We start from the raw sequence: 115,343 nt of genomic DNA on the forward strand, positions 1-115,343 counted from the left end.
AAGGTTTGTCCATTACCGATACTTACAGTACCAATAAACATGATTACGTTAATAATCAATAGGTGTTTTACAGCATCTGTTATACTTAATCTCATAATGGGTTACATAAATTTCTTTTCGATATCATCTACACCAAGTGTAATAAACGTGGTTTTGTTAGTGGGAGATACCGATGGTTCTTTACAAGCAAATAAACTGTTAAGAATATGCTCTTGTTCTTCAGCATTAAGTGTTTGTCCTGTTTTAATGGCTAAACTTTTGGCCATTGATTTTGCCAATAAATCTGAGGCGCTAAAATTTTGGTCTGGCACATCGTTTTCTACATCACTAATTAGTTGTTCAAATACAATAGACACTTCACTCTCTGGCACACCGACTGGCACACCTGTGATAATGACTTGGTCTTCTTTAACTTCGGAAAACTCAAAACCTGCAAATTCTAAATCAGGTTGTAATTGCTTTACTATCGTGGTATCTGATGTAGAAAAACTAATATTTAAAGGAAATAACAACTGTTGAGTTGTAGCTTCTTTAGACGTTAGTTGCTTCAACAAGTTCTCGTATAAAATACGTTGATGCGCACGATTTTGGTCTATAATAAGCATCCCAGACTTGATGGTACTCACAATATATTTTTGACGTAATTGATACGTCGTCTTTTCTTGAGTAACCTCATTAGATTTAAAAATCGACTCTGTTTTGGTATCACTTTCATAAGTGACCTCAGAAAAATCAATTGGTGATGCATTAGACTTTGACTCCAATCCCACATACAAACTTTCCCAGTGGGCTTGGGTTTTTAACTGATTTCCTGTTCTAGAGTGTGTCTTAACTTGCTGAAAATCGTTCTTAAATGGGTTAAAAGACCTATCAACTGTAATCGTTGGTGTTTTCCCTGACTTGTCTTTGTAATCGTAAGGCGTATCTAGATTGGCATCACTTTCAAAATCTAAAACTGGTGCAATATTAAACTGTCCTAGACTGTGCTTAACAGACGATCTTAAAATAGCATAAAGCGTATGCTCATCATCAAACTTAATTTCTGTTTTCGTGGGATGAATATTAATATCTATAGTTTTTGGGTCAACCGTTAGATTTAAAAAATAACTTGGATGATAACCGTCTTTGAGTAAACCTTCAAACGCTGCATTAATAGCATGATTTAGATAAGGACTCTTTACAAAGCGGTCATTGACAAAGAAGAATTGCTCTGTTTTTGTTTTCTTAGAAAATTCGGGTTTCCCCACAAATCCTGAAACCTTGAGCACTTCGGTGGTCTCTTCAACAGGGACTAACTTCTCATTAGTTTTAGTTCCAAAAATATTGACCACACGTTGACGGTAATTGCTAGAATTAAGACTGAATAGTTCACTTCCGTTATGAAACATCGAAAACCCAATGCTCGGGTGCGCTAATGCTACGCGATGAAACTCATCTGTAACATGACGAAGCTCAACGGTATTCGATTTTAAAAAATTTCGCCTAGCAGGAATATTGAAAAACAAATTCTTTACAGCTACTGATGTACCCTTAGGAGTTACAACAACATCTTGTGATTTTACAGTACTGCCTTCAATTACAATCTGAGTTCCTAATTCATCAGCTTCTTGCTTTGTTTTTAACTCTACGTGTGCAATGGCGGCAATACTCGCCAGTGCTTCGCCTCTAAAACCTTTAGTATTTAATTGAAATAAATCTTCCGCAGACCTAATCTTGGATGTAGCATGACGCTCAAAAGACAAACGTGCGTCGGTCACACTCATGCCTTTTCCATTATCTATAACTTGTACCAGAGTTTTGCCCGCTTCTTTGAGTATTAATTTTATTTCTGTGGCACCAGCATCAATGGCATTTTCTAATAATTCTTTAACAACAGAAGCTGGACGCTGAACGACCTCTCCTGCAGCTATTTGGTTAGCAACATGATCTGGTAATAGTTGAATGATGTCTGACATTAGCTCTTGAAGAAAATTGAGAGATCAAAATCAATAATAAAGAGAAAAACAAGTATAAGAACTCCAACAATAATAAAAACACGCCTATTTACAGCCTCGTCTCTATTTTTATAGTCTTCTATAGCATCGTTAAATTTTCCTTTTATTCCTCTTGAAGGATTTACAGTTTTTCGATACTCATCAAACTTGTGTTTTACCTCATAAGGATTACCATCACCTTTGTAATAACGAGGCGTATAACTGTATCTTTTGTTCTTCTTAGTTTTGAATATTCCCATAATCCTTTCCTTATTTCATATATCCATTGAGGATATACATGAGTATAATCACAGCTATTAACATAACAATCATAACAGGAAGCGTAGAAAAAACTCGACCTCTACGTTTCGAGCCTTGTCTTACCTCGTCCCACTTTGACTCAAACTCATCTTTAGACTTGGTCTCTTCAGAATTTTGAAATCGAGGTGTGTAGTTAAATTTTTTGTTTTTTCGCTGCTTAAACAATGTTAACTTAAGTTACTGTGATACCTTTCAAAAATACTTAATTTACAAGGAAACCACGTAGCACAACTCCTAAAAAATGTTAACAAAAAGCCTGCCAAAAGAAGAATTACTGCTAAAAGGACGGATTGTGAAAAGATATAATTCTAATACCCAATACTTATACCACGTCCTCGAGAGGTTTTACGCAGTTCTGCCATTTTTATTGCGGCAATAGCAGCTTCGGTACCTTTATTACCATGCTTACCACCTGACCGGTCTATAGATTGTTGCATATTATTATCTGTAAGTACACAGAAAATAACAGGTATATCGCTAAGCACATTTAGGTCTTTAATGCCTTGTGTAACGCCATCACATACAAAATCGAAGTGTTTAGTTTCTCCTTGAATCACTGAACCTATAGCTATGACAACATCCACATTTTGCTCTTGCATTTTTTTGCAACCGTAAATAAGCTCATAACTTCCAGGGACATTCCAACGTGTTATATTTTTATCTAATACACCACAATCTTTAAGAGCCGCAATAGCACCATCGTAAAGACCTTCTGTAATGTTGTCATTCCATTCTGAAACAACAATCCCAAACCGAAAGTCTTTCGCGTTTGGGATTGTAGCTTTATCGTAGTTCGATAAATTTTTATTTTCGGTGGCCATACTTTATAAGCTTGCTGATGCTTTTCCTATTAATACATCAATATCTTTTGCGTCGTCAGACTTAGGAAATTCTGTCTTAATACGGTTTAAATAATCTAATGCCTTTTGGTTGTTACCCAAATTCATCGCAACTATCGCTGCCTTTTTTAGATATAGTGGCGTAGTAAAGTCGTTCGCGTTAGTTTTGATGGCTTTTTCGTAATAGCTTAAACCGTCTTCTAACTGATTTAACTGAACAAAAGCATCTCCAATACCACCTTGAGAAATAGCAGATAACATTAAGTCATCACTAGAAAAATCTCCTAAATGCTTAATTGCCTCTTGGTATTTATTCATATTAAGGTAAGCCATACCTGCATAGTAATTAGCAAGGTTACCCGCAGGCGTACTTCCGTATTCCTTTATAATATCTAGCATACCATATTTTCCTTCACCACCTTCTAAAGATAATGTGAATAATGAATCTTTTTCAGTAGCATTAAGCGCTTCATCAAAATAACCTTGTGCAACAGTCATTTCATTCATAGCCTCTTGTGCATTAGGCTCTGCTATAAACTTGTTATAACCCATGATAGCTAAAACTACTAAAGCTACTACGCCAACCACTCCAAAAATATAGTTTTGGTTTTTTATAACCCACTCTTCCGTTTTCGATGCAGACTCGTCTAAGGTGTTAAATACCTCAGCTGTTGTCGATTCTTCTTCGATATGCTCTACCTTTTCTTTTTGAGTTTTTGGTTTATAACCTCTTTTCTTATATGTTGCCATAATTTCTTTTTTGTGCGTTGGCAAAAATATAATTTTTATTGGTATATAAAAGCGTATTTATTTGTTATTTTTCAATAATTTCGCTCTATAAAATTCCGACACAAAACCTATTAAACGCTACGATTACACTGCATTTTATGTTTCTTAACAAACTCTCTTTAGTGAATTACAAGAATTTTGAAAGTTCAACTTTTGAGTTTGATACTAAAATTAACTGTTTTGTAGGTGCTAATGGTATAGGAAAAACAAATGCTCTAGATGCCATTTACCATCTGGCTTTTGGAAAAAGCTATTTTAATCCTATTGCCACGCAAAACATAAAACATGGCGAAGAATTCTTTGTCGTTGATGGTCATTTTGAAAAGAAAGAACGTGACGAAAAAATTATTGTCTCTCTAAAAAAAGGGCAGAAAAAAGTTATAAAGCGTAACGGGAAAGCTTATGAAAAATTTAGTGAGCATATTGGTTTTGTCCCTTTAGTTATTATATCTCCTGCGGATAGAGATTTAATTAGCGAGGGCAGTGATGTACGCCGCAAGTTTATTGATAGCGTTATTTCGCAAAGTGACAAAACATATCTCACTGACCTCATTAATTACAATAAGGTACTATCGCAACGCAATGCTTTACTAAAGTATTTTGCAGCTAACAATACCTTTAATTCGGATACTTTAGAAGTTTATAATGAACAATTAAAAACTTTTGGCCAGCCTATTTTTGAAAAACGTGAAGCCTTTTTGGAAACGTTTATCCCCATTTTTAAAGACAGATATGCAACCATAAGTAATAGTAGTGAAGATGTTAACTTAACATACAAAAGCGATTTATTTGACAATGACTTAGCTACGCTTCTTGATGAGAGTCTTAATAAAGACCGTGCCATACAATACACAAGCGTTGGCATACATAAAGATGATTTGCTATTTAAGATTGATGACTTTCAGATAAAGAAATTTGGCAGTCAGGGCCAACAAAAATCGTTTTTAATAGCATTAAAGCTAGCGCAATTCGATTTTATAAAACAACAAAGTGGTGTACCTCCCATTCTACTTTTAGATGATATTTTTGATAAGCTAGACGAAAATCGTGTAGCACAAATCATTAGCATGGTAGACAATGATAATTTTGGACAAATATTTATTAGCGACACCCATGCTGAACGTACAGAAAATGTAGTCAAGCAAATTCATCAATCGTATAAAATTTTTAAATTATGAAATGCCACAACAAAAAAATTGGATGCTCAATGAGATTATAATTTGGCATTCCATCTGACAAATAAAAACAATTAAATACCAACAGATGAAACGGTTTCTTACCATCATAGGACTCATATTATTGGTTTCATGTACTACAAATACTGAAAGCTACTTAGAACATGTTAATGGCTATTGGGAAATAGACCAAGTTATTTTTACTGACGGCACAAAAAAGGAATACAAATACAACGAAACTATAGACTACATCTCTATTAATGATAGCTTGAAAGGTTTCCGTAAAAAACTAAAGCCTGGTTTTAATTCTAAATATATAACTTCAAAAGATGCTGAAGGTATTACTGTAAAAATTGAAAACGACAGTTTAAATTTTTATTACAAAACACCTTATGCTAATTGGAAAGAAACGGTTTTAAGTGCTAACGAAAACCAAATGAAAGTTGTTAACGATAGAGAAACCGTCTATATTTATAAACGCTATAAACCTTTAGAATTAGATTTGGAATAATCAGAACATGGCAAAACGTAATAACGAAAATCAAAGCATAGAAGACGTATTAAAAGAGTTTGTCTCCGCTAACAATCTACAAAGTGGATTAGATAAGGTTAATGTACGTGATGCTTGGGCAAACCTTATGGGTAACGGCGTAAACAATTACACAACTGCCATTGAGCTTAAACATCAAACGCTATACGTACAACTAAGCTCAAGCGTTTTGAGAGAAGAATTAAGTTATGGAAAAGAAAAAATCATAGCCATGCTTAATGAAGCTATTGGTAATGAAGTCATCACCAAATTAGTTTTAAGGTAACATTAAAGTTTCCTTAAACATAAAACTTATTATTCCTTCTGGTTTTATCTTTACATTGTAATATAATGACTATGAGGTACGCCTTTCTATTTCTACTCGTAATTTCTTATCAAACTATGACCATATTCGATTTTAATTCTGAAAGTAATATCCAAAATTGGCGCATCGTTGATGATGTAGTTATGGGTGGACGCTCAAACGGAAATTTTAAAATTAACACCGATGGTCATGGGGAATTTTCTGGTTACGTATCATTAGAAAACAATGGTGGCTTTTCTTCGGTTCGGTATAATTTTGAAACCATTAATTCCTCAGGATACACATCATTTAAAATTCGTTTAAAAGGCGATGGAAAACCATTTCAATTCAGAGTTAAAAGTACAAGTAGTCAACGTTATTCATACATTTATGAATTTCAAACTTCTGGCGAATGGGAAACTATTTCGATTCCTTTCAACCAAATGTCACCCTCGTTCCGCGGCTATCAACTTAACCAACCAAATTTTAATGGCAAGCAGATGGGAGAAATCGCATTCCTTATCGGAAACAAAAAAGAGCAGGCTTTTAAACTATTGATTGATAAGATAGAATTAAAGTAAAATCCTCCCAAAAACTATTGTGTATTACAATCGGTCTTAGTACTTTAGTTATATGACTGAAGAAGCTATTGAACAAGAAAATGCTGCGATTGCAAAGGCTTACAAAGAACTACTAAAAGTAAGCTACCAAACCTTAAGTCGTGAGGATAAAAAACTAATTCGTCACGCTTTTGAGGTTGCTGTTGATGCGCATAAAGACCAAAGACGCAAGTCTGGTGAGGCCTATATTTTTCATCCAATAGCTGTTGCAAAAATTGTTGCTCAAGAAATTGGTCTTGATGCTACAAGTATTGCTGCTGCCTTACTTCATGATGTTGTAGAAGACAATCCTAATTACACCATTGCAGACATGGAACGGCTTTTTGGTGAGACCGTAGCACGTATTGTTGATGGTTTAACAAAAATATCCTCTTTAAAGAAAGATATGGATGTGTCTTTACAAGCGGAAAATTTCAGAAAGATGTTATTGACACTTAATGAAGATGTCCGTGTAATCATCATAAAGATTGCAGACCGTTTACACAACATGCAAACTATGGAGTCCATGCGTGATGATAAGCAAGTAAAAATAGCTTCAGAAACCTTATACATTTACGCCCCATTAGCACATAGAATTGGGCTTTACAATATAAAAACAGAATTAGAAGATTTAGGCTTAAAATACACCGAACCTGAAGTCTATAACGACATTCTCAGCAAAATTGAAGATAGTAAAGAGGAACAAGATGCATATATCAAAGACTTTTCTAAGGTGATAAAAGACTCCCTTGACAAAGAAGGTCTTCAATATGAAATTAAAGGGCGCCCAAAATCTATCTTTAGTATTCGTCGTAAAATGCTAAAACAGGGTGTTTCTTTTGATGAAGTTTACGATAAGTTTGCGGTGCGTATCATTTACAAATCAGAGATACCTGATGAAAAATTCTTAGCGTGGAAAATTTATTCCATCGTTACAGACCACTTTACCCCAAACCCTATTCGTTTACGTGACTGGATATCGTCACCAAAATCTACAGGTTATGAAGCTTTACACATTACGGTTGTTGGTCCTAAAAGCCGATGGGTAGAAGTACAGATTCGTAGTGAGCGTATGAATGAAATAGCTGAAAAAGGCTACGCCGCCCATTACAAATACAAAAATGAAAATGAAAAAGAAGACAGTCTCGATTTATGGATTAACCGTCTTCAAGAAACGTTAGAAAACAATGAAGCTGATGCTGTAGATTTTGTTGAGCAATTCAAACTCAATCTTTACTCTAAGGAAATCTTCGTGTTCTCTCCAAAAGGCGACTTAAAATCACTACCTAAAGGCGCAACACCTCTAGATTTTGCCTTTAGCATTCATACCGAAGTAGGTATGAAAACAAGAGGTGCAAAAGTCAATGGAAAGTTAGTTCCACTGAGTCATGAACTCAGAAGTGGAGACCGTGTAGAGATTTTAACTTCGGAAAATTCTAAACCAAACAGTAACTGGCTAGATTATGCTACTACAGCAAGAGCGCGAAGCAAAATTAAATCGCATCTTAACGCTGATAAAAAAGAAATGGCCGAAGAAGGCAAAGAAATTCTTCGCAGAAAGCTTAAACAGCTTAAGATTACTTTGAATGAGAAATCTGTAAATGAGCTTGTCAATTATTTTAAACTCAACACCTCACTAGATTTATTTTATCGTGTAGGGTTGGGCACAATAGATAATACAATGCTCAAAAACTATGCATCATCGCGTAGTAACGCCTTTGTAAGCTACATTAAAAACAGAATACGAAAGCCTGACCCACCAAAAGATATCGATAAGGATGAGATTACATCTAAATACGATATGCTGGTATTTGGTAAAGAGGAAGAAAAGCTAGATTATTCTTTAGCAAAATGTTGCAATCCTATTCCTGGAGATAATGTGTTTGGTTTTCTTACCATAAATGATGGTATAAAAGTCCATAAGAAGAATTGTCCTAATGCTGTAAGTCTTCAATCTAACTATGCTTACAGAATAATGCAAGCCAAGTGGATAGACTCTACGCAACAAGAATACACCTCACAAATTGTGCTTTCTGGCCTCGATAATTTAGGTTTAGTAAACGATATCACAAAAGTTATTTCTGCCAATATGCACGTAAATATGAAGAGCTTAAATTTCTCAAGTGACGATGGGATATTTTCGGGCAAAATTACTGTGGTTGTAAAAAACAAAACCATGCTTAAAAAGCTGATTGATAATCTGAAAAAAATTAATGGTATCGATAAGGTTTCACGTGTATAGATACCTTTGAAAAGTTGTTGATTTCTTTTTGGTTTTAGACAAAATTTATAATTCAGTTGCTACAATTTTGTTTAAATTTACACCTTATTATGAATGCAAAAACCGAAGAAAGTAATCAAGAAATAGTAAAACGCGTTTTTACTACTTTTTTAGAAGAAAATGGCCATAGAAAAACGCCTGAGCGTTATGCCATTCTTCAGGAGATATACGACAGTGAAGAACATTTTGACATAGAATCTCTCTACATCAAGATGAAAAACAAAAACTACCGTGTTAGTCGTGCTACGCTATACAATACAATCGAGTTACTTTTGGATTGTGCTTTGGTTCGTAAACATCAATTTGGGCAAAATCAAGCGCACTACGAAAAATCATATTTTGATAAACAGCATGATCACGTCATTCTTACAGATACTGGTGAGGTTATAGAATTCTGTGACCCACGCATTCAATCTATAAAAAAAACCATAGAAGAAGTTTTTGATATCGAAATCAACAACCATTCACTTTACTTCTATGGCAATCGCAAAAACAAAACAAACTAACATATAATGGCAGTAGATTTACTACTAGGTTTACAATGGGGTGATGAAGGCAAAGGAAAAATTGTCGATGTACTTACCTCTAAATACGATATCATTGCGCGTTTCCAAGGCGGGCCAAACGCAGGGCATACGCTAGTCTTTAATGGACGAAAGCATGTATTACATACGATTCCTTCAGGGATTTTTCATGATAATACTGTGAATTTAGTTGGTAATGGTGTTGTTATTGACCCTGTTATCTTTAAAAAAGAATTAGATAAGCTTGATGAGCAAGATGTAGATTATAAAAAATCACTTTTAATTTCTCGAAAAGCTCACATTATTTTGCCAACTCACCGCTTATTAGACGCTGCTAGTGAAGCTTCAAAAGGAAAAGCAAAAATTGGTTCTACTCTAAAAGGTATTGGTCCAACGTATATGGATAAAACAGGGAGAAACGGTATCCGTGTTGGAGATATTGAATTAGCCGATTGGAAAGAAAAGTACAGAGCTTTGGCAGATAAGCACCAAGCGATGATAGACTTTTACAACGTTGATATTCAATATAATTTAGATGAACTTGAAGCAGAGTTTTTCGCAGCAGTAGAAACGTTAAAATCGCTCACATTTATTGATTCTGAAGAGTATATCCATCAAGAACAAGCCTCTGGAAAATCAATTCTAGCAGAAGGTGCACAAGGTTCCTTGTTAGATATTGATTTTGGTACGTATCCATTCGTCACCTCATCTAACACAACGGCAGCAGGTGCATGTACAGGACTTGGTGTAGCACCAAACCAAATTGGTAAGGTGTATGGTATTTTTAAAGCATATACTACACGTGTTGGTTCTGGGCCTTTCCCAACAGAGTTGTTTGATAAAGATGGTGAAACTATGGGACGTGTTGGTCATGAATTTGGTGCAACTACAGGTCGTCCTAGACGTTGCGGATGGTTAGATTTAGTAGCATTACGTTACGCATGTCAAGTCAATGGCGTTACTGAATTAATTATGATGAAAGGTGATGTACTTTCTGGTTTTAAAACTTTAAAAGTGTGTACAGCCTATAAATACAAAGGTGAGACTATTACACACCTTCCTTATAATATTGAAGAAGAAAATGTAACACCTATCTATACTGAAATTAAAGGTTGGGACGCTGATTTAACAGGCATGACAGAAGCTTCACAATTACCAGAAGCTCTAAATGGCTATGTAGAGTTTTTAGAAAAAGAATTAAACATTCCAATTACTGTAGTTTCTGTAGGTCCAGATAGAAAGCAAACTATACATAGAAAGTAAGTTATAAACTTTGCTTTATTGCTGTTAAAAAAACTGTTAACTGATACTAAAGCAAAAGTAAAACGGTTACTAGTCAATAAAAACAAAGTTTTGAAAGTACTAAAATTCGTCATCCTACTCTTCTGTTGTACCCTTACAACTGTTGGTTTTTCGCAAAAGAAAGACAAGCTTAAGATTATATATGCCGGAAAAGGTTTTACGAACAATAATAGTGAAGACGGTGCCTTAACATTTCTAAGAGACAATCAGCAACAAGTTCATTTTGTACATAATGGTGTAAATCTGTATTGCGATAAAGCCGTTTGGTACAAAAAACAAGATTTTATAGAAGCCTTTAGTAATGTAAAAATGGTTCAAGGTGATACTATTACCATGACGGCTAAGTACGTGGAGTATAGTGGTAAAACTGAGCTTGCTTTTGCTCGAGGCGATGTGATTTTAAAAGAACCTGCTTCTACCCTAACCACTGAAAAGCTTCATTTTGACCGTACGAAACAACAAGCTTATTACGATACTTCTGGTAAAGTAGTAAGAGATTCTTCTGGCACCATTACTAGCCGAATTGGTCGCTATTACATGCAGCCAAAAAAATATCAATTTATTGATAGTGTGGTCTTAGTCAATCCAGAATACACTCTCAAAACTAAACGCCTCGATTTCTTTAACGAATCTGGGCACGCCTATATTTTCGGACCTTCAACCATAACAGGAGAAAACGATAAAATATACTGCGAACGTGGTTTTTACGACACACAAGAAGATTTTGGTTATTTTGAACGTAATGCAAAAATAGACTACGATGACCGTGAAGTCAAAGGAGACAGTATGTACTTTGACCGTAAACTCAATTTCGCTTCAGCGACTAATAATATTGTAGTTACAGACACCATAAACAATAGTATTGCCAAAGGTGATTATGCAGAAGTTTGGAAAGCCAAAGATTCGCTATTTATTACAGGCCGGGCATTAGCTATCTCTGTTCAAGAAAAAGATTCAATTTATATGCATAGTGATACACTGATGCTTACTGGACCAGAAGAACATCGTATCACAAGAGCTTATTACAATGCTAAAATATACAAGAGTGATTTAGCAGGCAAAGCAGACTCTATTCACGCCGACCATAAAACTGGGCTTACCGAAATGATAAACTTATCACGTTTTAGTACGAATGACCCTTTTGCTACAAAACGAAAACCCGTAATTTGGAATTTAGACAACCAAATGTCTGGAGATACCATCCACTTAATTTCTAATGTTGAAACTAAAAAACTAGATTCCCTAAAAGTCTTCTATAATGCTTTTTTGGTGAGTAAAGACACTATAAGTGATGATGGTTACAACCAAACCAAAGGAAAAGAACTCATAGGATTATTCAAGGAGAATAAGCTATACAATGTTGATATTATAAAAAATGCTGAAGTTATTTACTACTCAAGAAACGGAATTGGCGAATTAATAGGCATTAATAAGTCTAAATCTGGGAGCATTAATATTAGTATTGATAATAATGAAATACAAGAAATACGATTAATCAATAAGGTCGATGGTGATTTAAGTCCTGAATCTTTATTTCCTAAAAATGCGAATAGATTAAGAGGTTTTGACTGGCGCGGAGAAGAACGCCCTAACAGTGTTGAAGATTTATTTAAAGACGACCCACCATTAAAACTACCAGTCATAAAAGGTTTGGACGATTACGTGCCGCCAGAAGACTTTTTTGATAAAGATGTGAGAGCCAGAGTAAAAGCAGCTGAACCTAACGATAAGACTAAAGAAAATAAAGCTGCAAGAAATATTCCTGACCCTTCGAATAGCTCTGGGCAACAAAAAACAAAGGCTCCAAATAAAAAGTTAATTCAAGAAGTAAAATCTGATAACAAAAAGAAAGCTTCAGGCAATTAATATGCAAGACGATTTCTTTAAATATCAAGCACAGACCACACCGCATCCATTAGCCATGAAGGTTAGTCATGCTAAAGGAAGTTATATTTACGACACCTCTGGTAAAGCACATCTAGACTTTGTTGCAGGAGTTTCGGCAACGCCACTAGGACACAGACATCCAAAAGTAGTTTCGGCCATAAAATCACAGCTGGACAAATACCTTCATGTGATGGTTTATGGCGAATATATCCAAGAGCCCGCTGTTGAACTATCAAAACTTTTAGCAAAGCACCTACCAGAATCTTTAAGCACCACTTATCTTGTAAATTCTGGCACCGAAGCCATTGAGGGTAGCATTAAACTTGCACGTCGTTATACAGGTCGTTCCGAAATCATTTCAGCAAAAAACGCCTATCATGGCAATACTTTAGGTTCGCTTAGTTTAATGGATTATCAAGAACGTAAGCGTCCGTTTCTACCGTTAATGCCAGATGTTAAGCATATTGCCTTTAATTGCGAATTCTGTTTAAATAACATCACAAAAAAAACGGCAGCTGTTGTTTTAGAGACTATACAAGGTGGCGCAGGATTTATAGAGCCGCTAAATGATTACCTCAAAAAAGTAAAATCACGATGTGAAGATGTGGGAGCATTACTCATTCTAGATGAAATACAACCTGGTTTTGGACGGACAGGACAATTATTTGGATTTCAAAATTACAATTGTGTCCCAGACATATTAGTCACAGGCAAAGGACTTGGAGGTGGAATGCCTATTGGGGCTTTTACTGCTTCAGAAGAGATGATGTCTTCGCTCAAAGACAACCCTAAACTTGGTCATATCACGACGTTTGGTGGTCATCCCGTAATTGCTGCCGCTGCGTTGGCTACTTTAAAAGAAATCACGGAGTCTGACTTAATGTCACAAGCGCTTGAAAAAGAAAAACTCATAAGACAGCATCTTCAACATCCAAAAATTAAAGAAATAAGAGGTCGAGGTTTAATGCTTGCTGCGCTTACCGAATCTGCCAATATTACAAATGAAGTGATATTAAAAGCTAAAGACCAAGGACTTATATTATTCTGGTTGCTTTTTGAACCCAGAGCTATTAGGATAACACCTCCGCTTACCATCTCAGAAGCAGAAATAATCGAAGGTTGTAAAACCATAACCACCATTCTTGACCAAATATAATCCAACTTCTTTTTGAAAGAAGACGTCATCTGGTACGACTATTGTACTTCACATTGAAATTACACTGTTAATTAATTTGTTAAAAACATTGACAGGCTAAAATTCAAACTTCAATCTATAACACTAAATTTATTTTGTTGAACATTATATCTGCCTATGGAGTATAGTCATAACGAAGATTTTAATAACATATCGCTAACGAAGTTTGAATCCATGTTAAAAACAAACGACGTTTTGTTTTTCGACTCAAACGAATTTGAAAACATTATCCACCATTATCTCGAAAATGGTAAAATTTCACTAGCAAAAAAAGCTATAAAAATGGGACTGCAACAGCATCCCAGTTCAATAAATCTTCGACTCTTCAAAATTGAAATTCTAGTTATAGAAAACAAGTTTGAAACAGCTAATGAGATACTCGAAGAACTCCACTATTTAGAGCCAAATAACGAAGAAATTTATATACAGAAAGCTAATGTGCTATCTAAACAAGATATGCATGAACAAGCTATAAATGCGTTATTAATTGCCCTAGATTTATCAGATTCTGAAGAAGGTGAAAGCGATTTGTATGGACTTATTGGTATGGAGTATTTGTTCTTAGAACAATTTGAAAATGCCCTATTGTATTTTCAAAAATGTCTTGAAGAAGATTACACAGATTACTCTGCCTTGCATAACGTCATTTACTGCTTCGACTTTCTAGACAAAAATCAAGAGGCTATTGATTTTCTAAATGCTTATCTGGATACCAATCCTTATTGTGAAGTGGCATGGCATCAGTTAGGCCGACAATATTTCGCCTTAAAAGATTACAAACGTGCAAGTACTGCGTTTGATTTTGCTATTATCTCAGACGATACATTTATAGGCGCTTATTTAGAAAAAGGGAAAGTCTTAGAAAAGCAAAAAAAATATACTGAAGCTATTGAGAATTATAAAATCACTCTGGCTTTAGAAGACCCAACATCTTTTGCTTTACTTCGTATTGGTTATTGTTACGAAAAGCTAGGCGAAGATGATTTAGCCGTACAATTTTTTAACCAAACAGTTGAGGAAGACCCACTTTTGGATAAAGGTTGGATAGCCATTACTAAGTTCTATGCTAAGCATCAAAATTACCAAAAGGCACTTCATTTTATCAAAAAAGCAGTAAATATTGACAGTGATAATGTACTTTACTGGAAACTTTATGCTAAAATAAATCTACGTCTTAATTTTCTAGAAGAAGCTGAGCAAGGTTTTAAACGTACATTAGAATTGGGCAACTATGAAATTGACACTTGGTTACACCGCTCAGACATTTTAATTAAGCTTGGTGAATATGACGCTGCTATATATAATTTATTACAAGCTGTAGAGTTTTATCCGGAATCTGCAGAAATAGAATACCGTTTAGGCGGCTTGTATTTCAAGATTTTGGAACAAGACAAAGGACGTTACCATTTAAAAAATGCATTACGCTTAAATAAAGATTACGATTTTATTATTGAAGAGTTGTTTCCTAATCTTCAAAATAAACCTGTGGTAAAGGCTATTATTTCGTCTTCAAAAAAATCTTAAGGCTAAAAATCCATACCTTAGCGTTTCATTTTTATAATTACTTATGCAACGCAGCTTTTTTAGCTATCTAACTGTGACTTTAAAGGGCATCGCCATGGGTGCTGCTGATGTTGTTCCTGGAGTTTCTGGAGGAACAATCGCTTTTATTTCTGGTATTTACGAAGAACTTATAGAAAGTATAGATAATCTTAATCTTGGCGTTTTTAAAGTTTGGAAAAAATCAGGATTTAAAACCGCTTGGAAATCAATTAATGGTACATTTTTATTAGCACTATTTTTTGGTATTGCTATAAGTATTTTATCTCTAGCTAAGGTGATTAAATGGCTTTTGCATAATGAGCCAGTCTTACTTTGGGCTTTCTTTTTTGGATTGGTATTAGCTAGTATTTTATATATCGCTAAGCAAATTAAAACTTGGTCGCCCGTAATTTTTGCAGCTATAGCCATTACTTCTATAATGTCTTATTTTATTACGTTGGCTGAGCCTTTTGCGTCACCAGAAAGTCCATTTTACTTATTATTTTGTGGATTTATTGCCATTATCGCCATGATTTTACCAGGTGTTTCTGGTGCCTTTATATTATTAATTCTTGGTGCTTACCAGACAGCTATTGACACCATTAATAATCTTAGAGATGGACTATTTACTGGTAATATGGAACTCTTTAAAGATGCACTTATCAATTTTATTTTACTAGCCATTGGCGCTATAATTGGCCTAAAAGTGTTTAGTAAAATCCTGAATTGGATGTTTAAGCATAAAAAGAATATAACACTTGCTATTCTCACAGGATTTATGATTGGCTCACTTAACAAGATTTGGCCTTGGAAAAAAATATTAAGTACCAGACTAAATTCTGAAGGCTTAGAGGTACCACTTTTAGAAAAAAGTATTTTACCAAATAATTTTGAAGGCGATAGCAAAATTATATGGGCAATCGTATTTATGATTATTGGTTTTTTAACTATCCTCATTCTAGAACGATTAGGAAAGGGAAAAGAAAATAAGTCAGCTTAAATGGAAAGTACCCGCTCATTAAAAGACCGCGTATTTTTAGTCATAAAAGGCTTAGCCATGGGCGCAGCCAACAAAGTACCTGGAGTATCAGGCGGTGTTGTTGCTTTTGTTGCGGGATTTTATGAAGAGTTTATCTATTCACTCCAACGCGTTAATAAAACAGCTTTTAAATTACTGTTTAGCGGACGGCTCCAGAGTTTCTACAGATATATCAACGGTAAATTTTTATTTCTTTTGTTTCTAGGAATGATAATTAGTTATTTCAGTGTATCTAAACTTCTTGATTACCTAATTGAACATTACGAACTCTACGTCTGGAGTACCTTTTTTGGGATGATTTTGGGCTCTATCTATTACATCAACAAAGATTTTAAAAATTGGAACTCTAAAACCATTATCGCTCTCATTATTGGTGCAGCAATCGGCATAAGTATTAGTTTTTTAGACCCTGCTACAGAAAATGATAATTTAATATTTGTATTTCTGTGTGGTATCATAAGCGTTTCCGGGATGACACTTCCAGGATTTTCGGGGTCATTTATACTTATTTTATTAGGAAACTATGTGCTATTGCTAGTAGATTCTGTTAATGCATTATACGACACAATTGCTGATATATTCTCAGGTAATTTTGAATTTGTAAAAAACCAAGCACGCATACAGATGCTCAAAGTACTATCTGTGTTTACACTTGGTTCTGTAACAGGCTTAGTAACCTTTTCCCACTTACTAAACTACATATTAAAGCATTACAAGAGTATAACGCTTGCCACTATCATTGGCTTTATTATTGGTTCTTTAGGTGTTGTATGGCCTTGGAAGAAGACCGTTTTTAAAACGGCTGAGGACGGAAGCGCTATCTTAGACTCAACAGGCACACCTATAATAGAAAATTACAAACGTTTTATTCCCGAATTAAACTCAGAAACTTATTTAGCCATAGCTTATATTGTCTTTGGTATTTTAATAGTTTTAGCACTCGAATGGTATGGACAACGCACAAAGCGAATTAAAATATAAATTTGGTCTAGTAGGAAAGGCTATCGATTACTCCTTTTCTCGTGGATATTTCGCTGAGAAGTTTCAAGCTGAAAACCTTCCACACAGCTACGTGAATTTCGATTTACAAGATATTACTGAATTTCCATCAATTTTTTCAGGTTCTGAAATTGTGAAAGGGCTTAATGTAACCATTCCGTATAAAGAAGCGGTTATTCCGTTTTTAGATAAACTAAATAAACAAGCAAAAAAAATAGGTGCTGTAAATACTATAAAGATTTCAAAAAAAGGAAAATTAATTGGTTATAATACTGATTTTTACGGCTTTAAAAACTCACTAAAACCACACTTAAAAAAGCATCATAAAAAGGCGCTTATTTTAGGAACTGGCGGTGCATCAAAAGCTATTGCTTATGCACTAAAGCAACTCAAAATAGAGTACTATTTTGTATCGCGTAGTAAAAAAGAACAGGTAACCTACACCTACTCAGATTTAACAGAAAAAATAATCGAAGACCACCAAATAATAATCAACTGCTCTCCTGTTGGTACATTTCCAAATATCAATGCTTGTCCAGATATTCCTTATGAGGGCATTACACAACAACACATTCTTTACGATTTAATATATAACCCAGAGCAAACTAAATTTTTACAATGCGGAGTATCTCAAAATGCTATCACCATAAACGGCCGAAAAATGTTAGAGTTACAAGCCGAAAAATCTTGGGAAATTTGGAACAAATAACACCACTCTTCTTTCGCTTTGTTTTATACTAAAAGCTTTGTATTTGCAAGTCATTTGTTATCTTTAACGTCCACATTTAAAAATAACGACAAATGTCTGAGAAAGATACCCTGCAGAATGCAGACGGAAAAAACGAGGTTGAGGAAACTAAAGTAGAATCGACACCAAACGAAAACCAAACCGAATTTAAAGCTGAGGAAACTCCTACTGAAGAAGTAGAAACTACAGAAGAAGCTCATGTAGAAGAGATTGAAAATTCTAATGCTGAGGATGCTGAGGACGAATCTAACGCTGAGCGTCATAAACTAGAAGACAAGGATTACCATGCTATGGGTATGGATGCTTTGGTTTCAGAATTTGAGAAGCTTTTAAAAAACAACAAAATACAAACCATATCGTCTCATGTTAATGAGATAAAATCTGAATTCAATTCTAAATACAATGCGCTTTTAGAGGAGAAAAAAGAGCAATTTATATCCGATGGCGGAAACCCGATTGACTTCTACTACTCTAACGATACCAAAAAGCGTTTCAATTCTGCCATAAAAGAATACAAACACGCAATTAACAGCTATTACAAAGACAGAGAAAAATCCTTGAAGCAAAATCTAGAGAATAGACTTGCTATTATCGAGGAAATAAAAGGTCTTGTAGGCGTTGAAGAAAATATGGGAGAAACCTACAAGCAGTTTAAAGAGCTACAAGAAAAGTGGCGAAATGCTGGGCCAATTCCTAGAGACAAATACAACAATGCTTGGAATACCTATCACCATCATGTAGAACGTTTTTATGACTTTTTACATATCAATCGCGATTTACGTGATATGGACTTTAAACACAACTACGAGCAAAAACTTAAAATTATTCAACGTGCCGAAGAGCTTGCTGCTGAAGAAAACATCAATCATTCTTTTAGAGAATTACAAGTCTTACACAAGCTATGGAAAGAAGAGCTTGGTCCTGTGGCTAAAGAGCATCGCGAGGAGATTTGGGAGCGCTTTAGTAATGCCACTAAAATCATACATGATAAGCGTCAAGACTATTATGCCGACTTAGATAAGGCCTACGAGAAAAATTTAGTCCGCAAGGAAGAAATCATTGAAAAAATAAAAGCCCTTACTACTGAGGAAACGCAATCTCATAACATATTACAAAAGCGAATAAAAGAATTAGAAGCCTTGCGCCAAGACTTTTTTAATGCGGGTAAAGTACCTCTAAAAGTTAATGAAGCGACTTGGAAAAAGTTTAAAGATGCGGTAAGAGAGTTTAATCGTAATAAAAATAAATTCTATAAAAACTTGAAGAAAGACCAATATGCTAATCTTCAGAAAAAGTTAGAATTGATAAAGGTTGCTGAGGATAACAAAGACAGTGATGATTTTAGTACAGTAACGCCACTGATGAAGAAAATCCAAAACGAGTGGAAAACCGTTGGTCATGTACCACGTAAGGATTCTGATAAAATTTGGAAGCAATTTAAGAATGCGTGCAATCACTATTTCGACCGTATGCATGCAGAGCGAAAAGCCGAAAATAAAGAACTCTACGATGCTTTTGACAAAAAACAAGCACTCTTAGATACAGTAAAAGTTTTTGAGTGCTCTGAGGATACTAAAGCCGATATCGCAAAATTACAAGAGACTATAAAAACCTATAAGTCAATTGGGTTTGTACCACAAAACAAGCGCTTTATAGACGGTAAGTTTCATAAAGCGGTTGATGCCGCTTTTGATAAGCTAAAAATGGATAAGTCTAAATTAGATATGATACGTTTTGAGAGCCGATTAGAAGGTATTTCTGGTGGTGAAGACACGAGACAGTTAGATAACGAGCAAAACTTTATCCGCAAAAAGATAGACGAGGTAAAATCTGAAATCAACCAGTTAGAAAACAATCTACAATTCTTCTCTAATGTAAACGATGATAATCCACTTGTACAAGAGGTTCATAAAAACATCGCTAAGCATAAAACAGAGTTAAGCACATGGAAAAGTAAGCTAAAACGTGTGCGTGCGATGTACTCTACAGACGAAGAAGAATAGTATTATAAAATCCAAAACCCATCTCGCCAGTGGCGGATGGGTTTTGCCCTAACTAAACTAAATTAACCTTAATTAAAACCGCTAAACAATAATTAAGATTCTACAAATATGAAACCTACTTTGGTAAGGTTTCAATATAATTACGAGTTAGATTTTAGTTTGGATTTTTAAACCTAAAACTTTAACAGTTTAAAGCTTTTTAGCCTCTTCCCAAAAGACATCCATTTCAGATAATGTCATGTCTTTTAAGGACTTATTCAGTGATTTAGACTTAGCTTCTAAGTATTGAAAGCGCTTAATAAATTTTTTATTAGTACGCTCCAAAGCGTTTTCTGGATTTACTTTTAAGAAACGTGCATAATTAACCATAGAGAAAAGCACATCTCCAAATTCACTTTCTATACAGTCTTTATTTCCTGAGGTGATTTCTGCCTTAAGTTCGGCTAACTCCTCCTCTACTTTTTCAAAAACTTGTTCTGGTTTTTCCCAATCAAAACCAACACCAGCTACCTTATCTTGTATACGATTGGCTTTTACCATAGCTGGTAAACTTTTAGGCACGCCTTCTAGCACGCTCTTCTTCCCTTCTTTAAGTTTCAACTGCTCCCAGTTGCGCTTTACATCTTCCTCGTCATTAACCTTAACATCACCGTAAATATGTGGGTGTCTGTCTACTAATTTGTCACAAATACTATGGCAAACATCAGCAATATCAAAATCCTTGGTTTCGCTACCAATCTTAGAGTAGAATACAATATGCAAAAGCACATCGCCCAGTTCTTTTTTAACCTCATCTAAATCGTTATCCAGAATCGCATCACCAAGCTCGTAAACCTCTTCTATGGTGAGATGACGTAACGACTCCATCGTTTGCTTCTTATCCCAAGGACATTGCTCACGCAACTCGTCCATAATGGTTAACAAACGGTCAAAGGCTTTTAATTGGCTAGCTCTATCGGACATTTTAATTTAGCTTAATAAATACAAATCACTTATCTATTATTAGTTCGCGTGATTTTATTCCGAACTTTTAAGAAATAAAATAGTATTAAGAACTAATTATGTTTAGTCCATTAAAATAGGTTTCGACTGTGCTCAACCAGACAATAATCTATCTAAAAATACTATTCTTCCTCTTCAGATACATCGGTCATTTCTTCTTCGAGACTTTCTAACAAGTCATTTTTTTGAAGAATATTATACCACTGAATCACTTTTTTTACATCTGAAGCGTAAACGCGGTCTTCATCATAATCTGGTAAAATTTCGAAGAAAAACTCTTCTAATTCGTCTTTACTCGCTTTATGACTTATAGCGGTCTGCTCTCCGTTATATTTCTCTTTAATCGTTTTTAAAACCTTACGAAGTGGCACTTCTTCAGTTAATGTGTAAATAGCAATCTCACTAAGAATACTAATATTACTGTGTGCACCAACAGTGATACGTTTTTTATCTAATAACGATTCTACAACAGCTCCTGTACGTGTCTGTGTTACGATTTGATATAATCCTGGCTTACCAGAAATTGATAATATTTTATCTAAACTCATGTGTATATTTTTAACGTTTTCTGCTCATTGCAGGGAAACGCATTTTGTAATCTGCTCTAATTTTTCCTTTAGAAATGTTTTGCAACTTTCCTTTTAACAAACGCTTTTTAAACGATGATAGTTTGTCTGTAAATAAAATTCCTTCAATATGGTCGTATTCATGCTGAATAACACGGGCTATTAGACCGTCATATTCTTCTGTATACGTATTAAAGTCTTCATCTTGGTATTGAATCTTAATCTTTGGTTGTCTAAATACGTCTTCTCGTATATCTGGGATACTTAAACAGCCTTCGTTAAACGCCCACTCATCACCTTCTTCTTCAAGCATAATAGGGTTGATAAACGTCTTCTTAAAATTCTTTAATTCTTCTTGCTCTTTTTCAGAAAAGCTTTCATCGTCAGCAAAAGGAGAAGTATCTACCAAAAACATGCGAATAGCTAATCCTATTTGAGGAGCGGCCAAACCAACACCATATGCACCATACATGGTTTCGTACATATTAGCAATAAGCTCGTTAAGCTTAGGGTAATCTGCATCAATCTCCACTGCTTTTTTCTTTAAAACCGAATCGCCGTATGCTACAATTGGTAAAATCATGATTTTATTTTTTACGGATGCAAAAATACAATTCTTAACGTATTATCGATATGTTTTATGGTAATAGTTAGTGCTATTTATAGCGAAGCCATATAACTCTGCAAAATAAGTGTTGCACTAATTTCGTCAACTAAGGCTTTATTTCTGCGTTGTTTCTTTCCTAAGCCACTATCTATCATAGTTTGAAATGCCATTTTTGAGGTAAAACGTTCATCGACTCGCTCAACTGGAATCTCTGGGATTTCTTTCTCTAATTTCACCAAGAATTTTTGGATATAAATCTCACTCTCCGAAGCTGAATTATCCATTTGCTTTGGCAAGCCAACAACGATTTTGTCTACAGTTTCTTTAGACGTGTAATCTTTCAAAAACGAAATCAAACGAGATGTATCCACTGTCGTTAATCCAGATGCTATAATCTGCAGCTCGTCTGTGACAGCGATACCTGTTCGTTTAGTCCCGTAATCTATTGCCAAAAGTCTTCCCATATCTGGCGCAAAGATAGTTAGAATATAACTATTCATACTGTTGATTATTTCACAGTTTTAAGAATTCCTCACAAATTTTTCAAAATAGTTTTACATTCTTTTCAATGCCATGTATCTTTGAATTTCAAAATTTTTAAAATGAATCAAATACAAACCGTTATAGAAAATGCTTGGAACGACCGTTCTTTGCTAACAAATGAAGTCACTATTGATGCTATACGAAGTGTTATTAACCTTATCGATGAAGGTACTCTACGTGTTGCAGAACCGACAGCTGATGGCTGGCAAGTCAACGAATGGGTAAAAAAAGCAGTTGTACTCTATTTCCCAATCCAAAAAATGGAAACGCTTGAAGCAGGTATTTTTGAGTACCATGATAAAATGCCGCTTAAAACAGGTTATGCCGAAAAAGGAATCCGTGTAGTACCAAATGCAGTAGCAAGACATGGCGCATACATTTCTAAAGGTGTTATTATGATGCCAAGTTACGTTAATATTGGTGCGTATGTTGATGAAGGTACAATGGTAGATACTTGGGCAACAGTTGGTAGTTGTGCACAGATTGGTAAAAATGTTCACTTATCTGGCGGTGTTGGTATTGGTGGGGTTTTAGAACCTCTACAAGCTGCTCCTGTAATTATTGAAGATGGTGCTTTTATCGGAAGCCGTTGTATTGTAGTAGAAGGTGTTCGAGTTGAAAAAGAAGCTGTATTAGGAGCTAATGTAGTGTTAACCATGAGTACAAAAATTATTGATGTTACTGGTGATGAACCAGTTGAAATGAAAGGTCGGGTACCTGCACGTTCTGTGGTTATTCCTGGAAGTTATACAAAGACATTTGCTGCTGGCGAATTCCAAGTGCCTTGTGCTTTAATCATTGGAAAACGTAAAGAAAGTACCGATAAGAAAACATCGCTTAATGACGCGCTTCGGGAATACGATGTTGCGATTTAATTAATATTAAATGAATTCAATGAAACCATTCTGAATCCTCAGGATGGTTTTTTTATGTCTTAAATTTCATCTTACGACCAGAACGACGCAACTTCTTTTTATCAATCTTAAGTTGAAAATTTCTACTATGCTTCAACATTAAAGCATGTGTTTCTTCGTAGGTTTTTCCGTAGAGTTCGGCATATTTTCGAGACATTATTTTCACCATCGTTTTAGATAACCACAAGCGTCTGAAATTATGCATCCGCTTATCAAAACTTAGAGTTTCAAACTTCATACGGTTTAAATCTATGAGGTAAAACTCGTAATCGTTTTCAGTTTTAACGATTAATGTGTTACCTGGAGAATGGTCTAAAAAATTGACGCTGTTCTCGTGCAATTTGAAAGTAAACTCGGTAAACTTTTCGAGAATTTCAGTTCGGTTTCCAAACCAAGGTTTATGGATGAGTTCTCTAAATTCAAAATCAAAATCTATATGTTTGCTAATATAAAAGCTTCGTTTTAACCCTAAAGCTGAAGATTCTTCAAAGTATGCAATTGGGAAAGGTGTCGAAATTCCGCAGTCAATCAATCGGCTTGCATATTCAAAAGAACGCTTTGCTTTACTCGGTCTGATGTATTTGTAGACAAAGCTATTGAAAGCATTAGGTGTTTTAAATGACTTTACATTAAGCTTAAGTCCATCGATTTCAAATGATTTGATAACATTTCTTTCACCAACGGTAACACTTTCTCCCTTACTTTCAAAAGAATTTAAAATGGCCTCTAATTGAGGTTTTAAATGTTTGTATTTTGGATGGCAATGTATAATAATGCTGTTATTTGAATGCTCAAAGATATACCAAAGTAAATTTTAATAAAAGCCGATAAAATTATATTTTGCGCTTACTCAACTGAAGCTGACTTTTCTTAATGAAAAAAATTCTTGTCATTCAAAACAAACGTATTGGAGATGTGCTCTTAGCCTCGCTAATTGCTACAAATCTTAAAAAAGTGTTTCCAGATTCTGTAATTGACTTTATGGTTTACGATTACACCGTTGGTGTTATTGAACAACATCCAGCGATTGACAATATTATACCTATTAAAGAAAAAGAGTTAAAAAAGATACCAAACCTTATTAAAACAGCTTTTCAGATACGAAAAAAGAAATACGATATTATCATGGACCCTTATGCTAAAACGCAAAGCAGAATAATCTCTTTGCTTTCTGGTGCAAAAACCAGAATTGGGTATAAGAAACGTGATAAAAACCCTCCGCTTCCGTTCTATACACACAATGTCAGTTTCTTAAAAGAGAAGTCGCATCCATGCGGAAAATCTTTGGAAGATAGAGTGCATTTAGTAAAATCTGTTTTCGATGTTCAGAATCCAGATTATGTTCCAAAAATTTATTTAACGGAAAATGAACAGCAATACAACAAGCTTGATAAGTACGATAAACCCGTAATCATGTTTGGCATTTTAGGAAGTACTCCGCAAAAATCTATGCCATACGAGTATATCGTAAGTCTGATTGATTTCGTGACGGAGAACTATGATGTTTATGCCTTGTTTAATTATTCGCCACATCAAAAAGCAAATGCGCAATCTATTTATGATGCTTGTAAACATAAAGACAAAATTATCTTTGATATTTATGAGGAAAGCATCCGCGGATTTGTGTTGCTAATGAATAAGTGTAAGCTACTTATTGCCAATGAAGGCGGTACGGTGCATATCTCCAAAGCATTAAATAGACCAACCTTCACCATCTTCTCGCCTTATGTTTTAAAAGACCATTGGGCAAGTTTTGAAGATGGTAAAATGCATACCTCTATTCATCTTTTGGATGAAAAACCAGATTTATTCTCAACAGACAGAGAGCAACGTAAAAAAATAGAAGAAGACCCAAGTTATTTATACAAACAACTCACTCCAGAGTTGATTTTACCTCAACTAGATGCTTTTTTAAAACAGCATTTCTAAAATAGATTTATGGCAAAACTAAGTATCATTGACAAGTTTCATCATTGGCGTAGAAAAAGACGTTGGAATAAGCAATATAAAAAAGGAAAGTGGGACTATTTGAATAACGAGCGTGAAGCTGTGCGTTACAATAAAATAGTAGAATACATAAAAACTTACGGCACGTCTAAACCCGTGATATTAGATTTGGGTGCTGGCGAAGCTGTTTTAAATGAGCGTTTAAACGCCGATGATTATACCTTTTTTTATAATGTAGACTATTCTTCTGCTTCTATTGAAAAAGCCGAAGAAAAAGGTATTGCAAACACTAAAAATCTTGTTGCAGATATCCATACTTACGACCCTGAGGAAACTTTTGACATCATAGTATTTAATGAAGCATTTTATTATGTGCACGATCACTTAAAACATGAAGTTTTAGACCGTTTTACCGATAAGTTATCTCCAAAAGGTGTACTGATTACATCAATATATAAAGAAGGCCAAAACTGCTGGGATATTATTGATGCGTCACCAAAGCTACAACAACTCAATTTTGAAACAGTAAATACTGACAGAGAATCGACCTACTGGAAGGTTGGGGTTTATAAAAGAGCTTAGTCATAAAAATAAAATGAATGGATTGGGTTGATGTTCTTATTGGAATTTGTTTAATAATACTAGGACTAATTTGGTACAAATATCAAATCCAGAAAACAAAAAAGTACTATGAGGATAAATCACACGGACAATTATCCACTCAGCCAAGTCAATATATTGGAATTCTAATACTAGTTTTAGGTGGAATTGTAATGATTTATAGAGCGCTTTAAGCTTTATCCTTTTTAATCCCAAAATCCGTCCAAGTCTTTTTCTTAGATTTTGTTTCTTTTCTAATTTTTAGATTAGCTTGCTCAGCTGCTTCATTTTTGTAACCACGTGTGTGATACAAATGCACACAAATAGCACTGTAACGTATTTGGATTGGCTTTGCACCTAGATTCATAAGCCTTTCGCCTAACTCTCTATCTTCGCCTCCATATGCCATACGCTCATCAAATCCATTAACCTTTAGGATATCTTGTTTCCAGCCAGAAGCATTCATACCGTCCCAAGTGGCTTTTGTAGGTGTTAATGTGTTTAGGAGTCTCTCTTTTAGACCTTTAGAAGTTAGTTTGTTCAACTTGAAAGATTTCTTTAAACCTTGGTCTAATAGCCAACGCTTATCAAAACAATTCTGGTTTTCAATATCTTCCTTTGTAATTTTTTTAGATATAGATTGCGGTAATTTAAAATAGCCTCCAGATAAAAAACATCCTGATTTGCGTAATTCGAAATGGCATTGTACAAAATCTTTTCTCGGAATACAATCACCATCAGTAAGAATAAGATACTCGCCTTGAGAAGCTACAATTGCCTTATTAAGAATTTTTGTTTTTCTAAAACCCTTATCTTCTTGCCAAACATGAGAGATGTTGTACTTTGATGTTTCAGAAAATCGTTCAATCAAAGTTTTTGTTTCTTGGGTAGAACCATCATCTGCTATAATGATTTCAAAATCTGTGTAACTTTGAATTTCGTAACCATACAACACTTTCTCCAACCATTCTGGTTGGTTGTATGTGCTAATAATTACAGAAATATTGGGCATCAACTACTTTTTCACGATTCCGTAATCCGTCCAGGCACGCTTTTCAACCTTTACATCCTTTCGGATTTTAAGATTACGCTCTAAAGACTCTTTTGTTTTATAACCTCTTGGATGGTCAAGATGTAGACAAATCGCTTTATGACGTATTTGCTTAGATTTAACACCGTAATTCCATAAGCGCTCACCTAATTCTCGGTCTGGTCCACCGTACTGCATGCGCTCATCATAACCATTAATAGCAATTAAATCGTCTTTCCATGCGCTAGAATTACAATTATTGAAGGATGCATTTGTTGGGGTAATAAAGTCTAAAAATGTAGATAAGGTTTCTCCAGAATTTAATTTTAAAGCTTGCTTGCTACTCACGCTACCATTAGCCTTTAACCATTTGGTATCGAAGCAATTTTCGCTTTCTATATCCGCCAATGTAATAGCTTCACTTGTAGGCATATTCAATTTTAAATAGCCACCTGATAAGAAGTACCCTTTTTCAGCAAACTTTGCGTGAGTGGAAACAAAATCTTTACGCGCTATACAATCACCATCCGTCATTAAAATATAATCATATTCGGTTTGCATAATACACTTGTTAAGCAACTCTTGTCTACGATAGCCTTTGTCCTCATGCCAAATATGACGTAGGTTTACCGGATAATCTGCTTTAAACCTATCTATAAGCTGCTTTGTAGTTTCTTTCGAGCCATCATCGGCAACAATAACTTCAAAATTATCATAATCTTGGTGCTTGTAACTCTCTAAAACTTTTTCGAGCCATGCCTCTGCATTGTAGGTACTTATAATTACGGTAATAGGTAAACCACTCATTATTTTTACTTTAAATCTTGGCAAAGATAAGTCTTTTTTAAGCTATTTGTTATCTACATAGAAACGACTAGCTTTGCAGTAATCTAATGAAAATGAAATTATCTGTAATCATCCCTACTTACAACGAAGAAAACTACGTTGAGAAAGCCATTCGCTCCGTACGTTTTGCGGATGAAATTATTGTAGTAGATTCCTTTAGCACAGATAAAACACTTGAAATTGCTGAAAAATACAATTGTAAAATCACACAGCGAAAGTTTGATAATTTCTCTAACCAAAAGAATCATGCTTTAGAGTTTGCAACAGGTGAATGGGTATTGTTTGTAGATGCCGATGAGCGTATTCCTTACGCGTTGAAACAAGAAATAAAAGCGGCAATGACTTCTGGTAAACATGCAGGATACAAGCTTAACTTTCCACATTTTTACATGAATCGTTTTTTATATAACCATTCGGATAATGTGCTGCGTTTGGTAAAACGTGCCAATTGCCGTTTTGAAGGACTTGTACACGAAAAGCTAATTATCGATGGTTCTATTGGTCAGTTGAAAAATCCTGTGCTTCACTTTACTTATAAAGGCTTGTTACACTACATTAGTAAAAAAGATAGTTATGCTTGGTTTCAGGCAGAACAAATGTTGAAAAAAGGTAAAAAAGCCACTTACTTTCATTTAGGATTTAAACCTTTTTATCGCTTTTTTAGAAGTTACATTCTCCGAAAAGGTTTTATGGATGGTATTCCTGGCTTAGCAGTAGCCTCAATTAATGCCTATGGTGTTTTTTCGAGATACGTGAAGTTAATGCTTCTACAACGCGGCTTAAAATAGTTTGAGCTTACCGTATTTTAATTTCAATTTGAATTTTCTCAAACTGTCTTCACCTTTAATATCTATGCGTTGAATTTCGTAGTTGTTTTTAAACGGAAAGCGATTAATACGATTTCCAATTCTCAACCCAAAATCAATATTATGGTCTTTCATCAGGTTGAAAAACAACTCTTTCTCTTCTCCTTTTCTTGGATACTTTCCGTAAGGATACGCTAACGTTCTATGAATATTTAAACCTGAAGTTTGAATAAACTCTTCAGACTTTTTAAAGTCTTCTATAGATTGCTCAAGTGACATGGACTTATAATTTCCATGTGCAAAACTGTGCATACCGAGTTCTATGACTTCCGAATCTAAAGATTGTAGTTGCTCTAAAGACATGATTTGTTTTTCGCCTTCATCCCAATTATTTGTTCCGCCTACATATTGAAAAGGAATATAAAAGCTGGCTTTAAAACCGTACTTTTTTAAAAGTGGCACAGCTAACTCTAACTGATTGACATATACATCGTCAAAAGTGATAATTACTGATTTTTTGGGCAGCTTCTTTAAATTCTGTAAATCTTTAAAATGAAACGATTGATAGCCTTTTGATTTTAAAAATTTAAGCTGTGCTTCAAAATTAAATGCACTAATTGTTAAACCTCTACTTTCATTATCTGAGGCAGAAACTGAATGGTACATTAATATTGGAAGCTTAGACATTGAAATTAAATTATTCTGAATTACTCAACTATCAATTTTTCCTATAAACTGGTTGGTCTTCAAAACCGCATTCTAATTCCTCAGAAAAAACGGGTTTTATGTTTAGTTTACTTTGCATAATATGCAATTCCGTGAAATCAACATACTCAGTTTTACCATATTTCAATGGTATTTCGATTTTTAAATCATCTTTGATTTCATACTTTTTTTCAAATATTACACATTTTGGCCCGTGCACTTTCAGTCTAATATTTTCATCAAAAATATCCTTTACTTTAATTTTAAAAACACCAATTCCATCAAAATCAGACACAGATGTTTTTATTCTATTACTCCCTGAAAAAACTTCTATTATGGAAAATCTTACAGTATCATTAGTAGTTTTTTCATAAGTGATTAAAGTCACCGTAATATCTTTTTTAAGATCTGGCCTTTGGGCATTCACTCCTATTAAAAAAAGAAAACAAAAAGTAAAAAGTAAATTTTTCGCAAACCTCATAATACAAATATATAAACCCCATTGGTTATATGTCTTTAGTAAAAACTAATTTTTAATTTCAAAAAAATAAAAAATGAGTTTTACTTCAGGAAACGCTACGCTAATGCATGATTTTTTTCATTAGTACTTTTTAAATTTTCTGATGAAAAAAATCATGTATTTTTGTCAAAAAACTGACTTTACCCAAATATGATAAGCGCTTTAGCTATTACTTACAATGAAGAATCTCGTATAGAGCGCTACATTAAAAGCCTTTCGTTTGCGGATGAAATTATTATTGTAGATGGTTTTAGCACAGACAAAACAGCTGATATTGCCAAACAATATGATGTAAAATTTGTTCAACGCGAATTTGATAATTTCTCTAACCAGAGAAACTACGCCATTTCGCTAGCAAAGCATAATTGGGTTGTGTTTTTTGATTTAGATGAAACCATTTCGGAAGAGTTAGCTAAAGAGATACAGCAATCTGTAAAAAATAATACAGATGTCAACGCCTATAAGGTGAAACGCAACTTTCACTTCATGGGGAAACGTATTAAATACAGTGGTTTTCAAAATGATGCAGTAGTCAGAGTTTTTAAGAAAGATACTTGCAAATACAATGGCAAACTAGTTCATGAAACTCTAGAAGTTGATGGTAAAATCGGACTTCTAAAAGCCAAAAGCAACCATTTTAGTTACAAAGGCATTGATGCTTATAACGAAAAACTGACCCAATACAGTAGGTACCAAGCGGAAATGCTTTTCAAAAAAAATCTGCGACCTAATTTATATCATTTTTTAGTAAGGCCTTGGTATCGTTTTTTTCATCAATACATTATAAAACTTGGAATTTTAGATGGTAAAGAAGGTTTTATTTTAGCATATTGTAGTGCATTTGCAGTTTTTAAGCGCTACATACAGCTTTGGACCATGTATCGAAATATAGATTAAATAGAAGTAATGGCTAAAACACCACAAGTTTTCTTAGAATCCCATAACATTAAAAATCTTCATTTTGGTTTTGGTCAATTCAATTATCACCTTATTAAAGGATTATATAATGCAGAAGTTGAAGATTTTAAAATGACACTTCATGCTAAGGATACTCCAGTTTTAAAGAAGGAATTCGGTACGTATTTCAATTATAAAACCTATCAATCATTTAGGCGTTACCCGTTTTTTAGAATACGAAAAAAATATGATGTTTGGCATTCTATGAATCAGAATATAAAAATAGAGCCTTATCATGATATTCCTTACGTGTTAACCATCCATGATGTAAATTTTATTGATGAAGTTTCTTCAGACATGAATCATGAGCGTAATATCAGATTCAAAGAAAAACTTCATCGAGCCTCTGCTATAACCTATATTTCAGAATTTGCTAAGCAATCTACTCATCAGTATTTTGATGTTCCAAACGTTCCTGAATATGTAATTTATAACGGAAACCCAATCAGAGACATTTTAATACCTGAAGATTACAAACCAGAACAAGTTTCAAAACGTCGGTATTTGTTTTCAATAGGCGAATTTACTGAGCGCAAAAATTTTCACACTTTAGTAGAAATGCTAGCGCATTTGAAGGATTACGATTTAATTCTTTCCGGAAATAACAATACCTCTTATACTCAAGACGTATTGCTCCCTACGATTGAAAAACTAAACTTACAAGACCGAGTTATCATAACCGGTAAGATTAGTGATATAGACAAGCAATATTATTTAAAAAGCTGTGATGCTTTTGTTTTCCCTTCATTAAGAGAGGGCTTTGGTATTCCACCAATTGAAGCCATGCGTTTTGGAAAACCTGTATTTTTATCTAACAATACATCGCTTCCTGAAATTGGAGGCGAACATGCTTTTTATTGGGATAATTATGATGCCGAATACATGGCAAATATAGTATCAGAAGGCATTAAGATTTTCAACAACAATACAACAGAACTATCTAAACTGTTGACCGAAAGAGCGCTTTCCTTTAACTGGGATGATGCTGCAAAATCTTACATTGAAGTTTATAAATCCTTACTTTGATTTTTTTAAGGGCAATTAAAAATTAACTTTGCGCAACTAACAATCAATAAAAAATGAATACAGCTTTATTTATATCACTTGCTGTCGTCTTAGCTATGACACCATTTATTCTAAAATTCGTAAAGCACAGGTCTTTATATCCATTTATGCCTTATGAGTATAACTTTAGAAGACGTCGCGTCACTTTTGCGAAAGTTTTAAAGCTTCTAAAAGAGCGTAACGTAAAGATTATTGTAGAAACAGGAACCTCTAGAAAAGGATTAGAAGGTGCTAAAAGTGATGGTGCGGCTACTATTGTATTTGGTAAGTGGGCAAAAGAAAATGGTGCAGTAATGCACTCGGTAGATATAAGTGAAGATTCTGTAAATGGTTCTAAAAATGAAGTTCAAAAACAAGGCTTACAAGATGTTGTTACAGTACATTTAGATGACTCCTTAAACTATCTCAAAAATTTTGAAGGTCAGATTGACTTCCTTTATCTTGATAGTTATGATTACTCCAAAACTGATTTAGATATTCAGCGAAAAAGCCAGGAACACCATTTGCAAGAATTCAAAATTATAGAAGACCGATTACATACAAACACCATTGTTCTTATTGACGATTGCGGCTTACCTGGTGGCGGAAAAGGAAAAACGGTTATTGCTTATATGCGAAAGAAAGGCTGGGAAATTATCATTAACAAATACCAAGTGCTCTTACTACACAAAGACAGTTTATAAAATGAAAAAAGCATTTAAGTACTTCAAAAAAAATCTAAAGTCTAAAAAGCGTAAAAAGCTTTTAGGACCTCACGCTAAAGGTATAATCTATGACTCTGCAAACGGAATAATTGCAGTACCAATTGAAGACATTGGTGTTGGAAGATCTTTAGGCTTTGAAGGTAGCTGGGATTTGGAAGAAATAAATATGCTTTCTGAATATTTAACCAAAGATGATGTTGTCTATGTAGTTGGCACACATGTAGGAACACTTTTAATTCCTATCTCAAAACAAGTAAAAGAAGTTGTAGGCTACGAGGCTAATGAAGATACATTTTGGTACATAGAAATGAACCTTGCACTTAACCGCATAAAAAATGCTCAACTGTTTAATAACGCGGTTGGTAACGAAAAAAAGATAGTGACTTTCTATCAAAATACGGTGAACTCTGGAGGTAGCAAAATAGCGCCAAAGACAGATAACATTATGTATAATCATGATAATCCAAATAAGGTTGATGTACAAATGATTGCGCTAGATGAGCATATTCCTGAAAATAACCTAGCTAAGCCAACAGCAATGCTAATGGATATTGAAGGTGCAGAATATTATGCACTTCAGGGGATGAAAAACACCATTAAAGATTTACGATTCTTGTATGTTGAGTATGTTCCGCATCACCTAAAAAATATTTCTAACGTATCTAATCAAGAGTTTTTAGAATTGATTACACCTCACTTTACTAAAGCAACTTTCGCGCGCTCTAAAAAAGTCATCAACTACAATGATAATCCAAAAGAACTTTCAGATTATCTAGATGAACTCATGAAAAACAATAAAGCGGACGACATCGTTTTTTCAAAATAATACACCTTAAGTTTAGCTAGTAAAATTATTAAACAATCTAGCTATGTTGTAAATTTGCATTTTGAAAATTAGCGCTTATCCGCCTTCTTACAAATGACTTACAAAAACGCATTACAACATCCCATTTTTAAAATCATTTCGCAATCTGCTGATGCCTTAGGTGTTAAAGCTTATGTGATTGGAGGTTTTGTAAGGGATTTTTTTCTAGAACGTGGCGATGCAAAAGATATTGATGTTGTTGCTATTGGTAGTGGTATAGAACTTGCGCAACATGTGGCTAATAACTTACCAAACGCAACTAAGGTTCAAATCTTTAAAACTTACGGTACTGCTATGCTTAAGCATAACGATATTGAAATTGAATTTGTAGGTGCGCGCAAGGAAAGCTATACCGAAGATAGTAGAAATCCCATTGTAGAAAACGGTACATTAGAAGATGACCAAAATCGTAGAGATTTTACGATTAATGCCTTGGCGCTTGGTTTAAATGACTCTAATTTTGGAGAACTTTTAGACCCGTTTAATGGTGTCGAAGATTTAGAAAAAGGAATCATCAAAACACCTCTAAATCCAGATATCACCTACTCTGACGACCCACTGCGAATGATGCGCGCTATAAGGTTTGCTACACAGCTGAATTTTAAGATTGAGGAAGCGTCTTTAAAAGCCATATCAAAAAATAAAGACCGCATAAAAATTATTACTAAAGAGCGTATTGTCACAGAACTTAATAAGATTCTGGAAAGTGATAAACCTTCGGTTGGCTTTATTCACCTTGAAAAAACAGGCTTGCTCGATTATATTTTACCAGAGCTTACCGCTCTAAAAGGTATTGACGAAAAAGAAGGGCAACGCCATAAAGACAACTTTTATCACACATTAGAAGTCGTAGATAATATCTGTGAAACTACTGACAATCTCTGGTTACGCTGGGCTGCTCTACTTCATGATATTGGTAAAGCACCAACAAAACGCTTTAGTAAAAAGGTGGGTTGGACGTTTCATGGACATGAATTTGTAGGCTCAAAAATGGTCTACAAGCTTTTTAAAAGATTAAAAATGCCATTGAATGACAAGATGAAGTTTGTTCAAAAAATGGTATTAATGAGCTCTCGTCCTATTGTTTTAGCATCTGATGTAACAGATTCAGCAGTACGTCGATTGGTTTTTGATGCTGGAGACTATGTTGACGATTTAATGACGCTCTGCGAAGCTGACATTACCACAAAAAACCCAAAGAAATTCAAGAAATACCACAACAATTTTAAGATTGTAAGAGATAAAATAGTTGAAGTTGAAGAGCGCGACCATGTACGTAATTTTCAACCACCAGTGAGTGGTGAAGAAATAATGAAAGCTTTTAATTTAAAGCCTTCTAAAGAAATTGGCATTATTAAAGAAGCTATAAAAGAAGCCATTTTAGAAGGCGACATACCTAATGAGCACGAAGCTGCTTTCAACTTAATGTTAGAAAAAGGAAAAGCTTTAGGACTAAAAACTGAATAGAATGATTAACCTCATCCGTACCACATCAGAGAATCCAGATTTTATTGAACTGGTAAAACAGCTTGATGCCTATCTAAAAATTACAGATGGTGATGAGCATGAGTTTTACAATCAGTTTAATTCTATTGAAGCACTGAATAATGTGGTGGTTGCTTACGACAATATTACACCTGTAGGCTGTGGTGCATTTAAACCTTTTGATAATAATTCTGTTGAAATAAAACGAATGTATGTAATACCAGAAACTAGAACGGCTGGTATAGGAAAACAAATTCTTAAAGATTTAGAAGATTGGGCCGCAATTATCGGTTATACGTCTTGTATTTTAGAAACAGGCAAGCGCCAAACTGAGGCTGTAGAATTTTACAGAAAATGTAATTATACCGAAACTGAAAAGTATGGACAATACAAAGACATGGAAAACAGTCTCTGCTTTAAAAAAGATTTAGGTTAAAATGAAAAAAAGATTCAGAAAAACGGTAAAAGTAGCTTTGGTACTTATTTATTTGGTAATTATTGCCGGAGCAGTTGTGCGTATGACGGGTTCTGGAATGGGTTGCCCAGATTGGCCAAAATGCTTTGGGTACTATATCCCGCCAACAGATATTTCGGAATTACAATTTAAACCTAATCACGAGTACAAAAAAGGCATTGTTATTATTGTTAATGAAGAGTTACAAGTCGCAAAAAAAGCATTTACCTCTGGAAACGAAAGAAATTTAGAAAATTGGGAGCCTTATACAGCACATGATTATGCGATATTTAATCCGCTTCATACATGGGTAGAATACATTAATCGACTTCTTGGTGCGCTTTCAGGACTACCAATTCTAATCTTTACGATTATGTCTATTTGGTTATGGAAAGATAAAAAGCGGTTTCTGCTACTCTCTATTTTTACTGTGTTTGCTATGGCATTTCAGGCTTGGCTCGGTAAAACCGTTGTAGATTCAAATCTTGCACCATATAAGATTACGATTCATATGGTGATGGCTTTAGTCATTGTGGCCGTTATTTTGTACTTAATTTACGCCTCAAAAACCAGTTTTAAAGACCAGAAATACGATTCTAAATTTAGAAACGCACTTATTGTAGCCACTATACTAACGTTGGTTCAGATTGTTTTGGGTACACAGGTGCGTCAATTTGTTGATGTGCAAAATAAGCTGGCAGGATACTTCAATTGGGATATTACAGAACTAGCACCTTTAGAATTTTACATTCACCGCTCACTATCTATTTTAGTTTTAGTCTTAAACGTTTGGTTATTCTTGCGAAATCGAAAGTTGAGATTAGGCTACAATAAATTCAAACTTGTTATAGTTTGTATTGGGCTAGAGATTGTTACAGGTATTGCGATGTATTATTTTAATTTCCCATTCTCTTCGCAACCCTTACACCTAGTTATAGCCGCTATACTGATTGGTATTCAGTTTTATATCATTTTAGAAAGTCATAATAGTAAGCATTTAAAAAGCACTATTTCTTCTACATAAATTGTATCTTTGCGCCACTAAAAATTTTAGTATGATTTACAGGTTTAGAGTTATCCTAGATAACGATACAGAAGAAGATATTTTCAGGGATTTAGAGATCCGTGAGTCGGATACCATGGAAGATTTACATAACATCATTACACAATTTTTTGGTTTTGATGGTATGGAAATGGCATCATTTTATGTAAGTGATGAAGAATGGAATCAAGGTGAAGAAATTGCGATGTTCGATGTTAGTGAAGGCGCGAATAAAGTAAAGGTTATGAGCACAACAAAAATCAACGATTTAGTGCATGAAGCCTCTACCCGGTTGATTTATGTATACGATTTCCTAAATATGTGGACATTTTTTGTAGAACTTGCCGAAATTGTTGAAGAAGCAGAAAGTACAGATTATCCAAATTTAATGTTTGTGCAAGGTCAAGTACCTGACGAAGCTCCAATAAAGAATTTTGAATCTGAAGATTTAGAAGATTATAATGAATTTGAAGATGGACTTGATGTAGATGACTACAGTGATTTAGATTTTGACGAAAACTGGAATTAAACCAGTAACTACAATAGAAACTATTAAAAAAGCAGCTCTGAAAAGAGCTGCTTTTTTGTACCTAGCTGTAACAAAAGAATAAGTTGCTCGTCTTACTCACATAAACCAATCAAAAACTAATCACTTTGGAGAATATCCTTACCATTAATAACCTCACTAAAAAGTTTGGTTATCTCACCGCAGTTAAAGATTTAAGTTTTACCATTCAAAAAGGTAATGTTTACGGCATTTTAGGACCAAACGGAAGTGGCAAATCCACAACCCTTGGTATAGTGCTTAATGTAGTTAACAAAACCAATGGCGATTTTCATTGGTTTGATGGCAACATCAACACCCATGAGGCTCTAAAAAAAGTAGGTGCTATTATTGAGCGACCAAACTTTTACCCATATATGACGGCAGAACAAAACTTAAAATTGGTCTGCAAAATCAAAGGTGTAAGTACAGATAAAATTAACGAGAAACTCGAAGTTGTTGGGCTTTTGGATAGAAAGAACAGTAAGTTTAGAACTTACTCTTTGGGTATGAAACAACGCTTAGCTATTGCCTCTGCATTACTTAACGACCCAGAGATTTTAATTCTAGACGAGCCAACAAATGGTTTGGACCCACAAGGAATTCATCAGATACGTCAGATTATAAAAGATATTGCTGCCAATGGCACAACCATTTTGTTAGCCTCTCACCTATTAGACGAGGTAGAGAAAGTATGTTCTCATGTGGTTGTACTCAGAAAAGGCGAAAAATTATACTCTGGTCGTGTGGACGAAATGATTAATAGCCACGGCTTTTTTGAGTTAAAAACCGAGAAGCAATCCGAATTAATTTCTATTCTAGAAGACCATAAGCTTTTTGATAAAATTAAAACCGAAGACGATTTGGTAACAGCATTTTTAAACGAGCCGATGTCGGCTTCAGAGTTTAACCAACTCATGTTCGATAAGGGTATAGTGCTTTCACATCTCGTAAAACGTAAAGAAAGTTTAGAAGAACAATTCCTTCAACTTACAGATAATCTTAATTAAACACATATTTGTAATACTGAACTTGTTTCAGTATCTCATCATAAATATAACTACACAACCAATCAAAAAATGATACGACTCATACAACTCGAATTACAAAAACTTTGGCTCAACAGAACAAGCAAAATATTAATATTTGTTAGCTTCATCTTGCCATTTACGGTTTTAGTTTTATCCTCGATAAAGATTAACTTTTTTGGATTTTTCACCCTAGAATTGGGCGAATTAGGAATATTCAACTTTCCTATTATATGGCATATCACTACATTTTGTGCATCATACTTTAAATTTTTCTTTGCCATAGTCGTAGTAAGCATGATAGGTAATGAATACAGCAACAAAACACTAAAGCAAAACCTCATAGATGGACTAAGTAAAAAAGAGTTTATACTCTCTAAATTTTACACCATTGTATTCTTTTCTCTTGCTGCTACACTTCTTATTGGTTTGGCAACTTTCTGTATTGGCATGTATTACTCAAGTTATACCGAAGCAACTATTGTATTTAGAGAAGTAGAATTTTTATTAGCCTATTTTGTAAAGCTTGTTGGGTTCTTTAGTTTGTGCTTATTCTTTGGAATGTTATTAAAACGTTCTGCTTTTGCCTTAGCATTCTTATTTATACTTTATATCGTTGAGTGGCTTGTGTTTTGGGGTGCTTACGAAATTTTTGATAGTGCGGACAAAGCTTTTCAAGTTAAAAACTTCATGCCTTTAGAGTCTATGTACAAACTCATTGATCAACCTTTCCAACGTGTAGTTATGACCAAATTCCCTGATAAAGCAGAATTAGGTTATGATTATGCCGTACACTTTAGCGAAGTAGCTATTGTCATAGGTTGGACAGCACTTTTTATCTTTTTGTCTTACAGATTATTAAAAAAGAGGGATTTGTAATATATTTGATAGCTAGCGTTATCAAATATGAAAAAAATTCTTTTTTTAATTGCTTTTACAATTGTAAGTGTTTCAATATCAGCTCAAAACGAAGCGTCAAACTGGTATTTTGGTGATAATGCCGGAATTAGTTTTAACCCAGATGGAAGTATAACTCCAGTTACAGGACAATTAAGTACTGACGAAGGTTGTACAAGTATTTCTGATGGGAGTGGCAACTTACTTTTTTACACTGATGGAATTCTGGTTTATGATAGAAATGGAGACTTAATGCTTAATGGCACTGGGCTTCATGGCAGCCCATCGAGTACACAATCTGCGATAATAATACCTAAACCATTAGATAACGACATATACTACATCTTTACTGTGGACACTAATTCCTTTGATAATACCGACCTTGGTTTTAAGTATTCTGAAGTTGATATGACAAGAAATGGAGGTTTAGGAGAAGTTACTCAAAAAAACATAACATTACTTCAAGATAGCTCAGAAAAGATTAGTGCCGTGTTAAAAGATTGTCAAACAGAAGCCATTTGGGTAGTAACTCTAGCCAATCAATTTGGTACATTGACAAATCCATTTGCTTTTGATACATTTCATGCTTTTGAGGTTACCGATACTGGTGTAAATACAACGGCAGTGACATCTCCAGCTGGTGTTACAGTCTCTAACCAAAGAGGCTATCTTAAATTTTCACCAGATGGAGAAAAGTTAGCCTGCGCAAACACACAAGGTGGCTTATTTATATATGACTTTGATTTAACAACTGGTATGGTTGATAGCTCCCCAACTTCTCCACAACAACTAACAATAAATGCTAGTAATGGTGCTGTGATTCCTTACGGACTTGAGTTTTCTCCTAACAACCAATATTTATATGTTTCATCTTCTAATGATTTTTTTAACCAGGCTAATCCCGCACAAAATGAAGTGCCAGCAAATCATTTTTCGTCTTTAGTTCAATTTGATTTAGCAGCTGCCGACATTCAATCGAGTCAAATTCTAATTAATCAAAGAAATGGCTATCGCTCTGCTTTACAGTCTGGTCCTGATGGTAAAATATATAGAAGTACTAGTGCCACTTATAATCAAGGACTACCTTTTCTATCTGTAATAAATAATCCTAATGAGTTAGGTGCTGCTTGTGATTATGTTGATAATCAAATCCCGCTTTCAAACAATTCAAGGCAAGGACTTCCTCCTTTTATAGCTTCGTTCTTTTCTGAGACTATCGATATAATTAATGATCCAGAAATAACAACAACATTTTTACCACTTTGCGAAGGTGAGTCTTATACACTGACTGCAGATAATATTGCTGATGCGACTTACACTTGGAGTTTTGATGGTGTTGCACAACCTACTCCACCAATTCCTTATGAATTTGAAGTATTTCAAAATGGATTGTACGAAGTCCTTATAGAACTAAACACTGGAGATTGCGAAAGATTTGAAGGGCAAGCATTAGTAGAATATTCTCCATTTCCAGAAGCTTATACGCCTCCAAAAATTGATGAATGTGATGATGCATTAAACGATGGTGTTTTTCGTTTCGATTTATCTCAACAAAACGCTGTTATTCTCGGAGGTCAAGACCCTAGTGAATATACAGTCCACTATTACGCTAGCGAACAAGATGCAATTGACGACGAAAACGAACTTCCAACATTTTACGAAAACACAACCAACCCTGAAGAGATTTTCGTTCGTGTAGAAAATGTAAATAATGAAAATTGTTTTAGAACTATTGATGAAAATACAGGTTTAACAGTTAGTTTCTTTATAGAAGTCTTTGATGACCCAACAGTTATTAGACCTGAAGACATTGACGAATGCGATTTAGATGGTGACACTACTGATGGCGTTATTACAATTGATTTAGCAGCTTTAATTCCTAGTGTTTTAGGTCCAGACCAAAACCCTATGCAATTTACAGTGACATACCATGACACGGATGCAGCAGCGCAAACTGGTGCTAATCCTTTACCAAATAGCTATCAGAACGTACCGTTTAACGATGAAGTTTTTATAAGAATAGAAAATAATAACAATACAGACTGTTTTGACGTAGATAGCTTTTTAATAACAGTAAATCTTACTCCAGAAGTTAATGATATTGGTCTTTTTCAATGTGACGAAGATGGTACACCAGATGGAAGAACCTTATTTAATATCCTTGAAAAAGAAGAAGATATTACTGGTGGAAACCCAGATTTTAGCGTCGAATATTTCTTAAATCAAACCGATGCTGATGCTGGAGGACCAACCATTGATGCTAGTAATTTTAACAATACTAGTAATCCTCAAATAGTTATTGCTAAAGTTACTGATACAACATCTGGTTGCTTTAGCTACAGTGAAATAACACTAGAAGCTAGCGCAACCTCTGCCAATGATGCTTACCTCGGAGTTTGCGATACTGACGACATAGAAGATGGTTTTGTGGAATTTGATTTGTCTGAAGCTGATGCTCAAGTCTTAAATGGTTTACCTGCAGGATTAGATTTGGTGTATTATGGAACTTTAGATGATGCGCTTCTGGAGATTAATCCACTACCAAATAACTTTACAAATACTGAAGAAAGTGGACAAACGATTTTTGTACGTGTAGAAAATGACAATAACTGTTATGGCATCAATGAAGTTGAACTAGAGGTATTAACGCTTCCTAATGTTGAAATAATGGATGAAGTCTTATACTGCTTAAATAATTTTCCAGAGCCAATTGTAATTAATGGTGGTGTTATAAACGATATACCTAACAATTATTATTACGATTGGTCAACAGACGAGACTACAATAGAAATTGAAGTTAATGAGCCAGGTACGTATACCGTAACTGTATCTAATGTTGCGGGTTGCTCCAAAGAACGTACTGTTATTGTTAGAGGTTCTGACGTTGCGACTATTAATAATATAGAAGTCACCGATGCTTCGGAGAATAATACAGTTACCGTTTTAGTTAATAATCCAGACGAGTTTGAGTTTTCTTTAGATAATCCTAATGGCCTATACCAAGACAGCAATGTTTTTGAAAATGTAAGACCAGGTATTTACACTGTTTATGTAAGAGATAAAGATGGCTGTGGTATTACAGAAGATATGGTTTCTGTAGTTGGTTTTCCAAAATTCTTTACACCAAATGGTGATAATCAGAACGACTTCTGGCAAGTAAAAGGGATTTCATCTCAATTTCAACCAGATACAATTATTTACATTTTTGACAGACACGGCAAGCTGCTTAGTGAAATTAATCCTCTAGGTTCTGGATGGGATGGCAACTACAATGGTAACCCTATGCCTAGTAGCGATTATTGGTTCTCTGTAACTTTACAAGATGGTAGACGCTTTTCGAGTCACTTTGCCTTAAAACGCTAAATAAAACGTACTTTTAGTTAGTAAAAAGTTTGTCTTTTGAAACTAAAACTCTTTGGCTTATTCTTCTTTATTTTTAGCTGTTACAATGGCTATGCTCAGGATATTGCACTATACCAACAGTTTAATGGTCGCTATGACTATACTGCAATAGGTAATACATTAAACACTTCTGAAAATGGAAGTTTGGCTGTGTGCGACATACTCACAAGTTCTTCTGCCAATTTAGACTTAGACACAAATCAAACTATAATTGCCGCCTACTTGTACTGGGCTGGCTCAGGTGATGGAGATTTTGAGGTTTCTCTCAATAACAATATAGTAACAGCAGAACGGACATTTAGTGATAGCTTAGATGATACGCGTGTATTTTTTGCTGCTTTTGCAGATGTTACAACTATTGTTTTGGAAGAAGGAAATACATTATACACACTTTCAGAATTTGATATTACAGACGTCATTGCACCTTACTGTCCTACAGGCACAAATTTTGGTGGCTGGGCACTAACAGTTATTTATGAAGACGATGCATTACCATTAAATCAACTTAATGTTTATGACGGTTTACAGAGTGTTCCAGAGTCGCTTACAATCACTTTAGACAATCTTAATGTTTTAGATAACGATAATGCTAAAATTGGCTTTATTGCATGGGAAGGCGACCGCGCTTTAGCAGTGAATGAACAATTGACTATAAATGGAAACCTTATTGGTAATCCGCCTCTAAACCCGAGCAATAATGCTTTTAATGGTACAAATAGCTTTACTGGCGCTACAGATTTATTCAATATGGATATTGATGTATATAACATACAAGACAATATTGCCGTCGGAGATACGTCTGCTACCATAAGTCTTACATCGGGTCAAGATTTTGTAATGATAAACAATATTATTACTGTACTCAATAGTCAATTACCCGATGCTACTATAGTTATTGATAGTATTAATTTGGAATGTGATAGTAGAACGATAGAGGTAGAATATACTGTAAACAACACCAACAGCACTGGTGTATTAGAAAACAATACACCGATAGCATTTTATGCCAACACAACTCTAATAGGGCAATCGCAAACCAATAGCGATATTCCTATAGGCGGTTCGGAAGTTTCTACGATAACACTGGAGATTCCTGAGACGATTCCAGATGAATTTATATTAACTGTAATTGTTGATGACGATGGTAGCGGAAATGGAATTATAACTGAAACTAATGAAAATAATAACTCAGATTTTGAAGATGTAGCACTTCTTATCATTCCTGAAATATTGATTCTTCCTAATCTAATTGAATGTAACTTAGGATTTGAAAAAGCCTTTTTCAATTTACTCGAAGCTACCGAGAATAATATTCAATTTGAAAACAGTAGCTTTCAGTTCTACACAAGTTTAGAAGATTTAAAAGAAGGTATAAATAGTATTCCTTTTCCAGAAGATTTTGAAAATGAATCGAATCCACAAACTATTTATATCCGCTTAGAAAAAGATATATGCTACGAAATTTTTCAGTTTAATATAGAAACTGAAAATTGTCCTCCTGAAATCCCTGAAGGGTTTTCACCTAACGATGACAATAAAAATGATTGGTTTAACATTCAAGGCTTGTACAATATTTTTGAGCAACACGAATTAAAAATCTACAACCGTCTTGGCACACTTATCTTTAAAGGTGATAATCAAAAAAGATGGGATGGCTACAGTAATAATGGACTTAACAACGGACAACTTGTTCCTGTAGGCACTTACTATTATGTTCTTCATCTTAACGACCCAAACTACAAATCTGTAAATGGCTGGGTCTATGTTAATTATTAATTTTGTTGCATTTTAACGATTTTTTTTGCATTTAATCTATAAATGCTTACATTTGAGCATGTAATAAGCTTTGAACCTGTTATATACAAAAGCGCATTAATCTTTTTTTATGTTTGAAAGTGTAAAATACATACGCTTAATAATCATTTTTTTAACTGCACAGATAAGTCTGTCGCAGCAGATTAGTGTTGATAATTCTTTAACTGCTGAAGCATTAGTTCAGAATACTTTAGATGCAGAATGCTTAGAAATTTCAAATATAAGCTCACCTGTAAATGGTAGTTCTGTTGGTTTAGGAAGCTTCGGATACTTTGAACGTGGTTCATCAAATTTTCCATTCGAAAGTGGTATCATATTATCAACTGGTAACGCCACATCAGCCGGAAACGTAGTAAACAATGAAGTTTTAAACGAAGGTGAAACAGCATGGGGAACAGATATCGACTTAGAGAATACTATTGGAGCGAGTAATACACTAAATGCTACGTCTATAGAGTTTGAATTTGTTTCAATATCTGATGTTTTACAATTTAATTACATCTTAGCCTCAGAAGAATACTTTGGTAATTTTCCTTGTAATTATTCCGATGGATTTGCACTACTCATAAGAGAAGCAGGTACTTCTAATCCCTATACTAACATTGCACTAATTCCCGGAACGACCACTCCTGTAAATACTACAACAATACACGATGAAATTCAAGGATTTTGCCCTGCTGTAAACAGTCAATTTTTCGAAGGCTACAACTTAGGTGATACCAATTATAATGGACGTACCACAGTATTAACAGCAACAGCTAATATTACGCCTAATGTACCTTATCAAATTAAGTTAGTTATTGCTGATCAAACAGACAGAAACTATGACTCTGCTGTGTTTATAGAAGCTAATAGCTTTACCCCAACTGTAGATTTAGGAAATGATTTTTCTACATGCGCAAGCAGTACAACCTTGGATGCAGATATAAACAACCCAAATGCCGAATATGATTGGTATCTAGACGGAGGCTTAATTTCAGATGCAGACCAAGCAACATTAGAAATTTCTAATAGTGGTACATACCAAGTTGTTATTAATATTCCCCTTGGTAATGGATTTTGTACAATTGATGACGAGATAATTGTAGATATCAGTAATACACAAAGCACTACTCCAATGCAGAATTATGAGCTTTGTGACGACCCAAGTAATGACGGTGAAGAAGTTTTTAATCTAAACACTAAAGATGCTGAAGCTATAAATTCTGTGGCTCCAGGGAACTATGTTATATCTTACCATACATCGTTACCAAATGCTCAAGACAACATAAATCCCATTACGGGAAATTATACCAATGCCGTTAGTCCTCAACTTATTTATGTAAGGATAGAAGATATAGATAACGGTTGTTTGGCCATAAATCAGTTTCAACTTATTGTAAACCCAAGACCAGAAATCATAGACCCTCCATTAATGGAAGTTTGTGACGACCAAGTTATTGATGGTTTTACAACTATAGATTTAAACGAAAATAACGACACTATAACCAATGGTCAAACCAACTTAAACGTTACCTACCATTATACACAAACTGATGCAGATTTAGGTATAAACCCAATACCTATGCCTTACGTAAACGACACACCTATGGATATGGTTTTTGTTAGTGTTAGTAACTCAACTACTGGTTGCAATACAACAACAACTCTTGATATCTCAGTTTTAGCGCCACCAGATATTAATAATGCTCAGAATTATTACATTGATGCCTGCGACTCTGACTATGATGGTTTCGCAAATTTTGATTTAACTGAAGTAGAAGCCGAAATTTTAAATGGCTTAACAAATGTTACTGTAACATACCATTTAACTCAGGAAGATGCGCTCACAGGAGCAAACCCGATACCTGACCCAACAAATTTTATTAATACAATACAAACCGAACAAATAATTTACATACGTGTCGTAGATAATATAACTGGATGCCCATCAATAGCTCCAATAGAAATACATCCTAATCTATTATTATCTGGTCCTGATTTTACGGGTCAAACTATTTGTGACATTAATAACGATGGAACAGAAGCCTTTGACCTCTTAGCGCTGACAGGAATTATACTCGGAGATATACCAGATGTTACGATTACCTTTTACGAAACTGAATTAGATAGAGATAATAGCACTAATGCAATTGATACAAGCGTAGATTATTTTCCAGCTTCGGTTCCGCAGACATTATACCTCACCTTAACGAGTCCAACTTGTACAGAAACGGAAACTATTATTCTAGATTTATATCCTACGCCAGAGTTTCCAGATTTACCACAACAACAAATCTGCGACTCTGACCAAGATGGTCTCACCACAGTAAATTTAACTGACTATAACGATGCACTTACACAAGGCGAAGCAGGTTTTATAATCACCTATTTTGAGACACAACAAGATGCAGAAGACGACACGAATCCTATAAACACCATTTATCAAAACACTGTAAATCCTTTTACGATATATGCAAGAATAACTTCTGGAACAACTTCTTGTGTAGACACTTCTAGTTTCGAAATTTTAGTTAGCCCTGCCCCAGAAACTACAAGTGCTAATCCAATAATAATTTGTGATGATGACCAAGATAGCTTTTCTATTGTTAATCTAGAAGATGTTATCCCAGAAATAACAGCATCAACAGTTGGATTGAATATTACGTTTCATAGCTCGTCGGCGGATGCAAATTCTGGAAATAATGCTATAGTAAATCCAGAAAATTATAACGCCGAAACAAGCACCATATTTGCAAGAATAGAAAATGATACAACAACCTGCTATACAGTAGAAAACATATCGATAATAGTCAATACACTACCTGTATTTTCTAATATTTCAGACTTTACGTTCTGTGAGAATAATACAGACGATGTCGGAGACTTTTTACTAAGCACCAAAGACGCTGAAATATTAAATGGACAAACAGGAAAAGAAGTTCTTTACTTTTTAACTGCCGATGATGCCATAAGTGGTAATAATCCAATAGATAAGAATAGTGATTTTCAGAATACAGAAAATCCGCAAACTATACATGTCCGCGTACAGAATATTACAGACCCAAGTTGTTACGGTACAGACGCCTTTGTACTCAACGTAGGGACTAATCCAAATTTTAACGAACCACCTGATATTTTCCCCTGTGATGACGCGTCTAATGACACTGTTGTTACTATTAATTTAGATGAAATATCAGCTGATATTTCGGAAGGTATTTCAGAGGACTTAACCATAAGCTATTATCCAAGTTTTGAAGACTTTCAAGCTGGCACTAATCTCATTACGGGAAGTACTTACACCACTATAAGCAATCCACAAGAGCTATTTATAGAAATTTCTAATGGTAGCCTATGTACATCTACAGCATCTTTTACCGTTAGTGTTATTCCTGTTCCTGAAGTTAATGAAATAGCACCTTTTGAGGATTGTGATATTGATTATGACGAAAGTATTTCTTGGAACCTAACAGATGCCGAGATTAATATTTTAGATATAAGACAAGATAATATTGTAACCTCTTATTTTTTATCAGAAGGCGATGCAGATAATGATACTAATCCAATACCTGACCCTGAAAACTTTGTAAACACTTCAAATCCGCAAACAGTTTACGTAAAGGTTATAAATACGGTTTTTGATTGCCCATTAGTTTTACCAATAGAACTTAATGTAATATCGCCTCCAACATTCAACGATTTTGGCTCTACGGTGATTTGTGATAACGATGATAACAGTTATGACCTTTCCGAAATAAACACTTTATTAGGTAATTTACCGAGTCCAGTAGTTATAACTTACCACTCCGATGAACAAAATGCTATCGATGACACAAACCCGTTAGATGTCAATTATACCTACCAAACAAATAGCGATATTATCTACGCTCGAATTACAAATAGTACAACAGGTTGTTTTTATGTATATCCGTTTATGCTCGAAGTAAATGATAGACCCATTGCCAATACTCCTGAAGATTTAGAAGAATGTGATGACGATACTGACCAACGTTTGATTTTTGATTTAGAAACGCAAACAGCAGCTGTATTAGGAAGTCAAGATGACACATTTCTAGAAGTAACGTATCATAATTCTCAAGATAATGCTATTGCTAACGTAAGTCCTATACAAAGTCCTTATAATGCAATAGATGGCCAAATAATATACGTTAGAGTTACTAATACTGAAACAGAATGTTATAGCATTACGCAGTTTGGTGTTATTGTAAATCCTTTACCAATAGTTGAGTTTGAAGACCAAACTATTTGTCCAGAAAATTTTCCATTAAGAGTAGATGCCGATACTGGTTTTGAAGATGATGAATATTTATGGTCTACAGGTGAAATGACTTCAGAAATTGAAATCACAGTTACAGGAACCTATAGTGTTACTGTTACTACACCAAGTGGATGTACAGCAACAAGTGAATTTAATGTTATCATTTCTGAACCAGCAAATATTGAAGTTGTCGAAACCGTTGACTTTTCTGACCCAAATAATATTACCATTACCGTCTCAGGAATTGGAGATTATCTTTATCAATTAGATGATGGCGAACCTCAAGATTCTGGTTTTTTCGAAAATGTAAATCTTGGTTACCATACACTTACTATAATAGACCAAAACGGATGTTCTTCTGTCACAAGAGAAGTTTTGGTAATAGATGCTCCAAAATTTATGACTCCAAATAACGATGGTGATTTCGATACATGGCATATTATTGGTGTAGAAACACTACCAGGAACTGTCGTGAATATTTTTGATAGATACGGAAAACTACTAAAACAGTTGACGCATACTTCCCCAGGCTGGAATGGAACTTACAATGGAAATCTTATGCCTGCCACAGATTACTGGTGGTCAGCTGATGTAAAACGTGGAGATATTCAGTTTACCGCAACAGGACATTTTGCGCTTAGGAGATAATACAAAATTTAACATCTTATAAAAAATCAAAACCTGAGCTATAAGTATATTTGTATCCGATTTTTACACTATCAATGAGATACATTTTTGTTATATTCACTCTACTTTTTTGTTCTGTAATTTTTGCTCAAAACATTACTGTAGACAGCCAATCTTTTAATCCTCAACAGCTTATTGAAGATATCTTAATTGATAGTGATTGTATTGAAAATATAGTTGTAACAAACGCCCAAAGTGGAAATTTTAGTGGTATAGAATTCAGCTATGGTTTTTTTGATGGTACAGGAACCTCTTTTCCATTCGAAAGCGGTATTGTAATGAGCACTGGACGATTAAGTAATGTACCTGGACCAAATAACTCATTGAGTGATGATGACGCACCAGGTTGGGATGGTGATAGTGATTTGGAAGAAATTTTAGATGAAAATGACACATTTAATGCTACAATATTAGAATTTAATTTTACAGCTATTACCAATCAAATAAGCTTCAGATACCTATTTGCTTCTGAAGAATATCAAGAAGGAAATAGTAATACATGCTTGTTTTCGGACTTGTTTGGTTTTTTAATTAAGCCGTCTGATAATTCAGAACCCTTTGAAAATATAGCAGTAGTTCCAGGTACAAATACACCTGTAAAAGTAACCACTGTAACTCCTGGTATTTCTGGCAGCTGTCCACCTCAAAACGAAGCTTATTTTGGAAGTTTTAATAATACCGTTTCACCTATTAACTTCAATGGGCAAACTACAGTATTAACTGCAACTGCAGACATTGTTTCTGGAGTCGAATACACAATTAAACTAGTTATTGCTGACGAAACCAATTTTAGATTTGACTCAGCTGTCTTTCTTGAAGCGGGGAGTTTTCAAGCCTCTAGAGATTTAGGGCAAAACAGATTATTAGCAACTAACAATCCATTATGTGAAGGTGAAACTCTAACTCTAGACGGCACAGTAGCTGGAAACAATGGTTATGATTGGTTTAGAGATGGTGTTCTCGTACAATCTGACCCAGTAGGTTGTACTAATTGCGGCACCTACGAAGTAACTCAAGCCGGGACATATACCTTAGAAGTAAATTTAGATGGTACCTGTATTTCCAATGGAGAAATTGCCATAGAATACAGTCCAAATCCTGTTGGCATAGATATTATTCAAACTGAATGCGATGCTGACCAAGATGGGCTCACCTTTTATGATTTACTAAAACTCGCTGCAGATATTCGTGATAACGACAACGATTTAACCGTGAGTAATTTCTTTTTATCAGAAATGGATGCTATCAATAATATTAACCCAATAGATACACCTACAAATTTCGAAAATACCATCCCAAATCAAATCGTTTATGCCAGAGTAGAAAATCCATTTGGGTGTTTTGATGTTGCAGAGTTAGAGCTTCAAATTTCAAATAACACACTTAATATTCCTGTTATTGAAGCTTGTGATTTCGGAGAAATTGACGGATTAACAACATTTGATCTTGACGAAGTCATTACTGCTATTGATAGTCAAATACCAACGGGTGCTACTATTAATTTTTTCGAAACGGAAAACGATGCGTTTACAGGAAACAATTTATTAAATATAGACTTTGATAATAGTGTACCCGACTTTCAAACCATATTTGTAAAAGTTGAAAGTAATAACGAATGTTTTGCCATTTCTGAGGTGGACTTACAAGTAAAATTTACACCAGAAGTTTCAGAAGATGAAACTGTAATTTATTGTACAAACACCTTTCCTGAAACCATAAGACTTTTTGGTGGAGTCCTTAATGATTTACCTAACAACTATTATTACGAATGGCAATTAAACGGAACACCTTTAACCACGACCACTTCTTTTATAGATGTTAATGAAATAGGCACTTACACTGTGATTATTACAGACCCTAACGGCTGCAGTAACACTAGAGATATTATAGTAGTACCATCAGAAATTGCTCAGATAGATGCTGTTGATGTAATTGGCTCAGATACTATAAATACTATTACAATTGACGCTTCTGGCGTTGGTGATTATGAATATGCACTTGACGACGAAAATGGTCCTTATCAAGATGAAAATGTATTCAACAACATACTACCGGGATTTCACACAGTTTTTGTTCGTGATAAGAATGGTTGTGGAATAGATTCAGAAATCTTTTCAGTACTTGGTTTTCCTAAATTCTTCACCCCAAATGGCGATGGACAAAACGATTTTTGGCAGCTAGATGGTATTAATTTTCAGCTTTATCCAGACCTAGAAATAACAATCTACGACCGTTTCGGAAAGTTAATGACGAGACAAAATGCAAATAGCTCTGGCTGGGATGGAAACTATAACGGTAGCTTAATGCCAAATTCTGACTATTGGTTTACTGCTGAGTTTGGAGATGGCAGAACTTTTACGGGACATTTTGCCTTAAAACGTTAATTGATTCCTGCTCATCTTTATCGTAACTTTGCAGTATGCGTTTTAAGATAGAATCCGAATTTAAACCTACTGGTGACCAACCACAAGCTATAAAACAATTAGCTGAGGGTATTAACAGCAATGAAAGATATCAAACGCTCCTCGGCGTAACAGGTTCTGGTAAGACCTTCACCGTTGCTAATGTTATTCAAGAAGTACAGCGACCAACTTTGGTTCTGGCACATAATAAAACCTTGGCAGCACAATTATACTCCGAATTTAAGCAATTCTTTCCAGACAATGCGGTAGAATACTTTGTGTCTTATTACGATTACTACCAACCTGAGGCCTATATTCCTGTTTCTGGGGTTTATATAGAAAAGGATTTGTCTATAAATGAAGAAATTGAAAAGATGCGACTCAGTACCACATCTTCCCTACTCTCGGGTCGTAGAGATGTTTTGGTAGTGGCTTCTGTTTCTTGTTTGTATGGTATTGGAAACCCTGTTGAATTCCAAAAAAACGTTATAACTTTAGAACGCGACCAAGTGATTTCAAGGACTAAGTTACTGCACATGCTCGTCCAAAGTTTGTATTCGCGTACCGAAGCTGATTTTAAAAACGGAAACTTCAGAATTAAAGGTGATACTGTAGACGTATTCCCAGGATATTCTGATAATGCCTTCAGAATTCATTTTTTTGGAGACGAAATTGAAGAAATTGAAGCTTTTAATCCGCATACACGAGAAATTATTGAGCGCTATGATAGATTGAACATTTATCCTGCAAATATGTTTGTAACGTCTCCTGATGTGCTGAATAACGCCATAAAAGACATTCAAGATGATTTGGTAAAACAACACGATTACTTCAAAGACATTGGTAAACATCTTGAAGCCAAACGCCTAAAAGAGCGTACGGAATTTGATTTGGAAATGATCCGAGAATTAGGCTATTGCTCTGGTATTGAAAATTATTCGCGCTATCTAGACGGTCGCGCACCAGGCACACGACCATTCTGCTTATTAGACTATTTTCCTGAGGATTATTTAATGGTCGTTGACGAAAGCCACGTGACTATATCTCAAGTGCATGCCATGTATGGTGGCGATAGAAGCCGAAAAGAAAACTTGGTCGAATACGGTTTCCGCTTGCCAGCTGCAATGGATAACAGACCATTGAAGTTTGAAGAATTTGAAGCACTACAAAATCAAGTGATTTACGTTTCTGCCACACCAGCAGATTACGAAATGCAAAAGACCGATGGTGTTTATGTGGAGCAAGTCATAAGACCAACAGGATTATTAGACCCTATAATAGAAGTACGTCCAAGCTTAAATCAAATAGATGATTTAATAGAAGAAATACAAACTCGTGTAGAAAAAGATGAACGCACATTGGTGACAACTTTAACCAAACGTATGGCGGAAGAATTGGTAAAGTATTTAACCCGAATCGCTATACGTTGTAGATATATCCATAGTGATGTAGATACTTTGGAACGTGTAGAAATTATGCAAGATTTACGTAAAGGTATTTTTGATGTTTTAGTTGGCGTTAATTTGCTTCGTGAAGGCTTAGATTTACCTGAGGTTTCTTTAGTTGCTATCCTAGATGCCGATAAAGAAGGGTTTCTTCGTAGCAATCGCTCATTAACACAAACGGTTGGTAGAGCAGCAAGAAATCTTAATGGTAAGGCTATTATGTATGCAGATAAGATTACCAATAGCATGCAAAAGACCATTGATGAAACCAATTACCGTCGCGAAAAACAAATCGCTTACAATACCGAAAATAATATCACTCCTAAAGCATTAAATAAGAGTTTAGATAGTGCACTTGCAAAAAATTCTGTAAGTACTTATAAAACTGAATTAGATGCTAAACTAGCAGCTGAGCCTGAAAGTAAATATCTGACCAAAGGTGAGCTCGAAAAGAAAATACGAGATACACGAAAGCAGATGGAGCAAGCAGCAAAAGCATTAGATTTTATGGAAGCGGCTCGCTTTAGAGACGAGATTACGGCATATCAAGAGCGTTTGGAGAAATTGAAGGTAAAATAAACCAAGTAATTTGTCATGAGATACCGAAGCAAGTTCGGCATGAGTTTAACTATTTTATTACTCTGAGGCGAAGCCTTGAGAAATTTAAGTTTCACTTAATTGTATTGTACCTTAAAGATATCAATTAAAAAATCAGGTGGTACAATTTTATTTGGAAAGCTTTCCATTAAGTCTAATACCCTATTTATTGATTCTTGGCTTAATCCCATTCTAAGTCCAAAATTATAAATTCTTATAATCTGCTTTGGGGAAATTTCAGGACTAAGATTCATGAGCAATACCAAACGATGAAATTGAACAATACGCTCACTATGAGATTTTAGATTCACATAAGTAACAGGATGTTCGAATAGATAATTAAAATCTTCTTCAGAAACTTCTAATTGTTTAGCTATGCTTAATAGAAATTTATGCTCTATAGATTTAATGCTATCATCCTTCTGCGCAAATGCTATCATTTCAGAAAGCAAACTCAACTTTTCAACGCGATTAATCATAAATGGGTATGCCGAGGGTTTTTGAATAATACAAATTTAAATAGATGTAAGATTTTATTGTCAGTCATAAACTGTATCTTGTCGAAAATTTCAGGGCATTTTATCGGTAATATTTAGCGTTTATCATACTGACTTACTGAAATTTACCCACGCTTACAAACGTAAAACAATCAATTTCAAATGACTAACAATGATATTTTTAAGAAATTAAGAGTTGCTCATAAATTACGAGATGAGGATATTGTAAAGATTATGGCACTTGTAGATTTTAGAATTTCAAAAAGTGAACTTAATGCGTTTTTTAGACGTGAAGACCATCCAAAATATATGGAGTGTGGCGACCAAATTTTACGTAACTTTTTAAACGGACTCATTATTCATCTTCGAGGTCCAATGCCCAAAAAAGGTGAGAATAAAACACAAAAAAAGAGCAACTAATTAGTTGCTCTTTTTATTATATATAAAACAAAGATTAAGCTAATACAGCTTGCACCTTATCTGCTGCTTCTTGAAATTCTGTTGCACTTAATACATCTAATCCAGAATTATCAATTAACTCTTTGGCAATGTCTGCATTTGTACCTTGTAAACGTACAATAATTGGTACATTAATATTACCCATATTTTTGTAAGCATCAATAACACCTTGCGCTACACGGTCGCAACGTACAATTCCACCAAAAATATTAATCAAAATAGCTTTTACCGCAGGGTCTTTAAGTATAATTTTAAAGGCCGCTTCTACTCTAGCTGCGTCTGCGGTACCACCAACATCAAGGAAGTTAGCAGGCTCACCACCAGCTTGTTTAATCAAGTCCATAGTAGCCATTGCTAGACCAGCACCGTTAACCATACAACCAACGTTACCATCTAAATCTACGTAATTAAGACCTAGTTCACCAGCTTCAACCTCAATAGGGTTTTCTTCACGTTTATCACGCAAAGCTGCTAAATCTTTATGTCTAAATAAGGCATTGCCATCTAAAGTTACTTTAGAATCTACTGCCATTATTTTATCATCACTTGTCTTTAACACAGGGTTAATTTCAAATAAAGAAGCATCAGATTTAACATAAGCCGTATACAATGCAGAAACAAACTTTGTCATTTCTTTAAATGCTATACCCGATAAACCTAAATTAAATGCCACACGACGCGCTTGAAAGCCTAAAAGCCCTAAAGCAGGATCAATCTCTTCTGTAAAGATTAAATGTGGTGTTTCTTCTGCAACGGTTTCGATATCCATTCCACCTTCAGTAGAATACATAATCATATTTTTTCCTGTTGCTCTATTTAAAAGAACAGACATGTAATATTCTTCTGGCTCATTATCTCCAGGATAGTAAACATCTTCTGCAACTAAAACTTGGTGTACACGCTTACCTTCTGCAGAAGTTTGTGGTGTTACCAAATCCATACCAATGATTTGTCCTGCAAGTTCTTCAACTTCGTTAAGGTTTTTTGCTAACTTAACACCACCACCTTTTCCACGTCCACCAGCGTGAACTTGTGCTTTTATAACATGCCAACCTGTACCGGTTTCTTCAGTTAATTTTTTAGCTGCATCAACAGCTTCAGAAGCGGTTTGTGCTACAATACCACGTTGGATACGTACACCAAAACTGCTTAATAATTCTTTTCCTTGATATTCGTGTAGATTCATTTGTAATCAGAAATTTATTCGTTGCGCAAAAATAAGGATAGTAGAACGTTTCTCAAATTGTTTTTTGATAAGATTATACTTTTTAAAATTCTGTCAATTTTAGACAGAATTAATTCTGAACATTCATACGCCGTTTCTCTAATGGCGAATTAACTATATAAGGTGTTGTATCTCCTAAAACATTTAATGGTGCATATAAAAGTGATTGACCTTTAGCTGCAAATTTAAGGCTTGTATCTAAGTCTTTATTTTTGAAAATTTCTTGCGTGAAAAATTCTCTGAATTGGTATCCTGTAACTTCCCGAGATTTATAGATACTTCTTCCGCCAACGTCTTTAATTCCTTTTATTACAAATTCGAGATTTTTCATATCGTCTTCAAATAATTCAGATAGAGAATTATCAAAATCGTTTATAAAAACTTGAATCCGTTTTGAACTGATAACTTTGATAGATTTGACGATAACCTTTTTGCCATCTAATTTTATCTTAAAATTTCGCTTTTTAATATTTTTTGACTCTACATCATTATTTAAAAGAACTTCAAATGACTGACTTTCTTTGTCATAGGTTATCTTTTCTTCTCTAAATACAAAATCGTCTGTAACAGTAAATCTGTTATTAAAAGAGATATAATTGAGATACATTTTTTGGTCATGCTGCTTATACTCTATCCTGACATTAAACAGAGGATTACGCTGATTAAAATCATACATCGTGTAATTAAATCCGTGGATTGCATAGTCTTTAAGCGAGATAGAGATTACACCAGACACCTTGAGCTTTGTTGGCTTGTAGGAACCTTGCACACGTTGTTGAACTCCTTTTCTTGTATTTGTTAGTGTAGTAAAAGATACATTAACGATAGGATTGTCCTCATCAAAAACGAAACCTTCTTTTGAAAAAATATGATTTGGAATAAAGTCTTTATTTAATGTATAAACATACGAAAAGCTGTTTTGATTATAGTTTCTTATGGGGTTATGAACATTAAGAATACTCAACTCATTTCCGCCAAAAGCCAATAAATCTGCGTTCTCTACATACTTGCTTTCTCCATCATAGGCTTTTGCATATTGTTCACTTTTCTTAAATTCTGGATTAGTCTGTAGCGAATAAAATGCATTTCTATTATTAACATTAGAAATTTTATTAGTTGTAATACCAGCATCAAACTGTTCTAAGATACCTTCGTTTAAATTAAAATATTCATCACTTACCAATTGATAATCCCTGTAATACCCAATTAATGAATGTGCCTTGTCATCTAAGTTTTCTGATATTCTATCAATAGCTTTCTGTACAATTTCTTTACCTAAAATTTTCTTATTCTGCTTTATTAAGGCACTAACATTAAGAGCCTTTTGTCTATTATTTTTGGTAACATTTAATATTACAGCGTCTAAAGATTCTGCTTGTGGTAACATCTCCACAATATTTATTTCAGTTGGATTTAATGTTTTAGGCGATAGCTCCAAATCGTTATAGCCAAGTGCCGTAACAACTAAATCGGGTACATTGTTAATATCTACAAAAGGCAACCTAAATTGGCCATCGTAGTCTGCGATAACACCTCTACTTGTTCCCTTAAATAATACAGTTGCAAAAGAAATTGGCTCTTTAGTTTCTGCATCTAAAAGCTGAACCCAAATTTCCTTTGTTTGTTGAGATAAACATGGTAAACTGATAAAAAACGTTAACAATAGTATAGAAACAGATCTCATAAGTTTTTATAATTGAGTATTAATTCCTGGTTTAAGTCTTCTTTTTTCTAGAGGTGAATTAATAATGTAAGAACCTACATCAAGCTCTTTGTTTAGAGGAGCTTTAAAGAGTGGTCTAACTTTAGAAATAAAACTAAGATTTTTATTTAATTTTTTATCATGAAATACTTCTTGAACAAAAAACTCCCTAAATTGATAAGCTACTACTCGTCTTCTCTTATATATTTTAGCTCCATTAACATCTTTAATTTTTCTTATTCTAAAATCAATGTCTGCCATATCATTAGGATAGACATTAGTTAATAAATCATCAAATTCCGCTATGTTGATTCTTACTACTCTACTACTAACTATTTCGACATCTTTAATAAAAGCTTGTCTCCCTTTATATCTTACTTTAAAATTTTTTGTTTTAATAGTAGATTTGTCAATCTCATTATTAAACTTTACTTCAAAAGCATTTAGCTCTTTGTCATAAAAGGCACTTATCTCTCTAAAAACATCTTGACCTTCTTCAATGATAAACCTGTTGTTAAATGTTATATAATTAAGATACATTTTATCCTCATAACGCCTGTACTCTATTTTTACATTAAATAAAGGATTTAATTTATTAGAATCATACATGGTATAACTAAAATCATGTATTGAAAAGTCCAATAAAGATATTGATATGATTCCATCAACATCATGCAAGTTACTTATTTTTTGTGCTGCATTATCTTGGATGTGATTAAAGTGCTTTTTCATTTTACGCTTACGAGTAGTAAACGAAATATTTACTATAGGCTCATCATCAATAAATTGAATGTCTTTTTTATTAAAAACATGATTAACTACAAAGTCTTCATTTAGTTGATATACGTAAGAAAAAGATTTTCTATTGTAGTTTCTAATTGGGTTGTGAATATTAAGTATTGTCAATTCATTTCCCCCAAATGCTTCTATAGTTGCATTTTCGATAAACTTAGAAGCTTCATTGTATGCCTTAGCCAACACGGTGTCAATCTGAAAATTTCGATTTTGTTTAAAACTATAAAAAGCTCCTTGGTTGTAGCGCTCTAATGTCTTATGAGATGTAATACCTTTATCAAACTGCTCTAAAATAGCTTCATTTAAATTATAATATTCATTATTCACAATCTGATAATCTCTATAATATCCTACGGTAGAATGGTGATTATTACTAAGATTCTTAGGTATAAGTTTTATTGCTTTAACGACTATTTCTTTCGCAAGCATTTTCTTTCCATTTTTGACTATAGAACTCAGTTCGCTAGCATTTTTCTTATCATTATTGGAAGCATTAAGTATAATAGTTTCTAGAGTCTCTATTTGGGGAACCATTTTTACAATACTAATAACTTCTGACTTCAGCTCTTTGGGATTGATTTCTATCGATTTAAAGCCTAAAGAAGAAATTAGCAAATTTGGAACACTGTCTAAATCCTTGTAAGGTATCCTAAACTGACCATAATAATCTGCAATAAGACCTCTACTAGAACCTTTGAATCTAACTGTTGCATAAGATACGGGTTCATTTGTTTCAGAATTTGATAATTGTATTTTAAGTTCTTCTTGAGAGAAGACATTGGAAAGGGTAAGAATAAGACATAAAACAAATAGTAATTTTCTTTTCATAAAAATTTCTTACAAAGATAGTTTTAACCACTTACTCTTGTTCCTAAAGAAATTATAAAAGTAAATAGCCATTTTTTTGTTATATAATTAACATTTTGTTTTAAATGTGATTTTTTTAATATGAAGTTATCACTGATTTTAGTTCTAAAATTAAATTTGTTAGAAATACTGAACAATGACAGAGATGCTCTTAAAAATAACTAAAAATTACGGAAGTCCTCTTTACGTATATGATTCAGCCAAAATTATATCTCAATACAACAGATTAAAAAATGCTTTTAGTTCAGTGGCTAATTTAAAGTTGAATTACGCCGCGAAAGCACTATCAAATATTTCAGTCCTAAAGTTATTTAACTCTTTGGGCTCTGGATTAGATACGGTGTCTATTCAAGAAGTGAAATTAGGTTTAAAAGCTGGCTTTGCTCCAGAATCTATGATATTTACGCCAAACGGCGTGTCATTGCAAGAAATTGAAGAAGTGGCAGAAATGGGTGTTCAAATCAATATTGATAACCTTTCAATTTTAGAGCAATTTGGCACAAAACATCCTAAAGTTCCTGTTTGTATACGTATAAACCCACACGTGATGGCTGGAGGAAATACTAATATTTCTGTTGGACATATTGATAGTAAGTTTGGGATTTCAATTCACCAAATACCATTGTTGTTGCGTATTGTTGAAAATACAGGAATGAATATCAATGGTATACACATGCATACTGGTAGTGATATTTTAGATATTGATGTATTTCTCTACGCCAGTGAAATTTTGTTTGAAACGGCAAAAAACTTCAAAAATCTTGACTTTATAGATTTTGGTTCAGGTTTTAAAGTACCATACAAAACTGGAGATATAGAAACTAATATTGAAGAACTCGGCGAAAAACTCTCCAAAAGATTTAATGAATTTTGCTCTAGCTATGGAAAAGAATTAACCTTGGCATTTGAGCCAGGTAAATTTCTAGTGAGTGAAGCCGGAGTCTTTTTGGCAAAAGTGAATGTGGTTAAACAAACCACCTCAACTGTTTTTGCACAAATCGACTCTGGTTTTAATCATCTTATACGACCAATGCTTTATGGTTCTCAGCACGAGATTATAAACATTTCAAACCCTGAAGGTCGTGAGCGCTTTTATTCTGTTGTTGGTTATATCTGCGAAACGGATACGTTTGCTAACAACCGTAGAATTTCAGAAATTAATGAAGGTGATATTTTATGCTTTAAAAATGCAGGTGCTTATTGCTTTACAATGGCAAGCAACTACAACTCGCGCTACAGACCTGCTGAAGTTTTAATTCATAATGGCGAAGCGCATCTCATTAGAGAAAGAGAAACATTTGAGGATATTTTAAACAAACAGGTCGAGATTGATATTTAATTGCTAACCTTTCCTGTAAAATGATTCACCTTTGGATTAATAGGATTCCCAGTAACACGTCTGTAAACAGCTAATTGTCCGCAGTGCCAAATGGCATCTGCTATTGGTCCGTTAACTTGATTCCAAAATGGAATTTTTTGGTCACCGAAAATGATATTATATTCTGAAATATCGTCACTTTGGCGCAAAATATCTGCAGCAATTTTTAAATTCTTTAAGGTTGCTGCACGTTTTTCTTCATAAGTCACTTCTTCTTTCTCACCTCTAGAATTAGCCTTTTTTAAAGTGGAATTGACTATGATTTTAGATAAATCATAAATATGGTCAATTGTTTCAGCTGTTGAACGACCATCAGAATTAAGCTTGTAAGCTAAATCTTTTTCGGTTAAATCTTTAGACGCCCAGTAAAACCGAAAGCCCAAAGCATCAACCATTCGTGCTGCCATAGTTCCTGCTGTAAATTCTTTTGAGTATTCTGGTACTTCGTAGTATGGTAATTCTTTTTTGCTTTGCGCAAATAAAACTGAATTTCCTACCATTGAAACCAATACAACACACATTATTTTATATTTCTTTAAGACCATTTATACTTTCTTTAACGGAGATTAAGCCTTCAATATATTATATTAAAAGAAAAAATGAAAAAAGATAAAAACGAAAATTACATGACTCACAGAACTCCAGCCGACATGCATGGCGATGGTGTATATTTTAATGAAGACCTTTTGGCTAAAAAACGCCAAAAAGAACTTCAAAAACAAAAAATTGCTAAAAAAGAGTCTAATTAGTCTTTTATCTGAGGTGCATTTTTAATTTGATTCACACCATATTTATCAAACAAATATACGAGTGACGTCATTGTGGCTGCACCCAATTCTAATTCACGTTTATTAACTGCATCGAATGTATCATTAGAGGCATGATGATAATCGAAATAACGTTGAGAATCAGGTCTTAAACCCGCTAAAACTATGTTGTCATTCTTAAGCGGACCAATATCTGCACCGCTGTATCCTTTTTCGAAAAAATGGATAAGATAAGGCTTAAATAAACTACGCCACTGCTCTATTTGAGCTAAATTAGCATCACTACAATCAAAACTAAAACCTCTTGGGGTAAATCCACCTGAATCGCTTTCTAAAGCAAAAATGTGATTTTCACCTTTTTCTTTGGCAACCTCGGCGTATTTACGACCACCACGAAGACCATTTTCTTCATTCATAAATAATACAACACGGATGCTTCGCTTTGGTTTTATTCCGCTTTCTTTTAGTAATCGCAAAACTTCCATAGATTGTACAACACCTGCACCATCATCATGTGAACCATCACCCAAATCCCAAGAATCTAAATGCCCGCCAACGACCATATATTCATCTGGAAATTCACTTCCTGTAATTTCACCAATAACATTGTACGATAAAACATCATCGTATTGTTTACAGCTTTGTTTGAAATAAAATTCTGGGTTTGCTCCGCTTGCAATTATTTCCGAAAGCTTTTTAGCATCATTAGTACTTATCGCTGCTGAAGGAATACGTTTATCTTCTGGCAAGTCTAAATAACCCATACTTCCTGTATGAGGAAAATCGTCCTGGCGTAAATTTAATGACCTTACAATAACACCAACAGCACCTAATTTTGAAGCTTCATAAGCACCAGCATAACGTTGCTTTGAGCAACCACCATAAGCCTCAAACGTATTGATTAAATCGGCTTGCATTGCACCATTGAAAAATACTATTTTGCCTTTTACGTTTTCTTCTCCAAGCTCAGCAAGCTCTTCAAAACTTTTGACCTCAACAACTTTGGCTTGTAAACCTTTATCAGAAGTTGCTGTTGAACCACCGAGTGCGCAAATATTAACTTCATATTTTTTTCCATTTGCCATAAAATAACCAACTTCTTTTTCGCCTCTTACCCATTTTGGCACCATAACTTCTTGTAACCAAACTTTATCAAGCCCTAACTTTTCTAATTCAGCTTTTGTATATTCTACAGCTTTTTGAGCATTCAATGACCCTGATAATCTACCACCGATTTCGTTAGACAAATGGTCTAGCCAAGCGTAGCTTTGCCCATTGGTTAAGGATTGTTTGTAGATGTTTTTTAATGTTGCGGCATCGTCTTGAGCAAAAAGTGAAATGCTTAAAAACGTAAAAAAAGTGGCTGCTATTCTATTCATTTTCTAATTGGGATTTATATAATTCTATATTTTCTTTTTCTTCATTTGGCATGACTGGCTCAACGATATCTTTGTATTCTTTTAGCGTATCGTACAAGATTTTTGCAACGATATATCGCGCGGTTGGCTTGTTATCTGCGGGAATATTAAACCATGGTGCATGGTCTTTGGAAGTGTTGTTTAACGCATCTTCGTAACAGTCTTGATATTTGTCCCAAAGTTTGCGCTCTTTTAAATCCCCAGCTTCAAATTTCCAGTTTTTATCTGGCTTGTTTAAGCGACGTAACAGTCTGTTTTTTTGCTCGTCCTTTGATAAATTTAAAAAGAACTTAAAAATAATTGTTCCATTATCTGCAATGTGTTTTTCAAAATTATTTATTTCTTGAAAACGACGTTGCCAAAAATCATCGGTAACATCTTCTACTGACTGGATATCTGGCATATTCTCGTACATTAAGTAATTGGGATGCACACGTGTTACAAGTATATTTTCGTAATGTGTACGATTAAAAATTCCAAATTTTCCACGTGCTGGTAGAGCCAAATAATGACGCCATAGGTAATCGTGTTTTAACTCTAAATCGGTTGGTTTTTTAAAGCTGTGTGCTTCAATTCCTCTAACATTAAATTCTTTAAAAACCTCTCTTATTAAGCTATCCTTCCCTGCAGTATCCATACCTTGAATACACATTAAAACCGAATATTTACCATGCGCATACATGGTATTTTGAATATCAGCAAGCTTTTTACTGAGCTTATTCATTTTCTTTTCAATGACTTTCTCTTCCTCTTCTAAATTATACTTAGTGGTAAGCTCATTGATTTTAATTGGTGCTGAAATTCTAAATTCGTCTATGGTAATCTCTTTCATATGGATAAGATTTTCTTTTTTGTAGTCTATTATGCCTTAAATATAATGCAATTATAAATGAGCATAAAGTTATTTTACAGCATTAAGATAAAATTTCAGGTCTATGTGCAGTACGTCGAATATTTACTTATAAAATTGTTTGACTTTCTAATTTTAGTATTTTCGTTTTAACCTCAAACTAAACCTACAAATAATGAAAAAACACTACCTACTTATCCCATTACTATTATTATTCTTTTTTTCTAACGCCCAAGAAGATGTGCACGTCACTCTAGGAAAATGTAGACGTAACGCTGTATCTGGACACAAAGCTTTTAATCTCGGTAACTTAAAATACTACGCTAGACGTTCTAAATCGGCTATTGACCAATTGGTTAAAAACTCTGAATTCATAGATTGTAACACCGCATTTGACTTATCGCAAAGTGTAGTTATTCACCTAGAATCTGCATTACTAACCGAAGATTTTGCAACAGCAAAAGCACATCTTATTAAAGTTGAAGAAACCAGCACTGAAATTTTTAATGCATTTAATCTTTGTACTAATAATGAAATTGAGACCGTTTCAATAGTTGAAGTTTCAGAAAGTGTTAATCTATCTGAAATAGAGCAACAACAAGCACTGTTAAAACAGCAACAAGAAGTATTAGAACAAAAAGAACGTGAACTAAAACTAAAATTAGCAGAACAAAACAAAAAGAAATTAGAATTAAAGAAACAAAGCTTTATAACTACTAACCAAAAGGTTATTGAAACAAATACAAAAGCCTACAATAATTCCCTGAAGGCCTGCGAATGCAATGCTACCTTAAAATATAATACTGAAGAAATCTCAAGTTTGCTAAATAAAACTCTTGACGACCTCAAAGACTTTTATCTAAGTAAAACTATAGAAATGACAGAAGATTATATGGCTCTTCTTAATGAATGCAAATTAAAATAGAGCTCTGTACATCACTTCTATTTTGATGCAAAAGATTTAACATCGGTTTCACTAACTTCTTTTTCACCAAGAATAATTAAACGTTCTACAACGTTACGCAACTCTCGTATATTACCAGTCCAATCGTAATCTTGAAGTAATTTTATGGCTTTATCCGAGAAGGTTTTGCTTGCCGTACCCTGCTCTTCTGAAATTTTCTTAGCAAAATGATTGACTAATAGTGGAATATCTTCTCGTCTGTCGTTTAAGGCAGGGACTTCAATCAAAATCACAGCTAAACGATGATATAAATCCTCACGGAATTTGCCGTCTTCAATCTCCTTTTTCAGGTTTTTGTTTGTAGCGGCTACAACTCTAACATCCACTTTTATATCCTTATCACTCCCCACACGTTGAATACGACTTTCTTGAAGTGCACGTAATACTTTTGCTTGGGCAGATAAGCTCATATCGCCAATTTCATCAAGAAAAATGGTACCGCCATTGGCCGCTTCAAACTTACCTGCTCGGTCTTTTGCTGCAGATGTAAAAGCGCCTTTTACGTGACCAAATAATTCGCTTTCAATTAATTCGCTAGGAATTGCCGCACAATTAACCTCAATCATTGGGCCTTTACTGCGTTCACTTTTTTGATGTAACCAATGTGCGACTAACTCTTTACCCGTTCCGTTTGGTCCAGTGACTAAAACACGAGCATCAGTTGGCGCTACTTTATCTATCATTTCTTTAATACGACCAATGGCTGGACTATCTCCAATCATCTCGTATTTTTTGGACACTTTCTTTTTTAAGCGTTTGTTCTCAACCACCAGTTCTTTTCGGTCTAAAGCAATACGTACTGTATTTAATAAACGGTTTAAATCTGGTGGTTTAGAGATATAATCAAAAGCGCCCAAACGCATTGTATTTACAGCAGTATCCAAGTCGCCATGGCCAGAAATCATAACTACTGGAGTTTCTGGTTTTATCTTTTTTACAGCTTCGAGTACTTCAACACCATCCATCTTTGGCATTTTAATATCGCAAAGCACAAGGTCGTAATCTTTCTTTTTTATCATTTCTACACCAGCGAGGCCATCTTCAGCTTCTTCAACTGAATAGGTATCACTCTCTTCAGAAAGAATTTTTACTAATACACGGCGAATAGCCGCTTCATCTTCAATAATTAAAATATGTTGCATACTATATTTTGAATTTTATTCCTGTTCTAAGATAAAAAGCATTTCTCTGATTTAATTGAAAAATATTGTCTCTATCTTCATTTCTAAGAATATTGTTAAGCCTGAATGTATATCCAGAGTATAAATAAGCTACTAGATTATCTGTAAAGCAATATTCGTACCCAAGTCCTCCTACGGCTACAGATAAAGATATATTTGATGCTTCTTTCCCATTAATGACAATGGGACTCTGAAGATTAGCAAAATAACCATCAAGAGAAGTAAATAGCTGTAGAATACTGCTATCGTTAAAATAATACTTGAGATTAGATTTTGGAACCCCAGCACTAAATGACCAATTTTTATTAATCCTCCTAAAGTAATTGACAAATGGTAAGGGAAATGGAATTCCCGCTGTTGTGTTATAAGTCAATCCTAATACTAATCTATAAGGTCTTTTTAAATCGTCTGCTTTAGTTCTGTCTTTAATGTAAAATACGCCTCCATTAAGAAACACATCATCCATAGTCACCGTACCATTTAGTGTAGAGGCAATACGTGGATTGATTTTAAAACCTAGTCTTGTATTTTCTCCTGTTTTAAAAGTGTAACCTAGATTTAAATCAATAATATTCAATGCGCTTAATTCTTCAGTATTAAAGGGGTAGTCTTCTTCAAGATTTAGTAATATTCGATTATATTCTGCTCCGACAACAAGGTAATTTTCCTCTCCAACCTTTATTGGATAATTTAATAAAGCTCTTAGCCTTGTATACTGGTCTTCAGAATTACTACTAGGTATAAATGAATATTCTAAACGTGCTAAATCTGTAAGTTGAGCTGTAGCATTATTACATGCAAAAACACAAATAATGAATACAAAAAGTGAATAACGAAAATCTGACTTTAGCTGCATTATTTACCTTGCTTAATATGTATATCTCTCTGCGGAAATGGAATTGAAATATTATTCTCTGCAAATAGCTTGTTAATAGCAAATCGGATATCACTTTTTGGAATAGCGCCAATAAAACTATCATCTAATGTGAAGATTAATCTAAAATTTAAAGAGCTATCACCAAAATTTGTAAACAAAACTAAAGGCTCTGGAAAATCTAAAACAGACTCATGACTCTTAGCTGCCTCTATCAATAACTTTTTTACTAATTCTACATCGCTCCCATAAGCAACGCCAACCTCAACACTTTCTCTTGTAAGGGTTCCATTTTGTGTCCAATTGTAAAGTGTATTTGTTAAGTATAGATGGTTTGGAATAACAAGAACTTTATTATCTATAGTTACTGCACGTGTAGTTCTCAATTTTATTTCTTCAACTCGCCCAACTTTTCCGTCTATTTCAATAATATCTCCAACGTGTACAGATTGGTCTATGAGGATAAATACTCCAGAAATAATATCCTGAAAAAATGTTTGAAGAGCCAAACCAACACCAATTAATAATGCTGCCGATGCTGCAAAAACAGCGTTAAGGTTAATTCCTATTGAATCTAATGTAACTAAAAGAATAACTAGATAAACTAACCATCTAAAATAACCAAAGACCACCTGAAACTTACCTGTATCATGTTCTGGTATTTTGCGCGTAAAAATCTTGTAAACAATTCTTAGAAAAATAGTCGTTACAAAAATTACAGTAACAAGAATCAATAAATCCATAACAGATATTGATATCTCTTTAGTTAAGTCTACATGTAAATCTAGAAATGACCTAATATTTTCCCAAACGCTACTTTCGGTAATTGCTTCTTCTATTTTATCTAAATCCTGAAACTTCATTCCTTAATATTTTATCCATTTAAATATTTCTTTATAGCTAGGTTTCTTACCATACATTAAGATTCCTACGCGGTAGATTTTTGCAGCAAACCAAACGGTAAACATAAAAGTACCTACAAGCAATAATAAACTAACTAATTGCTGCCATAACGGAACTCCAAAAGGTATGCGCATAAGCATAACAACTGGAGATGTAAAAGGTACAAAAGAAAAAACGGTTGAGACTGTTCCGTGCGGGTCGTCAATTACAGTGAACACACCTACATAAACAGCTAAAATTAATGGCATTAATATAGGTAACATAAATTGTTGCGTATCAGTTTCGTTATCAACTGCTGCACCTACTGCGGCATATAAAGAGCTGTACAATAAATAACCGCTAATAAAAAACAATAAGAAAGCTATAATAAGGTTTGCGAGCGGTAAGTTTTGAAAGGATTGTACTGCTAAATTAATTTCGTTTTGCATTGCAGGATTTTCCATAGCCTGCTGAACAATCTCTTGTTGTTGCCCTTGAGCTGCTGATAAATCCACACCAAAAACCATACTCACAACTGTAGTAAGAATACCCAAAAGAATAATCCAAATGGCAAATTGAGTAACACCCGCTAAGGATGTACCAATAATTTTACCCATCATGAGCTGGATTGGCTTTACTGAAGATATAATAACCTCAATGATTCGGCTTGTTTTCTCTTCAATAATACTTCGCATAATCATGTTACCGTAAATAATGATAAACATGAATAATAAATACCCTGCTATTCCACCAAAGGCTAACTTGAAAATATTATCAATCTTTGAACTCTTTTGTCCATCGAAACTTTCTTGTGATATACTTATGTTAGCTCTAGAGTTTTCAATTTGGTCAATATCTAAACCATTAGAAATGAGTTTTAATTCCCTGAGCTTTCGTTCAATCTTGTTTTCTAAACTAGACATAATGGTCAAAGAAGGAGACTCTTCAGAATAGAAACTCACAGATTTAGAAACAGCTTCTAAATCTCCATTACCTACATAAAGGAGTCCGTATTGCTCTTCTTTTTTTACAAAAGATTTTGCATCCTCTAATGCTGTTCCGTTAATGTAATTATAAGTTGTATTCTCTGTGTTCTCAAAGACATCTTTAAAGAGTCCAGATTCATCTAAGATTGAAATGGTCCTTTTTTTATCATTATTTAGTTGTGCCAAATAAGCAACAACACTGATAAGTGCCACCATAATAAGTGGACTTAAAAATGTCATTATAATAAAAGATTTATTTCTAACCTTATTTAGATATTCGCGTTTTATGATGAGTGGTAGATGATTCATTCCTTAATTATTTTTTACGGTTTGAATAAAAATATCACTAGCCGAGGGAATCACTTCTACAAAATGATGTACCTCTGCTTTAGATGTTAAAAACGACAATAAATCGTTGGGCGAAGTTTCTGGGGTAATCTTTACATTCAGCTTAACATCATCATAGACATTTTTGAAGGTTGCTGGTAAAACTTCAAACTTATCTTTAATCTCATTAATAACAGATTCGCTATTGTTAGATTGTAAACCAACTTCGAAAGTGTTAGATTTAAACTGACGTTTAATGTCAACTAAGTTTCCATCCAAAACTTTATTAGACTTGTGAATTAAAGCAATATGGTCGCATAACTCTTCTACAGATTCCATACGATGTGTAGAGAAAATCACTGTTGCGCCTTCTTCTCTAAGTTTTAAAATTTCGTCTTTAATAAGATTAGCATTTATAGGGTCAAAACCAGAAAAGGGTTCATCAAAAATTAGCAACTTAGGTCTATGCAGTACAGTAACTACAAATTGAATTTTTTGTGCCTGGCCTTTACTTAATTCTTGTATTTTCTTATTCCACCAATCTCCAATTTCAAATTTATCGAACCATAATTTCAATTGCTTTTTAGCATCAGCCTTAGACATTCCCTTAAGTTGTGCCAAATAAAGTGCCTGCTCTCCTACTTTCATAGACTTATACAATCCGCGCTCCTCTGGTAAATAACCAATATCTCTGATATGCTCTGGCTGTAAAGGCTGATTATCAAGTAGAACCCTACCTTCATCAGGCATAGTTATTTGATTAATGATTCGGATTAATGTGGTTTTTCCAGCGCCATTAGGACCAAGTAACCCAAATATACTTCCTTTGGGTACTGCAATAGATACATTATTAAGGGCTCTGAAATCTCCAAAATTTTTGGAAACAGATTCAGCTACCAACAATTTACTCATACGTAATGATTCAATTTTTCTTAGAAGCGTAAATATATTAAATGTTAAACGGAATAATAAGATTAAAACCACATATGTTAATCCTATTAAAAGTTAAACAAAATGAGACAAAAGGAGTTGTAAATCAGAGTAAGACTATAAAAATGAATTAAAAAAACTGAAATAAGATATATGAGAACCTGAAACAAGTTCAGGTCAAGAAAACAAAACCCACCCTTATAATTAAATAAGGATGGGAAAAAATTGCTATGAAAAAGAAAAATTACCGCTAATTAGCATTAGCGATAATTCAAATATACTCTTTTTTATGATATTGAAGTATATTTTAAGAAAACATATCCTTTACTTTTTCGAAAAAGGATTTGTCTCCACTTTCAGGTTTTGGCTGAAAATGTTCATCTTCTCGCATACTTTCAAAAAATTCTTTTTGTTTTTTGTTTAAGGTTTTTGGAGTCCACACATTAACGTGAACTAGTAAATCTCCTTTTCCATATCCATTAATACTAGGTATCCCTTTTCCTCTTAAACGTAAAATTTTACCAGACTGAACACCTGGCTCAATTTTGATACGCACTTTTCCTGTTACTGTATCAATCTCTGTTGATGAGCCCAATACAGCATCGGGTAAACTTACATACAAATCGTAATGTAAATTATCGCCTTCGCGCTTTAATGTTGGATGGTCTTCTTCTTGGATAGCTACTAATAGGTCTCCCGAAATTCCATTACCAGGAGCTGCATTACCTTTTCCAGTAACTTTTAGCTGCATACCATCTACAACACCAGCAGGTATTTTTACACTAACAGTTTCTTCTTTAGCAACTAAACCTTGTGCATCAGCTTCAGAAGGTTTTTTATCTAGACTTTGACCAGCGCCTCCACAGGTAGGGCAAGCCGTAGCAGTTTGCATACGCCCTAAAATGGTATTAGTCACACGTGTAACTTGACCTTGGCCATTACATGTACTACAGGTTTTATAAGTAACTCCTTCTGCTTGAACTTTACGCTTTACTTTTATCTTCTTCTCAACACCATTTGCAATGTCTTCTAGAGTAAGCTTTACTCGAATACGAAGGTTACTACCTTTAACCACTCGACGTCCGCCGCCACCAAAACCACTGAAACCACCACCGCCGAAAGCACCACCGAAGATATCACCAAACTGGCTAAATATGTCGTCCATATTCATACCACCACCGCCAAAGCCACCACCTTCAAAAGCTTGGTGACCAAATTGGTCATATTTGGCACGTTTATCTTCGTTACCTAAAACTTCGTAAGCTTCAGCTGCTTTTTTGAATTTTTCTTCAGCTTCTTTATCATCCGGATTTTTATCTGGATGGTATTTTAAAGCCATTTTTCTGTAGGCCTTCTTTATCTCCGCTGCAGATGCGCTTTTGCTAACACCTAATATGTCGTAAAAATCTTCTTTCATCACTTAATTATTGTCCGATAACCACTTTTGGAAAACGAATGACTTTATCTCCTAGCTTATAACCGCGTTCTACAACATCGATGATTTTCCCTTTTAAATCTTCACTAGGAGCAGGTATTTGTGTAACAGCTTCGTGGTCGTCTGCATTGAAATCATCACCTTTATTAACTTCGATTTTTGATAAACCTTTTTGCTCTAGTGTGTTAATTAATTTGTTATAAATTAACAAAACCCCTTTACGCAATTCTTCAGCTTCTTTATCTTCTTCGATATGCATCAAGGCACGTTCAAAATCATCAAGTACTGGAAGCATAGCTACCATGAGGTCTTGACTTGCTGTTTTAAATAGCTCAATACGTTCTTTAGTTGTACGCTTCTTATAATTTTCAAACTCTGCAAACAAACGCATAAATTTGTCTTTTTCTGCTGCGAGTTCGTCTTGTAATTGTTCTTCAGGTGATTTTTTTTCTTCCACCTTATTTTCTTCAACAGTCTCTGTTGTTGTAGCTTCAACTTGAGGCTCTTCTACCTCTTGGTTTTTATCTTTTTTGCCCATTGTTTTAGACTAATTTTTAAATCTTCGATTTAGAGATGGCAAAAGTACTGCCAATATTCAGAAAATGTCAAAATGTCACAGCTTTTTTTTACTTCGGTTTATTTCATAAAAAAACACCTACTTTTCAGCAGGTGTCTCTCTTCTTCATAGCAGTTTTTCCTAATCTAACTATTTAGGCATTACTACTGTGTCAATTACGTGAATTACACCATTACTCGCCTTTACATCTGTTGCCACTATTTCACTGTAATTACCGTTTTGGTCTTTCAACCAGATTTTTCCGTCTTTAGACATCACAGTTAATACTTGTCCGTTAAGTCCTTTGACCTCTACCTTTCCGTTGTTCTTTTTTAATGCTGCAACCACATCACTAGCCATCAATTTAGCTGGTACTACATGGTATGTTAACACATTAGCTAAAGCTTTTTTGTTTTCTGGCTTTAGCAAGTTTCCTAATGCTTCTTTGTCAATCTTATCAAAAGCTGCGTTTGTTGGTGCAAATACAGTAAAAGGACCATCTCCTTGAAGAGCGGATACTAAATCTGCAGCTTTTAATGCCGTTACTAATGTTGAGAAATCTTTATTTCCTACTGCAACGTCTACAATTGTTTTTTGAGCTGTAGCTGCAGTGCTAAATGTTAATGCTGCTACCATACTAAAAATAAATACTACCTTTTTCATAATTTTTGTTTTAAGGGTTATTAGTTAAATGTTTTAGGCACATTTTTTTCGTTTTGATGTGCTTTCATTTATATTTACACAACACTATTTGCCTTGGATGAGCAGATGGATATATTTGGCAAATCTTTAACATTAATGCAAGACAACGCACTTCTTATTAAACAACTACAAGCTAATGACGAGCGTGCGTTATCTAAACTCTACGATAATTATTCTGGTGCACTTTATAGCGTGATTCTTAAAATGATTAAAGATGAAGGCATTGCTCAAGACCTTTTACAGGAAACATTTATAACTATATGGGATAAATCCCATCAGTATAGTGCAGAAAAAGGACGCTTTTACACTTGGGCTTACCGCATAGCGAAAAATAAAGTGTTAAATTTTATAAGAAAACGCGATATACTCATCCAAAAAGAAGATTTAAGTGTATATAGAATTGAGGAAGAACCTGTGAAATTTGAGAATGAATTTCTAAAGCTGAAAGGTGCTGTAAGTCAATTAGAAGAGCACCATCAAAAAGCAATAGAATTAGTATATTTTAATGGTTTAACGCATCGAGAAGCACATGAAGAAATGGAGGTTCCTCTAGGAACATTTAAGTCTTACATACAACAGGCTTTAAAAAAACTAAAAGCTAATTATGGTGGTGCATTAACGGTATTGTTTATGATGTTGAAATAGAAGATGAAGATGACAAAAGAGAACATATTAAAAGAAGGGATATTAGAACAATACGTTCTAGGCGAACTCAGTGCTACAGAAGAGCAAGCTATTGAGCAACTTCGTATGTCTGATAAAAACATTGCTTCGGAACTTGAGGTTATTGAAACAAATTTTGAAAAAATAGGTCTCGAGAATGCTATTGCTCCACCTGTTGGGGTTAAAGTAAACCTTCTTACTAAGGTTAGCAACTCTAATGAATCAGTTGAAGAAAAACCTAACTCTTATAAATTCTGGCTAGGTATAGCTGCAAGTTTTGCTGCATTTTTCCTACTCAGTTCTATTTGGTTGTACTCTGAATTGAATAGTGTAAAACAAGATTTTGAAATTGTAAATCAAACAAAAGAAGCGCTACAAGAAGATTTGGAAGGCTTAACTGAAAATTATAACGAAACCAACAAATGGTACGCCGCTATTTCTAATCCTGATACAGAGCAATATATTTTGAGGGGAAATATTAAATCTCCAGAAGCAAAAATTGTGAGCTACGTCAACCACACCAATAAAATTGTAATAGTAAATACTGAAAAACTTCCTGAGCTCGACCAAGACCATGATTACCAAATGTGGGCAGATGTAAATGGCGAAATGATAAACATGGGCGTTATCTCTAAAGATAAGCAGTTAATGGTGATGAATTATATCGATAATGCCGAATCACTCAATATTACTATTGAACCAGCAGGCGGAAACGACCACCCAACGGTTGAGCGTTTAATTTCTAATGTGTATTTAGATTAAGTAAGGTTCTCGATATTATTTTCTAACAGGAAAATCACCTGAACAATCGACGACGTTTATTTTATTCTACCTTTGTGGCAAACACGAATAGATGTCATTCAAAGACTTACCATTAAATAAACCATTATTACGTGCTGTTGCCGAATCGGGTTATACCGAACCCACATTAATTCAGCAACGATGCATTCCGCATATCATTGAGAAGAAAGACGTGGTAGCTTCTGCACAAACAGGAACCGGTAAAACGGCAGCTTTTGCCTTACCCATTTTACAATTGTTGTTTGATAAGCAAGACGCACCAAAGCGTGGCAAAAAAATCCGTGCACTAGTAGTAAGTCCAACTAGGGAATTAGCTGTACAGATAAATGAAAACTTTAAAACTTACGCAAAACATACAAATTTAAGGTCAACAGTTATATTTGGTGGCACTTCAATAGAACCACAAATTGACGTTTTGAAGAAAGGCGTTGACATCTTAATTGCCACACCTGGACGCTTATTGGACTTACACAAACAGGATTATGTAAATCTCGATTATATTGAAACTTTAGTTCTCGATGAAGCCGATTTAATGCTAGATATGGGCTTTATTGACGATGTAAAAAAGATTGAACGTTTGTGCCCTGAAGATAGACAGACACTTTTATTCTCAGCTACAATTCCGTATAAGGTAGAACAATTGGCAAATTCTATTTTAAAAGAGCCAATACGTGTAGATGTGACGCCATCTAAATCCGTGGCAACTGCCATTAATCAGGTGTTGTATTATGTGCCAAAACGCAATAAAATGGAATTGTGTTTACATCTATTACGAAACACAGTAAAAGGCAATATCCTCATATTTAGACGTACTAAATTTGGTGTGGATAAGCTTGAAAAAACTCTACAAAAAAACGGTTATAAAGTCGACAGTATTCATGGTGATAAAAACCAAAGCGATAGACAAACCGCTTTAAATAAATTCAAAAATGGCTATGTAAAAATACTGATAGCTACTGACGTTGCCGCTCGTGGGATTGACATAAATGAACTCGATTCTGTTATTAATTTTGACATGCCAAACGTACCAGATACTTACGTGCACAGAATTGGACGTACAGGTCGTGCTGGAAATGTCGGTACTGCATATTCATTGTGTTCTGCAGATGAAAAGAGTTATGTGAAGACAATACAAGAATCAATAAATATTCAAATTCCTGTTGAAGAAAATCATCCTTATCCCTTAGACCCAAAGGCGAAACCAATTGTGCACAAAAAGAAAGGTAGTAAGTACAAAAAAGGACGTAAAGGCGAAGGGTCTAAAAAGAAAAAGAAACGATGGTATTAATTTTTAGACCGCTGGCGCTGTTAGAGGTTAGACTGCTTCGCTTTTAGAACGCTTTGCTGTTAGATTTTAAAATGAGAGATTAGACATCAGAAAATCAATAGTCTGAATGTAATCTCTCATTTCTATTCTCTATCTTCAATTTTCATCTACTCAAACGTCATTTCGAATAACAAATAATGCTTTATCCCAAATTTACTTCCCCAGTTCTCTAAGTCTTTACCTGCTGTACCAACTTCGCACCATGATTTTGACCCATCTTCGCGTTCATATGGTAAAATGTAAGCCAGTAGATAAAACGGCTCATTATACTGAATGTCTAAATTGCTTTCATCCGCAATGTTGCGTAAGCTGTAATCTTTAGATTTTGTGGCTTTAAATTCTTTGTTTGTGCTAAAACGAGGAAACTTGAATTTCATCTGCAGTTTGTTATCAACGTGCTTTGCCAAAATTCTCATCTTAAGCTCTCCCTTTTTTAAAGTTGCAAATTGCGGAACGCCTAAGTTTTTACTGTCAACAACTACAGATTCTGATTTTACTTTACCATTCCAGATTTCCTTAACGGTAATTTTATAAGCTTTCCCTTTTAACTCTTCACCTTCAAAATTTATTTTCATATAGTCGATGCCTTCAAAATCTAGGATATCGCTTAACTCATAATTATCGGATGAATAATCTGTAGTCATTTTTAAGCCTGAAGGCGCTTTAATCTCTACTAACTCTTCTTGACTTTGTTGTGCTGTTAAACTGCTGAAGCAAATTAATGCAACAGCCAATACTTGTAATTTTCTCATGATTTATTTATTTATTGTTTTGATTGAATCCTCGTGTGTGTAGATGATGCCATGTACAATATCGAAGTAAATATCTCCCGACAACGCTTCACCTGGATGTGGGTCTCTGGTTATCATGGTATACTTTTTACCTGTTTTTGTAGGCTGAAGGTTTGCCACAAAATTCTGACCAATTATATTCTTAGTGTTATTTCCAATGACTTTCATACTATGATTTGCCTTTGGATAAAACAGATGGATTTTAGAATATTCAGAAAATAAATTGAAACGTTCAAAATTTGTAGACCAATTGTAAAACCAATATTCGCTATTAAAATCCGTGATTTTGGTTAGTTTACCAATTTCACCGATTTTTATTTTTGAAAATTCGGATTTGATTTCTGTTTGCGAAATGGAAGCTATATTAGAATCATAGACACTTTTTAGATTATACGTGCCTCCTACAATGCTTTCTGCATCAAAAGATAGTACATTGTCTAGCTTTATATTATTGTATAAATTCCTTAACTCTTCAACATTCAATTTTCCTTTGGTTTGGTTAATTGATAATTCGTTTTGTATTTCTCCTCCGAAGTATATGTTTGAATTTTCGGCATTAATATTCAATCTAATAAATGGTGGTATTTTAATAATAAACTTACTCTTCATGATATCAACTCTTTTACTACTCACTTCATTAAACATATTATTTCTACCATTTCCTTTGAAGAAGGTAAAATGTTGTAAAAACTGCTCTGGATTTGGTGTTCTATTTCTTTGGATAACTTTTAATAATGAATCTTTAGAAATTCTAACAACACTATCATTATTCGTTTTGGTTTTAATAGATGTGTTACTTGGTTTAAAAAGCAGTTTATCCTCATTGTCCACTGAATAATTAATGAGTTGTATTGCTTTGTTACTATTAACCTCGAGGGTTATATGGTTATTGGATTGTGCCGTTTTAATACTAATCTTTTCCAAAGTCTCTGCTATCTGCTTTCTTGAATACCCTTTAAACTCCAAGGCATAATTTAAATGTAGTTTACCATCATTAGACTCCTCAATTCTTACCGTCGTATTTTTAAAATTGAAAACTACACTCATATCTTTTGTTGCAGGAATGGATTTCTTAAGAATATTCCTGTAGTCAAAGTCTTGACTATACAAGCATACCGATGTGATGAATATCAGTAAAAAGGTGAGTAGCTTTTTCATAATGTTCGTGGTTTTTGATTTAATATTTTGATGTGCTCTTGGATGTCTTTAAGAAGTTGTAAACGAATTTGCAAATTCTGTATTAAGCTTTCTACAACAGCTATATTGTTAGTGTCATTTTTAAATGCTATTGATATCTCTTTGTAATCTTCATCCAAATCCAATAGACGTTTTTCGTAGCGCTTTACCAAAACTGAATCTGTGGCAATAGCTTTAAAATTCTGCCATTCGGATTCAATGTTTGCCAGATATTCTTTTTCTACTTGAGCAACTTGTGCAACTAACGGGTTTTCTTCAACTCCTGATTTGTGGAGAGTAAAAAAGCCCACAGTTAATGCAATAACAACTACTGCTGCTATTCGCAGAAATAGATAGTTAGATTTGTTAGACTCATTAGATTTTTCAGAATTTAACTTTTCTAAAAATTCTTTGCGATGGTTTCTTGGTAACTCGTGTTTGGTGTCTTCAACCTCATTTTTAAATAATTCTCTAATATCTCGCTTCATTATATCTTGTTTTTAGTAAATCTTGTAATTGTTGTTTGGCGCGTCGTAATTGTGTTCTAGATGTTTTGATTTTGATGTCTAAAATCTCCGAAATTTCTTCGTGGTCGTAACCTTCAATCAAGTAAAGTGTTATGACTAATCGGTATTTTTCTGGCAATTGGGCAATAGCTTCAACAATTTGGGTTTTGGATATTGAGGTTTCAAACTGCCAATTGCTATCATCTACAATTTGAAGATTATCGGTTTCTAAAGACTCGGTTTCAAATTTATTTTTTCTAATAACATCTATACATTGGTTAATGATTATTCGTTTTAACCAAACACCAAATGTGGATGTCTCCGTATAATTGTCAATATTTAAAAATGCTTTTAAAAAACCTTCTTGCATAGCATCTTTAGCATCATCAGCATTATTTAAATACCTATATGCTACATTATACATAGCCTCACAATAACTATCATACACTTGCATCTGAGCTTTTTGGTCGCCGTGTTTGCAAGCATTGATAAGTTGATTGGTTTTTTTTTGCATTTGGTTTGTTAGGTTCTCTACTTCTAAAAACGAGAAAAAATCATAAGAGTTTCAAAATGAATTAAAAAAATAGACATTTAATCTGAATATGATTAATTTTAAACGCTAATAAACCTTAACCAATGAGTAAAGACTACAATAATCCTGCGTTTAAGAAGCTTTTAGAAAAATTGCAAGAAGAAAGTTGGCAATTAGAGTTACTGATTTCTGGTTTTGCAATTTTTGGGCTTTTTACAGCTTACGAGCCAATCTCAATATATCTAAAAGAGTCGGTAGCAACTGGTCAAGAATACAAAAGAGCCATATTTACTGTTGCTAAAATTTCGTGCATCATATTAATATTTAGTCTTTTAATCCACGTTCTATTAAGAGGCCTATGGATTGGCGCCTTAGGTCTTCGATATGTTTCAGGAGAAATTGATTATGAAGAACTAAACTATAGTGAAAAGTTTACAAAATATCTAAAAAAAAGAGTTGGATCTTTTGATAAATATATTGCTACTTTAGAAAACTACTGCAGTATTATTTTTGCCGCTTCCTTTCTTTTAATTTTCTATGTTCTTGCCATGACATTTATCATTTTAACCATTGGTTTTATTGGTAATAATATCATTAGCAGCGATTGGCTTCCAGAGTGGTTAGCATTAGGTTTTGGAATACCATTTATGATATTTGTTAACATAGGAATGATTCTAACATTTATAGATTATATAACACAAGGTTTTTTGAAAAAAAAGAAATGGCTTTCAAAAATTTATTTTCCGTTTTACTGGATATTTAGCTTTATTACGCTATCCTTTTTATACCGCCCTATAGTTTACAATTTTTTAGATAATAAATTTGGGAGACGCTTTAGCATGCTGTTATTTCCTCTTTTTATAGGTATTGCTATTTCTTTTTCACTTCAATATAACTTTTCAAATTATTTTAGCACTGAAAATAGGTCTAATGAATATATCTCTAACAGTAAAAATTATGAAGATTTACTTGATAGCAATTCTGGATTTGTTGACAATGTAGTTATTCAATCTAAGGTTATAAAAGACAGTTATATTAAAATTTTTATCCCCTACTCTGAACGCATTGAAAATAGAATCTTCTCTTTTAACACAGGCTTAAAACCTAAAAAAGATATCCGCGGATTAGACACTGATATTATTACGTTTAACGACAATGCAGTTAATAGAGATAGCCTGCGACGAGAATACCTATCTACTTTTAATAAAATATATTATACTAAAATAGATACTACAGTTGTAAAATCGGATTTTATCGTTAGTCATACTAAAAAGAGAACTTTAGGTTTTGAAACATTCATACCTACTAGTGGACTATCTGAAGGCAAACATACAGTAGAATTTAAGAGAAAAGGACTGAACAGAGATAATGATACAATATATTACAGCATTGTTAAAATCCCTTTTTGGTATTATCCAGACTAAAACTGCAATCGTTTATCGACATATGTTTTTAGTAAAGAAATTTGAAATCCTACCATTACTGTAATAGCTATCACTGCATAAATTAATGTCTGCGAGATATTAAAGTCAAATTCTTTTAATGGATTGAAACTTATTTGTGATAAGTTGAGAAGTTCTGATAATCTTGAGGTTGACTCACTTTTATCTAAAAATGCATAAATCACAAGGGAAACAAGAGCAAATCCAATAATATACCAAACCCATTTAGAAATTAATGGTTTGTAAACGGTAGCTTCAGATTTTACCTTTAGTTGCTTTAAAACTTGGTTTGTAAAGTCTGATGATGGCTTTTCTAATGCATCATTTGCCATTAATTGGTCTACAAAAGCTTCTAGTTCTTTATCATTAGGCTCCATAACTTCTTGTATTTTCTAGTTTTAAATGCTTTTCTAAAATTACTGCTAATTTTTTTCTGGCTCTAAATAGTTTCACTTTTATTGTATTGGCTGACACCTCTATAACCTCTGATATTTCATCTAAAGATAACTCTTCAAAATAAAATAGTGTTAATAAATAACTGTCTTCACTAGGCAACATATTTATACATTGCTTAATTAAGTTAGTTTTTTCAGCCTTAATCATTCCTTCAAGAGCATTATCTACCGTTTCTAATTTATTTATAGTATATGAATCTATAGATATATCGTTTTGATGTTTTTTATTCTTTTTTATAGTATCTAAACAGGTATTATACGTCACCCTATAAATCCATGTAGAGAACTTAGAATCGCCCTTAAACTTATCTAAAGATTTATATACTTTAACAAAAGCATCTTGAGCCACTTCCTCTGCTTCTTCTCTATTCTTCAACATACGCAACGCTAAAGTAAAGACCAAGTCTTTATAACGGTCTACCAATTGCCCATAAGCATTATGGTCTCCATCTATGATTAGCGCTATAAGTTGATTGTCGTTAGTGGTCATTTTTATTTAAGACGACTATAATCTGAATTAGGTTACAGAATTAAAAAAAATAAAATTCTTGTAACCTCTTTTTAAAACTTGTCGTCATAAGCTATGAACAGATTAAAATTAATCAATTAAAAAACAAACATTATGATAACCAGTTTACTTATCAACAGCTCAGACGACGCGGCAGAATTATTAATCCCTATTAGTTTTTTTCTAGTCGTCTTTGGAATTATTTACTTGTACTTTTCAACCAGAAACAAAGAACGTTTAGCACTTATAGAAAAAGGTGCAGATGCTAGTATTTTTAATATTGGCAAACGCGGCTCATCATGGAAAGTCGTAGTCATTAATTTTGCGTTTTTATTAATGGGTATAGGTTTAGGTACTTTTTTAGCTGCACTAATTGATACTTATACCAATCTTGAAGAAGGTGCCATGGCAGCTGTAATTTTCTTTATGGCTGGTATAGGACTTTACGTTGGATACTTACAGACCAAAAAAGATTTAGACAATTAACAATCAACCCAATTAAAAGCCGTTATCATAGCATCTGATAACGGCTTTTTTTGTCTAGAGCTGAAATAAATTAAAAGTAGAATATGATTTAGAAATAGGAGTTGAAGCATTTTAAATCTCGATTATCGAGCAAAAAATGTATCTTTAAAAACTATGCTGAAACAACTTAACCTTATTATACTCTTTGCCATTGTATTGCAAAGCCATGCCCAAATTTCTATTGTAGATGCCGAATCCAAACTTCCTGTATCCTACGCATCAATATCTTTTGGAAATGGTAACGGCATCGTTGCTGATGATGAAGGAATTTTTGTTTTTACAAAAAAGCTTTATCCAGACATTGACTCTTTATACATCTCCGCATTGGGCTACAAAGAATTAGCTATAACGGTAGAAGAATTAGAACCTCAGCTTTTTTTACATCCGCAAGCCGACGAACTAGATGAAGTCGTTATCGGTGTAAAAATAGATAGAACAAAAGACAAGAAATACAAAACCGAAAGTCTTAAACCTTATCTCGATGATGACTATTATAAATGTTGGCTACCAACTATAGAATCCGAGATTGCCGTGTATTTCCCAAATGAGGATGACAGACTCAAACGCATAGCTAAAGTTAAATTTCCTATTGCTTTAGAATCTAAAGATTGGAAAAACAGAAAAAAAGCTAATAAAGAAAAGAAGAAATTCTCTACACTTTTTAAAGTGAATCTTTACGAAAATCTTAACGGTAAACCTGGCCGAAATCTTAATACTGAAACCATAGTTTTTAGAGCTACTGAACAAGATGGCGATTATCACGAGTTAGACATAGAGGAACAAAACATTTTAATACCAGAAGAAGGTGTTTTTATTTCTCTACAAGTTCTTGGTTACACAAATAAAAATGGGAAATTACTTCCCAATAAAAAGTACAAAGAAATAAAAGGACCTCAAGGCATTATAAAAATACCTACCAATTTTAGACCACTACTTCCTTTTACTGATGAAATAGATGAAAACAGAACTTATGTAAAGCGTGTGTTTATAAACGGAAATGATTGGCAAGCCTTTAAAAAAGGAAATGGTTTTCAATCTTCGCTTCTTAAAAGTGGTCTTAATAATTACGGTATTGGTATAGATTTGCATGTGTTTAAGGATTAGTTTTTTTTCAAATATAGTTTTGTGAGAATCCCAAAGAACATCCTGCCAGTTATTGTTTTTTCACAATTCTGTTGCACATCGCTTTGGTTTGCAGGCAATGCTATAATAAAAGATTTATCCTTAAATTTTAACTTAGACCAATCTGCATTAGGGCAACTCACTTCAGCTGTTCAGATTGGTTTTATTCTCGGCACTTTTCTGTTTGCACTTTTGACTATTACCGATAGATTTTCTGCATCTAAAGTGTTTTTCATTTCTGCTTTGATTGCTGGATTCATCAATCTTGGATGTCTTATTCAAACTAATACTTTGATTTCGCTTGTATTCATTCGATTTGCAACTGGATTTTTCTTGGCGGGCATCTATCCTGTTGGGATGAAAATAGCTTCAGATTATTTTAAGGACGGATTAGGTAAGTCATTGAGTTATCTCGTTGGCGCTTTGGTCTTAGGCACTGCCTTTCCGCATATATTAAATACAGACTTTCTAGAATTAGATTGGAAAACAATTATTATTTCCACTTCAGTACTGTCTGCTGTTGGAGGCTCATTAATACTTACATTAGTTCCTATTGGGCCTTACTCTAAAAAAGCTACTCGTTTTGATGCTAAAAAGATTTTTAAAGTCTTTAAAAACAAGGCTTTTAAATCTGCTGCATTTGGCTACTTTGGTCATATGTGGGAGTTATACACCTTTTGGGCATTTACTCCTGTTTTGCTAAGTACACATCAAGATATACATTTGGATAAGAACTTTAATATTCCGCTCTTTTCATTTTTAATTATTGCCGCAGGAAGCCTTGGATGTATTATCGGTGGAAAGATGGCCTTTAAGTATAGCACTAAGTCAATAGCAAAACTAGCATTAGTAATATCAGGCTGCTGTTGCTTACTCTCTCCTATTTTCTTATCAATTAATTCTCAAATTATCTTTATTATTTTTTTAATGATATGGGGAATGGCGGTCATTGCAGATTCGCCATTGTTTTCAACATTAGTTGCGCAAAACGCAGATTCTGACTCTAGGGGAACTGCGCTTACTATTGTCAATTGTATTGGCTTTGCCATCACCATAGTAAGCATTTTAATTTTTAATACAGCATTAGAGAGTTTCAAACCTCAGTACCTTTTTATGCTACTTGCACTCGGCCCGATATTTGGTCTGTTTCATTTAAGAAAAAGTGTTTAATCTACAATTTCAAAATCGAAATAGGTATTTGGATACGGTTCACCTCTGAGAGTAAAGTGCCACCATTCTTTTGGATAATTTCTAAACCCATTCTTGATCATTACTGCTTGTAATGTCTGGCGATTGGTTTTTTGCTCCTCAGTAATATTATTATAATCTACCCAAGATTGTTCACCAAAAAAATCATACGGGCTCCCCATGTCTAAAGGCACTCCTGTTTCACCATTAACAATGGTTAAATCTACTGTACTTCCGCGACTATGTCCCGATTTACTAGCTATATAACCCTCTTTAAATAAATGGCGCTTATTGACATTGGGGTAAAACTCCGATTTCATTATGGTATCGTTAATCTGCCTTGCCCAACGCACAAAGTGGTTAACTGCACGTTGTGGACGATATCCATCATACACCTTAAGACATAGGTTTTGTAGATGCAATTCATCCTGCACCACTTTCAGTTGTTGCGCTGCAACTTTTGTAAGGTATAAGGTATTAGACTTATACCCTTCTATAGTATCTCCAACAAAATTATTAGCAGAATAATATCTAAGCTCTACATTTAAATCAGGTATAACCTGTTTTACTCTCACAAAACTATTTGGGATAGTTTCCTTTTGCTTCATTGCACAGATGCTTACAACAAGAAGGAGAAGAATTGTAGTATTTTTGTAAAGCTTCATTAATGCTAATTTAGATAAAAATATTCATGGACTTATTTTCTGAAGAAAAACAAGTATTACAGCTGCCAGGTGCGGAGTTGGTATATTATCCTAATTTTTGCGCTAAACCAGAGGCCGATTTACTTTTTAACAGCCTAAAAACTTCAACCAACTGGCAGGAAGATGACATTAAACTATTTGGAAAAGTCTACAAGCAACCGAGGCTAACTGCTTTGTATGGAGAAAGTAACAAACCTTACTCCTATTCAAGTATCACAATGTATCCACAATCTTTTCCTGAAAACATAAAATCTCTTAAAACTAAAATAGAAACCATTTCGCAAGAAAAATTCAACACCGTTTTACTTAATCTTTACCGAGATGGAAACGATAGCAATGGATGGCATGCCGATAACGAAAAAGAATTAGGTAAACATCCTGTGATAGCTTCTCTAACCTTAGGAGAAGAACGACCGTTTCATTTTAAACATCGAAGAATCAAAGAACAGCGTCATAAAATTATTTTAGAACATGGAAGTCTCCTAATAATGAAAGCCCCTATGCAAGAACATTGGCTTCATCAAATCGCAAAAACAAAGAGAAAAATCGGAGAACGAATAAACCTTACCTTCAGAAATATTATTAATAACTAAAGTCTATAAAATGAAAAACCGAGATCCCTCAATCTCGGTTTTCCTAATTTGCTTTGATTTTATGCTAGTAGATTCAGGGTTTCTAAAGCCAACAACATAATGCAAATATTTAATTAATTAATCCATTGAACTAAAAACTAATTTAGTACACAACAAATATATAAGCAGAAATGAATTAACACGATTAAAAACTTAATTTATCGATGAAATACACTAAATTTTAACATTTATCTATAAAAAACATCATTTAGTCGATGAAATACACGAAATTACTCTTAAGGAAATTAAAATTATGGTATACATATTCCTATGAAATTCCGTTATCAATATATAGTATCTTTGCCATGAATTAATACTTATTAATGTATGAAGCCTATATTTTACCTATTAAGTTTCTTAATATTCAGTCTTAGTTTTAGCCAAAATGAAGCTTTCACCGAAACCGAAGTTGCCATTTCTGACATTATAGACGGTAGTTTAGTCGTCCCAAAAACCTCTGAGAAAACTGATTTAGTTATTATCATCGCAGGCTCAGGTCCTACGAATAGAAATGGAAATCAAAATTTCTTAAAAAGCAATAACCTGAAAAAACTAGCATATGCTCTAGCAGATGCTAACATTTCTTCTTTTAGATACGACAAACGTATTGTAAAACAGATTAAAACTGGTAAGGTAGATGTAAAGTCTATGCGGTTTGAAGATTTTGTAGCTGATGCTAAAGATGTAGTGGCGCACTTTAAGAACAAAGATGAGTTTTCTAAAATCTATATCGCTGGTCATAGTCAAGGAAGTTTAGTTGGTTTATTAGCCGTTGACAACAATGTTGATGGATTTATTTCTTTAGCTGGTGCAGGACAAAACATAGGTGATGTAATTGTAGACCAAATAAATAATACAGCGAGACAGTTTGTAGAAGATACAAAAAAGGTAGTCGCTAAATTAAAAGAAGGTAAAACAACCAGTGACTATCCATCTGCGTTGGGAGCAATGTTTAATATGGAAACACAACCCTTTATGATTTCTTGGATGACATATAATCCAACAGAGGTTATTGCGGAAGTAAATATTCCAATATTAATAATTAACGGAACAAAAGATTTACAAGTTTCAGTTGAAGAAGCCAATCTTTTGGCCAAAGCAAATAAAAATACAGAGCTTCATATTATAGAAAATATGAATCATGTATTATTTACTATTGAAGGTGATACTTTAGAAAATTCAAAATCTTATAATGAGTCTTTTAGAGAACTCAATCCAGAACTCATAGAAACTATAGTCGCATTTATTAAAAAACAAGACTAGAATTGTTTTCAAAATCGTATTAATTAAAAAAGCCGTTTCAAATTTGAAACGGCTTCTTTACTAACTAACCAACCAATCGTAATGAAAGCGTTTGTAGTATCGTCGGTAACCAGCCGACTTTCGCATTTTTCATTACACTTTTATAAAAGCAAATGCCGTGCCAAACTTTATTTTTAAATAAAAAATATAATTAGTGTAACAATATAAATTATTTGGCTACTAATATTTTAAATTATATCTTTATGATATCATTTTAATATCATATTAAATCAACTATTAAAATATTAAACCATGAAAGAAGAAAAAATCATTGTCCCTGCTAACGGTTACCTTATGTTATTTGTGTTCTTAGTCCTATTTTTTGGGAGCATAGCGCTTATACCAATCTATCAAACACCGTGGCCAGTTATTGGTATTGTTGCAGCATTAATTATTGCCTTTGGGTTTTTAATGGTACAACCTAATGGCTCTCGTGTACTCTTACTATTCGGAAAGTATGTGGGTACTGTAAAAAAGAACGGTTACTACTGGGTAAATCCATTTTATACCAAAAAGAAAATATCGCTTCGCGCCAGCAACTTTGATAGTGAGCGCTTAAAGGTAAATGACAAATTAGGAAACCCAGTTATGATTAGCACCATACTCGTATGGCGTGTACAAAATACCTACAAAGCAGCTTTTGATGTTGATAATTACGAAAACTTTGTCCGTGTACAAACAGATGCTGCAGTACGTAAACTAGCTAGTATGTATCCTTACGATAATTTTGCCGATGAGGGACATGATGAAGATATTACTCTTCGTTCTAGTGTTAATGAGGTAAGCAATGCCTTAGAAAAAGAAATCGACGAGCGTTTATCCATCGCTGGCATCGAAGTATTAGAAGCACGTATTGGCTACTTAGCTTACGCTCAAGAAATCGCAAATGCAATGCTTAAACGCCAACAAGCCACTGCTATTGTAGCAGCAAGACATAAAATTGTAGAAGGCGCAGTGAGCATGGTAGAAATGGCAATAGAAGAGCTTAATAAAAAGAACGTTGTTGATTTAGACGAAGAACGCAAAGCAGCTATGGTGAGTAACCTTATGGTTGTTCTTTGTGGAGATAAGGATGCATCTCCAGTTGTTAATACAGGAACTTTAAGTCACTAGTAATGAACAAAAACCAGATATATAGCATTGCCATTGGCAGTGCTATGGGTTCAAGTATAGGAACCACAATAGGTGCAGTAACAGGCAATATTGCTATGAGTTTAATTTATGGCTCTATTATAGGTACAATTATCGGTGTTGTTATTGCTATGGTAGTTTTCAAAAATTCTGAAGACTAGAAATAAAAAACATTAAATAATGAAAGAATATAAAGTTGTACACCTAAAATTAGGATGGAAAAACCGCCTTCAAGCTTTAGAAGAGATACTTAATCAATATGCACGTGAAGGTTGGATAGTCAAAGAAATGGGACATAGTTGGACAAGTGCCATATTAGAAAGAGATAAAAACAGATAAAAATGAAAATTTTTAAAGAAGAACAACGCTTTACCCAATTATGGTTAATTATACTATTACTTTTTAGTATAGTTGTTCCTGTGGCTATCATTTTGAACCAAACAGATAAAATGACAACCTCTGAAATCATTATTTCATTATCTGTAATTATTCTAGCACCAGCAATCATATTTCTTTTTAAGCTCAATACTAGGATAGATGAGAGAGGTATTCATTATCGTTTTGTTCCGTTTCATTTAAAGCATCGCTTTATTCCTTGGAATGAAATTTCTAAAGCCTATACAAGAACCTACGACCCCATAGGAGAATATGGCGGCTGGGGAATTAAAGGTGGTTCTCTTTGGAATAAATCCAAAGGCATTGCCATTAATGTAAAAGGCGATGTTGGCATTCAGTTAGAACTCACTAATGGTAAAAAAATACTAATAGGAACGCAAAAGAAAGCACAAGCCGAAAGCACCTTAGAAAACTATAAACACAAATTAGTATGAAAAAAATTAACTTCATTTTATTTGCTTTAAGCTTTGCATTGAGCTACAGTCAAAATATTGTTTCAGAAGATATCTTAATCAAAAATGACAGCATAGATCTACCTGGCACTCTTAGTTATGATAAAAGTATAGTGCAACAACCCTTAATTATTTTTATTCATGGCTCAGGGAATATAGACCGAAACGGCAATGCATTTGGTGCGCCCGGAAAATCAGACTCTGTAAAACAACTTTCAGAGGCGTTAAACAAAGAAGGCATAGCGTTCTATCGCTATGATAAACGAAGCGCTAATATGAAGAATTTAAGACTCATCATGAAAGAGGGCGTTAACCTCAATGATTTTGTAGATGATGCCAAATTAGCTATACAAAAATTTAAAGATGATAAACGTTTCTCTACCATAACAGTCATTGGTCATAGCCAAGGAAGTTTAATTGGCATGCTATTGTTAGATGCAGGCGTTAACAAGTATATTTCTCTTGCAGGTCCATCCAATACGATTGACAAAACTATAACCGAGCAAGTGAGGATGCAGAATGGAGATTCTATTGCATCTCTCGTAAGCAATCATTTTAAAGAACTAAAGGAAACTGGTAGAATAGAAAACGTAGACCCAAACTTATTACTGTTTTTTAACAAAACCAATCAAGGTTTCTTTAAGTCTTGGATTGCTTATGACCCAATTGAGGAAATGGCTAAGGTTAATAAACCTACACTAATTATTAACGGCACCAAAGACATTCAGGTTTTTGAAGCAGATGCTAAAGCTCTACATCAAGCTAATCCTAAAGCGAAACTGGTTATTATTGAAAACATGAATCATGCTTTAAAAACTATAACAAAAGACGAGGATAACTTAAAATCTTATAATACACCGGATTTTCCATTATCTGAAGACTTGGTAAAAGCAATTACAACATTTGTAAAAAAATAAATCATGGCTAAGAAAAAAGCATTTGCATTACGACTCAATGAAGATATGCTAAAGGCTATTGAAAAATGGGCTGCGGACGAATTTCGCAGCACCAATGGCCAAATAGAATGGATGCTCATGCAATATCTTAAGGAGCACAAACGCCAACCAAAGAAAAAAGAAAATGAGTGACTTTTACAGTCACTTTTTTTGTGTTTCAATTTTTGTATTTTGCAATACAAACTAACTGACTAAATGGAAAATCATCCTTTAATTACAAACGACGCTATCGTATTTGGACTCCTAATGCTATCATTAGGTTTTGTTTTTTACACAGAATCAATTAAAACTGGCTTTTGGAGTAAGTTTTACAAAATTGTACCTGGCTTATTTATGGCTTATATGATTCCTGCAGTTTTAACAACAACAGGACTTATAGCTCCAGATTGGGAAACGACTTCCGCAACTGGAGAAACAGTAAAAGGTAGCTCTAGTCTCTACTACATGTCAAGTCGGTATTTATTACCAGCAGCCTTGGTTTTAATGACGCTTAGTATTGATTTAAAAGCTGTTTTTAATTTAGGCTGGAAAGCCTTAGTGATGTTTTTTGCTGGCACACTCGGTATTGTTATTGGTGGACCAATAGCTATCTTATTAATCGCCACAGTATCTCCAGAAACCGTTGGAGGAGTTGGTGCAGATGCCGTATGGAGAGGCCTTTCTACATTAGCTGGTAGCTGGATTGGTGGAGGAGCTAACCAAACAGCAATGCTAGAGATTTACGGTTATAATCAGAAACTCTATGGCGGAATGGTATTCGTAGATATCGTCGTTGCTAATATCTGGATGGCCTTAATATTAATAGGAATTGGCAAACGTAACCGTTTTAATAAATGGCTTAAAGCAGACACAAAAGCTATTGAAGATTTAAAAGATAAAGTATCTCAGTTTTCAGAAAGTGTAAAACGAAATCCATCTCTAGCAGATATTATGATTATTGCTGCCATTGCTTTTGGTGCGGTAAGTTTTGCGCATCTAGCTTCGGATTATTTAGCACCTTATTTTGATACGGTTGTAAGCAATATCGAAAATCCTACAACCCGAAATGTATTTACGTTCTTAGGTTCAAAATTCTTTTGGATGATTAGTATTGCTACTTTAATAGCCATTGCACTCTCCTACACAAAAGCTAGAAATTACGAAGGTGCTGGTGCAAGTAAATTTGGTAGTGTATTTATCTACATATTAGTTGCAACCATTGGTATGAAAATGGATTTAGCACTCATATTCGACAATATGGGACTCATTGCTATTGGTGTGGTTTGGATGACTATACATGCGCTATTACTCATTGTTGTAGCCAAATTGATTAAAGCACCTTACTTTTTCTTAGCCGTAGGAAGTCAAGCCAATGTTGGTGGTGCTGCGTCTGCACCTATTGTGGCATCTGCTTTTCATCCATCATTAGCAACTGTTGGTGTACTCTTAGCCGTATTTGGCTATGCCGTTGGAACCATTGCCGCAATTGGCTGTACCATTTTAATGCAAATTGCTGCTGGTGCTTAGTTGTTTTTTTAAACTAAAATTAGATATTTGCCACGCAAAAAATATACAGAATGACTAAGCTTCAAAAACTATTATTTTCAACCGTTATCGCTATCTTTTTATTCTCTTGTGGAGAGGATACATCAAGCAACTTTACCTTAAAAGGGTATGTAAAAGATTTAAAAAAGGGTGTAGTTTACCTGCAAAAAGAGGAAGGCGAATCTATTATAGATTTAGACTCCGTTGTCATTAAAGGTGAACCCAACTTTACGTTACAAACCAATATTGAAGAACCTATAGTACTCTATTTAAGATTGCAAAAAAATGATAGTAAAGAGCATTACATTCCGTTTTTTGCTGATAAAGGAACGACCGAAATTAATACGACCTTAAAACGCTTTACAAGCGATGCAAAAATTAAAGGTTCTAAGCAACAAGTGCTTTTAGAAGAGTACTTGAATTTGATGTCTGATTTTAGAGATAATAACTTGGAGCTTATTAAAGCCAACTTTGAAGCTGCGAAGCGCAATGATACCATTACTTCAGATTCTTTAGCGAGACGCTCTAACCGATTGCTAAAGCTTAAATATGCATCTACAATAAACTTTGCACTAAGCCATAACGATAGCGAAGTTGCACCTTATTTAGCTTTATATGAAATCCCAAATGCTAGCGCAAAATATCTAGATAGTATTTATGGTAATCTTACAGATGAAGTGAAGCAATCTTACTACGGTAAAACTTTAGGAAAAGCCTTAAGCGATTTTAAAAAAGCGCAAGACAGTATTAAATAAGCGCTTCTTTTCTTTTCTTGACTTTATGCTTTTAAAAGTCTAACTTCGTTTAACATCCGATATAATTCATTACCAACGAACCATATCTTATCGTTGTGCGTCATTTGCGCATTGATAGAAAAATAAAATAATAATCTAAAATAAGCTACTATGGCAAGAATGAATCCGTACCTTTATTTTAATGGTAATTGTGAAGAAGCTTTCAACTTTTATGAAGGAGTTTTTGGGAAAAAAGTCTCATACATTGGACGCTATAAAGATGTTCCGAAAAGAGACAGGCACATTTTCAAAGAAACTGACGAAAATAAAATAATGCACGTCACTTTGGATATTAGTGAAGAAACAAGTTTGAATGGAGCTGACTATACTGAAGGTTATGAAGAATCAAAAGGGTATAGCAACTTTGGTCTTATCATACATGCAGATGGTAAAGATGAAGCTGACAGGTTATATAATGAACTTTCTAAAGGTGGACAACAAACATTACCTATGCACGTTACATTCTGGGAATCTTATTATGGCAATTGCATTGACAAATTTGGCATTATGTGGAAGGTTACTACGTAATTAAAAGAATAAAAAATTCATCGGATTAACAAAAAACGAACGCACAACAATGGCTATAATTCATTGTGGTTTTGTGCCACACCAAAATAAAAGTATAAATCAAATGGCTGGATTTCGGCGGAATAATCCTGCGGATGATTCCACAACGAAATCATAGCCGAAACCGTTAAACGATACTCTGCAATATTGTACATAAAAAAAGTCTAACAAATTAATGTTAGACTTTAAAATTTAAGAGCCGATGGAGGGACTCGAACCCACGACCTGCTGATTACAAATCAGCTGCTCTAGCCAGCTGAGCTACATCGGCAAAAACAGTTCGCAAATTTAAATTAGATTTTTAAACCTGCAAATCAATTTTATTTTAATTTATTTATTTTTTCAATAAGTGCTCTACCTTTATCTTCAAGCTCTTGATTAATAGCCTTAAAATGCGCTTTTTTATCTTCTGCGCTTCTATCATTAACCTTTACGATTAAGTCATCAAAAGTTGCAATTGCTTCATCTATAATTGCATTGCTTTCTTTAGTTGGCTTTTCTGCATTTGCCAATTCCCAAACATAAACCGCTTCGATAATATCACCTAAAACGTAGTTGATGTCTTTCTTTAAATCTCTTTTATTTGCCATGATAATTTATTTATGGGACAAAAGTAATAAATCCCTTCAATTAGTAATCTTTTTTTAGAAAAAGATGTGCTATACATACACCTCTAAAACTTCAGCATGAGAAGCCTTTAAAGCATAGTTTTTTATCGCTGCTGGCAGAAGGAGTGTTTCTCCTTCCTTTAGGGTTTCAACACCATGAGAAGTGCTTATTTGCATTTTGCCATCAACACAGATGTAAATGATAAACGAATCGAAATTATTTTCTTTTTGCACTTCTGAATCTAGCTTGATGAAGTTGGTTGTAAAGTATTGGCAACTCACCATAGGATTAGACTGATTTAGGGTTTTGTTGTATTCTACCCTAAAATCATCCTTCATATTAAAATCTATGGCGTCTATAGCCAAATCGTTGTGCAACTCACGGGCATTACCTTGGTCATCTACCCTATCCCAATCGTAAACCCGATAGGTAATATCACTCGTTTGCTGAATCTCGGCCAGTAGCACTCCTGCACCAATAGCATGAACGCGACCTACCTCAATAAAATAAGTATCTCCTTTTTTTACCTTATCGAAATTTAAAATCTCGGTAAGCGTTTTATCTTCTAGATGATGAAGGTATTTTTCTGGTGTTACTTTCTGATTAAAACCTACAATAAGATTAGCATCTTCATCGGCTTGCATGACATACCACATTTCGGTTTTACCAAAAGAATTATGGCGTTCTGCCGCTAATCTATCATTTGGATGCAACTGAATGCTTAAATCTTGCTTAGCATCGATAAACTTTATGAGTAATGGAAATTGATTTCCAAATTGCTGGTAATTCTTTTCGCCTACCAAGTCGGAATTATAATCTTTTAAAAGGTCTTTTAAAGACTGTCCTTTTAATGCTCCATTAATAACAACAGAAGTATCACCCTCTACATCACTAATTTCCCAGCTCTCTCCTACTTGATTAGAAGTTGAAGCTTTGTTAAGGTGCTTAACTAGTTTTTGTCCTCCCCAAATTTTATCTTTAAGAATGGGATTGAACTTTAATGGATATAATGGTTTTTGCATTTACTCACCTGAATATTTTACAAAGTTACGAGGAGTTTCGTAAAGTGTAACTTCTAAATCAAATTTAGCATCTAATTTAGCCTTCAGTTTATTGTAAATCACAACCACAATATTCTCTGCTGTAGGGTTTAAATCTTGAAATTCTGGGACTTCAACATTTAAGTTTTTATGATCAAAAGCATCTTCAACTTCAGATTTAATGAGGTCTTTTAGAATTTTTACATCAATAACATAACCCGTTTCTGGGTCTATATTACCAGTAACACTAGCTATAAGCTCATAATTATGTCCATGAAAGTTTGGGTTATTGCATTTACCAAAAACCGCATCATTTTTCTCGAAGCTCCAATCTTTTCTGTATAATCTATGCGCTGCATTAAAATGTGCGCGTCTACTTACGGTTACTCTCATTTATTAATATTAATGTGTTCGTAAAACTTTTCGAAAATAATTTTAAACCAAGCCGTATAATTTTCTGGATGTTGTAAAATATCTTCTTTTACATCGTCTAGAAGCATCCATTTCCAATCGGCAACTTCATCTGGATTAATTTTAGGGGAATCCTCGTAATAACCAACCATAATATGGTCTAGCTCGTGTTCTGTTAGGCCATTATCAAAAGGCGCTTTGTATATAAAGGACGTTGTTTCTTCTAGTTCTGTGACAAAACCCATTTCTTCCTTTAGACGCCTTTTTCCTGCTTCTACATTAGTTTCTCCATCTCTTTGGTGACTACAGCAGGTATTTGTCCAAAGTCCCGGTGAGTGGTATTTATGCAAGGCACGCTGCTGTAGCATTAACTCGTTTTTTGCATTGAAAACAAAAACGGAAAACGCACGATGCAATACAGCTTTTTCATGAGCTTCCATTTTGGGCATTAAACCGATTTGTTCGTCGTTTTCGTTGACTAAAATGACTTGTTCTTCATTCATGAGGCTAAATTACAATCAAATGTTAAGAAAATTTATAAGGTTTTCATAAAAAAATAGCCGCTTCATTTTGAAACGGCTAAATCAAATTAAAATTCTAAAGGATTTACTCCTCGCAATTTTTCCCTTTGAACGAAGTGATTATAAACTCACTACGTCTATTTTTTTGATGTTGTAGTTCTGTACATTCTGATGTATCAATAGTATCGCATCCGCAATCATTAACTAATTGTGATTCTCCATAACCTTTCGCCGTTAATCGTGTTGGGTCGATACCACTCTTCACCAAATATTTAAGTGTTGCTTGTGCTCTATTTTCTGATAATTTTTGGTTGTATTCATCAGCTGCTCTACAGTCTGTATGACTTCTAATATCTAGCGTCATTGATGGATACTCTACCAGAACTGCTAATACTTTCTGTAATTGAAGCTCTGCGACGTATGTAATATCGTATTTATCTAAATCGAAATAGATTAAAGGAATATTAAGCGCTTTTGCTAAATCATCGCAAGGTTGTATTGCAATTTCTACTGGTGATAATCCAATGTCAAGGTTTAGTTCTAAACTAGCGTCGTTAGTATCGAAACGTTTTTCTTCGACACTATATTTTTCTTTAGAACCTCTTACTAAATATTGCTTGTCACAATCTACATTAAACATAAATGCTGCATCGCTTCCTACTATTACACGCTCCAATTCGTTTCCAGAGCCGTCTTTTAACACAACAATTGCTCCAGGCAGTAAAGCTCCAGACTGTTTATCTCTAACATTACCTTTAACTACTTGTTTGCATTCGCCTAGATTAAAGCTGTAAATATCATCGTCTCCCTTACCTCCAGTTCTATTGGACGAGAAGAATCCGTTTTCCTTTTCTACATTCTCGTAAAACGCAAAGTCGTCTGCATTGCTATTAAATGGTCCACCAATATTTGTAACAACATAATTATCCGTGACGTTATCTGCTATTTTTTGGTCTGCACTGCGTACCACAAAAATATCGTAACCTCCAAGCCCAGGAAGTCCCTTTGTAGAATAATACAAATCACCTTCACTATTTACAAATGGAAACGAATCTGGTCCTTCAGTATTAATAGAGGCTCCTAAATTACGTGGTGTTGCCAATGAACCATCTTCATTTATGTCAACGACCCAAATATCCGAATCTCCAACTGTTCCTTCCATATCTGAAGCAAAGTAAAGTCGCGTACCTTCTTTATTAATTGTTGGGTGTGCCACACTGTATTCATCACTATTAAAGTGAACAGATTTTATTTCACCCCAGTTACCATTTACGTCTTTAGAAACTCTAAATAATTTTAATCTGTTTACACCTTTTTCATCTTTCTTTACACGATTACGATAATAATTATTTCTTGTAAAGAACATTGTATTACCGTCTGGCATAAAAGCAGCACTCGATTCATGAAACTTAGTATTTATTTTAGAGTTGTAATCTGAAACTTCTGAATACTCTCCATCATTGTAGCTATAAACCTTAAATAAGTCTAAGTAAGGTTGTCCGTTCCACTGGTACTTTATTTCATCATTATTTCTTGCAGAAGCAAAAACCAAATTACCATCGTAAACAGCTGTACCAAAATCTGAATATTCTGAGTTAAAATCTAAGTTATTAACTTCGATATTAGCTTTAGAGTTTTCCTCAATTTGATTTCTGTAATCTCTCCTTGCAATAAATGATTTTGCTCTGGAGTCTGATGGATTTAATTCATTAAATTTCTCCATCCACTTATCTGATGCTTCGTAATTCTTAGCCCCTTTTAGAGCTAAAGCGTATCTAAAATAGTATTCAGAATCTACATCTGTTGTTAACTTAAAAAGCTCTCCATACCAACGCGCAGCTTCTTTCATTTTATTTTGAAAATAGAATGAATTAGCCAATTGTTGAAGCATTTCTGGACTTCTATAACCGTTCTCTGCAACACTCAAAAGAACATTGCTTGTTTTTACATAAGCAAACTCGTTATAATCATCCTTTACGCTTTTAACTTTAGACTCTTGGCTATTAGCCATAAAACAGCCTTGAACAAAAACAATAGCTAGTATATATTTTAATAGTGTTTTCATAGTCTGTATTTTAGAAGAAACGTGGAGATAATATTTTGCCTAATTGCTGCAATTCGAATCTTAATATTAATTCGTGCGTACCACTGTTATAATTATTTAAGTCTGATGTTGTTAAGTCATAACCGTATCCGATATACAATCCTTTTGTTACCTGAAATCCTGCTAAAGCAGAAATAGAGTCATCCCACCTCCATGCTAGACCTAGAGTAAGTGTATCATCAAACAAGGCATTTGCTGAAATGTCTGCAATTAATGGCGCTCCAGAAACAGCTTTTACTAAGAATGCTGGTTTTAATTTAACATTGTCATTTAAGTTAAAGACATAGCCACCTGTCAAGAAAAAATGCATGCGTTCTGTTGCTAAAGATTCTTGAAAATCATCGTAATGATCTGTTGTTAAAAAATTTGGTGCTGAAAGGCCAACATACCAATTTCGGTTACTCAAATACAGCCCCGCGCCTATAATTAAGGCGTTCTGGCTAATATTTTCATTAAATACTACATCAGGATTTTGAAACTGCCCTTTACTCCAATCCGTACTGATATTATGCCAACCTGCCTTTACACCAAAAGAAAGCTTAGTATTATTATCATTTATTGGAAAAGTATAAGAAAAATTTGCATCTACAAATGACTCTCTTGCTGGTCCTAAAGCATCTGTAACCACATTTAATCCTAAGGCTAATCTTTCGTTACGCAATGGCGAATGAATACCTAGAGATTGCGTTTGCGGTGCTCCCTCGACACCCACCCATTGGGAACGATGGAGTCCTACAATACTTAATGTTTCTCTTTGTCCTGCATAAGCTGGATTAATACTCAATGTATTATACATATAGTGCGTATACTGTGGATCTTGCTGCCCGTAAGTGTCAGTTGGTATTAACGCAAGTGCTAAAACTACAACTAAGCTTAGTAATGATGATTTATTTATCATATTTTTCATTTTTCAGTATTGTTTTATCTATTAATATATAACCATCCAACTCTCGGCTCGCTTCCATCACCTAAGTCAAGAACATAATAATATGTACCTACCGGTAATAAGTCTGAGGCATTAACAACCGAACGTCCATTTGATCGACCATCGAATGTATTGTTATAACCATTCATGCTATAAACAATATTACCCCATCTGTTATATATTTCTAGTTTATTATTTGGGAATTGATCTATACAATTAATTACAAATGTTTCATTTACTCCATCACCATTTGGAGAAAACTCATTAAAAATAGTTAAACATCCTAATGATAATACAGTTGGGTCGTCAGAAACATTCCCATCAAAATCATCTCCATCATCACTAATATCTTGAACAATAACTCCATTATTTGTTGCTATTGCTAAAGCTTCAGCAGTATTAGATATACCGCCAGCATTTACAGCTTCTGGAGTTATTACATAAGTGGCTGTATATATTGCTATCTCCCCAGGAACTAAATTTCCTTGAGAACTACCTAGAGTAGAGTCAACATATAGAGGTCCTGTTGTTAAACTTAGTGGATTACCTGTTATGTCTGTAAATGTGTCAACAATATCTAAACCATTTAATACTACATTTCCAGTATTCTCGACTTCTATCGTAAAGGTAACTGTATCACCAACATTTTCTCCTGTAGTGACAAACGTTTTAGTTACTTCTAATTCTGGCCTACAAAAAACCGTAGTGGTTATTGGCAAAGTGATGTCTGTACTAACAAAGTCACATGGGTCAAGTGGGTCTGTACCAGAGTTCATTTCATCACCATTAGTCACACCATCACCATCACAATCTGCCACTAACCAATCACCTGATTGCGGTAAAGTAATATCAACCTCATTAAAATCACATGGATCATAAGGATTCGTATTATTTGGACCTGGAATACCTGTCATGTCAGGATCAACTTCAATACCGTTTATTACACCATCACCATCACAATCGGCTACATACCAATCGCTGGTCGTATCCATTAAATCTACATTAGCTAAATCACCTCCATCACATGGGTCTTCTGGGTCCGTACCATTAGATGTCTCTGTGCCATTATCTTCGCCATCACCATCACAATCTGCCAATAACCAATCACCTGTCTGTGGACCTGTTATACTTCCTGCATTGAAATCACATGGGTCGCTAGGGTCTGTAACATCTGCTATCTCATCTCCATTAGTCACACCATCACCATCACAATCAGCTAATAGATAATCTCCACTTGGTGTTAAACTTATATCTGATGCATTGAAATCACATGGGTCGTTAGGGTCAGTGCCGTCTGGACCTGGAGTGCCATCAGGGTCTACTTCTGTACCGTTTGGTACACCGTCACCATCACAATCGGCTACATACCAATCGCTGGTCGTATCCATTAAGTCTACATTAGCTAAATTACCTCCATCACATGGGTCATATGGATCTGTTCCATTAGCAGTCTCTGTACCATTATCTTCGCCATCACCATCACAGTCTTCAGCTTGCCATATAAGATTAGATGTATCTTCGTCTCCTGTTATTCCATTATCTACACAAGGATTATTTGGATCAGGGTCCATATTATTAGGAGTACCATCACCATCACAATCTGCTGTACCTAATCCATTACAAGGATCAAACGTTACCGTTACCGTTGCTGGATTTGATACATTACCCTCATCATCGGCTACCGTATAAGTAATCGGTGTTGGGTCGCTAGTGAATGTTGGCTCTGGCGTGAACACTATCTCGCCAGCTGGAGTCGTCGTCCATGTCCCTTCGCCTGGTACTGTTAATGTACTTGGGTCACCATCACCGTCTGCATCCGTTGGGTCAATAACTATTGTTGTCGGGTCTACTACATCACCATCTGTATCATTGACTGTTACAGCTACACTTACTGGACTGCCTGTCGTATTGCCTGTACTGGTATCATCTACCGCTACTGGTACATAATCTATTGTGATGGTTGCTTCATTTGAAACATTTCCATCATTATCATCTATCGTATAATTTACCGGTGTTGGGTCTTGCGTAAAACCTGCTTCTGGTGCAAAACTTACTGCGCCTGTTACTGGATTCACTTCCCAAACACCCTCGCCTGGTACCGTAAAGCCTATAACATCACCATCACCATCTAAAACAACCATAGTCTCACCGCCTGGTAATACTAAACTTACACTCGTTGGGTCTAAACTACCATCTGGATCCGCATCTACCCCATTACCATTATCTGCTATAACATCTACTGATACAGTAGCTCCTGGGGTGTTTGCTAAACTAGCATCATCCTGAGCTACTGGTGGCTGGGCGTCATACGCTACCGTTACTGTTGCCTCATTAGATGTGTTGCCATCATTATCATCTATTGTATAGGTAATTGGTGTTGGACTACCTGTAAAGCCTGGCTCTGGTGTGAACACTATCTCGCCGGCTGGAGTCGTCGTCCATGTCCCTTCGCCTGGTACTGTTAATGTACTTGGGTCACCATCACCGTCTGCATCCGTTGGGTCAATAACGATACTCGTTGGGTCTAATGTCCCATCTGGGTCATTATCATTGCCGATAACATTAACCGTTACTGGCATATTGGTCATATTACCGGTACTGGTATCATCTACAGCTACTGGTGGTTGTGGCGTAAACGTTACCGTCACCGTTGCTGGATTTGATACATTACCCTCATCATCGGCTACCGTATAAGTAATCGGTGTTGGGTCGCTAGTGAATGTTGGCTCTGGCGTGAACACTATCTCGCCAGCTGGAGTCGTCGTCCATGTCCCTTCGCCTGGTACTGTTAATGTACTTGGGTCACCATCACCGTCTGCATCCGTTGGGTCAATAACTATTGTTGTCGGGTCTACTACATCGCCATCTGTATCATTGCCTGTTACAGCTACACTTACTGGACTGCCTGTCGTATTGCCTGTACTGGTATCATCTACCGCTACTGGTACATAATCTATTGTGATGGTTGCTTCATTTGAAACATTTCCATCATTATCATCTATCGTATAATTTACCGGTGTTGGGTCTTGCGTAAAACCTGATTCTGGTGCAAAACTTACTGCGCCTGTTACGGGATTGACTTCCCAAACACCCTCGCCTGGTACCGTAAAGCCTATAACATCACCTTCACCATCTAAAACAACCATAGTCTCACCGCCTGGTAATACTAAACTTACACTCGTTGGGTCTAAACTACCATCTGGGTCCGCATCTACCCCATTACCATTATCTGCTATAACATCTACTGATACAGTAGCTCCTGGAGTGTTGGCTAAACTAGCATCATCCTGAGCTACTGGTGGAATAGGTAACTCGATAAGTATAGTAGCTACTGCGGTATCACAAATTGTTTGATTAGGGGCATTTAAGCAAATCTGATAGGTTACATTATATGTACCTGCTGGAGTTCCTGGTGGAATAGTTATGACTCCATTGTTTCCTATTGTAGTTCCTGCTGGTAAACCGTCTAAATCAGTTATAGAAATATTATTGTTAATATTACTATTGTTAGCATTGACTCCATTACTCTGATCTCTACCATTACCGTTATTTGCGAAAACACTAGGCAAAGTACCTCCTGTTGTACTATCAATAGGATTTGATGTAAAATCATCATCAATGGCATCAATTGATACTACTACAATATTTACTGTTGCTGTATCGCATACAGTTTGGTTTGGTGCATTTAAACAAATCTGATATGTTACAGTGTAACTTCCTGCTGGTGCTCCAACTGGTATATTTATCGTCCCATCTGAATTTATGGTTACTCCTGATAACCCTCCATTGTTAGTGATGCTAATATTATCATTTATATTAGCATCTGATGCAGGAATTCCGTTACTGATATCTGTTCCATTACCATTATCATCAAATACACTAGCTGTTGTTCCTCCTACTGCTGCATCTATTGGTGATGCACTAAAATCATCATTGTTAGCTAAAATTGTTGGTGTAGCAGCAACAACTATTGATACTTCTGCCGTGTCACAAATACTACTGTCTGCTTCTAAACAAATCGTGTACTCAACTGTATATGAGCCTGGTGTTGAACCTGCCGGAATATCAATTGTTCCATCTGTGTTAATTGAAACACCTGTCAAACCACCATTATTAGAAATCGTTATGGTGCCATCATCTATTAAGGCGTCCGTTGCAGGTGTTGTGCCATCTGCATCATCATTTGTGAAAACGGTTGCTGTTGTTCCGCCTGCTGTTGCATCTATTGGTGAAGCACTAAAATCATCATTATTTGCTGTAATTGTAGGACCACATCCAGCATCTGCAAGAGTTATTGTATCTCCTGAAACATTATTACAATCAGGATTAGCGGCATAACGCACGGCTATCGTGTACACACCTGGACCTGGCGTAAATACATTAGAACTTTGCCAAGGTCCAGCAGCACCATTAATACTATATTCTAAAGCTCCTCCTCCGTTATCTATAGCATTTACAGTAACACTACCTGTATTAGATGGACAAGTTGGCTGAGCAGCTGTAGTAGTTAATTCAATCGTAGGCGGTGGTGTTAAGAAAAATGGGTCATAAACAATAAATACTTTACCGTCACCACCATCTCCTCCGCCTGACGGTGCACCAGTTTGGGTTAAGCGAACTCCAAATATTGGCACATTAGGTCCTACAAATGCCGTTAATGGATAAATCGCTGCTTCAATAGACTGACCATTGTCGTTAACTTCTCCTGTACTGATATATGTAACTGGACCATCAGCACCACCTACACGATTAATAGGTCTCGGAACACCTATAAGATTGCCTGAGGCATCAATGGCCTGAACTTCCATGGTATTATTACCTCCACGTTCTGTGATAATTACATATCTATTAGATGCTGCATTTATATTATTATTAAATCTAAAATTAACATAATCTGTAGGAAGTATATTTCCGTCATTTCTGAAATAAAAGTTTAGATTACGACTTGTATTTGCAGCAATTAATTCTGGGTCAAATATGGTTGGACCATCAGTTATGTTTGCCCCATCAATACCATTTTCTATCATTCTTTGACTTCCTGCCGATGGATTTCCATAGGAGTAATCCACAAAGTCTGGGACTAATAATTCTGTGAATGGATTAGGCTCTCCACCTATTGTAATACTATTAAACTGTTTTGTTGCATCATTAGGGTCTGAACTTGGCGAATCACCCAAATCTGTAATATTGAAAGTCACATCTCCTGCAGTTAAAGGTGCTGTTGGTGCCCCAGGAGGAATTACATCAGGGCAGTTAACATCACTACACTCAAAAGGTGCGTTTACAGCTGTTGCATTTGTGAATGTACAAGCAGCGTCATCTGAAAACACCGCAGTCAATGATATTGTTTCTCCGTTTGCTGGTAAGGATACATCGTCAAACACATGGGATGTTGAGCTATCTAAAGAACCTACTGCTACTATTGCTACTGTAAGACCTGTATTGTTATTAACTATATCTAACGTGCCTGCTGCTACTGGATTGGTAAAATTTACTGTTATATCTGCAGTAAATACATCATCAGTAATATCTCCAGGTGTTGCGTTAACATCTACACAGACAGTTTCATCCGAACTCGTAATAGCTGTTATAGAGCATGGAGGTACTATACAAGCCAATGCATCCGTATCATCGGTAACTGCAGGAGCATTACCAGGGTAAGTCGCAGCTGCATCTGCCACAGTACCATCTGCATTAATTCCGCCATTAGCTATCGTTAGTGGCTCTGCATTAGTGTTTCCTGGGTTAAAAACACCACCATCACCTCCATCGGCATTAGCATCATTATAGGCTTCGTTAGCATCTGAACAGCCGTCTCCGTCTGAATCTAAATCAAAATAGTCAAAAATACCATCACCGTCAGTGTCGATAGGATTAGGTTGTATTTGCGTACAAGTAGTTGCAGGATAGCCACCTACTGGTGGTGCAGTAGCAAAACAATAATCTCTAGAACTTAAAGATCCTGCAAATGTTAAGTTAAAGCTGGAGACTTGACCATAATACCAAGTAAATAAATCTTGAGAATTGTTATTACTTACAAACGTTGTAGTTCCATTTCCATTATCAGTTATTGATGGACTGCCTTGCTGAAAAGCGTATCCTATTAATAAAGATTGTTCTAATATAACACCTTCGTTCAAATCAAAGTCATCCATGTTCAACCCAAAATTTATGGTCACTGGATTTGATGTATTCGCTTCAAAAAATTCAAAAGAAAAGATATCATTTGGATCGGCATCATTTATGGCGAAACCATTATCACCAGAACAATCAGCATTTCCAGGAGGATTAAATGAATATCCTGTAGCATTAACAGAAGTTATAATCATATCTATTAAGGTACCATCTGGTGTAGAACCAATATCCTCAAATAACATTGTTCCGCCTAAAGCTCCATTATTATTTACAGTTGCATTGGCGGCTATAAAATCATATTCAGGAAATACTCCTGTATCGTCGAAGACAGGACACGCAAAGACTTGTCCTTCATCGATGTCTGTGATGCCATCATTATCATCATCTAAATCGCAAACATTATTTATACCATCTGCATCTGGGTCGTTTGCTGTTACAGTTCCAGGAATTGCCCCATCCGTGCAAGGGTCTGGCGGAGGGCTTACTGTTAAAACACCAGATCTAACCTCATTGATACAAACATTTGCATCGTGAGTTATTTCTAAAATATAGGTTGTACCATCCAATGCAGCGGACGTTATAATATCTAAGGACTGCGTATCTGTACCAGTATAAACGGCATCGTCACTTAGTGCATTTCCTGGTGCTATGCTACCTATATACCATTGGTAATTAAGACCGGAGTCTGCATTACCTGGCGTACCATATATCGGTGTACCTGATGAATAGCTCGTCGCGCTATCTGCTGTTGTTGTGACAGTAAACGTAGCTGTATCTCCTTCTACCACAGTTTGATTACCCGGCTCTGAAGGTGCAATAGTTACCTGAGTAGCTAATGTTTCATTTCCTGTAGTGCCATTGTAACCACCCGTTGCATTGGTTCCTGTGACCTGACCATCTGTATTATAACTATATGGCGCTTCTCCTAAGATACCATCATTATCTGAATCACTTCCACCAGATTCAACAACATCATTACATCCATCATTATCACTGTCTGAGTCCAAGTAATCGAAGATTCCGTCACCATCAGTATCTATGGAACAAAAAGTTGGCTGAATGTACCTTATCGATGATGCTGCTATATGCCTGTATCTTATTTCAATTCGGCTTACTTTATCAGGAAAAAAGAAAACTATCGAACCTACTGGATCACTAGACGGATCATTTCCATTAACATTTCCATTAATTGATAAATTTTCTTGAAATTCATTTCCAGTTTGAATAATTCGACTACCAACACTTGAGATACCTTCGACCGTCAAATCATAAAGCACATTATTTTCGTCATAAACATTTATTTCATAATTCTCATTTTCATCAAAATCAGTGATTTTAAAACTTAATTTTCCGACTGGATTTGTAAATGTTGTAATTAAAGTACCTTCGAAATTACCACCACCAGTCCTTTGCAACCTTATTGCACTTCCATTTGAGCCTGCTGTATAACCATAAATCTGTCCTGTTCCTGAAACGGAAGTGATATTATATCTTACATTAGTTCCATTTAAAGGAAACTCATCGCCATCATTAACAGGAAAACCAGTTCCACTCACACCAATTGTACCGGCAATATTTGTATTATTATTACATCCTTCTTGATTATCTAAAATACCGTCGTTATCATTGTCTAAATCTGTTGCATCAGGAACACCATCCATATCAGAATCAGGTACAAATACGGTATAAGAAAGTCCCTCTAGTACTATACCGAATGGATCTGTCGAGCCATTTGTTGTATCTTCTGCAATATCATCGTAAGTAAATGTTATTTGAGAAAAAGGCGAAGTGCTAGAAATAGTTAGTTGTCCGCCTGCATCTGCTTGTGCAGAATTATCGTCAGGTGCATAAACTGTGTTTGCAGGAATAGTAGCTGCTGTGAAAGAACCGCTAGCTGCGTTTGTCGTTGTTGTTGTTAATTGAGTGAAATTTGCATCACCTAACACTTCACTACCATCGTTTACATAAGATAAACTAATTGTTCCTGCATTAACTGAAAAATTATTAAGACCTTCAAAACCTCTATCGCCGGGAGCGATATCGTTATTATTGAAAAAGCCCAAATCAAGAGTTACTGAAGAAATACTTACTGGAATACCTGATGTTGCATCTACGAATGAGATAGTGTAATTTACATCACCATTTACCACTCCCGGAGCAGGTCCGTTATGGCCGAGGCGATATCCAACGCCCAAAGCATCCGTTCCTTGTCCGTTGGCCGAGGTTAACACCACCTCAACATTATCATCTGGGGCATCAGCGGAATTAAAAACTGCAGGTGAACTCGTTCCTGCACCGAGTTGTGATGCTGTTATTGTCTGTCCAAAACTAACAAACGCCATTAAAACAATTAATAGCGTCGCTAGGTAATACTGTTTAAAACCAAGTAAGACTGTAATAAAATTACTGAAATTTGTTTTCAATACGGAAGGAATGGTAGTTTTTCCCATAATTATTATTGGTTGTTTTTCTTAAAATGATGTTGGCATAGTAATTTACATTCAAAACTGTTTTGACCGAAGGAAAAGTCAGTGAATACAGTATTTGAGAAGGTGTGTAATGATAAAGAAATCATTATAAAATTCTAAAAAGAACCATACAATCCTGCTAAAGCTGGTGTAATGATTAAATATTAATAGCTTTTTGTTAAACAAAATATGTCATAAGAACGTCACTTCAAATTAACATATTTTAACATCAGAAATTTAGCAAAAATTAATTGTATATTGTTGTAGGAATTATTCTATTCTTTTTTTAATCGATAAAACACGCATATTGTCGTTTAAATACAATACTCAATTACTTACAATAAAGCCTTATCTTTTAATGATATTACGTCATAGGAAGTTTTGTTTAAAGGATAAACTAAAAAAATGTATCAGTTTACAGTTAAAACAATATTTTTGTGCTCTGCAAATTTTAGACTAAATGAGTTTCTTATCAGAAATACAAAGACGCCGAACATTTGGGATTATTTCCCATCCAGACGCTGGTAAAACAACGCTGACAGAAAAATTACTTTTATTTGGCGGAGCCATACAAGAAGCTGGTGCTGTAAAAAGCAATAAAATAAAAAAAGGCGCTACTAGTGACTTTATGGAGATAGAGCGCCAGCGTGGTATTTCTGTTGCTACGTCTGTTTTAGCTTTTGAATATAATGGTATAAAAATAAACATACTAGATACGCCTGGGCATAAAGATTTTGCTGAAGATACCTTTAGAACCTTAACCGCGGTCGATAGTGTTATTGTTGTTATTGATGTAGCAAAAGGTGTTGAGGAACAAACAGAAAAATTGGTAGAAGTTTGCCGTATGCGTAACATACCGATGCTTGTTTTTATAAATAAATTAGACCGAGAAGGTAAAGATGCTTTTGATTTACTAGATGAAGTTGAGCAAAAACTTGGTCTAACAGTTTGCCCGTTAAGTTTTCCTATAGGTATGGGTTACGACTTTAAAGGGATATATAATTTGTGGGAAAAAAACGTAAATATTTTTACTGGAGACCCTAAAAAAGACATTGAAGACACTGTAGAAATTAACGATTTAAACTCGCCAGAACTCGAAAAATTAGTTGGAGAAAAGCATGCTAATGATTTACGTGATAATATTGAATTAGTTAATGGTATTTATCCAGAATTTAATAAGGAGGATTACTTAAAAGGAATACAACAACCTGTATTTTTTGGCTCTGCCTTGAATAATTTTGGAGTACGAGAATTACTTGATTGTTTTGTGGAAATTGCACCAAAACCAAGGCCAAAACAAAGTGAAGAACGACTGGTTAAGCCAGAAGAAAAGGATTTTTCAGGATTTGTATTTAAAATTCATGCAAATATGGATCCTAATCATCGTAATCGTCTAGCCTTTGTTAAAATTGTATCAGGTGAATTTCACCGTAACAACCCATATCTACATGTTCGTAATGGCAAAAAGATGAAATTTTCTAGTCCTAATGCATTTTTTGCAGAGAAAAAAGAAATTGTAGATGTATCGTATCCTGGAGATATTGTTGGACTACAAGATAGTGGTAATTTTAAAATTGGAGATACGCTAACTGAAGGTGAAATCCTTAATTATAAGGGAATTCCTAGCTTTTCTCCTGAACATTTTAGGTATATTAATAATGCTGACCCAATGAAGTCTAAACAGCTGTACAAGGGTATAGACCAACTTATGGATGAAGGTGTTGCACAATTATTTACTCTAGAACTTAATGGACGAAAAGTGATTGGTACCGTTGGTGCCCTGCAGTATGAAGTAATTCAGTACCGATTAGAACATGAGTATGGTGCTAAATGTACTTACGAAAACCTTAATGTCCATAAGGCTTGTTGGGTTGACCCCGAAGATACAAAAAGCGAAGAATTTAAAGATTTTAAGCGTGTAAAACAGCGTTTTTTGGCCAAAGATAAAAGTGGACAATTGGTATTTTTAGCAGATTCTATGTTTACCTTACAAATGACTGAACAAAAATATCCTAATATTAAATTTCATTACACCTCTGAATTTGATTAAAATTCCTAAAAATTAGGAAAAACTTATTTTTAAGCGATTTAAGCAATTTTTTATTTGAATACAGTAAATCACAATAACAAAAAATAAAAAAGCATCCTAGAAGATTTCTAGGATGCTTTTTTAATAGTTTAAATTTATAGCTAAATATTATAACTATAGAAAACAGCTATGTTTCTATTTTAAAAATTATGCTTGGCCTGTTGGTCCAAAATTAATTGGAACTTGAGGTTGCTCATAATCTTTAATAGCACCATGAGCATTTTCGAAACGCTTTACATTTTCGCTTAGCGCTTTTACCAAACGCTTAGCATGTTGAGGCGTGAGTATAATACGCGATTTTACTTTACTCTTTGGCGTACCTGGCATAATGTTTACAAAATCTATGACGAACTCAGATACGGAGTGGTTAATTATTGCCAAGTTAGAATATGTACCTTGAGCTACTTGCTCATCTAATTCTATATTAATTTGTCCCTGTTTTGGTTGCTTCTTATTATCTGCCATTTTTAATTGGTTTAAGTTTCCGTGAAAACGGAAATCTAATTGTTTGATTTCTTTTGTAAATATACCGACTCACTCGTGAAAAACCTTGTTCTCCATACATTTTGTTTTATACATAACAAAACACTCGAACTGACATCTGTAGGTATAGAAAAAGCCTTCAAACTATAAAAGTAAGAAGGCTTTAAATTATATTCTCATTATCTTCGAGATAAGAGTCACTACTAGTTGTAGTTCATCTCTTCTTTCTGCTTCATCATTTCATCAAATTCCGATTTAGATCCTACAATGATATTATCGTACTCTCTAACACCTGTACCAGCAGGAATTCTATGTCCAACAATTACATTTTCCTTAAGACCTTCTAAGTTGTCTACTTTACCGTTTACAGCGGCTTCGTTAAGTACTTTAGTCGTCTCTTGGAACGATGCTGCTGAGATAAACGACTTAGTCTGTAAAGATGCTCTCGTAATACCTTGTAAGATAGGAGTTGCTGTAGCTGGACTAGCATCGCGAGCTGTAACTAATTGCTTATCTTCTCTTCGAAGGATTGAATTCTCATCTCTTAACTGACGTGTCGTAACAATCTGTCCTGATTTTAAGTTCTCAGATTCTCCAGCGTCCTCAACGACTTTCATTCCGAAAATCTTATCGTTTTCTTCGATGAAATCTGATTTATGAACTAATTGGTTTTCTAAGAAAATGGTATCACCAGAATCTATGATTCTTACTTTACGCATCATTTGTCTAACAACAACTTCGAAATGCTTATCGTTAATCTTCACCCCTTGTAAACGGTAAACTTCTTGTACCTCGTTCACCAAGTACTGTTGTACCGCAGAAGGACCTTTGATGTTTAAGATGTCGTTCGGTGTTATAGAACCATCAGATAAAGGCATACCCGCTTTTACATAATCGTTTTCTTGTACAAGAATCTGGTTAGATAACTTTACTAAGTATTTCTTAACCTCACCTAATTTAGACTCGATTATAATCTCACGATTACCACGTTTAATCTTACCAAATGATACCACACCATCAATTTCTGTAACTACGGCTGGGTTAGAAGGATTACGTGCTTCGAATAACTCTGTTACACGAGGAAGACCACCAGTAATATCACCTGCTTTAGCAGATTTACGAGGTATCTTAACTAAGATTTTACCGATGTCTATTTTCTCACCATCGTCAATCATAATGTGTGCACCTACTGGTAAGTTGTAAGAACGGATAGTTTCACCTTTCTTATCTTCTATCAGTAATGTTGGGATTAATTTCTTGTTTCTAGATTCTGAAATTACTTTCTCTTGGAAACCTGTTTGTTCATCAATCTCAACTTGATAAGTTACACCTTGCTCGATGTTTTCATATTTTACTTTACCAGCAAATTCCGAAATAATTACACCGTTATATGGATCCCACTGACAAACCACATCGCCTTTCTTAAGTTTAGCGCCTGGCTTCACATAAATGAAAGAACCATAAGGTATGTTGTTTGTACTTAGTACGATTCCTGTTTTTGCATCTGTTAACTTTAATTCTGAGGTACGAGAGATTACTACATCTACTTCATTTCCTTCGTTATCTTTAGTCTTAACAGTTTTAAGGTCTTCAATTTCAGCAACACCATCAAACTTAGCTATTAACTTGTTCTCTTCAGAAATGTTACCAGCAATACCACCTACGTGGAATGTACGAAGTGTTAATTGTGTACCAGGCTCACCAATAGACTGTGCAGCTACAACACCAACAGCTTCTCCTCGTTGAACCATTTTACCTGTTGCAAGGTTACGTCCGTAACACTTCACACAGATACCTTTTTTAGCCTCACAAGTTAATGGCGAACGTACTTCGATAGTTTCTACTGGAGAATCACCAATTTTCTTAGCAATAGCATCATCAATATGTGCACCTGCTTCTACTAATAATTCTTCAGTTAATGGGTTGTAAACATCGTTTACAGATGTACGACCTACAATTCTAGCCTCTAACTTCTCTACAACTTCTTCGTTCTTCTTCAATGCAGAAACTTCGATACCTCTTAACGTACCGCAATCTTCTTCGTATACAATTACATCTTGTGAAACATCTACTAAACGACGTGTTAAGTAACCAGCATCTGCTGTCTTAAGAGCGGTATCTGCAAGACCTTTACGAGCACCGTGCGTTGAGATAAAATATTCTAAAATTGAAAGACCTTCTTTAAAGTTCGAAAGAATTGGATTTTCAATAATTTCTCCACCACCTGCATTAGATTTTTTAGGTTTTGCCATTAATCCACGCATACCAGTTAACTGACGAATCTGCTCCTTAGATCCACGAGCACCAGAATCTAACATCATAAATACCGAGTTAAATCCTTGCTGATCCTCACGGATACGCTTCATAGATAACTCTGTTAATTCTGCATTTGTAGATGTCCAAATATCAATAACTTGGTTATAACGTTCGTTATTGGTGATAAGACCCATATTATAGTTACCCATAATACCATCTACTTGCTTGTTAGCAGCATCAATCATTCCATGCTTTTCTTGTGGAATAATGATATCTCCTAAACTAAATGATAATCCACCTTGGAAGGCAAATTTATATCCTAAAGTCTTGATTTCATCAAGGAATTCTGCTGTTTCAGGAACTGAAGTTGCTTTAAGAATTCCGTGGATAATATCTCTTAACGACTTTTTAGTTAATACCTCATTAATATAACCTGCTGCTTCTGGTACTTTTTCGTTGAAAAGTACACGTCCTACAGTAGTCTCTATAATTTGAGTTGTTAACTCTCCTTCTTCGTTAAAATCTTTTGTACGTACTTTAATCCCTGCATTAAGGTCTACTTTTTTCTCATTGTAAGCAATTGTTACTTCTTCTGGAGAATAGAACGTTAAGCCTTCACCTTTAACCGTATAATCTTTGTCAGTTTTTCTATGCTTGGTCATGTAGTAAAGACCAAGTACCATATCCTGAGAAGGTACCGTTACTGGCGAACCATTTGCTGGATTTAAGATATTATGAGAAGCCAACATTAATAATTGTGCTTCCAAAATCGCTTCTGGTCCTAGTGGTAAATGCACCGCCATCTGATCACCATCGAAATCGGCATTAAAAGCCGTACACACTAATGGATGTAACTGTATTGCTTTACCTTCGATAAGCTTTGGTTGGAATGCTTGAATACCTAATCTGTGAAGCGTAGGCGCACGGTTTAGTAATACTGGATGTCCTTTAAGAACATTCTCTAAGATATCCCAAACTACAGGCTCTTTTCTATCTATAATCTTTTTAGCAGACTTTACTGTTTTTACAATTCCTCTTTCGATTAACTTACGAATGATGAATGGCTTGTAAAGCTCAGCTGCCATATTTTTTGGTAAACCGCACTCAAATAACTTTAATTCTGGTCCAACAACAATTACCGAACGTGCAGAATAATCAACACGCTTACCTAATAGGTTCTGACGGAAACGTCCTTGCTTACCTTTAAGTGAATCTGAAAGAGACTTTAATGGTCTGTTTGAATCCGTTTTAACTGCAGAAGACTTACGTGTATTATCGAATAAAGAATCTACTGACTCTTGAAGCATACGCTTCTCGTTACGTAAAATTACTTCTGGTGCTTTTATCTCAACTAATCGCTTTAAACGGTTGTTACGGATAATTACACGACGGTAAAGATCATTTAAATCTGAAGTTGCAAAACGTCCACCATCTAGAGGTACTAAAGGTCTCAATTCTGGTGGAATTACAGGAATAGCCTTCATAATCATCCACTCTGGCTTATTCTCTCTGTTTAAGTTAGAATCTCTAAACGCTTCAACAACTTGAAGACGTTTTAAAGCTTCTGTTTTACGTTGCTTTGATGTTTCGTTATTTGCCTTGTGACGTAAGTCGTAAGACAACTGATCTAAATCGATGCGCGCTAAAATATCTATAAGACATTCTGCACCCATCTTAGCAATAAATTTGTTTGGATCTGAATCTTCTAAATACTGATTTTCTTGAGGAATAGTCTCTAAAATGTTTAGGTACTCTTCTTCTGTTAAGAAATCCATTTTTTGCAATGGTTCTCCTTCTGCATTCATAGCAATACCAGGCTGAATTACTACGTAACGTTCGTAGTAAATAATCATATCTAATTTCTTAGAAGGTAATCCTAATAAATATCCAATTTTATTTGGTAATGAACGGAAGTACCAGATATGCGCAACTGGTACAACTAAGTTAATATGCCCAACGCGATCTCTACGTACTTTCTTCTCTGTTACTTCTACACCACAACGGTCACAAACAATACCTTTGTAGCGAATCCTTTTATATTTACCACAAGCACATTCAAAATCCTTAACAGGACCAAAAATTCGCTCGCAAAACAAACCATCACGTTCAGGTTTGTGAGTTCGATAATTAATAGTTTCTGGCTTTAATACCTCTCCACGAGATGCTGCTAAAACAGACTCAGGTGATGCTAAACCAATAGAAATTTTATTAAACTTCTGTACTGTATTCTTATCTTGTTTTCTTGCCATTTTATTTATGGTATTCAGCACATAATTTCGGTCTTTAAAAGACTGAAATTATACACCTAAGTTTTACTCTTCTAATCTAATATCTAATCCTAATCCTTTCAATTCGTGCATTAATACGTTGAAAGATTCAGGTAGTCCTGGCTCTGGCATTGGCTCACCTTTTACGATAGCTTCGTAAGTTTTAGCTCTACCAATTACATCATCTGATTTAACAGTTAAAATTTCACGTAATGTACTTGACGCACCGTATGCTTCAAGTGCCCAAACTTCCATCTCACCAAAACGCTGACCCCCAAACTGTGCTTTACCACCTAATGGCTGCTGCGTAATTAATGAGTAAGGACCTATAGAACGTGCATGCATCTTATCGTCAATCATGTGACCTAGCTTAATCATGTAAATCACACCTACTGTTGCAGGTTGATCGAAACGATCACCAGTTCCACCATCATATAAATAAGTATGACCAAAACGTGGTACGCCAGCTTCATCTGTAAATCCGTTAATTTGGTCTAGAGTAGCACCATCAAAAATTGGCGTCGCATACGTACGTCCTAATTTTTGACCTGCCCAACCTAATACCGTTTCATAAATCTGACCGATATTCATACGAGATGGTACACCAAGCGGATTTAATACAATATCTACAGGAGTTCCATCTTCTAGGAATGGCATATCTTCTTGACGAACAATACGTGCGACAATACCTTTGTTACCGTGACGACCTGCCATTTTATCACCTACTTTAAGCTTACGTTTCTTAGCGATGTAAACTTTAGCTAATTTGATAATACCTGCTGGTAATTCGTCACCTACAGAGATTGTAAATTTCTCACGACGTAAAGATCCTTGAAGGTCATTTTCTTTAATCTTATAGTTGTGGATTAAGTCTGCAACTAACTCGTTAGTTTCGTCATCAGTAGTCCACTTACCAGATGTTAAATGTGTATAATCATCAACAGCATTTAACATCTTTAAGGTATATTTCTTTCCTTTAGGGATAATTTCTTCACCTAAATCATTGTAAATACCTTGAGCTGTTTTTCCGTTAACTATAACAAATAACTTCTCAACTAAAACGTTTTTAAGATCATCGAAACGCTTATCGTAAGCATCTTCTAACTTCTCGATATCCTCCTTATCTTGAGCTCTCTTACGTTTATCTTTTATAGCTCTAGCAAATAACTTCTTGTCAATTACAACACCATTAAGTGATGGTGAGGCTTTTAAAGACGCATCTTTTACATCTCCTGCTTTATCACCGAAGATGGCACGTAAAAGTTTTTCTTCTGGAGTTGGATCTGACTCACCTTTTGGTGTAATCTTTCCAATTAATATATCTCCTGGTTTGATTTCTGCACCAACGCGAATCATACCGTTTTCATCTAAATCTTTGGTAGCTTCTTCAGAAACGTTAGGGATATCATTAGTTAACTCTTCGTTACCTAATTTGGTATCTCTTACCTCTAAAGAATACTCATCGATATGGATTGAAGTAAATATATCGTCACGAACTACTTTTTCTGAAATTACAATCGCATCCTCGAAGTTATAACCTTTCCATGGCATGAAGGCTACCTTCATGTTACGTCCAAGTGCTAACTCTCCTTTTTGGGTTGCATAACCTTCACAAAGTACTTGACCTTTAGAAACTTTATCTCCTTTCTTAACGATAGGCTTTAAGTTTATAGACGTACCTTGATTTGTTTTTCTGAATTTAACTAAAGGATATTCTTTGGTATCACTATCAAAGCTTACCATTGCCTCTTCTTTAGTGCGTTCGTATTTAATAACTATTTTTTCAGCATCTACATACTCAACAGTTCCATCGCCTTCAGCATTAATTAATACTCTAGAGTCTGATGCTACTTGACGCTCTAATCCTGTACCTACAATTGGTGCTTCAGGACGTAATAATGGAACGGCCTGACGCATCATGTTAGACCCCATTAATGCACGGTTAGCATCATCATGCTCTAAGA

At 34.7% G+C, this 115,343-nt stretch carries 103 protein-coding genes and 1 tRNA gene (2 of these 104 cut by a window edge); 56 read left to right on the top strand and 48 right to left on the bottom strand.

The window, feature by feature from the left end:
- From BUB95_RS00590 to BUB95_RS00615, 6 genes are all read right to left on the bottom strand, one after another.
- On the bottom strand, positions 1-95 hold the 5' portion of the coding sequence (locus BUB95_RS00590) for a rhomboid family intramembrane serine protease (RefSeq protein ID WP_073081619.1). 658 nt of this gene lie to the left of the window's left edge; 95 of the gene's 753 nt are visible here — the first part of the coding sequence; the start codon lies at positions 93-95; its stop codon lies off the left edge, out of view.
- A gap of 6 nt (positions 96-101) precedes the next feature.
- A complete protein-coding gene (gene mutL, locus BUB95_RS00595) occupies positions 102-1,955 on the bottom strand; it encodes a DNA mismatch repair endonuclease MutL (RefSeq protein ID WP_073081622.1) in 1,854 nt (617 codons plus the stop codon).
- Complete coding sequence (locus BUB95_RS00600; RefSeq protein ID WP_073081625.1) at positions 1,955-2,233, bottom strand: riboflavin synthase subunit beta; 279 nt, start codon at positions 2,231-2,233, stop codon at positions 1,955-1,957. Before BUB95_RS00600 ends, mutL begins: the two co-directional genes overlap by 1 nt.
- A 10-nt stretch (positions 2,234-2,243) precedes the next feature.
- The gene (locus BUB95_RS00605; RefSeq protein ID WP_073081627.1) at positions 2,244-2,459 is read right to left on the bottom strand and encodes a hypothetical protein; all 216 of its coding nucleotides are present in this window, start codon (positions 2,457-2,459) and stop codon (positions 2,244-2,246) included.
- A 143-nt stretch (positions 2,460-2,602) separates the two neighbouring features.
- Positions 2,603-3,115, bottom strand: a complete 513-nt coding sequence (gene ribH, locus BUB95_RS00610) for a 6,7-dimethyl-8-ribityllumazine synthase (RefSeq protein ID WP_073081630.1) — start codon at positions 3,113-3,115, stop codon at positions 2,603-2,605.
- Between the two features lie 3 nt (positions 3,116-3,118).
- Positions 3,119-3,883, bottom strand: coding sequence for a tetratricopeptide repeat protein (locus tag BUB95_RS00615; RefSeq protein WP_073081633.1), 765 nt, complete (start codon positions 3,881-3,883; stop codon positions 3,119-3,121).
- A gap of 137 nt (positions 3,884-4,020) precedes the next feature.
- On the opposite strand from BUB95_RS00615, the gene recF reads away from it, so the two are divergent.
- The 14 genes from recF to BUB95_RS00685 all read left to right on the top strand — a co-directional run bounded on the left by recF (position 4,021) and on the right by BUB95_RS00685 (position 20,049).
- Positions 4,021-5,100, top strand: a complete 1,080-nt coding sequence (gene recF, locus BUB95_RS00620) for a DNA replication/repair protein RecF (protein WP_073081636.1) — start codon at positions 4,021-4,023, stop codon at positions 5,098-5,100.
- Positions 5,101-5,185: 85 nt separating this feature from the next.
- Positions 5,186-5,608 carry a lipocalin family protein gene (locus tag BUB95_RS00625; protein WP_073081638.1) on the top strand — a complete coding sequence of 141 codons (423 nt, stop codon included), beginning with the start codon at positions 5,186-5,188 and terminating at the stop codon, positions 5,606-5,608.
- Between the two features lie 7 nt (positions 5,609-5,615).
- Positions 5,616-5,912 (top strand): DciA family protein, encoded by a 297-nt coding sequence (locus BUB95_RS00630; RefSeq protein ID WP_073081641.1) that lies wholly within the window; start codon positions 5,616-5,618, stop codon positions 5,910-5,912.
- Positions 5,913-5,983: 71 nt separating this feature from the next.
- The gene (locus BUB95_RS00635) at positions 5,984-6,511 is read left to right on the top strand and encodes a CIA30 family protein (protein WP_234969223.1); all 528 of its coding nucleotides are present in this window, start codon (positions 5,984-5,986) and stop codon (positions 6,509-6,511) included.
- Between the two features lie 52 nt (positions 6,512-6,563).
- The gene (locus BUB95_RS00640) at positions 6,564-8,771 is read left to right on the top strand and encodes a RelA/SpoT family protein (protein WP_073081647.1); all 2,208 of its coding nucleotides are present in this window, start codon (positions 6,564-6,566) and stop codon (positions 8,769-8,771) included.
- 89 nt (positions 8,772-8,860) lie between these two features.
- Positions 8,861-9,316, top strand: a complete 456-nt coding sequence (locus tag BUB95_RS00645; protein ID WP_073081650.1) for a Fur family transcriptional regulator — start codon at positions 8,861-8,863, stop codon at positions 9,314-9,316.
- Between the two features lie 6 nt (positions 9,317-9,322).
- On the top strand, positions 9,323-10,597 hold the full coding sequence (locus BUB95_RS00650) for an adenylosuccinate synthase (protein ID WP_073081652.1): 1,275 nt from the start codon (positions 9,323-9,325) through the stop codon (positions 10,595-10,597).
- 90 nt (positions 10,598-10,687) lie between these two features.
- Positions 10,688-12,502 carry an OstA-like protein gene (locus BUB95_RS00655; protein WP_073084990.1) on the top strand — a complete coding sequence of 605 codons (1,815 nt, stop codon included), beginning with the start codon at positions 10,688-10,690 and terminating at the stop codon, positions 12,500-12,502.
- Between the two features lies 1 nt (position 12,503).
- Positions 12,504-13,679 (top strand): aspartate aminotransferase family protein, encoded by a 1,176-nt coding sequence (locus BUB95_RS00660; RefSeq protein ID WP_073081655.1) that lies wholly within the window; start codon positions 12,504-12,506, stop codon positions 13,677-13,679.
- Positions 13,680-13,835: 156 nt separating this feature from the next.
- On the top strand, positions 13,836-15,242 hold the full coding sequence (locus tag BUB95_RS00665) for a tetratricopeptide repeat protein (RefSeq protein WP_073081658.1): 1,407 nt from the start codon (positions 13,836-13,838) through the stop codon (positions 15,240-15,242).
- 43 nt (positions 15,243-15,285) lie between these two features.
- On the top strand, positions 15,286-16,260 hold the full coding sequence (locus BUB95_RS00670; RefSeq protein ID WP_073081660.1) for a DUF368 domain-containing protein: 975 nt from the start codon (positions 15,286-15,288) through the stop codon (positions 16,258-16,260).
- Positions 16,261-17,280 carry a DUF368 domain-containing protein gene (locus BUB95_RS00675; RefSeq protein ID WP_073081662.1) on the top strand — a complete coding sequence of 340 codons (1,020 nt, stop codon included), beginning with the start codon at positions 16,261-16,263 and terminating at the stop codon, positions 17,278-17,280.
- Positions 17,249-18,007, top strand: coding sequence for a shikimate dehydrogenase family protein (locus BUB95_RS00680; protein WP_073081664.1), 759 nt, complete (start codon positions 17,249-17,251; stop codon positions 18,005-18,007). The genes BUB95_RS00675 and BUB95_RS00680 overlap by 32 nt, the downstream gene beginning before the upstream one ends.
- A gap of 92 nt (positions 18,008-18,099) precedes the next feature.
- A complete protein-coding gene (locus tag BUB95_RS00685; RefSeq protein WP_073081666.1) occupies positions 18,100-20,049 on the top strand; it encodes a DUF349 domain-containing protein in 1,950 nt (649 codons plus the stop codon).
- A 189-nt stretch (positions 20,050-20,238) separates the two neighbouring features.
- Here BUB95_RS00685 and mazG read toward each other — a convergent pair whose 3' ends face one another.
- The 4 genes from mazG to ruvX all read right to left on the bottom strand — a co-directional run bounded on the left by mazG (position 20,239) and on the right by ruvX (position 22,688).
- Positions 20,239-21,012, bottom strand: a complete 774-nt coding sequence (gene mazG, locus BUB95_RS00690; protein ID WP_073081668.1) for a nucleoside triphosphate pyrophosphohydrolase — start codon at positions 21,010-21,012, stop codon at positions 20,239-20,241.
- A gap of 161 nt (positions 21,013-21,173) precedes the next feature.
- Entirely contained in the window at positions 21,174-21,599 is a 426-nt protein-coding gene (locus BUB95_RS00695) for a DUF5606 family protein (RefSeq protein ID WP_073081670.1), read from the bottom strand.
- 10 nt (positions 21,600-21,609) lie between these two features.
- Positions 21,610-22,200 (bottom strand): peptide deformylase, encoded by a 591-nt coding sequence (gene def / locus BUB95_RS00700; protein WP_073081672.1) that lies wholly within the window; start codon positions 22,198-22,200, stop codon positions 21,610-21,612.
- Between the two features lie 77 nt (positions 22,201-22,277).
- Positions 22,278-22,688, bottom strand: coding sequence for a Holliday junction resolvase RuvX (gene ruvX, locus BUB95_RS00705; RefSeq protein WP_073084992.1), 411 nt, complete (start codon positions 22,686-22,688; stop codon positions 22,278-22,280).
- Between the two features lie 138 nt (positions 22,689-22,826).
- Here ruvX and BUB95_RS00710 point away from each other — a divergent pair, with 138 nt between their 5' ends.
- The gene (locus BUB95_RS00710; protein ID WP_073081674.1) at positions 22,827-23,642 is read left to right on the top strand and encodes a 2,3,4,5-tetrahydropyridine-2,6-dicarboxylate N-succinyltransferase; all 816 of its coding nucleotides are present in this window, start codon (positions 22,827-22,829) and stop codon (positions 23,640-23,642) included.
- Between the two features lie 52 nt (positions 23,643-23,694).
- Here the strand turns inward: BUB95_RS00710 and BUB95_RS00715 are convergent, their stop codons facing one another.
- A complete protein-coding gene (locus BUB95_RS00715; RefSeq protein WP_262508110.1) occupies positions 23,695-24,330 on the bottom strand; it encodes a lipopolysaccharide kinase InaA family protein in 636 nt (211 codons plus the stop codon).
- 224 nt (positions 24,331-24,554) lie between these two features.
- Here BUB95_RS00715 and BUB95_RS00720 point away from each other — a divergent pair, with 224 nt between their 5' ends.
- On the top strand, positions 24,555-25,610 hold the full coding sequence (locus BUB95_RS00720; RefSeq protein WP_073081680.1) for a glycosyltransferase family 9 protein: 1,056 nt from the start codon (positions 24,555-24,557) through the stop codon (positions 25,608-25,610).
- 9 nt (positions 25,611-25,619) lie between these two features.
- Positions 25,620-26,210, top strand: coding sequence for a class I SAM-dependent methyltransferase (locus BUB95_RS00725; protein ID WP_073081683.1), 591 nt, complete (start codon positions 25,620-25,622; stop codon positions 26,208-26,210).
- Between the two features lie 208 nt (positions 26,211-26,418).
- Here the strand turns inward: BUB95_RS00725 and BUB95_RS00735 are convergent, their stop codons facing one another.
- Entirely contained in the window at positions 26,419-27,240 is an 822-nt protein-coding gene (locus BUB95_RS00735) for a glycosyltransferase family 2 protein (RefSeq protein WP_073081689.1), read from the bottom strand.
- Between the two features lie 3 nt (positions 27,241-27,243).
- Positions 27,244-28,065 carry a glycosyltransferase family 2 protein gene (locus tag BUB95_RS00740; RefSeq protein ID WP_073081692.1) on the bottom strand — a complete coding sequence of 274 codons (822 nt, stop codon included), beginning with the start codon at positions 28,063-28,065 and terminating at the stop codon, positions 27,244-27,246.
- A gap of 92 nt (positions 28,066-28,157) precedes the next feature.
- Here BUB95_RS00740 and BUB95_RS00745 point away from each other — a divergent pair, with 92 nt between their 5' ends.
- Positions 28,158-28,892, top strand: a complete 735-nt coding sequence (locus BUB95_RS00745; protein ID WP_083573286.1) for a glycosyltransferase family 2 protein — start codon at positions 28,158-28,160, stop codon at positions 28,890-28,892.
- On the opposite strand, the gene BUB95_RS00750 is transcribed toward BUB95_RS00745, so the two are convergent.
- Together BUB95_RS00750 and BUB95_RS00755 are read right to left on the bottom strand one after the other, a co-directional pair.
- Positions 28,884-29,597 (bottom strand): polysaccharide deacetylase family protein, encoded by a 714-nt coding sequence (locus BUB95_RS00750; RefSeq protein ID WP_073081698.1) that lies wholly within the window; start codon positions 29,595-29,597, stop codon positions 28,884-28,886. The two genes, BUB95_RS00745 and BUB95_RS00750, sit on opposite strands and share 9 nt — an antisense overlap.
- Before the next feature lie 31 nt (positions 29,598-29,628).
- The gene (locus BUB95_RS00755) at positions 29,629-30,096 is read right to left on the bottom strand and encodes a hypothetical protein (protein ID WP_073081701.1); all 468 of its coding nucleotides are present in this window, start codon (positions 30,094-30,096) and stop codon (positions 29,629-29,631) included.
- Positions 30,097-30,285: 189 nt separating this feature from the next.
- Between BUB95_RS00755 and BUB95_RS00760 the strand changes: the two genes are divergently transcribed.
- The 15 genes from BUB95_RS00760 (at position 30,286) to uvrB (ending at position 53,764) form a co-directional block, all read left to right on the top strand.
- Entirely contained in the window at positions 30,286-31,032 is a 747-nt protein-coding gene (locus BUB95_RS00760) for a glycosyltransferase family 2 protein (RefSeq protein ID WP_073081704.1), read from the top strand.
- Positions 31,033-31,041: 9 nt separating this feature from the next.
- The gene (locus BUB95_RS00765; RefSeq protein ID WP_073081707.1) at positions 31,042-32,118 is read left to right on the top strand and encodes a glycosyltransferase family 4 protein; all 1,077 of its coding nucleotides are present in this window, start codon (positions 31,042-31,044) and stop codon (positions 32,116-32,118) included.
- Positions 32,119-32,171: 53 nt separating this feature from the next.
- Complete coding sequence (locus BUB95_RS00770; protein WP_073081710.1) at positions 32,172-32,840, top strand: class I SAM-dependent methyltransferase; 669 nt, start codon at positions 32,172-32,174, stop codon at positions 32,838-32,840.
- Between the two features lies 1 nt (position 32,841).
- On the top strand, positions 32,842-33,687 hold the full coding sequence (locus BUB95_RS00775; RefSeq protein ID WP_073081713.1) for an FkbM family methyltransferase: 846 nt from the start codon (positions 32,842-32,844) through the stop codon (positions 33,685-33,687).
- A 93-nt stretch (positions 33,688-33,780) separates the two neighbouring features.
- Positions 33,781-35,193, top strand: coding sequence for a CCA tRNA nucleotidyltransferase (locus BUB95_RS00780; protein ID WP_073081716.1), 1,413 nt, complete (start codon positions 33,781-33,783; stop codon positions 35,191-35,193).
- 1 nt (position 35,194) lies between these two features.
- Positions 35,195-35,647: a GNAT family N-acetyltransferase gene (locus tag BUB95_RS00785; protein WP_073081720.1), complete on the top strand. Its 453-nt coding sequence runs from the start codon at positions 35,195-35,197 to the stop codon at positions 35,645-35,647.
- Position 35,648: 1 nt separating this feature from the next.
- Positions 35,649-36,689: a COX15/CtaA family protein gene (locus tag BUB95_RS00790; RefSeq protein ID WP_073081723.1), complete on the top strand. Its 1,041-nt coding sequence runs from the start codon at positions 35,649-35,651 to the stop codon at positions 36,687-36,689.
- A gap of 31 nt (positions 36,690-36,720) precedes the next feature.
- A complete protein-coding gene (locus tag BUB95_RS00795; RefSeq protein ID WP_073081726.1) occupies positions 36,721-37,236 on the top strand; it encodes an IS1096 element passenger TnpR family protein in 516 nt (171 codons plus the stop codon).
- Between the two features lie 125 nt (positions 37,237-37,361).
- Positions 37,362-38,261 carry an ABC transporter ATP-binding protein gene (locus BUB95_RS00800; RefSeq protein ID WP_073081729.1) on the top strand — a complete coding sequence of 300 codons (900 nt, stop codon included), beginning with the start codon at positions 37,362-37,364 and terminating at the stop codon, positions 38,259-38,261.
- Positions 38,262-38,330: 69 nt separating this feature from the next.
- Positions 38,331-39,158: an ABC transporter permease gene (locus tag BUB95_RS00805; RefSeq protein ID WP_073081732.1), complete on the top strand. Its 828-nt coding sequence runs from the start codon at positions 38,331-38,333 to the stop codon at positions 39,156-39,158.
- 27 nt (positions 39,159-39,185) lie between these two features.
- Complete coding sequence (locus tag BUB95_RS00810; RefSeq protein WP_073081735.1) at positions 39,186-42,539, top strand: T9SS type B sorting domain-containing protein; 3,354 nt, start codon at positions 39,186-39,188, stop codon at positions 42,537-42,539.
- Between the two features lie 36 nt (positions 42,540-42,575).
- Positions 42,576-44,354, top strand: coding sequence for a T9SS type B sorting domain-containing protein (locus tag BUB95_RS00815; RefSeq protein WP_073081738.1), 1,779 nt, complete (start codon positions 42,576-42,578; stop codon positions 44,352-44,354).
- Positions 44,355-44,463: 109 nt separating this feature from the next.
- Positions 44,464-49,299 carry a T9SS type B sorting domain-containing protein gene (locus BUB95_RS00820; RefSeq protein ID WP_073081741.1) on the top strand — a complete coding sequence of 1,612 codons (4,836 nt, stop codon included), beginning with the start codon at positions 44,464-44,466 and terminating at the stop codon, positions 49,297-49,299.
- A gap of 74 nt (positions 49,300-49,373) precedes the next feature.
- On the top strand, positions 49,374-51,722 hold the full coding sequence (locus tag BUB95_RS00825; RefSeq protein ID WP_073081744.1) for a T9SS type B sorting domain-containing protein: 2,349 nt from the start codon (positions 49,374-49,376) through the stop codon (positions 51,720-51,722).
- 35 nt (positions 51,723-51,757) lie between these two features.
- Positions 51,758-53,764, top strand: coding sequence for an excinuclease ABC subunit UvrB (gene uvrB, locus BUB95_RS00830; RefSeq protein WP_073081747.1), 2,007 nt, complete (start codon positions 51,758-51,760; stop codon positions 53,762-53,764).
- Between the two features lie 95 nt (positions 53,765-53,859).
- Here uvrB and BUB95_RS00835 read toward each other — a convergent pair whose 3' ends face one another.
- Complete coding sequence (locus BUB95_RS00835) at positions 53,860-54,261, bottom strand: hypothetical protein (RefSeq protein WP_073081749.1); 402 nt, start codon at positions 54,259-54,261, stop codon at positions 53,860-53,862.
- 180 nt (positions 54,262-54,441) lie between these two features.
- On the opposite strand from BUB95_RS00835, the gene BUB95_RS00840 reads away from it, so the two are divergent.
- Positions 54,442-54,699: a DUF1456 family protein gene (locus BUB95_RS00840; RefSeq protein WP_073081751.1), complete on the top strand. Its 258-nt coding sequence runs from the start codon at positions 54,442-54,444 to the stop codon at positions 54,697-54,699.
- A gap of 34 nt (positions 54,700-54,733) precedes the next feature.
- Here BUB95_RS00840 and sucC read toward each other — a convergent pair whose 3' ends face one another.
- From sucC to BUB95_RS00855, 3 genes are all read right to left on the bottom strand, one after another.
- Positions 54,734-55,924, bottom strand: a complete 1,191-nt coding sequence (sucC, locus tag BUB95_RS00845; protein WP_073081753.1) for an ADP-forming succinate--CoA ligase subunit beta — start codon at positions 55,922-55,924, stop codon at positions 54,734-54,736.
- Between the two features lie 109 nt (positions 55,925-56,033).
- Positions 56,034-57,647, bottom strand: coding sequence for a carboxypeptidase-like regulatory domain-containing protein (locus BUB95_RS00850; protein WP_073081756.1), 1,614 nt, complete (start codon positions 57,645-57,647; stop codon positions 56,034-56,036).
- 6 nt (positions 57,648-57,653) lie between these two features.
- The gene (locus BUB95_RS00855; protein WP_073081759.1) at positions 57,654-59,288 is read right to left on the bottom strand and encodes a peptidase associated/transthyretin-like domain-containing protein; all 1,635 of its coding nucleotides are present in this window, start codon (positions 59,286-59,288) and stop codon (positions 57,654-57,656) included.
- A gap of 175 nt (positions 59,289-59,463) precedes the next feature.
- Between BUB95_RS00855 and lysA the strand changes: the two genes are divergently transcribed.
- Complete coding sequence (gene lysA / locus BUB95_RS00860) at positions 59,464-60,666, top strand: diaminopimelate decarboxylase (RefSeq protein WP_073081762.1); 1,203 nt, start codon at positions 59,464-59,466, stop codon at positions 60,664-60,666.
- Here the strand turns inward: lysA and BUB95_RS00865 are convergent.
- Positions 60,663-61,205 carry a hypothetical protein gene (locus BUB95_RS00865; RefSeq protein WP_073081765.1) on the bottom strand — a complete coding sequence of 181 codons (543 nt, stop codon included), beginning with the start codon at positions 61,203-61,205 and terminating at the stop codon, positions 60,663-60,665. The two genes, lysA and BUB95_RS00865, sit on opposite strands and share 4 nt — an antisense overlap.
- Positions 61,206-61,304: 99 nt before the next feature.
- Here BUB95_RS00865 and BUB95_RS14265 point away from each other — a divergent pair, with 99 nt between their 5' ends.
- Positions 61,305-61,454 (top strand): hypothetical protein, encoded by a 150-nt coding sequence (locus BUB95_RS14265; RefSeq protein WP_159432625.1) that lies wholly within the window; start codon positions 61,305-61,307, stop codon positions 61,452-61,454.
- Here BUB95_RS14265 and BUB95_RS00870 read toward each other — a convergent pair.
- Positions 61,451-62,851, bottom strand: a complete 1,401-nt coding sequence (locus tag BUB95_RS00870; protein ID WP_073081768.1) for a M20/M25/M40 family metallo-hydrolase — start codon at positions 62,849-62,851, stop codon at positions 61,451-61,453. The two genes, BUB95_RS14265 and BUB95_RS00870, sit on opposite strands and share 4 nt — an antisense overlap.
- A complete protein-coding gene (locus tag BUB95_RS00875; protein WP_073081771.1) occupies positions 62,844-63,722 on the bottom strand; it encodes a PPK2 family polyphosphate kinase in 879 nt (292 codons plus the stop codon). The genes BUB95_RS00870 and BUB95_RS00875 overlap by 8 nt, the downstream gene beginning before the upstream one ends.
- Before the next feature lie 193 nt (positions 63,723-63,915).
- Here BUB95_RS00875 and BUB95_RS00880 point away from each other — a divergent pair, with 193 nt between their 5' ends.
- Complete coding sequence (locus BUB95_RS00880) at positions 63,916-64,665, top strand: hypothetical protein (RefSeq protein ID WP_073081774.1); 750 nt, start codon at positions 63,916-63,918, stop codon at positions 64,663-64,665.
- Positions 64,666-64,682: 17 nt separating this feature from the next.
- Here BUB95_RS00880 and BUB95_RS00885 read toward each other — a convergent pair whose 3' ends face one another.
- From BUB95_RS00885 to BUB95_RS00920, 8 genes are all read right to left on the bottom strand, one after another.
- Positions 64,683-65,846, bottom strand: a complete 1,164-nt coding sequence (locus tag BUB95_RS00885) for a sigma-54-dependent transcriptional regulator (protein WP_073081777.1) — start codon at positions 65,844-65,846, stop codon at positions 64,683-64,685.
- 1 nt (position 65,847) lies between these two features.
- Positions 65,848-66,741: a DUF6268 family outer membrane beta-barrel protein gene (locus BUB95_RS00890; protein ID WP_234969225.1), complete on the bottom strand. Its 894-nt coding sequence runs from the start codon at positions 66,739-66,741 to the stop codon at positions 65,848-65,850.
- On the bottom strand, positions 66,741-67,622 hold the full coding sequence (locus BUB95_RS00895) for a mechanosensitive ion channel family protein (RefSeq protein WP_073081780.1): 882 nt from the start codon (positions 67,620-67,622) through the stop codon (positions 66,741-66,743). Before BUB95_RS00895 ends, BUB95_RS00890 begins: the two co-directional genes overlap by 1 nt.
- Before the next feature lie 3 nt (positions 67,623-67,625).
- Positions 67,626-68,936 carry an ABC transporter permease gene (locus BUB95_RS00900; RefSeq protein ID WP_073081783.1) on the bottom strand — a complete coding sequence of 437 codons (1,311 nt, stop codon included), beginning with the start codon at positions 68,934-68,936 and terminating at the stop codon, positions 67,626-67,628.
- Between the two features lie 3 nt (positions 68,937-68,939).
- The gene (locus BUB95_RS00905) at positions 68,940-69,866 is read right to left on the bottom strand and encodes an ABC transporter ATP-binding protein (RefSeq protein ID WP_073081786.1); all 927 of its coding nucleotides are present in this window, start codon (positions 69,864-69,866) and stop codon (positions 68,940-68,942) included.
- Between the two features lie 325 nt (positions 69,867-70,191).
- Positions 70,192-71,301 (bottom strand): molecular chaperone DnaJ, encoded by a 1,110-nt coding sequence (dnaJ, locus tag BUB95_RS00910; RefSeq protein ID WP_073081789.1) that lies wholly within the window; start codon positions 71,299-71,301, stop codon positions 70,192-70,194.
- 7 nt (positions 71,302-71,308) lie between these two features.
- Complete coding sequence (locus BUB95_RS00915) at positions 71,309-71,857, bottom strand: nucleotide exchange factor GrpE (protein WP_073081792.1); 549 nt, start codon at positions 71,855-71,857, stop codon at positions 71,309-71,311.
- Between the two features lie 168 nt (positions 71,858-72,025).
- Positions 72,026-72,538: a fasciclin domain-containing protein gene (locus BUB95_RS00920; protein WP_073081795.1), complete on the bottom strand. Its 513-nt coding sequence runs from the start codon at positions 72,536-72,538 to the stop codon at positions 72,026-72,028.
- Between the two features lie 135 nt (positions 72,539-72,673).
- On the opposite strand from BUB95_RS00920, the gene BUB95_RS00925 reads away from it, so the two are divergent.
- From BUB95_RS00925 to BUB95_RS00935, 3 genes are all read left to right on the top strand, one after another.
- Entirely contained in the window at positions 72,674-73,222 is a 549-nt protein-coding gene (locus tag BUB95_RS00925; protein WP_073084996.1) for an RNA polymerase sigma factor, read from the top strand.
- A gap of 9 nt (positions 73,223-73,231) precedes the next feature.
- Positions 73,232-74,002 (top strand): anti-sigma factor, encoded by a 771-nt coding sequence (locus tag BUB95_RS00930; protein ID WP_073081798.1) that lies wholly within the window; start codon positions 73,232-73,234, stop codon positions 74,000-74,002.
- Between the two features lie 91 nt (positions 74,003-74,093).
- Complete coding sequence (locus BUB95_RS00935) at positions 74,094-75,329, top strand: DEAD/DEAH box helicase (protein WP_073081801.1); 1,236 nt, start codon at positions 74,094-74,096, stop codon at positions 75,327-75,329.
- Positions 75,330-75,475: 146 nt separating this feature from the next.
- Here the strand turns inward: BUB95_RS00935 and BUB95_RS00940 are convergent, their stop codons facing one another.
- From BUB95_RS00940 to BUB95_RS00955, 4 genes are read right to left on the bottom strand one after another with little or no spacing between them, the layout of a single operon-like run.
- On the bottom strand, positions 75,476-76,120 hold the full coding sequence (locus BUB95_RS00940) for a hypothetical protein (RefSeq protein WP_073081804.1): 645 nt from the start codon (positions 76,118-76,120) through the stop codon (positions 75,476-75,478).
- Positions 76,121-76,123: 3 nt separating this feature from the next.
- The gene (locus BUB95_RS00945; RefSeq protein ID WP_143185546.1) at positions 76,124-77,317 is read right to left on the bottom strand and encodes a hypothetical protein; all 1,194 of its coding nucleotides are present in this window, start codon (positions 77,315-77,317) and stop codon (positions 76,124-76,126) included.
- Positions 77,314-77,823, bottom strand: a complete 510-nt coding sequence (locus BUB95_RS00950) for a hypothetical protein (protein ID WP_073081809.1) — start codon at positions 77,821-77,823, stop codon at positions 77,314-77,316. Before BUB95_RS00950 ends, BUB95_RS00945 begins: the two co-directional genes overlap by 4 nt.
- Positions 77,807-78,355, bottom strand: coding sequence for an RNA polymerase sigma factor (locus tag BUB95_RS00955; protein WP_073081812.1), 549 nt, complete (start codon positions 78,353-78,355; stop codon positions 77,807-77,809). The genes BUB95_RS00950 and BUB95_RS00955 overlap by 17 nt, the downstream gene beginning before the upstream one ends.
- Before the next feature lie 122 nt (positions 78,356-78,477).
- Between BUB95_RS00955 and BUB95_RS00960 the strand changes: the two genes are divergently transcribed.
- Entirely contained in the window at positions 78,478-79,797 is a 1,320-nt protein-coding gene (locus BUB95_RS00960; protein ID WP_073081815.1) for a hypothetical protein, read from the top strand.
- Here the strand turns inward: BUB95_RS00960 and BUB95_RS00965 are convergent.
- Entirely contained in the window at positions 79,794-80,192 is a 399-nt protein-coding gene (locus BUB95_RS00965; RefSeq protein WP_073081818.1) for a hypothetical protein, read from the bottom strand. The genes BUB95_RS00960 and BUB95_RS00965 overlap by 4 nt on opposite strands.
- On the bottom strand, positions 80,182-80,760 hold the full coding sequence (locus BUB95_RS00970) for an RNA polymerase sigma factor (protein WP_073081821.1): 579 nt from the start codon (positions 80,758-80,760) through the stop codon (positions 80,182-80,184). The genes BUB95_RS00965 and BUB95_RS00970 overlap by 11 nt, the downstream gene beginning before the upstream one ends.
- Positions 80,761-80,892: 132 nt before the next feature.
- On the opposite strand from BUB95_RS00970, the gene BUB95_RS00975 reads away from it, so the two are divergent.
- The 3 genes from BUB95_RS00975 to BUB95_RS00985 all read left to right on the top strand — a co-directional run bounded on the left by BUB95_RS00975 (position 80,893) and on the right by BUB95_RS00985 (position 83,595).
- Positions 80,893-81,264, top strand: a complete 372-nt coding sequence (locus BUB95_RS00975) for a DUF6249 domain-containing protein (protein WP_073081824.1) — start codon at positions 80,893-80,895, stop codon at positions 81,262-81,264.
- Positions 81,265-81,417: 153 nt separating this feature from the next.
- Entirely contained in the window at positions 81,418-82,407 is a 990-nt protein-coding gene (locus tag BUB95_RS00980) for a peptidase associated/transthyretin-like domain-containing protein (RefSeq protein ID WP_073081827.1), read from the top strand.
- A 21-nt stretch (positions 82,408-82,428) separates the two neighbouring features.
- A complete protein-coding gene (locus BUB95_RS00985; RefSeq protein WP_073081830.1) occupies positions 82,429-83,595 on the top strand; it encodes an MFS transporter in 1,167 nt (388 codons plus the stop codon).
- Here the strand turns inward: BUB95_RS00985 and BUB95_RS00990 are convergent.
- Positions 83,592-84,278 (bottom strand): M15 family metallopeptidase, encoded by a 687-nt coding sequence (locus BUB95_RS00990; RefSeq protein WP_083573289.1) that lies wholly within the window; start codon positions 84,276-84,278, stop codon positions 83,592-83,594. The two genes, BUB95_RS00985 and BUB95_RS00990, sit on opposite strands and share 4 nt — an antisense overlap.
- Positions 84,279-84,304: 26 nt before the next feature.
- On the opposite strand from BUB95_RS00990, the gene BUB95_RS00995 reads away from it, so the two are divergent.
- The 11 genes from BUB95_RS00995 (at position 84,305) to BUB95_RS01040 (ending at position 92,032) form a co-directional block, all read left to right on the top strand.
- On the top strand, positions 84,305-84,910 hold the full coding sequence (locus BUB95_RS00995; protein WP_073081832.1) for an alpha-ketoglutarate-dependent dioxygenase AlkB family protein: 606 nt from the start codon (positions 84,305-84,307) through the stop codon (positions 84,908-84,910).
- 366 nt (positions 84,911-85,276) lie between these two features.
- Positions 85,277-86,212 (top strand): alpha/beta hydrolase, encoded by a 936-nt coding sequence (locus BUB95_RS01000; RefSeq protein WP_073081834.1) that lies wholly within the window; start codon positions 85,277-85,279, stop codon positions 86,210-86,212.
- Between the two features lie 291 nt (positions 86,213-86,503).
- Positions 86,504-87,364: an SPFH domain-containing protein gene (locus BUB95_RS01005; RefSeq protein WP_073081836.1), complete on the top strand. Its 861-nt coding sequence runs from the start codon at positions 86,504-86,506 to the stop codon at positions 87,362-87,364.
- A 2-nt stretch (positions 87,365-87,366) separates the two neighbouring features.
- On the top strand, positions 87,367-87,543 hold the full coding sequence (locus BUB95_RS14300; protein WP_200777194.1) for a hypothetical protein: 177 nt from the start codon (positions 87,367-87,369) through the stop codon (positions 87,541-87,543).
- Positions 87,544-87,562: 19 nt separating this feature from the next.
- Positions 87,563-87,721, top strand: a complete 159-nt coding sequence (locus BUB95_RS01010; protein WP_073081838.1) for a DUF4177 domain-containing protein — start codon at positions 87,563-87,565, stop codon at positions 87,719-87,721.
- 2 nt (positions 87,722-87,723) lie between these two features.
- Entirely contained in the window at positions 87,724-88,212 is a 489-nt protein-coding gene (locus tag BUB95_RS14305; protein WP_200777195.1) for a hypothetical protein, read from the top strand.
- Positions 88,209-89,147, top strand: a complete 939-nt coding sequence (locus tag BUB95_RS01020) for an alpha/beta hydrolase (protein WP_073081840.1) — start codon at positions 88,209-88,211, stop codon at positions 89,145-89,147. The genes BUB95_RS14305 and BUB95_RS01020 overlap by 4 nt, the downstream gene beginning before the upstream one ends.
- 3 nt (positions 89,148-89,150) lie before the next feature.
- Positions 89,151-89,318, top strand: coding sequence for a type II toxin-antitoxin system antitoxin (locus BUB95_RS01025; RefSeq protein ID WP_073081842.1), 168 nt, complete (start codon positions 89,151-89,153; stop codon positions 89,316-89,318).
- Between the two features lie 63 nt (positions 89,319-89,381).
- Entirely contained in the window at positions 89,382-90,692 is a 1,311-nt protein-coding gene (locus BUB95_RS01030) for a DUF819 family protein (RefSeq protein WP_073081844.1), read from the top strand.
- A 50-nt stretch (positions 90,693-90,742) separates the two neighbouring features.
- A complete protein-coding gene (locus tag BUB95_RS01035) occupies positions 90,743-91,465 on the top strand; it encodes a DUF4369 domain-containing protein (RefSeq protein ID WP_073081846.1) in 723 nt (240 codons plus the stop codon).
- 150 nt (positions 91,466-91,615) lie between these two features.
- Positions 91,616-92,032, top strand: coding sequence for a VOC family protein (locus tag BUB95_RS01040; RefSeq protein WP_073081848.1), 417 nt, complete (start codon positions 91,616-91,618; stop codon positions 92,030-92,032).
- 236 nt (positions 92,033-92,268) lie between these two features.
- Here the strand turns inward: BUB95_RS01040 and BUB95_RS01045 are convergent.
- The 8 genes from BUB95_RS01045 to BUB95_RS01080 all read right to left on the bottom strand — a co-directional run bounded on the left by BUB95_RS01045 (position 92,269) and on the right by BUB95_RS01080 (position 106,266).
- Positions 92,269-92,342, bottom strand: a tRNA-Thr gene (locus BUB95_RS01045).
- Positions 92,343-92,391: 49 nt separating this feature from the next.
- On the bottom strand, positions 92,392-92,661 hold the full coding sequence (locus BUB95_RS01050) for a hypothetical protein (RefSeq protein WP_073081850.1): 270 nt from the start codon (positions 92,659-92,661) through the stop codon (positions 92,392-92,394).
- Between the two features lie 69 nt (positions 92,662-92,730).
- Positions 92,731-93,702 (bottom strand): type I phosphomannose isomerase catalytic subunit, encoded by a 972-nt coding sequence (locus BUB95_RS01055; RefSeq protein WP_073081852.1) that lies wholly within the window; start codon positions 93,700-93,702, stop codon positions 92,731-92,733.
- Positions 93,703-94,113 carry a 6-pyruvoyl trahydropterin synthase family protein gene (locus tag BUB95_RS01060; RefSeq protein WP_073081855.1) on the bottom strand — a complete coding sequence of 137 codons (411 nt, stop codon included), beginning with the start codon at positions 94,111-94,113 and terminating at the stop codon, positions 93,703-93,705.
- Complete coding sequence (gene idi / locus BUB95_RS01065) at positions 94,110-94,634, bottom strand: isopentenyl-diphosphate Delta-isomerase (protein WP_073081858.1); 525 nt, start codon at positions 94,632-94,634, stop codon at positions 94,110-94,112. The genes BUB95_RS01060 and idi overlap by 4 nt, the downstream gene beginning before the upstream one ends.
- 103 nt (positions 94,635-94,737) lie before the next feature.
- A complete protein-coding gene (locus BUB95_RS01070) occupies positions 94,738-96,717 on the bottom strand; it encodes an OmpA family protein (protein WP_073081860.1) in 1,980 nt (659 codons plus the stop codon).
- Between the two features lie 10 nt (positions 96,718-96,727).
- Positions 96,728-97,654, bottom strand: a complete 927-nt coding sequence (locus tag BUB95_RS01075; RefSeq protein ID WP_143185547.1) for a PorP/SprF family type IX secretion system membrane protein — start codon at positions 97,652-97,654, stop codon at positions 96,728-96,730.
- Between the two features lie 23 nt (positions 97,655-97,677).
- Positions 97,678-106,266: a T9SS type B sorting domain-containing protein gene (locus BUB95_RS01080; RefSeq protein WP_073081864.1), complete on the bottom strand. Its 8,589-nt coding sequence runs from the start codon at positions 106,264-106,266 to the stop codon at positions 97,678-97,680.
- 478 nt (positions 106,267-106,744) lie between these two features.
- Between BUB95_RS01080 and BUB95_RS01085 the strand changes: the two genes are divergently transcribed.
- A complete protein-coding gene (locus tag BUB95_RS01085; RefSeq protein WP_073081866.1) occupies positions 106,745-108,334 on the top strand; it encodes a peptide chain release factor 3 in 1,590 nt (529 codons plus the stop codon).
- A gap of 186 nt (positions 108,335-108,520) precedes the next feature.
- Here BUB95_RS01085 and BUB95_RS01090 read toward each other — a convergent pair whose 3' ends face one another.
- The 3 genes from BUB95_RS01090 to rpoB all read right to left on the bottom strand — a co-directional run.
- The gene (locus BUB95_RS01090; protein ID WP_073081867.1) at positions 108,521-108,838 is read right to left on the bottom strand and encodes a DUF3467 domain-containing protein; all 318 of its coding nucleotides are present in this window, start codon (positions 108,836-108,838) and stop codon (positions 108,521-108,523) included.
- 221 nt (positions 108,839-109,059) lie between these two features.
- Positions 109,060-113,361, bottom strand: coding sequence for a DNA-directed RNA polymerase subunit beta' (rpoC, locus tag BUB95_RS01095; protein ID WP_073081870.1), 4,302 nt, complete (start codon positions 113,359-113,361; stop codon positions 109,060-109,062).
- A gap of 63 nt (positions 113,362-113,424) precedes the next feature.
- Positions 113,425-115,343: the 3' portion of a DNA-directed RNA polymerase subunit beta gene (gene rpoB, locus BUB95_RS01100; protein ID WP_073081873.1), read on the bottom strand. It continues 1,894 nt past the right edge of the window; only the last 1,919 of its 3,813 coding nucleotides appear in the window; its start codon lies off the right edge, out of view; the stop codon is at positions 113,425-113,427.

This window comes from Winogradskyella jejuensis (assembly GCF_900129745.1).
GTDB lineage: Bacteria > Bacteroidota > Bacteroidia > Flavobacteriales > Flavobacteriaceae > Winogradskyella > Winogradskyella jejuensis.

Bases quoted from the DNA above. Each gene is read 5' to 3' on its own strand.
- BUB95_RS01030 (WP_073081844.1), top strand. From the start codon at position 89,382: ATGGAAAATCATCCTTTAATTACAAACGACGCTATCGTATTTGGACTC.
- BUB95_RS00625 (WP_073081638.1), top strand. From the start codon at position 5,186: ATGAAACGGTTTCTTACCATCATAGGACTCATATTATTGGTTTCATGT.
- ribH (WP_073081630.1), bottom strand. From the start codon at position 3,115: ATGGCCACCGAAAATAAAAATTTATCGAACTACGATAAAGCTACAATC.
- BUB95_RS14300 (WP_200777194.1), top strand. From the start codon at position 87,367: ATGAACAAAAACCAGATATATAGCATTGCCATTGGCAGTGCTATGGGT.
- BUB95_RS00695 (WP_073081670.1), bottom strand. From the start codon at position 21,599: ATGAGTTTAGATAAAATATTATCAATTTCTGGTAAGCCAGGATTATAT.
- BUB95_RS00850 (WP_073081756.1), bottom strand. From the start codon at position 57,647: ATGAGATCTGTTTCTATACTATTGTTAACGTTTTTTATCAGTTTACCA.
- BUB95_RS01005 (WP_073081836.1), top strand. From the start codon at position 86,504: ATGAAAGAAGAAAAAATCATTGTCCCTGCTAACGGTTACCTTATGTTA.
- BUB95_RS00775 (WP_073081713.1), top strand. From the start codon at position 32,842: ATGAAAAAAGCATTTAAGTACTTCAAAAAAAATCTAAAGTCTAAAAAG.
- BUB95_RS00765 (WP_073081707.1), top strand. From the start codon at position 31,042: ATGGCTAAAACACCACAAGTTTTCTTAGAATCCCATAACATTAAAAAT.
- BUB95_RS01040 (WP_073081848.1), top strand. From the start codon at position 91,616: ATGGCAAGAATGAATCCGTACCTTTATTTTAATGGTAATTGTGAAGAA.
- BUB95_RS00955 (WP_073081812.1), bottom strand. From the start codon at position 78,355: ATGCAAAAAAAAACCAATCAACTTATCAATGCTTGCAAACACGGCGAC.
- BUB95_RS00965 (WP_073081818.1), bottom strand. From the start codon at position 80,192: ATGGAGCCTAATGATAAAGAACTAGAAGCTTTTGTAGACCAATTAATG.
- BUB95_RS00645 (WP_073081650.1), top strand. From the start codon at position 8,861: ATGAATGCAAAAACCGAAGAAAGTAATCAAGAAATAGTAAAACGCGTT.
- BUB95_RS00670 (WP_073081660.1), top strand. From the start codon at position 15,286: ATGCAACGCAGCTTTTTTAGCTATCTAACTGTGACTTTAAAGGGCATC.
- BUB95_RS00970 (WP_073081821.1), bottom strand. From the start codon at position 80,760: ATGACCACTAACGACAATCAACTTATAGCGCTAATCATAGATGGAGAC.
- BUB95_RS00725 (WP_073081683.1), top strand. From the start codon at position 25,620: ATGGCAAAACTAAGTATCATTGACAAGTTTCATCATTGGCGTAGAAAA.
- lysA (WP_073081762.1), top strand. From the start codon at position 59,464: ATGACAGAGATGCTCTTAAAAATAACTAAAAATTACGGAAGTCCTCTT.
- BUB95_RS00865 (WP_073081765.1), bottom strand. From the start codon at position 61,205: ATGGTAGGAAATTCAGTTTTATTTGCGCAAAGCAAAAAAGAATTACCA.
- mazG (WP_073081668.1), bottom strand. From the start codon at position 21,012: ATGTCCGATAGAGCTAGCCAATTAAAAGCCTTTGACCGTTTGTTAACC.
- BUB95_RS00995 (WP_073081832.1), top strand. From the start codon at position 84,305: ATGGACTTATTTTCTGAAGAAAAACAAGTATTACAGCTGCCAGGTGCG.
- BUB95_RS00760 (WP_073081704.1), top strand. From the start codon at position 30,286: ATGATAAGCGCTTTAGCTATTACTTACAATGAAGAATCTCGTATAGAG.
- BUB95_RS01010 (WP_073081838.1), top strand. From the start codon at position 87,563: ATGAAAGAATATAAAGTTGTACACCTAAAATTAGGATGGAAAAACCGC.
- BUB95_RS00960 (WP_073081815.1), top strand. From the start codon at position 78,478: ATGAGTAAAGACTACAATAATCCTGCGTTTAAGAAGCTTTTAGAAAAA.
- rpoC (WP_073081870.1), bottom strand. From the start codon at position 113,361: ATGGCAAGAAAACAAGATAAGAATACAGTACAGAAGTTTAATAAAATT.
- BUB95_RS00895 (WP_073081780.1), bottom strand. From the start codon at position 67,622: ATGAAGTTTCAGGATTTAGATAAAATAGAAGAAGCAATTACCGAAAGT.
- BUB95_RS00810 (WP_073081735.1), top strand. From the start codon at position 39,186: ATGAAAAAAATTCTTTTTTTAATTGCTTTTACAATTGTAAGTGTTTCA.
- BUB95_RS00930 (WP_073081798.1), top strand. From the start codon at position 73,232: ATGACAAAAGAGAACATATTAAAAGAAGGGATATTAGAACAATACGTT.
- ruvX (WP_073084992.1), bottom strand. From the start codon at position 22,688: ATGGGAAGACTTTTGGCAATAGATTACGGGACTAAACGAACAGGTATC.
- BUB95_RS01060 (WP_073081855.1), bottom strand. From the start codon at position 94,113: ATGAGAGTAACCGTAAGTAGACGCGCACATTTTAATGCAGCGCATAGA.
- BUB95_RS00635 (WP_234969223.1), top strand. From the start codon at position 5,984: ATGAGGTACGCCTTTCTATTTCTACTCGTAATTTCTTATCAAACTATG.
- BUB95_RS00975 (WP_073081824.1), top strand. From the start codon at position 80,893: ATGATAACCAGTTTACTTATCAACAGCTCAGACGACGCGGCAGAATTA.
- BUB95_RS01090 (WP_073081867.1), bottom strand. From the start codon at position 108,838: ATGGCAGATAATAAGAAGCAACCAAAACAGGGACAAATTAATATAGAA.
- BUB95_RS00835 (WP_073081749.1), bottom strand. From the start codon at position 54,261: ATGATTAATCGCGTTGAAAAGTTGAGTTTGCTTTCTGAAATGATAGCA.
- dnaJ (WP_073081789.1), bottom strand. From the start codon at position 71,301: ATGAAAGAAGATTTTTACGACATATTAGGTGTTAGCAAAAGCGCATCT.
- BUB95_RS00820 (WP_073081741.1), top strand. From the start codon at position 44,464: ATGTTTGAAAGTGTAAAATACATACGCTTAATAATCATTTTTTTAACT.
- BUB95_RS00940 (WP_073081804.1), bottom strand. From the start codon at position 76,120: ATGAGAAAATTACAAGTATTGGCTGTTGCATTAATTTGCTTCAGCAGT.
- BUB95_RS00885 (WP_073081777.1), bottom strand. From the start codon at position 65,846: ATGCAACATATTTTAATTATTGAAGATGAAGCGGCTATTCGCCGTGTA.
- BUB95_RS00750 (WP_073081698.1), bottom strand. From the start codon at position 29,597: ATGTCTAAGCTTCCAATATTAATGTACCATTCAGTTTCTGCCTCAGAT.
- BUB95_RS00780 (WP_073081716.1), top strand. From the start codon at position 33,781: ATGACTTACAAAAACGCATTACAACATCCCATTTTTAAAATCATTTCG.
- BUB95_RS00920 (WP_073081795.1), bottom strand. From the start codon at position 72,538: ATGAAAAAGGTAGTATTTATTTTTAGTATGGTAGCAGCATTAACATTT.
- BUB95_RS00685 (WP_073081666.1), top strand. From the start codon at position 18,100: ATGTCTGAGAAAGATACCCTGCAGAATGCAGACGGAAAAAACGAGGTT.
- BUB95_RS00735 (WP_073081689.1), bottom strand. From the start codon at position 27,240: ATGCCCAATATTTCTGTAATTATTAGCACATACAACCAACCAGAATGG.
- BUB95_RS01025 (WP_073081842.1), top strand. From the start codon at position 89,151: ATGGCTAAGAAAAAAGCATTTGCATTACGACTCAATGAAGATATGCTA.
- BUB95_RS00900 (WP_073081783.1), bottom strand. From the start codon at position 68,936: ATGAATCATCTACCACTCATCATAAAACGCGAATATCTAAATAAGGTT.
- BUB95_RS00680 (WP_073081664.1), top strand. From the start codon at position 17,249: ATGGACAACGCACAAAGCGAATTAAAATATAAATTTGGTCTAGTAGGA.
- BUB95_RS00870 (WP_073081768.1), bottom strand. From the start codon at position 62,851: ATGAATAGAATAGCAGCCACTTTTTTTACGTTTTTAAGCATTTCACTT.
- BUB95_RS00840 (WP_073081751.1), top strand. From the start codon at position 54,442: ATGACTAACAATGATATTTTTAAGAAATTAAGAGTTGCTCATAAATTA.
- BUB95_RS00925 (WP_073084996.1), top strand. From the start codon at position 72,674: ATGCAAGACAACGCACTTCTTATTAAACAACTACAAGCTAATGACGAG.
- BUB95_RS01000 (WP_073081834.1), top strand. From the start codon at position 85,277: ATGAAGCCTATATTTTACCTATTAAGTTTCTTAATATTCAGTCTTAGT.
- BUB95_RS01020 (WP_073081840.1), top strand. From the start codon at position 88,209: ATGAAAAAAATTAACTTCATTTTATTTGCTTTAAGCTTTGCATTGAGC.
- BUB95_RS00990 (WP_083573289.1), bottom strand. From the start codon at position 84,278: ATGAAGCTTTACAAAAATACTACAATTCTTCTCCTTCTTGTTGTAAGC.
- BUB95_RS01080 (WP_073081864.1), bottom strand. From the start codon at position 106,266: ATGGGAAAAACTACCATTCCTTCCGTATTGAAAACAAATTTCAGTAAT.
- BUB95_RS00855 (WP_073081759.1), bottom strand. From the start codon at position 59,288: ATGAAAAGAAAATTACTATTTGTTTTATGTCTTATTCTTACCCTTTCC.
- BUB95_RS00795 (WP_073081726.1), top strand. From the start codon at position 36,721: ATGATTTACAGGTTTAGAGTTATCCTAGATAACGATACAGAAGAAGAT.
- BUB95_RS00945 (WP_143185546.1), bottom strand. From the start codon at position 77,317: ATGAAAAAGCTACTCACCTTTTTACTGATATTCATCACATCGGTATGC.
- idi (WP_073081858.1), bottom strand. From the start codon at position 94,634: ATGAATGAAGAACAAGTCATTTTAGTCAACGAAAACGACGAACAAATC.
- BUB95_RS00825 (WP_073081744.1), top strand. From the start codon at position 49,374: ATGAGATACATTTTTGTTATATTCACTCTACTTTTTTGTTCTGTAATT.
- BUB95_RS00745 (WP_083573286.1), top strand. From the start codon at position 28,158: ATGAAATTATCTGTAATCATCCCTACTTACAACGAAGAAAACTACGTT.
- recF (WP_073081636.1), top strand. From the start codon at position 4,021: ATGTTTCTTAACAAACTCTCTTTAGTGAATTACAAGAATTTTGAAAGT.
- BUB95_RS01085 (WP_073081866.1), top strand. From the start codon at position 106,745: ATGAGTTTCTTATCAGAAATACAAAGACGCCGAACATTTGGGATTATT.
- BUB95_RS00710 (WP_073081674.1), top strand. From the start codon at position 22,827: ATGAATCAAATACAAACCGTTATAGAAAATGCTTGGAACGACCGTTCT.
- BUB95_RS00915 (WP_073081792.1), bottom strand. From the start codon at position 71,857: ATGGGCAAAAAAGATAAAAACCAAGAGGTAGAAGAGCCTCAAGTTGAA.
- BUB95_RS00755 (WP_073081701.1), bottom strand. From the start codon at position 30,096: ATGAGGTTTGCGAAAAATTTACTTTTTACTTTTTGTTTTCTTTTTTTA.
- BUB95_RS00770 (WP_073081710.1), top strand. From the start codon at position 32,172: ATGAATACAGCTTTATTTATATCACTTGCTGTCGTCTTAGCTATGACA.
- BUB95_RS00935 (WP_073081801.1), top strand. From the start codon at position 74,094: ATGTCATTCAAAGACTTACCATTAAATAAACCATTATTACGTGCTGTT.
- BUB95_RS01055 (WP_073081852.1), bottom strand. From the start codon at position 93,702: ATGCAAAAACCATTATATCCATTAAAGTTCAATCCCATTCTTAAAGAT.
- BUB95_RS00675 (WP_073081662.1), top strand. From the start codon at position 16,261: ATGGAAAGTACCCGCTCATTAAAAGACCGCGTATTTTTAGTCATAAAA.
- BUB95_RS00880 (WP_073081774.1), top strand. From the start codon at position 63,916: ATGAAAAAACACTACCTACTTATCCCATTACTATTATTATTCTTTTTT.
- BUB95_RS00905 (WP_073081786.1), bottom strand. From the start codon at position 69,866: ATGAGTAAATTGTTGGTAGCTGAATCTGTTTCCAAAAATTTTGGAGAT.
- BUB95_RS00785 (WP_073081720.1), top strand. From the start codon at position 35,195: ATGATTAACCTCATCCGTACCACATCAGAGAATCCAGATTTTATTGAA.
- BUB95_RS00615 (WP_073081633.1), bottom strand. From the start codon at position 3,883: ATGGCAACATATAAGAAAAGAGGTTATAAACCAAAAACTCAAAAAGAA.
- BUB95_RS00650 (WP_073081652.1), top strand. From the start codon at position 9,323: ATGGCAGTAGATTTACTACTAGGTTTACAATGGGGTGATGAAGGCAAA.
- BUB95_RS00665 (WP_073081658.1), top strand. From the start codon at position 13,836: ATGGAGTATAGTCATAACGAAGATTTTAATAACATATCGCTAACGAAG.
- BUB95_RS00890 (WP_234969225.1), bottom strand. From the start codon at position 66,741: ATGCAGCTAAAGTCAGATTTTCGTTATTCACTTTTTGTATTCATTATT.
- sucC (WP_073081753.1), bottom strand. From the start codon at position 55,924: ATGAATCTACACGAATATCAAGGAAAAGAATTATTAAGCAGTTTTGGT.
- BUB95_RS01050 (WP_073081850.1), bottom strand. From the start codon at position 92,661: ATGGCAAATAAAAGAGATTTAAAGAAAGACATCAACTACGTTTTAGGT.
- BUB95_RS00600 (WP_073081625.1), bottom strand. From the start codon at position 2,233: ATGGGAATATTCAAAACTAAGAAGAACAAAAGATACAGTTATACGCCT.
- mutL (WP_073081622.1), bottom strand. From the start codon at position 1,955: ATGTCAGACATCATTCAACTATTACCAGATCATGTTGCTAACCAAATA.
- BUB95_RS00875 (WP_073081771.1), bottom strand. From the start codon at position 63,722: ATGAAAGAGATTACCATAGACGAATTTAGAATTTCAGCACCAATTAAA.
- BUB95_RS01075 (WP_143185547.1), bottom strand. From the start codon at position 97,654: ATGATAAATAAATCATCATTACTAAGCTTAGTTGTAGTTTTAGCACTT.
- BUB95_RS00980 (WP_073081827.1), top strand. From the start codon at position 81,418: ATGCTGAAACAACTTAACCTTATTATACTCTTTGCCATTGTATTGCAA.
- uvrB (WP_073081747.1), top strand. From the start codon at position 51,758: ATGCGTTTTAAGATAGAATCCGAATTTAAACCTACTGGTGACCAACCA.
- BUB95_RS00630 (WP_073081641.1), top strand. From the start codon at position 5,616: ATGGCAAAACGTAATAACGAAAATCAAAGCATAGAAGACGTATTAAAA.
- BUB95_RS00660 (WP_073081655.1), top strand. From the start codon at position 12,504: ATGCAAGACGATTTCTTTAAATATCAAGCACAGACCACACCGCATCCA.
- BUB95_RS14265 (WP_159432625.1), top strand. From the start codon at position 61,305: ATGAAAAAAGATAAAAACGAAAATTACATGACTCACAGAACTCCAGCC.
- BUB95_RS01035 (WP_073081846.1), top strand. From the start codon at position 90,743: ATGACTAAGCTTCAAAAACTATTATTTTCAACCGTTATCGCTATCTTT.
- BUB95_RS00740 (WP_073081692.1), bottom strand. From the start codon at position 28,065: ATGAGTGGTTTACCTATTACCGTAATTATAAGTACCTACAATGCAGAG.
- BUB95_RS01070 (WP_073081860.1), bottom strand. From the start codon at position 96,717: ATGAAAACACTATTAAAATATATACTAGCTATTGTTTTTGTTCAAGGC.
- BUB95_RS00720 (WP_073081680.1), top strand. From the start codon at position 24,555: ATGAAAAAAATTCTTGTCATTCAAAACAAACGTATTGGAGATGTGCTC.
- BUB95_RS00805 (WP_073081732.1), top strand. From the start codon at position 38,331: ATGATACGACTCATACAACTCGAATTACAAAAACTTTGGCTCAACAGA.
- BUB95_RS14305 (WP_200777195.1), top strand. From the start codon at position 87,724: ATGAAAATTTTTAAAGAAGAACAACGCTTTACCCAATTATGGTTAATT.
- BUB95_RS00640 (WP_073081647.1), top strand. From the start codon at position 6,564: ATGACTGAAGAAGCTATTGAACAAGAAAATGCTGCGATTGCAAAGGCT.
- def (WP_073081672.1), bottom strand. From the start codon at position 22,200: ATGATTTTACCAATTGTAGCATACGGCGATTCGGTTTTAAAGAAAAAA.
- BUB95_RS00950 (WP_073081809.1), bottom strand. From the start codon at position 77,823: ATGAAGCGAGATATTAGAGAATTATTTAAAAATGAGGTTGAAGACACC.
- BUB95_RS00790 (WP_073081723.1), top strand. From the start codon at position 35,649: ATGAAAAAAAGATTCAGAAAAACGGTAAAAGTAGCTTTGGTACTTATT.